Here is a 115,343-nt window from a genome sequence, read left to right on the forward strand (position 1 = left end):
CCATTGTTCAGATTCGGTAAAGTTCGTCACACACACATTAGGATACAGTTCTACCTTCTGTTTGATTACAATTTCGGCAGAAAGTTTCTCTTTAATATCCTGATAAACCGTTGATAAATCAATTCCATTTTGGTCAATCTTATTGATAAAAAAGATTGTGGGAATCCCCATTTTCCTAAGTGCATGAAATAATATACGAGTTTGTGCTTGTACGCCATCTTTTGCAGAAATCAGTAGAATTGCCCCATCTAAAACTGATAATGAACGATATACTTCTGCTAAGAAATCCATATGTCCTGGCGTGTCTATGATGTTCACCTTCGTATTTTCCCACTGAAAAGAGGTTATTCCTGTCTGAATTGTAATTCCTCTCTGACGTTCTAAAAGCGTATTATCCGTCCTCGTTGTACCTTTGTCCACGCTTCCTAATTCTGTAATCGCTCCACTGTTATATAATAAGCTTTCTGTTAAGGTAGTTTTTCCTGCATCAACATGAGCTAAAACTCCAATATTAATAATTTTCATGTGATTTTCCTCCATTCAAAAGCCCAAAAGGGCATAAAAATCCCAGTGATAAATACTCTTATCACTGGGATTTTTATGCATAACCATAGGCATACAAAGCATACAGATATTCTCCGGATACTTTAGAATCACATGATAAAGGTATTCTTAAACTGGGTACAAAAAACTAAGCCCTCCTAAAAAAGGACATCCAATTATTTGTTCCCGCTATCAAATTGACAGTTTATTTAAGAATACCTTGCCGCATATTTATTAACTCCTTTTAAATAGATACTTAAATAATAGCACGTAAGAGCATATTTGTAAAGGAATCTCCAATTTTTTATCAAAGAGAGTACGTGATTACAAAATAGCTGTAATAATGTACCAATATTTGTTATTCTATAATCTTCCAATTACTCCCGTTCTTTTCAAGTACCAAATCAAATTGAGATACCTGCGTTGCTTTGGTCTGCTGGTCGATATACTCCACTGTCAGCGATACCGTGACTTGATTATCCTTACGATTGTGAATAGGATTTACCAGTTCTTGAAAGATGTACTCTTTTCCGATTGGTTTTAATATCCCGTCATTCACATAGTAGGAAAGTTCACTGGCTGTCGCTGTAGGATAGAGCTTGAAGAACGTCGTTAAAAACTCATTGATTTCATTGGTTGTAATGGAATCAACCGTCCCCTCACTTTCAATGGCTTTTGGTTTATAACTTGATTTCTTAGGTATGTTGGTAATGGTCGGATTCTTAACCAGTACCATATTTCCAGAACCATCTACATAGACACTCACTATATAAGCAGAGTGGACGGTCTTTGTATTTTCTCCCTCTGTAATGAGCTGGTCTACACTGTAGGTTACATTAAACTCATTGTCGCCAGTTGGCTCTACCGTCCATATCTGAAATCCTCTTACAGAAGACGATACAGGAATATCTTTGCGTACTGTATCAACATTGAGAGCTTGAAGTTCATCTGTCAGATAGCCTTTTAGACTTTCCATTCGATTATCAATGGACTTATCGGATTGCTCCCATGAATAGTAGACTTTCGCAAAGTTCTCTACAAAATTTTCTACATGATGAGTATCAACGTATTCCTTTTCTATGATAGTTGTTTCGTGAATAGTATGAGTATCTATAGCTGTAAAGTGCTTGAATATCGCAAAGCTGAAACTAAGCCCTAAAAGTACCCACAAGGCAATCACAACCTTTTTATGAGGATTGACCTTATAGACACGAGGTTTCTTTTCCTTTGGTATCTGTTTTTCTTTATTCTGATTTTTTCTAAATTTCATCATTAAATCTTCCTTTCTCATTGTTTGATTCGTCCTGCTCCCACTAAATGCTGTTGCCAGTAGGGGCTTGTTAAGTCGGCATAACCGATTGGGTCGCCTGCATGAAACATACGGTTATTGCCAAGGTATATCCCAACATGAGTAATATAAGAGCCAGCGTTATAGGTAGAATGAAAGAAAACCAAATCGCCAGCTTGTGCTTCCGATAGTGGGATATGCTGGGTCACATCATATTGCTGTTGTGCGGTTCGTGGTAAGTTAATTCCAGCTTTTCCATACGTCCATTGTGTCAGTCCGCTACAATCAAAAGAAGTAGTCGGGGAAGCTCCACCGTAAACGTATCGCCAGCCCTCATATTTCAGTGCTTCGTCCATGATGGCTTGTACCGTATCATCATCAAACTCTGTTGTGACAAGATACTGCGTTACCAGTTGCACATAAAACATATTGCCATAGTTGTATCGCCAGCCCCCATTGATAGGTATGGCTATGGGATTGGGGTAAGACACTTTTTCGCCACCTGAATACTCTTTTGAGAAACTTTGAGCCAGTTCAAAGGTATATTTATTTCCACGATTAGCCACATACCCTAAGAAACCACCACCATAATTGTAGGACTGGATAACCGATTCTAAATCTACACTGAGCCTTTCGCTACTGGCTAATAATTCACTGAAATACTTCACACCTTGCTTAATGGATTCTTCTGTACTCAATGAATTAGGTGGAAGACCGAGGGATTCCGAGGACTGCATAACATCTTCCGCAGTACCGCCCGATTCCACCTGTATAATCGCAAGAAGTATGTTGACATATTCTTCAACGCCATATTCTTTGGCATATTTTTCTACCATAGGCTTATGAGCCAGCACTTCTGCGGAAACATTCACACCTCCATAATGAATATTGGAAATTCCGCTGTCCTGTTCATCTGAAAATAAAATGGCAACAAACAGAAGCAGTGAGAAGACCATCAAGAATAATCCAGAACCACCAATCACTAAAGTTTTCAACTTCATGGTTTCTTACCGACTTTCTTAATGGTGGCGGTTTTGATTGGTGGTCTACTTCTTGTATTTTGTAGTGGTACTCTTTGAACAGTAGACGGACGTTCTTTTGTGATTGGACGTTGTGAAGTTCTATCTGCTGTAGTGGTTGAAGTTGCTGGCTTTTGAACGGTTTTTTCTTGAACGGTATTGCCTTGGCGTTCCACTTTTGGACTTGAAAAATCGGACTTAACTGCTGGACGCTCTTGTTTGGCTTGTTGAGATTCCTTATATGAAGTCTGAATATTAGACTGTTTTGAGGTCTGTTCATCATGATATTGTTCTTGTCTTGTAGTCGGTCTTTCATGAACAGAAGAAGCAGGCTGTTTTTTCTGTTTGACCTGTTCCATTTCAGAGCGACGCTTCGCAATGGTTTTTCGCCTTTGTTCCTGCTGTTCCTTGCGTCCACTGGCTCTGTCCGCTTTGGTTTGAGAAATACTACTGGTTAAATCACGGACATTCTCTTTTACTTTGGATTTTCCTTGATATACTGCATATCTTGCATTGGTCGGCAAATCTTTAACCTGTTCTTTCAAACCACTAGCAGTGTCTACCATTCTGTCTTTGGTATCAGCTACTGTACCGATGGTTTGACCGATACGTTTTCCAAGTGTTGATTTTTCCTTTCCGTCTGGTCGGGAGTGATCTGCTTGTGTCCTTGCAGAACTCCCCGAACCCGACTGTCCTTTTTTACCTGTAACAATGGCAGACCCAGCCCCTAGAGTAGTCATGGAACGTCCAAGTTTCCGCTGTAGACGGTGCATGTGAGCGTGCATAAGCATACGAGGTTTTCTCATCACACGACTTCCCACACTTTGAGAATCGTTACTCTGTAGAGAAAACATACTCATTAAATCGCCCAGCTTGAAGTAGATTCCTGCAAAGGTCACAATCTGTAGAAAAGCAATCAAAAAGAACGGATAACCAGCCGATAAGGTATAGAGCATGGTTGAAATACTAAATGCTGTCGTAATAATCAATGTGATTCCAGCTCGTGTCAAAATGGTATTAAAGAGCTTTGTTATGGCTCGTTTTGACATACCATCAAATGATGGAATCATGCTTAAAATAAAGCTCACAGGCAGAAACATAGCATAGATGATAAAAAGTACCTGCGAGAAAATCATGATTCCTGTTAATAGGAATACAAATATGGAAATCCCAATATTGAAGACAAATAGGAAGAAGACTGTACCTAAACGGTTAATGGTCTTTGTAATGGTTAGATTGGTATTGCTTCTGTCTTCAATTTCTTCCGCAACAATTTTTTCTCTGTCTTCGCCATTGTTGGAATCTGGGCTGGTGGAGAGCAGGCTTTCCACACGGTCAATACCGATACTTTCAATGTCTGAACTGTTGTATTGAAGCAGTAGCCACGGTTGCTGAACCTGTATGGAAAACAGGCTATCTCTGATTAAGTCCACGCTGTCCTTGCCTTGACTATCGGAATGGGGCATGACAATCTTCGTGCCAAGTGATAAACTGGCATTACTGATGTCTGATGAAAAGTCATTGATTTTTTTAATGTAGTCGGGAGCGTAGGCAATAAAGGAAGCCGATAGGATAAACACCAGCACAAAATTCATAATGGCATGAATTGCCTTTGTGGTTTCTCTCTTTATCAGTCCCGTATAGGCAACATAAACCCCAAGAACCAAAATCAAGAGTAAGAGGAATCCAACATAGAAACCCTCTGTTGAAAATCCGTTTGCACTCACACCAGCTAAGGTCTGCATATTCTTACCAATGGAATCTGCTGTAGCGGAAATGAAGTCTAAGGAATAGGCTTCCTGTACTAAGTAACCTGTCGCATTGGAAACATACAAACTGATTGTCCAAATAAAATTGGTAATGGCATATAGTCCATACATGACCTGTTTTCCAATCCCGTCCGACCAGTTCCACGGAAGCCAGCCCCAGCTATTATCCACATAAAAATCCAGTTGATAGTTTTCAAGTGGGTATCGGCTGTATTCATTTGCCACATTGACCGTATCATCTACCAAGCCCGCAGCTTGAACCACCGTTCCCAGCATGGCTAAAAGAAAAATGGCAATCACAAGTGTGAAAGCCACTGTCATTGCCACTTTACCTAGACGTTTCAGCGTCCAGTTTGATTTTATTCTGTTTACTATTGATGGTTTCACATTTACACCTCTTTTCGCACAGGTGGTCTGGTATCAAAGGCATGGAGCAGTTCTTCAAATACAGGGTGGAACTGTATCACACCGACACGACCATATAAATCACTGATAAGGCATTGCCCGTTTTCCAAATCACGCAATCGCTTCTGATTGTTTTCGTCCTCTGGGTCTACACCAAAAAAGGCTAAGGTCTTTTTAATCTCGTTAAGGTCAGTGGAACGAAATGCAAATTTTAAGCCGAGGTTATTTTTCAGTTTTTCATCTAAGAGGTCGTCTGTATTTTGGGTCACGAAATATACCCCAGCGTTCATAGCACGACCAGCCCGAACCAGCTTCATAGATAGTGTTTTTCCTTGTGCTACCTGTAAAAAGCTCCATGCTTCGTCTAAATCTACAATCTTGAAAATGCTTCGGTCTGTATGGATAAAGTCTAAAGCAAAGGTACTAATGACAATCAGCATAGCAACGGATAAAAGCTCCATAGTGGTATATTCCTCAAAGGAAGTTTCCTTGTCGGGAAGTACCAAGTCCGCAACCTGTATAATGTTCAGTTGTTTTTCTAAGCTGATAGACTGCTCCACATAACCATTACTGAATAATAAATGTGCAAAGTCATAGTCTGTAAAACTTTCGATATGGTCGGCTATACTGGTACTTAGTGGCGTATTCTCAACCCGTAATTCCTCAATCACTTTCATCAACCCTCGTACTTCACTATTGGTTACTGCACGAATGGCTTTTCTAAGGATTGGGAAGCGTTCCCCATCACGAGAGGAAATCCCCGTAAGGAATGTCAGAATATCAATAGCCAGTGATTCAGAATCTTTGGGATTTTTCATAATCACATAAGGGTCAAGTAAGCCTTTGTTTTTCTCATCAGAAGTCAGAGTGACGATATTGATTTCATGGGAAATCTCTGGCAAGGTTTCTTTCCATCTGCCACGTTCTGCTTTTGGGTCTACAATCACTGCTTGTGCCCCATAAAGCACCGCATAATAGACGATAAGGTTATTCGCAAAGGATTTACCACCACCCAGCGAACCAACAAAAGCCGACGCTAACGCATTGGTTACTGAACCCTTAACCCCTTGACTGGCAAGAGCAGGTTTCAGATAGACATTGCGTCCAGTATCTAAGCTGTAGCCAACATAAATCCCCTCATTTTCCCCCAGCATTTGAGTAGCACCAAAACCTAAACCAGCGAGGAAATCAGAGGTCACGTATTGAATATAATCATTCATATAACGCTTGCTGGCAGGTAAAAATTCTTCATGTAAGCCGAGCATATCCCCAAATGGTCGTACCAGTTTTACGCTTAAATCGTCATAAAAATCTTTCACTTCATTACAACGACGTTTGAGTTCGTCAAGATCATTTGCTGATACCCTTACCACATAAGACAGCTTGTACATAGATTCCTTGCTTTGGTCTAAATTGGTTTCCAGCTCATTCACACTTTCCAGAGCTTCCGCCACATTGGAGCTGGTTTCATTATCACTTTGCCAAGCGTGGTTATCCAAGTCTTTCAGTTCTTTCTTTTTATTGCGGACAGTAGATAGGGCTTTACGATTCGCTACAATTTCCACATTCATTGACGTATCAATCGGGAATGTAAATTGCTGTTGCTGGTAGTAGAAGATTTCAGAGGACGGGAAGTCCAGTTCTCCGACAATGCTGTTAATGGTAAAGTAAGCTACATAGACGGTTTCATCTTCCTGCTGGATTTTCAAATATCGCTGTTTTTCTTCCACCAAACAGCGAGTAGGCTTAATCAAGTCATAGTATTTAATCAGCGTTTCATTATCCAGCTTTTTCTTTGATAGATGGTACTCATACTCTTCATAGGCAGTGCCTGTCTGTCCGTAAAGGTGTTCAATCAGATAGCCGAAGTCGTCCTTATCTAACCTGCGGATTTTGAAACGACGAGAGATTTTATTTTCTAAGAGCTTTTCCATCTTCTGAAAACGCAGGATTTCATCATTACTCATACTAACAAAATCGCCCATCAGCTTATGGTTCACATCATAGACAAAATCAGACAAAGCATTTTTTGCTTCAACGGTAAGACTTTTCATAGAAAACTCCTGATCGTTGAGAAGCAACTTAAAGCCGATAAAGAAACGGTAGTTCACTTGATTTTCGCCAATCATGGATATTAAAGCGTCTGTCTGTTGGTCGATTTTGTCATAGGCAACCGCTTTGAGCTTGCCAGTGACTTCATTTTTGGAACGCTCTTGTGCAGAACGTATGCTGGATTCTGTACTGATTTGTAAAGCATGAATTTTGCCATCACGATTTTGTGCGATAAGCTGTCTGAAAGAATCATGCACTTGTATTTTCTGTTCTGGACTTAGAAATGAGTAATTGTAAGGAACAAGCTCATAGTAAGCATAACATTCCCCGTCTTTATTCCAGACGAGATTGTTTTCAATGTATTTAATTGGATATGCCATAAAATTCACTCCTAACTGCTGTAATGGCTTCTTGTGGCTGGTTTCTGCCAAGCGTTACTTTTTTTCCTGCATAGGTCAGCTTTGGTCGCAGTGCATAAGCAATGACAGACTTCAAAAATCCATAAGGCTTTTTACCATCAAAAGTTTTTGTAGACATAAACCATGTGAAAGCCACAGGAATCCCAAAGTATTTGAGAAATGCTCCCTCTATCATGGAAAGAGGGGGCAAGTTGCCAAGTATCATCACTGCAAAGAGTGACACGACAAACCATGTCATTTGCGTAAAGGTTATGGGAAACGGAAGTCTAAAATCATTGATAGAATACAGTACCTTTTCCACAGACCAGATACTGGTATAGCTTCGTATTTTCTTCATGTAATCAATCCTTTCATAAAAAATAGGGGTAGCTGATTGAGCCACCCCGTAAAATAGAAAATCTGCCAGTAGTAATGTACCGACAGATTTAATAGACGATTTCAAAAATCCCATGATTGGTTGAGATAAACGTTCCTGAAAGGTCTAAATCCCGACCATAGGCTTGATAATCAATATAGTTTTGAAGACTAGCTGGTACTTCGCCTAAAGCACCCGTTTCTTCAATGTAGTAGCGTGCCACGTCATACATATCATCACAATCGGAATGAATGATAATATCCTCTTGATGTTCGCTTAGTTCTTCAATGCTTGAAAAATGAGTGAGCAGAGCAGATAGCTCCGATTGTAATTCTTCGGGTAATTCCGATACCATTTCCCATAGTCGATTGAGTTCGCCAATGGAAGTGTATTCGTCAACCGTAAAGGGTAACTCGTAGTCATGAATGGCGTATTCCTCATATTCATCATTCAAGCCGATTTTCTCTTTGACTTCCTCAAAGTCAATGGGAAAGGTAAACCACGCACCGACCAATTCGCCCTCATTGTATTTGCCTAAATTCGCAATATAGACTTGCATATCGTCCATATATTCACGTCCTTTCTTTGTAGAGATTCAAAAATCCCTACCGCACTTCGTTTGGTGTACCATTCCTTTGCGGAACATAAGAAAACCACTTATATTCCACAAAAGAACGGTTTTATTTAAGCACCAATAATGCGATTGAATAGCTCTAGTAAAATGTCTTTTACTCCAGCAGCGTTGAAGACTAAGCCAACCGCAATAATCGCAATAATTAAAAAGCCAATCAGTTTGCTAAACTCACGCTTGAAGCCAAGATACAAGCCAATCACAACGATTGCTAAAAGCACCAGTGATTGAGCGTTTGATAGAAACCAGTTATAAAGGTTTTGTCCAAAATTCATAAAAATGTTCTCCTCTCTATATTCAATGAATTTGTATTTGAGTTATTTTTTTGTTGTTATCACGTCCTGTTCTTTTACTGACTGTTGCTTCAAAATCTGCTTGTGTCGGTCTGTCAGTTTCGCATGGTCGAGAATGTCTTTTACAACCTGCGTCTGGTTGATTTCATCAAGTTTAATCGCAACCTTTAAGGTCGGGGCAACTTGATGAGATAGCCAGTTCAGCGTCCTTTGGAAGGAGTAAGGCTCTGGTTTTGTGGTTAGTTTTAATCGTTCACGATTGTTCCCAATAAACCAAGCCCATTCTTCATTCAGTTTCCAATCAGAACGAGGTTTGGAATCGTCTTTATCTACAAAACGGATATACCGATTGATAATTTTAAAGGCGGTATGCTCTGGATTGTCATAGACGAGTAAATCACGGACTGCATAATAGGCACGCTCATTTTTCAATCGAATCTCAAAACGGTTTTTTACTTCTGCGTCTTCAATGGGAATATCATTTTTCTTGTACTGCTCGTAGTCCTTTTCATAGATACAGAAATAAACTTCACTTTGTAATGAACCGATATAGAGGGTGTTTCCCATACATTCCTTTTCCTCTTTGCGTACCAGTTCGCCACTGCGATAGCTTTTAAAACTGCGGAAGACGGAGATACATTCTTCCTGTTGGCACTTTTCAGTGAGTACAGGGATATTCAAAATCCCTGTCTTATCGTTAATGGCAAGGTCAAGGCGTTTCATCACACCGCCAGCCACCAAAACGTCCATAAAGAACTCATACCAGCTTCTTTGTTGTGCCAGAAGATAGCTTTCAAATTGTCTGCACCCACGACCTTTCAATTCCACCAGAACTCCTTTGTCCAGTTCATGGGAGCAAAGGACGAATATGTCGCCTAAAGCATAATGCTCTGAATAAGAATAGAAACCATAGTCCTCATGAAGAAAATAGGACAGTTTCAGTTGTAAGATGTTTTCGACCACCTGCTGTACGTCTGTTGTCGGAAAGCGAATCCTTACATAATCAAACAGCATTTCAAGGGGAGCGTCGGGATTGAAGCGTTCCAGAGCTTCCCAAAGGGACTGCTGTAAATCCTCTGATGGCTTGACTTTTCCTGTTTCAATATCGCTTAGATACTGCCTTGTAATACCAGTCGCAACAGCTAAACGGTTTTGAGATAGTCCATAAGCCAAGCGTTTTTCTTTTAAATGCTGTAACCAAGTTTGTTCATTCAGTAAAAATCCCTCCAATCAAAAAGGCGTATGTCAACTTTTAAAGCCCATTTGACATACGCTGAAATTTTGTAAATCCCTTGTAACCAAAGGATTTTCTAATGTTTTTTTGACTGTTTCCTGTCGATTTGTACCCCCCTGTTAGATACGGGGGGTTAAGTGCTGGCGTGGCTATTGCCACACCAGCCAGCAAGATCAGTCCACACCTGCGACTTCCGCTTCGCACGTCGCCTGCGTGGACTGTCTGCTGTTGGATAACTTTTTAATTTCCTCCAAGAAATCATATCCTTTTGGTACAAGGGGAGTATAAAACTCTGATATGACACTTGTTCCTACATCAACATAGCCACGACCTTTGATTCGCTTTAAGAAGAAATCCTTTTGTACGTCACTGCCAAACATCATGCCATAGCCCATTTCAGACATACGACCTAAAGCCACTCTGAAATTAAACTGATCACGGATTCCGTCGCCTAAATATTTTGCGTCTGGACGTTGACAAGCCAGTATTAGAAAGAAGCCAGCTTGACGACCTAACATGACAATCTGTTTCAGCTTATTCATAACTGCGGTGTTTTCTTTTGTTCCCAGCATTTCCATGAAAGCGACGTATTCATCAAAGATTAAGAAGTGTGCCGGGAGACCTAAGTAAGCATAATTTTTGCCAGTCTTATAGTTCTTCATCTGCTTCATTTCCTCACTACGTTTCATCATTTCTTCATAGAATGTTTCAATGCAAGAAAGCAAGTCTTCTTTTCTATAGTAGACATTTGCCATCACAGAACCTAAGTCCGCAAGGTCAGCATTTTTCGGGTCAAGAATATACAGTTTTGAATCTGTATGAAGCAAGGCTTCAATCAGTGTCAGTATAAAGTAAGTTTTACCGCCACCTGTACCACCAGCAATCAACATATGAGGGAGCTTATCATATTCCCACCATACGTTTTTCATTAAGCGAAGTTTACCATCTTTAGCTTCTACTTCATCAATAGAAATACGACTGGCTATGGTGTCATAGAGCAAAGTATATTCCACATAGGAATCCTTTAACTCTTTATCCGTCAGCTCACAGTACAAGCCACTCTCTAATTTCTTTTCCAAGTGTAAGAGTTGGTCTTGATATTTTCCCAGCGTGATTTCCACCCGTATCTGTATCAAGCCATTTTTAAGTCGATAATACATTTTAGGGAAGTAGGTTATCTTTTCCTTTGTACGACCAGCACTATCTTTAAAGAAACCCTCTGTTTTGACCTGTTCAGATTCATACCACTTGTTTTCAAGTATCATCTTTGCCAGTTTTTGACGGTGGTAAAGTTGTTTAACCGTATCATAGCGAACCCGTTTGAATACAAACGCTACCAGCAAGCAGATAAGAATTGCGACACTGAAACTGATAATTAAATAGGGAATGTCAATCTTATCTGCTTGTGATAGGTTAAAATCCTGCCAGTTGATCTGCTGGATTGTCTTCACATGAAACAGTCCGACAACCAGCAGGAAAACAGGCAGGAGTGACGCTATCGTAAAATGAAAGACTAAATCTTTACCAGATGGGCGAATCCTTTTACCACGCTGTTTCATGCGAAAAAGTCTCCTTTCTACCTAGCGACTATTTGTCTTGTGTCGGTTCTTTCTTTGCTTGTGGTTGAGCTTTGAATGAACTAGAATCCTTTGTCAGCACAATATCGTCTGCCTTGATATACCAGTCAACATCTGCTCCTTGATAGGTGGCAGTAGCAACGGTGTCCGCAATGGGATTGATAAGTTCCACCCGTGCGTTATAATCAAACTCTTTCAAAGGCACGCTGGCAGGAATACTTACTTGAATCATGCGTCCTTGTCCTTTGGATTTTAAGTCATAGGTACGTTCCTTGATTTCATCTGAAACCGACCCGTCTTCATTTTGGATTCTCACTTCACGACGTAGAGCAGAGAATTTCAATTCTCCAAAAGTCGTGTCTTTATCTAATACAATGCCATTTGCTAATCTCATCATTTTTCCTCTCTTTCTTTATTCTTTTATCATGTCGTCAGCATGTAAAAGGTAATTTGTAAAACCACGAGTGCCGATTTTGTAGCCCTCTGCGGTAATACGTGGATTGACTAACTTCACACGTTCCTCAAAGCCGAAATGTTTTTCGCCAGCTTCAGCAGGAAGCACCACCACAATATCATCTGCTCTTTGAACATCAGAATAGAGATTATAGCTTCTTGATAAGACAGTTAGCCGTCCGTTGATTCTTCGCTGAACGACTTTATCCTCGCCAGCAAATTCTAAATTGCCGAATGTTTTTTCCATGTTGGGAATCACAAATTTAAGTTCCATATTTTTACCTATCCTTTCTTTTTTATTGGCTGAATGAATGTTTGATGGTCTTAAAGAGTGGGGAACGACCTTTTGATTCTTGATTTTTTGTTTTCATAAGTTCACTTCCTTTCAAAATCGGGTAAAAAAATAGACACCTCATTTTTTGAAGTGTCTACCTATTAAATATTCAAATTTTATTGGAAGTATCTTTATATCTTCACTTTTCAAGGATAAATCGTCGTATCAAAGCTCATTCATAAGTAGTAAATTAGTAGTAAATTGAGTGGTTTTGACCTTGATAAAGTGTGATAAGTCCAGTTTTTATGCGGATAACTAGATTTTTATGCTATTTTTTACTAAAAATAATCAAAAATCGCTTCATTGACTGGACGCGTAAACAAACGGTGGCACATCGATGGCGAAAGTTTCCTTCACACGTTTTTCAAGCAGAACGCCAACAGTTGTCTACCCCATTGGAAGAAATAATAGGACAAGAGAGAAAAAGAGCATTGTATCGCAGTATTGAGAAATTACCTAAAGATACGCGAGAAGTGATTTTACTATACTATTTTTTGGAGTGGCGAATTGAGGAAATTGCAACGTATAAAGAATGGAGCTACACGCAAGCGAAGAATCGTTTGTATCGAGGAAGACAATTACTTAAGGAGGAATTAACAAATGAATGAACCATTTCACTTTGAACAATTGCAAAGGAAAATCAAACAACAACGTTACAAACGAGGGATTTTCTTTCTTTTTGCAGCTGTTGTACTGACAATTGCAGTTTTACTTGTAATACCAAAATTTGTTGACCTCTTTTTCTATGATCCTCGGCAAAGTAGCCTACAAGTAAATCAAGATAGTTACATCATGAATCGTCAAATCAATAACGAGTTAACGACGCAAAATCATTTTCTATCGAAGTATGAAATACGTTCATTAGGTTTTGGCAGTTATGAGGTGACAGAAGTTTATCAAAATCTCGATCAGAATCATTCTACGATTCAGACAGTAACGATCGATAAAAATCAATTGCTGAAGAATTATCTCTCTAATTCGCAAAAAACAGATTTTCTTTTTGAATCACGAATGCGAGATTCATCGAGTCTTGAATTCTCTGAGAATCAGACAATGAAGCAGAACCTTTTGAACAATTTAAAAAAATTGCCCAAAAGCACTTCGTTGATCACCACATTAATTTTTGAGAAAGACTTATCTTTGGAAGAATTGAGAGACTGGCAGATGTATCAAATACCCAAAGGAGAAATTCTCTGGACAGCTGTTCGAACAGGGGGGGCAACTGGAAATCAAGATTTTCAGCCGCTTGGGTTTTCCAATAGTTTTTCTCGTGTAGTCCCAGAAGAAAAGACACTTGAAGAGAGTTTTTTAAAAGACTTTCCTTTTCTGGATTTATCTGAAGCAACTAGCAAACAACAATCAGACTATTCAGAAACAGAACAATCCGCTGCGCATTTTGAATCGATGTTGAAATACTTACTAACCCAGAAAGACTTTTTAGCCTTGGAATCGAATGACGCGCGTGATATTTTATCTGTTGAACAAATTGAAACAGCGTTGACCTACATTCAAAAAAACGGTGTACAAACCTATGGAATTTCAGCACGCATGTCCGTAGATGCACTGATTACCCTTCTAGAAGACGGTGAAAACATTTTAACAGCGCGTGTGATGGAGACGAATTTGTTTTCTTTGATAGACCAAATTAACGAGGATTAAAGAATGTCAAAAAGCAATCTGTCTTTTTTTGTATAAATTTTTTTCATTCTTTTCGCTTTTCTGGGAAGTTTGCTATAATAATACAGAACAAGAAAGTGGGGAGAAAGAATGTTAAGAGTTGAAAAATTAAGAGAAGCAATGAGAAAAGATGCCGTTGATGGTTTTTTGATCACGAGCCCATACAATTTGCGTTATTTGACTAATTTTACCGGCACGACTGGTTTAGCTGTCATTACATTGGAAAAAGCTTTTTTCGTTACTGATTTTCGTTATACAGAGCAAGCGGCTGCTCAAGCACAAGGATTTGAAATCGTAAAAAATAGCGGACCGATTTTTGAAGAAGTTGCGGCTATTTGCGAAAAAGAAGAGATCAATGTTTTGGCTTTCGAAGAAAGTTACGTCAGCTTTTCTGATTATTCGGTCTTGGAGGAGATTATTGAAGAATCTTCATTGGCTCCTGTTTCAGGTATGATCGAAGCATTGCGGGAAGTCAAAGATGAGTCAGAAATCGCGTTGATCCAACAAGCTTGCCATATTGCGGATCAAGGATTTGAACATATTTTGAAAATGATCCGTCCCGGAATGTCAGAAATAGAAGTAGCCAATCAACTTGACTTTTTCATGCGTTCTTTGGGCGCTACAAGCGTTTCTTTTGATACAATCGTTGCCAGTGGATTACGTTCAGCTATGCCCCATGGGGTAGCTAGTGAAAAAGTAATTGAACAAGGAGATTTGATCACTCTGGATTTTGGTTGCTACTATCAAGGATATGTTTCTGATATGACTCGGACGTTCGCCGTAGGTGATCCGGGAGACAAATTAAAAGAAATTTATCAAATCGTCCTTGAAGCTCAAGAAAAAGTTTTAGCTGCAGCCAAACCGGGCATGACAGGAATTGAATTAGATGCAATCGCACGTGATCATATTGCTTCATTCGGCTATGGAGAAGCTTTCGGACATTCAACGGGTCACGGAATCGGTCTAGAGATCCATGAAGGACCAAACGTCTCTTTCCGAGCAGACAAAGCATTTGTTACGGGCAACGTCATTACAGACGAACCGGGAATTTATCTTCCAGGTATCGGCGGCGTTCGAATCGAAGATGATTTGTTGATCACAGAAACTGGTAATCAAGTTTTGACGCATTCTCCTAAAGAATTGATCATCTTGTAAATCAACATCCTCGTTTATTTCAGAAAATTCATTGAGAATAGTGGGTTATTATAGATTCTCAGTGCAGAAAATGATAAACTTAGAGCGAGAAGAAACCTCTATACAAATGAAACTGTCTATCCAAGTCATGACTTATTGAGACGAAACATATCGTGAAGGGATAGATAACAATGTGTGGAAGTTTAGAATGGAGGCAAAACTTATGAATGAAGATAAAAATCTAGTCTTAGACGCAAGTCCTGAATTAGGCGAAATCGTGATCGCACCAGAAGTCATCGAGATCATTATTGGTATCGCAGCATCTAAAGTGGAAGGTGTCTATGGGATGCGGGGGACATTAGCCAATAGTGTGACTGAATTGCTTGGACGCTCCGCGCATGGCAAAGGGGTCTACTTGACAATCGATGAAACTGGGATCAAGGTTGATCTTTATTGCTATCTAAGCTATGGCGTTTCAGTGCCTAAAGTAGCAATGGAAATTCAAGATCGAGTGAAACAGCAAGTATTGTTCATGACAGATGTTCACTTAGCGGAAGTCAATGTCCATGTGGTAGCTGTAGTACCAGAAAAGATTGAACAACCTGATATTGAAGAATTATTCGGAAACGACGAGGAAGAAAATGAGTAAAGAATTATCACGTCACGAGATTCGGAAAATGGCTCTGCAAGCCTTATTTCCTTTAGATTTTAATAAAGATTTAACGAAACAAGATGCGATCATGCATGCAATTGAGTTGGAACACCATGAGCTGATTGATGAAGAACAGGAACACTTCGTTCCAGCGTATTTGGATCAACTTGTAGCAGGGGTATGTCAGTACAAAGAAGCGTTGGATGAAGTGATCCAGTCCCATTTAAAATCCGGTTGGAAGATCCAACGGTTATCAAAAATGGATGTAACGATTTTACGAATTGCATTATATGAAATGGTGTATGTTGACAATGTTCCTAATCGAGTCGCGTTAAATGAAGCCATTGAATTAGCCAAAACATTCAGTGATGACCAATCAAGAAAATTTGTGAATGGTATTTTATCTAATGTGAACAGTGAAATTGAAAGTAAGAATGACTAGTTAATCAAAACAGCCTCAGCTAAAAGCTGAGGCTGTTTTTTGGTTATTTGCGATACAATGCCATAGTTGCTATTAAGTTGGTTGAGGTGAAAAAACTGAGTCTTTTTACAGAGAGAAGCGTTAATAAAAGTAATTTCTTCAAAAAAACAGCTGAAAAATAAAAATAAAAGCGATATTTTGAATAAAAGTATTGACTTTAGAATATTCTGACGATTTAATTGAAAGTAATAATTGAAAGGAGTCAGAAAAAATGAAAATTATTTCAGTGGATAATGGGAAAGAATTTGAAACGATATTTGATTCATTGAATCAAGCCAACGGAAAGGTTCAGATGGGAGTGGTTCGGTTAGCTCCCGGTGAGAAAAGACCATTAGAGGGATTTGCACGTCACACACAAGATGAATTTTCCTATGTGATCAAAGGAAGCGCTCATACAGTTTTAGAAGACGGAACAGATCTCACTGGAAATCCGGGAGACTGTCAATGGATCGAAGCCGGAGAAGGGCATATCAACTACAATGATGGCACAGAAACGGCTGAGGTTGTGTGGTTTTTGGTGGAACGATAAAAAAGGAGGAAAAGAATGAGAAAAGGATTTAACAGATTGTTGGGGTTGATAGTAGCAATGATATTTTTGACTGGATGTACAGCAGGTACAACAACAAAGCAGAAAGAAGATTCAGCCTCTCAAGTGATTCGACTAATGTCTATGACAGAGCTAACTTCATTGGATCCGGCTGCCATGTTGGACTTCCCAGATGCAATTATTCAAACAGCCACTTTTGAAGGCTTATATCTATTGGATGAAAAGGACGAAGTGCAGCCGGGTGTAGCAGTTGATTTACCGGAAATTTCGTCTGACTGCAAAACTTATCGCTTTAGGTTACGCGAAAATGCACAATGGAGCAATGGGGATCCGGTGACAGCGAATGACTTTGAATATGCTTGGAAACGGATGATTGATCCTGAAAATGCATTTCAGTATAGTTTCTTGATGAATGGGTTGATCGAAAATGCGGAAGAAATTGCCCGTGGCGATCAGTCGGCGGATACACTAGGTGTTGAAGCAAAGGATGACTATACATTAGAAGTCCGTCTTACACAACCAGCTCCGTATTTTACTTCATTGATGGTTTTTCCGATTTTCTTTCCTCAAAATCAATCGGTTGTCGAAAAATTTGGACAGGAATATGGGACAGCTAGCGACAAAATTGTTTATAATGGACCATTTGTTGTAAAAAACTGGCAGCAAACTGAGATGAATTGGGATTTAGCCAAGAATGAATCTTATTGGGATCAAGAAGCTATTCTGGCAGAAGAGATCCATTATGATGTGATAAAAGAATCTGCAACCGCGCTAAATCTTTATGAAGATGGACAGTTGGATGTCGCGATCATCAGTGGAGAGATCGCCAAACAAATGCAGTCAAGTGACCAATTTGCCTCTTATCCTTCGGCAACGATGAATTATATCCGGTTAAATCAAGAAAGAAAGGGACAACCGACACCTTTACAAAATGAAAATTTACGAAAAGCTCTCGCATTGGCCATTGATAAAGAGAATCTTGTCAATAATATTATGGCAGATGGTTCCAAACCCTTGAATGGCGCGATCACAGAAGGCTTTGTCGCTAATCCTGATACTGGCGTGGACTTTCGTGAGGAAGCTGGTGATTTGATGGCCTATGATAAAGAAAAAGCGCTAGCCTATTGGGAACAGGCAAAAGCAGAATTAGGCGATGAAATCGAGCTTGATCTGTTAACGACTGATGATGGTTCCTACAAAAAAATGGGTGAGAGTATCCAATGGAGTTTGGAGGACCTCTTTACTGGTTTGAAGGTCAATATGCGCTCGCTGCCAGCCGAAACAGCGTTGAATCTTGCTAGTGAAAGCGACTATGATTTGTTCCTAATTTATTGGACTCCCGATTACCAAGATCCTTATTCTACACTTAAGATGATGTATAGCGGAAACAATCGCCATTACTCGAATCCCGTTTATGACCGCTTATTGGATGATGCCAGCACTACCTATGCTCTTGATGAGAACAAGCGATGGGAAACGATGATTGCAGCCGAAAAAGAACTGATGGAAACAACTGCCGGTATGATCGTTATCAGCCAAAATCAAAACTCAGTGTTACAAAATCCTTCAATCTCAGGATTAAACTATCACACTTTTGCGGCACCGATGACTCTCAGAAACCTTGTGAAAAATGAGTGAAGAATAGCTGATCAATCAGACTCATTATATCAAAACTGCGGGTTTTGAATTGATTAGGTTTCTACAAATAAATAGTGAAAACTAGGCAGTCCTTTTGCAAAAGAGGCTGCCTTTATTGTTCTGTGTGAGTCTTTGGTTAAGCAGTTGCAATGAGAAAATGCTATGATACTAGAGATGGGAAACGATGATTTTCCTACCAGAAATCATTTTTCTTCAAAGCGAACTATGCTAGAATAGAAAAAAGTCAGAGGAGTTGTCAAGATGGGTATTTTGATTAATGGAAAAGAATTAGCAGAAAAAATGCAAGCAGATCTTACTGCAGAAACCGCCCTTTTAAAAGAACAAGGAATTGTTCCCGGCTTAGTTGTTTTACTGGTAGGGGAAGATAAAGCAAGTCAAACGTATGTGCGAAACAAAGAACTGGCTGCGGCAAGAATCGGCATACGATCTAAAGTTGAACATTATCCCGAGTCGATAACTGAAGAAGAACTACTTAGTGAAATCGACAAGTACAATCAGGACCCAGACTTTCATGGTATCTTAGTCCAGCTGCCACTGCCAAAACAAATCGATGAAGAGAAAGTGTTGCTAGCTATCCGACCTGAAAAAGATGTCGATGGTTTCCATCCTATCAACCTTGGTAAATTGTTTGCTGGTGTTCCCGATCGAATCCCTTGCACCCCTTACGGTATTATGAAAATGTTTGAAGCGTATGATATTCCACTTGAAGGTAAAAATGCATTAGTGATCGGCCGAAGCAATATCGTAGGCAAACCGATGGCACATTTGCTTCTCGGTAAAAATGCTACCGTCACGATCGCACATTCAAAAACACAGAATTTACCAGCATTGGCTAGACAAGCCGATATCTTAGTGGTTGCGATTGGACGCGGTCATTTTGTAACTAAAGAATTTGTGAAAGAAGGAGCAGTCGTTATTGATGTAGGAATGAATCGTGATGAGGCAGGAAAATTGATTGGGGATGTGAAATTTGCTGAAGTTGAACCTATCGCAAGCTATATCACGCCAGTTCCACGAGGCGTCGGACCAATGACGATCACGATGCTGATGGCACAAACCTTAGCAGCGGCAAAGGAGACTGTAAAGAGATAACATGGCACAACAATATTTAACTGTGACCGCATTGACCAAATACTTGAAACGCAAGTTTGATGCGGATCCTTACTTGGAACGGGTCTATTTGACTGGAGAAATCTCCAATTTTCGCAGACGGCCAAACCATCAATATTTTAGCTTAAAAGACGATGGCGCAAAAATTTCGACAGTCATGTTCAAGGGAGCTTTTGACAAGCTGCGATTTCAGCCGGAAGAAGGAATGAAAGTGTTGGCTGTTGGCCGCATTTCACTCTATGAGGCCAGCGGAAATTATCAGATGTACATTGAACACATGGAACCTGACGGAGTGGGGGCGTTGTATCAAGCCTACGAACAACTTAAGAAAAAATTAGCAGAAGAAGGGCTATTTTCAGCTCCCAAAAAAATCCTTCCACGATTTCCAAAACGAATCGCGGTACTTACAAGCCCGAGTGGCGCAGTGATTCGGGATATTATCACCACTGCGCAGCGGCGCTATCCGATTGCCGAAATCGTCTTGTTTCCAACCGTAGTCCAAGGAGACAAGGCAGCAGATGATGTAGTAAAAAATATCCAGCGAGTAGAAGCAGATGGCACCTTCGATACAATGATTATTGGCCGCGGCGGAGGTTCTATCGAAGATCTCTGGCCATTTAATGAAGAACGCGTTGCACGTGCCATATTCGCTGCCGAGACACCAGTCATTTCTTCTGTGGGACATGAGACAGATACCACCATCGCTGATTTAGTGGCTGATGTACGAGCAGCCACACCAACTGCTGCTGCTGAATTAGCAGTGCCAGTTCTTTCAGAAGAAATTTTACGGATCGAAGAGAAGCAAACAAGGCTTGAACAAGCATTTATGTATCAAATCCAGCGGAAACAAGAACGTTTCCAACGGGCAGTAGGTTCTTATATTTTTCGCCAACCAGAGCGCTTATATGAGGCCCAAGCGATTAAGCTGGATCAGTTGCAGCAACGAATGAATCAATCGTTGCAAACACAGCTCTATGATAAAGAGAAGGTGGCCAGTCAGTTGATTCATCGTTTGGAACAACAGGTACCTAAGGCACGGCTATCAGCTGCAGGACAAGAAGTTACTTATTTAACGCAACGACTAGAAAAAGCCATTCAACTTAGCGTTGAAAAAAAAGAACAGCGATTTTTAAGTGCTCTCCAATCGTTAGATCTTTTGAGCCCTCTAAAAATCATGGGACGAGGCTACAGTTTTACGACGAAAGACGAGCAAGTCGTTAAAACCATCGCAGATATTGAAGCTGGTGATGAGTTGAACGTCCATTATCAAGATGGTCAAGCGCTTGTTAAAGTTATTGCAACAGAAGGAGAAGATCATGGCAAATCCAACATTTGAAGAATCATTACAAGAATTAGAACAAATCGTTACTCGGCTGGAACAAGGCGATGTACCATTAGAAGAAGCTCTTGACGCTTTTCAAAAGGGAATGGTGTTAAGCAAACAGTGCAAAGATACATTGGCTAAAGCAGAAAAATCATTAACAAAAATGATGACTGAAAACAATGAAGAAGTTCTTTTTGATGAGGAAGACTAATGGATAACATGCAACAATTTCAAGAAAAATATCTTTCGGAGATCGAAGCTGTGATTGTTCGATTTCTAGAAGAGCATACAAGTGATCCAACGTTGAAAGATAGTATGCTCTACTCCATTCATGCTGGCGGTAAACGAATTCGTCCATTGCTGTTGACAGCGACCGTTGCTTCTTTCCATAAGTCAATGACTTTGGGAGTATACCAGACTGCAGCAGTCCTAGAGATGATTCATACCTATTCACTGATTCATGATGATTTGCCGGCGATGGACGATGACGCCTTGCGACGAGGCAAACCAACAAACCATAAAGTCTATGGAGAAGCACTAGCGATCCTTGCTGGGGACGGTCTATTGACTGCTGCGTTTCAGTTGTTATCGTTAGCTGATCTTGAACCAGATAAGAAAATTTTGCTTTTGCAGCAGCTTAGTCATACGGCAGGCACAGCGGGAATGGTGGCTGGACAGGCAGCAGATATCCAAGGGGAAAATCAGCAACTCACACTTGATGAGCTGATCAGCATTCACGAACGCAAAACAGGTGAACTGATTCGTTTTGCAGTGATTGCAGGTGGTATTTTAGCGGATCAGACAGAAGAAGTTATCCAGCTGCTCGATCAATTTGCTCGTCATATGGGCTTAGCCTTCCAAATCCGCGATGATCTTTTAGATGTCACCAGTACAACAGAAGTATTGGGCAAGATTGTCCATCGAGATGATGCACTAGCGAAAAGTACTTATCCGGCTTTGCTAGGACTTGATGGCGCTAGTGAAGCGTTGAAGGATGAATTGAATCAAGCGTATGCTGTGTTAGATGAACTGAGCAGTTATGGTCATTTCGATCAACGATTGCTCGCATCCGTTGTCAAACAATTCGAGATTAGAGGAAAGTAATGAAAAAAGAACGAGTAGATGTTTTAGCGGTCCAACAAGGACTTTTTGAAACCAGAGAACAAGCGAAACGCGGTGTCATGGCTGGATTAGTTTACACAGAGAAAAATGAACGTTTAGACAAACCAGGTGAAAAAATCAGCGGGGAGACACAGTTGCAAATCAAAGGCAAAAAGCTGCCTTATGTCTCCCGTGGTGGCTTAAAACTTGAAAAAGCTTTGAAAATTTTTGACTTTGAGGTGAAAGACCAAATTCTGCTGGATATTGGTGCGTCTACCGGCGGCTTTACTGATGCAGCTCTGCAGAATGGGGCAAAAATGAGTTATGCCTTAGACGTTGGCTACAATCAGTTGGCGTGGAAACTACGTCAAGATCCGCGAGTAGTCGTGATGGAACGTGTGAATTTTCGTTATGCCAAACCTACTGATTTTTTAGAAGGATTACCAGAAAGAGCAACCATCGATGTGTCATTTATCTCTTTGAAGTTGATCTTGCCGCCGTTACATGAAATTCTCGTAGACCAAGGAGAAGTCATAGCGCTGATCAAGCCCCAATTCGAAGCAGGGAAAGCATCTGTCGGAAAAAACGGCATTGTTCGTGATCCTGCAGTCCATCAAAGGGTTCTCGAAGAAATCTTGGACTTTGCCCAATCGAATGGCTTTAATATTCTTGATCTTAGTTTTTCACCGATCACGGGCGGTGAAGGCAACATTGAATTTTTGGTTCATCTACAGAAAGTGCAGAATGGTGATGGCACAAGGAAAGCCGAAATCTCTGTCCCTCAGATCGTTGCTGAAGCACATGAAACCTTTCATCATCCAAAAACTTACTGATTTTGCAGAGCTGGTATTTTACATGCCGGCTCTCTTTCTTTCTGTCTAAAAATAGGATAAAATTAGTAGGAATTCAATCAGGAGGAACGAGAGATGAGAAAAAAAGAGCGTCATCGTTTGATAACACGATTGCTTAGTGAGCAAGATATTCAAAAACAGGAAGAATTTGTCGAATTGCTTCAGGAAAAAGGGGTGTCGGTCACACAAGCGACAATTTCCCGCGATATCAAAGAAATGAAGCTAGTCAAAGTCCCTTCACAAAAAGGTGGCTACCGCTACAGCATTCCTCAAGAAACGTCAGAAGATGTCATTGCCAAATTAGAAAAGATTTTGAAAGCTGCCTTTGTTTCTGTTGATCGAATGGATAAATTCGTTATTTTACGCACATTGCCGGGAAATGCTTCCGCTTTGGCAAATTTGATCGATAAACAATATGCAAAGGAACTGTTTGGTACCTTAAATGATGATGACAATGTATTGATGATCACTAAAACAGAAGCAGATGCAGAAACTTTGTTTAAAGATTTTCAACGATTTATGTAGAGGAGGCAATCCATGCTTTTAGAGTTGACCATTCAAAATTTCGCAATTATTTCCCACTTACACCTTTCTTTTCATGAAGGAATGACAGCTTTGACAGGTGAAACAGGTGCCGGGAAATCAATCATTATTGATGCGATGGGCTTGTTAGCCGGCGGACGCGGATCTACTGACTACTTGCGTCAAGGAGCAGAGAAATGCCGACTGGAAGGCCTTTTTGAATGGCCGCAGCAGTCTGAGTTTCAAGAACTGACAGAAGAATTAGGCATTGATCAAGAAGATGTGCTGATCGTCCAACGGGATATCACACAAGCAGGAAAAACAATCTGTCGTGTCAATGGACGTACGGTCACCTTGGCAAGTCTGCGAAAGATTGGTCTTTTTTTAGTTGATATTCAAGGACAAAACGAACATCAAGAGTTATTACAGCCGGAAAGGCATCTTAGCTTGGTAGATGGGTTTGGCGATGATGGTTTCAAAGCAGAACTGTTGCACTATCAGGATGCCTATCAGGAATACCGCAATTTAGAAAAACAGGTTCGCAATATTCAGGAAAATGAACAATTATATGTTCAACGGATGGATATGCTGCGATTCCAACAAGAAGAAATCGCACAGGCTGAATTAATCGAGGGCGAAGAAGAAAATCTGATCGAAGAACGTGAGAAGTTAACCAACTATCAGAAAATCGTCGATGCACTGGGGCAAAGTTATGGTGCGCTCTCTTCAGAAGAAATGAGCAGTGTCGACGGTGTAAGTGTGGCACTGTCCGAGATCCAATCTATCGCCCACTTAGATCAAGCCTATGAAAAAATCACTGAAACGATCCAGAGCGCTTATTATTTGTTGCAGGATGCTGCTTCTGATATTTCACGACAATTAGATAACCTTGAACTTGATGAAGGACGTCTAGAAGAAGTTATCAACCGACTGGAAACGATTCGTCAATTGAAGCGCAAATACGGCGAGTCCATCTCCGTCATCCTAGCTTATTATGAAGAAATTAGTAAGGAGATCTCTGAATCTGCCTATACTGAAGGCCAGCTGGAACAGTTAGAAGAGCAATTGACAGCTAAGGCCGATGCTGTTTGGGCTCTTGCTGAACAACTCCATGTCAAGCGGCGAGAAATCGCACATCGATTAGAAAAAGAAATTGTGCAAGAATTGAACGACCTCTATATGGAACATGCACAGTTTGAAGTTCGCTTTGCAAATGGCAAGCAGTTGACAGCTACTGGATTTGATAGTGTGGCTTTTTATCTCACGACCAATCCTGGGGAAGGCATGAAGCCGTTGGTTCGGGTAGCATCTGGTGGTGAGCTGTCTCGTATCTTATTAGCATTGAAATCGATTTTTTCACGGAAACAAGGGATCACGAGTATTGTTTTTGACGAAGTAGATACCGGAGTCAGTGGCCGCGTGGCGCAAGCAATTGCTGAAAAGATCTCAAAAATTGCGTTGAATTCCCAAGTATTGTGTATCACTCATTTGCCGCAAGTAGCCGCAGTAGCTGATTATCAATATTTTATTGAAAAAGCGATCCAAGAAGGACGGACGGAGACTCGAGTTCGTCAGTTATCCTATGAAGAACGAGTGACTGAGATTGCTCGTATGTTATCAGGAGCAGAAATCACAGAACTGACAGTAGAGCATGCGCGTGAATTGTTAGCCTTGGCTCATCAGTAAATGCTTGAAAGAAGTTACCCACAAAATGGAAACGCGAACGCAAGTGCCGCTCCCTTCAAACTAGTTAAGAAGCGACTGCTTGGTTCAGGCGGTTCCATTTTGTTGATTTTGGAGGATGGAAAATGAAAAAATATCAAAAAATACTACTTGGTCTAGTGATCGGCCTACTGTTGATCGGAGCAGGTGGATGGTTGGGCTGGCAAAAATTACACTATACGGCAAGTGAAGCCGCTCAAGCAGCTCTTTCGAAAGGGCAAGAGAAACGAGATGCGCTTTATTTCTCTGGAGACCCTGAAAAACCACTCGTTGTTTTTTATCCGGGAGCATTAGTAGATGCAGAAAGTTACAGTATTTGGGCAAAAGAGGTGTCTGAAAAAGGATACTCGGTTGCAATCGTCAAGATGCCCTTTGATATGGCGGTCCTTGGGGGAAATCGAGCAGAGAATATTTTAAACGAATTTCCACATAATGGCTATGTGATTGGCGGGCATTCATTGGGTGGCGTGATGGCAAGCCGTTATGCCGCTAGTCAAAAGAATGGCTTAAAGGGAGTCTTTTTCTTAGCGAGTTATCCAGATGAAAAAGGCAGTTTAGCAGAGACTAAATTGCCTGTGCTTTCTCTCACTGCTAGCAATGACGAGGTATTGAATCAAGAGAATTATCAAGCAGCAAAAACCTATTTGCCGGATTCAGCTATTTTCGAAACAATCTCAGGAGGCAATCACGCTGGTTTTGGTAGTTACGGCTCACAGCGTGGTGACGGAGCTGCCTCGATTTCAAATGAGGAACAACAACAACAGATCGCTGAGAAACTCACACAATGGTTAGATAACCTGGATAAAACACAATAATCCGTTATTTTGGACAAAAAAAGACGGCAGAAGCTGGTACATAAATGACCACTTCTGCCGCCGTTTTGATTCAACATACATTTGGGGAAATGTTGATGAAATCACGAAAACGTTGAACATAATTTGGGGCTATTCTTGATTGGGGAAGCAAGAAAGGTTATTATGTTCTTTTAATAATTGTTTTCTTATCCAGTATAGCACAGTAAGAATTGACAATATACTTCTTTTTACTAATTGAAAAAAATTTTTACTTTTTTACTTTTAGTTATTTTCTGTAAGTGATTGTAGGAAATGGAGTAAATTTTTGTCAGGAGTGAGAAATATTAGCAAATAATAATTTTCAACAATTTCATAAAATGGTAAAATGGAAATAATTGTATTTAACTTTGGAGAGAACAAGGAGCGTTATCATGAAAAAATTGAAATTTTTGGGACCAGTTTTAGGCTTGGTCATTCTATTATCAGGATGTGCAAAATGGATCGATCAAGGGGAATCGATCACCGCTGTCGGCTCATCCGCATTACAGCCGTTAGTAGAGACTGTGGCAGAAGAATTCCAAAATGAAAACCCAGGCAGATTTATTAATGTTCAAGGTGGCGGTAGTGGTACAGGATTGAGTCAAGTTCAAGCAGGTGCTGTAGATATCGGCAACTCAGATCTGTTTGCAGAAGAAAAGTCTGGTATCGATGCTAAAGCACTTGTGGATCATAAAGTAGCTGTAGTAGGAATCACTCCTATTGTAAATAAAAATGTCGGTGTATCTGATATCTCTACAGAAAATTTACGAAAGATTTTTCTAGGCGAAATTACCAACTGGAAAGAAGTAGGGGGGAATGATCAAAAAATCGTTCTATTGAACCGTGCGGCAGGAAGCGGAACAAGAGGAACCTTCGAAAAATGGATCATGGATGGAGAAACAGCAATCCCATCGCAAGAACAAGATTCAAGTGGAATGGTCCGTTCGATTGTTTCGGATACGCCGGGAGCTATCAGTTACGTTGCATTCTCTTATGTGACGGATGATGTCAATGTTCTTTCTATTGATGGCGTAGCACCGACAGACGAAAATGTGACGACAAATGACTGGAAAGTCTGGGCGTATGAACACATGTATACGAAGGGAGAACCTACAGCACTGACAGCAGAATTCCTAGAGTATATCCTTTCGGATGAAGTTCAAGAGCACATTGTTGGGGATCTTGGTTATATTCCTATTTCAAGAATGCAAGTTGAACGTGATTGGGAAGGAAACGTCATCAAGTAACCTTTACACAAAATTTACAATGTTGCCGAAAAATTTACAAAAGGTTTAACAGAAATTGATGTTCGAGCGATAAACTAATATTTGTGAATTTAGTTTGATTTTTGAGGAGGAATCCCTCGTGGAAAATGTAAAAGAAGTGTTAACGAAAAAATCTAAGCGAGCAAAAATGGAGCAGCGGGGAAAGCTCATTAGTTTTCTTTGTATCGCATTGATCGTTTTGGTTGTGATTTCAATTTTTTATTTTGTAGCAAGTCGTGGGCTTGCCACGTTTTTCGTTGATAAAGTAAATGTGTTTGATTTCTTGTTTGGTACACAATGGAACCCTAGTGCTGTTGGTCCAGATGGACAGCCGCTTGTCGGCGCATTGCCGATGATCGTCGGCTCATTTGTGGTAACTTTCTTATCAGCGATTATCGCAACACCATTTGCGATTGGTGCAGCTGTCTTTATGGTAGAAGTTTCCCCTCGCAACGGTGAAAAGATTTTGCAGCCAGTTATCGAGTTACTAGTGGGGATCCCATCCGTTGTTTACGGATTTATCGGACTATCCGTGATTGTTCCAGCGGTCCGTTCTGTTTTTGGCGGTACTGGTTTTGGGATTCTGGCAGGGACATTTGTTCTGTTTATCATGATCTTGCCAACTGTGACGACAATGACTGTCGATGCGTTGCGAGCAGTCCCAAGACACTATCGCGAAGCCTCACTTGCTCTTGGAGCAACAAGATGGCAAACGATTTACAAAGTTGTTTTGCGGGCAGCAGTTCCAGGGATTTTAACAGCAGTCGTCTTTGGAATGGCTCGGGCATTTGGTGAAGCATTGGCCATCCAAATGGTGATCGGGAATGCGGCATTGATGCCGTCTAGCTTGGTGACACCTGCTTCAACATTGACATCGATTCTAACGATGGGAATCGGAAATACGATTATGGGGACTGTTGAAAATAACGTGCTATGGTCATTAGCGCTGATCTTATTATTGATGTCTTTATTGTTCAATATTGTGATTCGATTGATTGGTAAGAAAGGAGCGTTGAAATAATGAATGCAAAACGCTCAGATAAAATTGCGACTGGTGTGCTTTATGCTGTAGCAGGAATCATTGTTTTGATTTTGGCTTCTTTATTGCTTTATATCTTAGTACGAGGGATTCCTCATATTAGTTGGGAATTTTTGACCTCACCTTCCAAAGCTTATCAAGAAGGTGGTGGGATTGGGATTCAGCTATTCAACTCATTGTATCTTTTATTGGTTACAATGATCATTAGTTTCCCGATTTCATTAGGTGCCGGGATCTATTTATCCGAATATGCGAAAAAGAATTGGTTTACAGATGTAGTGAGAACATCGATTGAGATTCTTAGTTCGTTGCCTTCAGTTGTAGTCGGTCTTTTTGGTTTTTTAGTCTTCGTTATCCAATTCGGTTACGGATTCTCGATTATTTCAGGAGCCCTAGCACTAACGTTTTTCAATTTACCATTACTAACAAGAAATGTAGAAGAATCATTGCAAGCCATCCACTATACACAGCGTGAAGCTGGGTTGTCGCTTGGATTGTCACGCTGGGAAACAGTCATGCGAATCATCGTTCCTGAAGCAACACCAGGGATATTGACTGGTGTGATCCTAAGTTCGGGACGTATTTTCGGGGAAGCCGCAGCATTGATTTACACCGCCGGTCAGAGTGCACCAGCGTTAGACTTTTCAAATTGGAACCCGCTGAGTGTTTCCAGCCCGATCAGCATTTTCCGACAAGCGGAAACATTGGCTGTCCATATTTGGAAAATCAATACAGAAGGAACGATGCCTGATGGAATCCAAGTTTCAGCTGGCGCTTCAGCTGTCCTGATCATCGCTGTTCTATTGTTTAACTTTGGCGCTCGTGCAATCGGTAAACGATTGTATAAGAAAATGACGTCAGCATAAGGAGAATCACTGTATGAATGATTATAATTGGGAAGAACGCAATATCATTACCTTTGATCGACCAGAAGACGTCGCTCTTTATACAAATGATCTGCACGTATGGTATGGAACGAATGAAGCGATCAAAGGAATCGATCTGCAATTTGAAAAAAACAAAATTACCGCATTGATTGGACCTTCTGGTTGTGGGAAATCGACCTATCTTCGTTCATTGAATCGCATGAACGATGGTATTGCGAATACGAAAGTAACGGGTCAAATTATGTACAAGGGTGTCGATGTCAATACGAAAGAAGTCGATGTCTATGAAATGCGCAAACGGATTGGTATGGTTTTTCAACGTCCAAATCCTTTCAGTAAATCAATTTATGACAATATCGCATTTGCTTTGCGTCGTCATGGTGAAAAGAACAAGAAGAAATTAGACGAGATCGTTGAAACAAGTTTGAAACAAGCCGCTCTGTGGGATCAAGTCAAAGACAGCCTGGATAAAAGTGCTTTAGCATTGTCCGGGGGACAACAACAACGTCTGTGTATTGCTCGTGCCATCGCTATGAAGCCGGATATTTTACTTTTGGATGAACCAGCGAGTGCGCTAGATCCAATCTCTACCGGAATGGTTGAAGAAACATTGGTCAACTTAAAGCAAGATTATTCGATTATTATCGTGACGCACAACATGCAGCAAGCTGCACGGATCAGTGACTATACCGCGTTCTTTTACTTGGGAAATGCAATTGAATATGATCACACACGAAAAATATTCACGCGTCCTAAAATCCAAGCAACAGAAGATTATGTATCAGGTCACTTTGGCTAATCTGATCCGATCAGTAAACGGAGGCTAAGAAATGGCAGAAGAAATTATCACATCAAAAGATCTGCATTTATATTATGGAAAAAAAGAAGCACTAAAAGGAATCGATCTTTCCATCAATAAAGGAGAAATTACTGCAATGATCGGTCCTTCCGGCTGCGGCAAGTCGACTTATCTTCGTTCGTTGAATCGGATGAATGATTTGATTCCTGGTGTCACGATCACAGGGAGTGTCGTATATAAAGGAAAAGACATCTACAGTCCGCAACAAGATACAGTAGATTTACGGAAAGAAATCGGTATGGTTTTCCAACAACCGAATCCATTTCCCTTTTCGATTTACGAAAACGTTATTTATGGGTTAAAATTAAAGGGTGTCAAAGACAAAGAGATTCTCGATAAAACCGTGGAAGAAAGCTTGAAAGCTGCCTCAGTATGGGATGATGTCAAAGATAAGCTTCATCAAAGTGCGCTTTCTTTGTCTGGCGGCCAGCAACAGCGGGTTTGTATTGCCCGAGTATTGGCTGTCGATCCGGAAATCATTTTGTTAGATGAACCAACCAGTGCGTTGGATCCTATTTCATCAGGTAAAATCGAAAATACCCTTTTGACACTAAAAGAACGATACACAATGATCATTGTGACTCATAACATGTCTCAAGCTTCAAGAATCTCTGACAAAACAGCCTTCTTCTTAGATGGCAACTTGATCGAATTCAATGATACCAAGAAAGTATTCTTGAGTCCGAGGGAGAAAGAAACAGAAGACTATATTTCAGGAAGATTTGGTTAGGAGGAAAAAGCAATGTTGCGTACACAATTTGAAGAAGAATTACTGAATCTTCACAATCAATTTTATGAAATGGGGATGCTTGTAAGTAGTGCGATCCATAAATCTGTTCGCGCTTATGTGAAGCATGATAAAGAGATCGCTCAAGAAGTAATAGAAAACGATGAAGCAATCAACAATATGGAAGTTCGACTTGAGAAGAAAAGTTTCGAAATGATTGCCTTGCAACAACCTGTAACGACTGATTTGCGAATGATCATCACTGTGATGAAAGCTAGTTCCGATTTGGAACGAATGGGAGATCACGCGGTATCTATCGCAAAGTCAACGATTCGTGTTAAAGGCGAGACCCGAATTGCAGAGATTGAGAAAGAAATTTCCGATATGTCTGACTATGTCAAAAAAATGGTGGACAATGTTTTGGTCGCTTATGTAAAAACGGACCAAGAAGACGCCCGGATGATTGCACAAATGGATGAGCGGGTAAATGATTACTATCGAGATATCTATTATAAAACGATTGATAGCATGAAAGCCAATCCTGAGACAGTTGTCAGTGGTACGGATTATCTTTCTGTGGCCCAATATCTCGAGCGGATTGGTGATTATGTCACAAATATTTGCGAATGGATCGTTTATTTGGCTACTGGTAAGATCAGTGAGTTAAATAGTAATCGTTCTGAGCTGATGTAGTGAGTATATCTTTGTTCAAAATATAGATTTAGCTCATCAGCTTTCACATGAATGTATATTATTATTGTACGGACTGTACTGTAAGAAGAGAGATGAAAAATAGCGTATCATTGATCTGGGATCATGGATAAACTATTGGAAAACGTGTGAGGTTATTCTTGCGCTATTCTGTTCTTCTGTAGTACAGTTTTTTTGTAGTTTTTTTAGATAAAGCTGATAAGCACAAGTTTTCCTTTCACAAAGAATCATCTTCTCTGATTTCAAGCAGAACAATTACTCTTTTATTGAAAGAACTTCGGATTGATAAAAACTTGGTACTTAAGACCTATGACAGTTTGCGGAAAAACAGGCATAATAGGTTCGTAAGCTAAACTTGCAAACAAAAATTTGCTGAAGGAGGCAATTTCCATGAACGAAAGAGAACGTGTATTGGATTTAGTGAAAAAAGGTGTGCTTTCTACAGAAGAAGCATTGGATTTGCTGGAAGGAATGGCAAAAGCCAAAGACGAGAATCAAATCAACAAAGCTGCAGCTGAAGTATCCGCTGATAAGACAAATAATGACTTTTTTGAAGAAGTTGAAGAAGCCCACGAGAAAGAAGAAGCTTCTTTTGATGGTGGAGAAAAACTTCGTCAAAATGAAGCACAAGATAAAGAAAATCTTGAAAAAATCTTGGACGGATTGGCAACTGAGGCAAACCAAGCTTCTGCTGAATTAGATGAGATCAATGTAGAAATTCAAGGTGTAAAAGAGGAACTGAAAGAAGCACAAGAAGTTCTCATGCAATTGAACACAAAAGAGGAATTGGATCAATTATCTGAAGAAGAACTTGCAACACGGCAAGAGACGGAAGCGACAATCGCTTCTCTAGAAGATTCATTAGATAGTTTGAGCGAAGAAAAAGCGACATTGGATGCGAAGTTGAAAAATATTCGCAAAGACCAATGGTCACAAACAAAAGAAAAAATCAGCCAAAAACTTGATATTCCAGATGACTGGAAAGAACAAGCCTCTGATACATTTACTCAAGTCAGTGAAAAAATGGTTGATGCAGGTACTCAATTTGGTCAATTCTTGAAAAAAACAGTTCGTGCTGTTTCAGAATCAGTGAATGATAACATGGAATGGAAAGATATCAATCTGAAAGTTCCAGGAGTAGCAGCAACGAAATTTGAACATACCTTTGAATATGCTGAAACAGAAGCAACATTGATCGATGTGAAATTAGCAAACGGAAATGTTGAATTCCGCTTGTGGGATCAACCGGGTGTGAAAGTGGATGCTAAAATCAAACTCTATGGTAAAATGGATGCTGCAACACCTTTCGATGCTTTTGATGCACGAAGCCAAATTGATGTTGACGATGAACGCATTTCATTCCAAATTCCAAACAAGCGTATCCGCGCTGATCTGGTTTTCTATCTGCCGACACGTACCTATGATCATGTTGCAGTGAAATTGTTGAACGGGAATGTAACATTTGACGAATTGGTGGCAAGAGATGTTTATACGAAATCAACCAACGGTACGATCGATTTCCGCAAAGTAGATGCTACGATGTTGGAGATTGAAGGTGTCAATGGAAATATCTTGGTTCAAGATGGAGATATCCTTGATGCTATCATTGAAACTGTCAATGGGGATGTTACTCTTACCGCGACACCACAAAATACTGGAATTTCTCTAGTGAACGGTAATATCCGAATCACTTACAAAGAAGACCGACTACAAAAATTAAATGCTAGCTCAGTCAACGGAAATGTCAAAGTAGCATTACCACAATCAGTTGGATTTGAAGGCTTGGCAAAAACCAGCTTAGGAAGTATCAATCAACGGCTGAGCAATTTTGAAATCGTGCGTGAGAAAAAAGAACGTATGAACCAATTATTGCAATTCCGCCGCGTAGCTGATAAAGTAGCACAAGTCGATCTTTCAACAACGACTGGGAATGTCTTTATCAAAGACACAGAACAATAATCTGATTCCATCAGATCTATAGATAGATTGTCAGAAGGAAGGTGAAGGTAAATGAACAAACGATTAACGAAATCAACCAATAATGTAGTGATTACAGGTACTCTGGGAGGTTTAGCAGAATACTTAGGAATCGATCCAACGATCATCCGTGTGATCTATGTCTTTCTATCATTAGTGACAGCTGGTTTCCCTGGGATCACCCTTTATGTCATCATGGCGATCTTGATCCCTTCTGGACGCAAAAGCTCTGGTGGATATGGACACGACAATCAGTACTACAAAGCGAACAACAAAGAAACAAATCGTCCGCGCAAAGAAGCAGATAAAGTCGAGGATGAGGACTGGAGTGACTTCTAATGTCCTACTTTCAACGACTGATAATGAATACACTCACCTTTGTTGCTCTGGCAGTATTGCTGCCAAACATGGTCCATGTACGTAGCATCATGATGGCATTAGTAGCCAGCTTTGTTCTCTCTATTTTAAATGCGTTGATCAAACCAATCTTGAGTATCATCTCATTTCCATTAACGCTGTTGACATTTGGGCTTTTCAGTTTTGTCATCAACGCTTTAATGCTAAATTTGACTTCAACTTTTGTAGGAGCTGCTAACTTTGGCTTTTCCTCATTTGGTGCAGCGATTCTGGTTGCTTTGATTATGTCAGTGATCAATATGATTGTGACTGAACACCATATTGAAAAATATACAAAATAAAACATCCACACGTTTCTGATACATAGCTAGCTATGTTGAAAGAACGTGTGGATGTTTTTGTTTTTTAATATTAAAGAACAATGTGAACAAACAAACTGTAATAATAAGAAAAGCAAAACATCTTTTTTTGTAATATTTATAAAAGAAAGACAAATCCGCCAATTATTTCTTCGAAATAACCATTTTTTGTCATGTTCATCTAGCTGTGTCATGTTAAATTGAGTAGAAAAATCTGTGAAAATACTCGTGTCTATTAGTTCCATTTGTTATTGTTTCGCAGTGATAAATATTGATAGAAGTAGTATTTTATGAAGGGGATCGATGGGAATACGAGCAGTATCATCGCACCACTTTTTTTGACTAATAGCTATTCACTAAAACGAATAGTCTAAGCAGTTAAGCCGCCCACGCTAGAGTACCATTCTAAAATCTACGGAAACAATTCTTGCTGAATATCCACTACGACTAACTAAGTGAATAGTTATATTGTTCTTAAATACAGCTGAATTTTTGCACAAAGGTTCTTTTAATGCGCTTGAAAGTGCAAGCGGGCATTTTTGATTAATAATACAATTAAAAATGATGTAAAAAAGGAGAACTTAGATGTCTGCAAATTTAAGCAACTTTGCTGTTTATGTAGTAGATGATAATTTTTTTAATGGAGAGTGGCTAAAAAAAGCGATCCAAGAATGCCAACTTCCGTGTGCTTCAGTAGAAATTTTCCTGCCGGACCAATTTGAGCGTTTTATTAATGAACACCTTACCGATATCAATGATTTATTCTTATTTTCCACTGATATGAAAGGATATGATCGAGGTTTTCAATTAGCAGGAAGATTGAGAAGCCAATGTAAAAAATGTCAAATAGCTTTTTATGGAATAGATGCTTCAAAGATACAGATGAAAAAAATGAATCTCCTGTGCCCATTAGGGATCATTGATACAAAAGAAGCGTTTAAACACCAACTAAGAAACTTGTTAATTGAAGCAATAGAAGTAAAGCAATCATTATTAGGCAAAAAGCACTTATTAAAGCTTGAAAACAAACGAGAATTGATCGTTATGGATGCAGAATCAATCAACTATATCACAACGGTCAAAGAAGAGCGCAACCAAATCGTTCTTCACCAAAAGAAGTCGATCGAATACATTGAGATGTCCTTGAAAGTCATCAAGCAATTGGACCTACCCGCTTATTATAAAGTGTTTAAATCCTACATTATCAATACAGGACAAATCAGGAAAATTGATCGAACAAACAACATTCTTTCTTTTTTTAGCGGTGAAGAATTAGAAGTGGGTAAGAAAATAAGAAAAGCGATTGATTAAAAATACATATATAAATTGGAGGAGAATAATGAAGAAAATCACTAAAAAAATAGAACAAAGTATGGTTGTTATTGCGTTGAGTCTTACTCAGATCACAACGCCAATACTGGTGATTGCTGAAACATCTGAGGCTGATCAGCCAGCTGAAACAACTAGTAAAATAGACAAAGAAAAAGATCCTATCTTGGCTTCATCTGAAAAAGAAGCTTCTTCATTCATTTCAAGTGCTAGTAGTCAAGTAGAAGTTGATACTTCTTCCAGTGAAGAGAACGAAGTGGATCAAAGTGAGGAAACATCAGGTATAAAAGATTCTAGTGTTGCAGAAACTGAAACCAACAAATCTTCTACTGATCCCAAAATAGCTAAGAAAGAAGAAAATGCTTCTCGTTCCAATCGACAAATAAAGGCGCAAGAACTTTTAAAGAAAGGAACACTGCTTACGATGGCTGATGAAGAGTACAGCCAAACACAGGAAACAAGAGTGCTAAATAATACACCAGTTAAACTAAAATTGGATTTTGAAATCATTGACGAAGATTACTTAGCTGGAACAACTGTTGTTTTTAGTTTGCCGGACACCCTTGGATTTACCGATAATCAAGGGACGATTCAAGGCATCGATGCGACTTGGCAAGTAGACAGTGCCAATCGTCAAGTAACGATCACTTTTAATCAAGCTATCCACGATGCAACATTTTCCCTTGAATTAAAGAGTTATCTTTATTCAGAAAGTACCCCGCAAATCAAAGTGACAATTGATGATCTAAATAAAACCAGTTATGCGATCGATCTTTATGAAGATGTCGAATCATTGAAGTACGAGCAACAAAAAAACATTTTTGGTCTAGATGGTACAGTGTATTATAATTTAGACCGCAAGCTCTCGGGAACGGAAACACTCTCTTTGCAACTTATTGACATCCCAGGAGCAGTTTTCAAAAAAATAGAATCGCAACCACTAAAGGTTTATAGCTATGATGTAGATATCAAAGGAAATATCAAGCCAGAAACGCAAACGGAGCTAGTCGCTGGCACAGATTATACAATTACAGCTAATGACTTACAAAATACAGCAGTTGAGATCAAACAAATGGATCAGCAAAAGGCTTATGGTGTTGTCTATCAATTCACGATGAGCATATCTGAAATTAGTGACCATCAGTATTCTTATTACAAAAACTATCCAACCACCGGTTTTGGATCAGTAAATCTTGAACCATCGGCTGGGGAGTACCGTGGAATTTCTTTTGTGGCAAAAACAAGTCAAACTGAAAAAGAGATTTCATCAAGGTATTATTCAGCTGTTGCCGGTGGAAATTTATATTCCAATGAAAAGGGATCCTACTATTTAACATTACATGGCATGCCAACTGAAATGAAAAAAGGACAGCAGATAACGATATCCGCTGAAAATGGACAGGAACTTACAGTGAAGCAACTAATGGTCAATGATGCTTTTTATCAAAATGTACCTTTAGATGAATACTTTAAAGTCGAAAATTCTAACGGCATGTTGACCTTGACGGCAACCAAAGACAGTAACCTAGCATTTTCCATGATTCATCTTACGGTTCCTTTTGATCAAAAAGACATCGTCATGAATGTCACGACTCCTTTGATTCCCAATGAAAAATTCAAAGTGATTGGGGATGATTATGTACAACCGATCTCAGTTTTATATCCTAATTCAGCTGAGACAGCTTGGGGGAACTACAACCAAAATGGTGCCTATGCAAATGATACTTCAGTCAACGTTGAAGGAAGCACAACACAACCTGTCGAAAATCTTAAAATTTTCGTCGAACATCCAGATTATTTGACACTTAGAAAAGTTCCAGAAGTGAACTATTATTACAAGATCGATCAAGATTACCGTATCGAGAAGGTTGAGGGAGGGACCTTAGTTACTTTTATTACGCCAATCAATCGTTCAATTCAATTTGACATTGGATTTAATTATGTGCCAGACAGTCTCGCTTCTACAACGCGGATCCCAGTAGATAAAATTCCGATTAGTATCTCAGCGGATGGCTTGGATACTGTCAATACAACAGTTACCACTGGAAGAAAAAACTATTCAGAACAAACGTTGCAAGGAAGCAAAAATCAATTTTTAGTTAATGCCCGGCAAGATACCATCAAAGATCTGAAGGTAGAAACACATGTACCAATGAATACAGATGTCGTATTTTCCATTATCGATGTCTCCAATGATCAAGTGGACGGGATTTATCCTCAATACTGGGATCGGGGGCAATACAATACGCAAGTCATGAAAGAATCAGATCCGAATTACCCTACCATCACGCATGATGAAGCGACGAATTATTATACGTTCGATTTTGGGACAACTGATCACAGATACATCATTGCCTATCATTATGCAAATGGTTGGCAGGAAACGAAATCAATTCTGATACCGGGATTTTCTAAAGAACCACTGTATGGTAATCAACAAGGGTCATCGTCGGTCACTGTCTCTAATACCGCAACAGACATTATCGATATTAGTCAAAGGACAGTTACTAGCGCAAAAAACGTAACCCAAGTCACTGTGAAAACGAAAAACATTGATGATGGAACAAAGAAAGTTGTAAATCCAACGTTCAGCTTAAAATCTATTGGCAACACCAATGGAGAAATCGATCCAAACTCCATCAGAATCTCAAATGTTCCTGATGATAGTTATAAAGTAGAGAAAGTTAATGGTGAGATTCAGCTGGTTTTTGCAAACTATGTGCTTAAGGAGAACGTGGAGATCAGCTATACCGTCCTTTCTCAAAACGCTGGTCAAATTTCTGCATCAGCCACCATCTCATCCGAGACGATTGATACATTGTCCGAAGCAAAGCGCACCGCGACATCCACTATCGCAAATCTGCAATTTTCAGCAGGTGATTCGGAAGGGATTATCTATAAAACGTCTGCTTTACTTGATGTCTTTGATACAGAAAGGCCGACAAAAAAGATTGCTGGAGTTTCATTAATGTTAATCAATCAGTTGACTGGAACTGTGATCAACACCACCACTGATCAAGTAGGCGAGTCACAGTTGACAGATATTTATACAGGTAAATACAAGGTATACGTTTCAAAAGTCCCTGAAGGATATGTTGTTCCAGAAGATATTCAATCTGGTATGGATGTAAAAGTCAATCGAACGGGTAACCAGATATCTATTGGAATCACACCAGAAAAAGATTTATCCAGTATTTCAGTAAAAGACAGCACCTTATACGTAGGAGACACATGGCAAGCCGAGGACAACTTTGTCTCTGCGACGGACAAACAAGGCAATAACGTAACATTTTCAGAAGTAACTGTTAGCGGCGATGTTGATACTTCAAAAGTAGGTAGTTATCAAGTGACCTATACCAATGGAACAGCTAAGTCAGTGGCAGCGATCACCGTCGTGTCTAATCAAGCAACCGTGGTAGCCAAAGATAGTACGCTCTATGTGGGAGATTCGTGGCAGGCGGAAGACAACTTTGTATCCGCCACAGATAAAGACGGAAAAGCAGTATCACTCGCTAATGTAACCGTCACAGGTACGGTAGACACTACGACACCCGGAAAATATGAAGTCAGCTACCGCAATGGTAAAGTTGAAGCAATAGCTGCGATCACAGTTTTAGCAGATCAAACAAGCGTCAAAGCAAAAGACAGCACATTGTATGTAGGAGACACATGGCAAGCCGAAGACAATTTTGTTTCTGCTACAGATAAAGATGGAAAATCATTGTCAATCGCTGAAGTAACTGTTAGCGGCGATGTTGATACTTCAAAAGCAGGTAGTTATCAAGTGACCTACAAAAATGGAAACACCGAGTCAGTGGCAACGATCACCGTCGTGTCTGATCAAGCAACCGTGATAGCCAAAGATAGTACGCTCTATGTGGGAGATTCGTGGCAGGCGGAAGACAACTTTGTATCCGCCACAGATAAAGATGGAAAAGCAGTATCACTCGCTAATGTAACCGTCACAGGTACGGTAGACACTACGACACCCGGAAAATATGAAGTCAGCTACCGCAATGGAAAAGTCGAAGCAGTAGCTACGATCACAGTTTTAGCAGATCAAACAAGCGTCAAGGCAAAAGACAGCACATTGTATGTAGGAGACACATGGCTAGCCGAAGACAATTTTGTTTCTGCTACAGATAAAGATGGAAAATCATTGTCAATCGCTGATGTAACTGTTAACGGCGATGTTGATACATCAAAAGTAGGTAGTTATCAAGTGACCTATACCAATGGAACAGCTAAGGCAGTGGCAACGATCACCGTCGTGTCTGATCAAGCAACCGTGGTAGCCAAAGATAGTACGCTCTACGTAGGAGACACATGGCAGGCAGAAGATAACTTTGTCTCTGCGACGGATAAAGAGGGAAAAACGTTGTCAGTAGCTGAATTGGATATAACAGGGGATGTCGATACTACGACACCTGGCAAATATGAAATCAGCTACCGCAATGGTAAAGTTGAAGCAATAGCTACGATCACAGTTTTAGCAGATCAAACAAGCGTAGTTGTTAAGGACTCAGTAGTGTATGTAGGCGATCAATGGGAGGCTAAGAACAATTTTGTTTCAGCAACTGATCGTGAGGGCAATATCCTATCAATTAAACGACTTCTTATTGAAGGATCTGTTGATACCAGCAAGGTCGGTACTTATCAGGTGAACTATTCTGTTGTTTCAGATGAGAAAGTAGCAAATCCAGCGCTGTTTGAGCGCATATTTGGGACAACCAAACAATTGGCTGTTACGGCAACGGCTACGATTCAAGTGATCGAAAAACAACCAGCAACGGACGATGGAAAAAAATCTAACAACAACGATCAAACTAAACCAGTTGATCCAAAGTCAAATGATGGAAGTAAACTGATCAAAGCAACTGCTAAAGATCGTCAACAGCGAGTTTTGCCAAAAACTGGTTCGAGTGACAATCAAGTTTATCCATTAGTGGGGATTGCATTCATTGGGCTTGTTGTTACCTTCTTCTTTAGAAGAAAGAAAAAAGCGAACGAATAAGCTTATAAAATTGGCTCAATAGCCAAGCAAGAAAGCAGCGAGTATTCGTTGCTTTTTTGTTGGTCCTTAGTAAGTTAGTCCTAGCAGCTGGCAAAAAAAGAGCTGACTATTCTTTTAACGTACCTGGTTGACTAGTTCGTGACTGCATGTCGTTTATTTAAAGGACTGCAATGAAAAATGGAACGAACAAATCAATGATGATTCGTTCGTTCCGTGGATTGTGTGGTCTATTTTAGTTGTTCTTCGGAAACATTCTCTAGGTAATCATCAACAGCCTTCAGAGTATCATCTAACGCACCTTTTTCAAAGGGCGAACGTAAGTGAGCTGTTTCGAGAATTTCAAGAAATGTTTGTGTACCGCCGACTTGACAAATGGCCAAATAATCTTGCCAAGCAGTAGGATCTTGGGCTACGATCGAACGATACCAAAATTGAAAGGCACAAACTTGAGCTAACGTATAGTCGATATAATAAAAGGGTGACTCAAAAATATGTCCTTGTCTAAACCAGTAAAGCCCGCGATCCAAATCAGGAAATTCACTGTAGTCACGTTCTGGACAATAGCGGCGTTCCAGGTCTCTCCAACAAGTTTTTCGTTGCTCTGGAGTCCAATCAGGATTTTCGTAGACTTCTTGTTGGAAGTGATCAACTAACACGCCGTAAGGTAGAAATTGTAGACTGCTAGCCAGATGGGCGAACTTGTACTTTGCAGTTTCCTCTTCAAAAAAAGCATCCATCCAAGGCCAAGCGATAAATTCCATTGACATGGAATGAATCTCACAAGACTCGAAATTTGGAAAAAGAATTTCTGGCTCTTTGATCCAACGAGACTGAAACGCTTGAAATGCATGACCAGCTTCATGAGTCAAGACATCTACATCAGCAGCAGTCCCGTTGAAATTCGCAAAAATAAAAGGAGATTGATATTCCTGGATAAAGGTACAGTAACCCCCAGATTGCTTGCCTTTTTTGCTTAAAAGATCCAAGAGCTCATGATCAACCATGAAGTCAAAGAATTCACCTGTTTCTTGAGACAGTTCATGATACATGGTACGGGCTTTCTCCACTAATTCGTTTGCGGTGCCTTTCGGTGTTGCATTTCCGTTCGGATAGACCAATGGCAAATCCGCAAAAGTGGCTTTTGATAGCTGATTACGTTTTGCTTGGCGGGCATACAGCTTTTGAGTGATTGGGACAACTTTTTCTAAAATTTCCTTTCGATAGGTTTCGATCATTTTGCGATCATAATCCCAGCGGTTCATTTGGACATCTGCAAAAGCAACATAATTTTCGAAGCCTAATTTATGGGCGATTTCTGTACGCACTTTGATCAATTCATCATAAATTGTGTCGAATGTCGTTTCATTTTCAGCAAAAAATGCTGTTTGAATGTTTATTGCTTCCAAACGAATTTCACGATTTTTGTGCTCAGTAAAAGGGCGTAGTTGTGCAAGGGTATAGCTGTCTCCTTGGAACTCCAGCTGGGCGGAAGCAATCAATTTGCCATAATCAGAAGTCAGTTGATTCTCTTTTTGGAATAATTCGATCAGTGATTCATCAAATAACTTCACGCGACTTTCAGCAAATAAAAAGAACGTTTCTGGATAGATAGTTTTTAATTCTTCCACTAGCGGTGAAGCGAGTAGACAACGGTAGAAACGAAAATCCAGTGATTCAAAATGAGGCTGGTACTCATTCCAAAATGTATCTTCTGCTTCATAATACGGATCCGTCGTATCAATTGAGTGTCGAATTGAAGCCAAGTTGACTGCCGTGTCGATCGTTCCCCGCAAATAATTCAATTCATCGATGGCTGCTTTCGCAGATTCAAGGTTGGCTGCTTCCTCAAGGTTGTGTAACGCTTCCAAATAATTGTGTTTGTAAGAATCAAAATCTGGTCGTACGTAAGTATAGTCTGAAAATTTCAATTAAATCCCTCCTCTTTAAAAATAATAGCATAAAATAAAAAGAAATAGGTAGTTCCAATAACACGTGTAGTAAGTTTTAAGATAGAATGATAAAATAGAGAGGAACAGTTTGCGAAAAAGAAGCAGCTGAAGAATCAATGGAGATGAAGAGAGGGACTATTATGACAGAAACCGTCAAGGTCAATGAGTTGGCTGAGGCTTTGAACTTAGAGATCGTCCAAGGGGATGAAACAAGTTTGGAACGGACAATCATCACCGGGGATATTTCGCGACCGGGGTTGGAATTGACCGGCTATTTCAATTATTATTCCCATGATCGATTACAACTATTTGGAAGTAAAGAAATTACTTTTGCTGAACGAATGATGCCGGAAGAGCGGTTGATGGTCTTGCGTAAAATGTGTTCAGAAGATACACCTGGATTCATTGTTTCCAGAGGATTGGCTATCCCAGAGGAAATGATCCAAGCTTGTGCAGAGCACAATATCGCAATTTTGCGTTCGCCTATTTCAACTTCACGATTGCTAGGTGAACTTTCGAGCTATTTAGATGGACGATTAGCAGCTCGAACAAGCGTACATGGAGTTTTGGTAGATGTTTATGGATTAGGTGTCTTGATTCAAGGAGATAGTGGCATCGGGAAAAGCGAGACGGCATTAGAGTTGATCAAGCGTGGACACCGGCTGATTGCTGATGATCGAGTAGATGTTTATAAGCAAGATGAACTGACACTGGTGGGAGAACCGCCCAAAATCCTCCAACATCTAATTGAAATTCGCGGAATCGGAATTATCGACGTCATGAACTTATTTGGTGCCAGTGCAGTCAGAGGCTATATGCAAGTGCAGTTGGCAGTTTACCTTGAAGCGTGGGCTAAAGATAAAAAATATGATCGCTTAGGTACGGATGATACAACTGTTCAGATTGGTGAAGTAGATATCCCGCAAATCAAGATTCCAGTAAAAACCGGACGAAATGTCGCCATCATTATTGAAGTTGCAGCCATGAATTTCCGGGCAAAAACAATGGGTTATGATGCGACACAAACGTTTGAGAATCGATTGACACAGTTGATCGAAGAAAATTCTGGAAATTAGAGAGGAACAGTTTATATGTTAGCTTTAGTAAGTCGTGTTGCTTTTGAGTTGTTCGGTCTGCCGATCTATTGGTATGCGATCATTATTGTCTCCGGTGTCATCATTGCGATGTGGTTGAGTACGAGAGAAGCAGTCCGTGTGGGATTGAAGGCCGATGATGTAACGGACTTTATGTTGATTGGCTTGCCAGTTTCAATTATCGGGGGCAGACTGTATTACGTCCTATTTGATTTAGAACCTTATTTGAAAGATCCAATTCAAATTTTCAATACTCGTTCTGGGGGATTGGCAATCTATGGGGCTTTGATCGCTGGAGGAATATGGCTGTATTTCTTTTGCCGACGCAATTTTATTTCACCAGTGACCTTTTTGGATATTGCAGCACCTAGCGTGTTGTTGGCACAAGGAATTGGACGTTGGGGGAATTTCATGAATCATGAAGCTCACGGCGCAGAAGTCAGCCGTTCCTTTCTAGAAAGTCTCCATCTACCTAATTTTATTATTGATAATATGAATATCGATGGAGCTTATCGACAACCAACATTCTTATACGAATCTGTCTGGAATGTTTCAGGTTTTATTGTTTTGGTCTTACTCCGTAAGAAAAAAGGACTTTTAAAAGAAGGCGAAGTCTTCCTAGGGTATCTGATCTGGTACGGTTTTGGACGCTTCTTCATTGAAGGAATGAGAACGGATAGTTTGTACTTGTTTGGACCGATCCGAGTATCGCAAGTCTTATCAGCTGTGTTATTCTTTGGTTCAATCATCGTCTTGATCTGGCGCCGTAAAAAAACAAAAGTAAAAGATTACAACCGTTCCTATGGAGAAAATGAATATGTAATCTAGCAGTTATTTTTCGGCAACTATGGTAAAATGATTGAGTGAAGTTTTATTGTAAATGAACAGAGGAGGTTTCCATCGTGAAACAAAAAATAGCCGTATTAGGCCCTGGCTCTTGGGGGACTGCGCTTGCGCAAGTGTTATCCGAGAATGGTCATGAAGTGAAAATTTGGGGCAACAATCCAGCTCAAATCGATGAAATCAATACGTATCATACGAATCGTCATTATCTGCCGGATTTGAAGCTTCCAGAAAATATTTTAGGTGTTAAGGCTCTTGAAGAAGCGATCATTGATGCAGATGCCATTCTTTTCGTTGTACCGACGAAAGCAATTCGGGCGGTCGCTAAAGAGTTTGCCGAAAAGGCAACCAATCGTCCCGTGATCATCCATGCATCGAAAGGATTAGAGCAAGGAAGTCACAAGAGAATATCTGAAATTTTGGCAGAAGAGATTCCTACAGAGAAACGACAAGATATTGTTGTGCTATCCGGGCCTTCTCATGCAGAAGAGGTGGCTGTCCATGATATTACTACCATTACTGCAGCGAGTGAAAATGAAGAATCAGCAAAATATGTGCAGGAATTGTTCATGAATGACTATTTCCGTATTTATACGAACAATGATGTAATCGGGGTTGAGACTGGTGCAGCATTAAAAAATATTATTGCAATCGGTGCGGGAGCAATTGCTGGCTTAGGCTTTGGAGACGACGCAAAAGCGGCGATCATGACCCGCGGGTTAGCTGAAATCAGCCGACTAGGAGTAGCTATGGGAGCCAATCCATTGACCTTTATCGGTTTGAGTGGTGTCGGTGATTTGATTGTGACTTGTACGAGTGTTCATTCACGAAATTGGCGTGCGGGAAACTTACTTGGTAAAGGACACAGTTTGGATGAAGTATTAGAAAACATGGGAATGATCGTTGAAGGTGTATCGACGACAAAAGCAGCGCGAGAACTGGCAGCAGCTTTAGGTGTTGAAATGCCAATCACCGAAACCATATATTCCGTTCTTTATGAAGGAAAAGCAATTGAACAAGCAGCCAAAGAAATCATGCTGAGAGATGGCAAAGAAGAGAACGAGTTTACGCTTGAAAAGTAACGATAAGGAGAGAGACAAATGAATGTAAAAAAAGCAGTTATTCCAGCAGCAGGATTAGGGACCCGTTTTTTACCGGCAACAAAAGCAATGGCTAAGGAAATGTTGCCGATCGTTGATAAACCAACGATCCAATTTATTGTTGAAGAAGCTTTACAATCAGGGATCGAAGATATTTTGATCGTTACCGGAAAAGCAAAACGCCCAATTGAAGACCATTTCGATGCAAACTTAGAACTAGAAATGAATCTGCAAGAAAAAGGCAAAACTGAATTATTGAAATTGGTCGAAGAAACCACAGATGTTAATCTTCACTTCATTCGTCAATCACATCCTAAAGGGTTAGGGCATGCTGTCCTACAAGCAAGAGCCTTTGTAGGAAATGAGCCCTTCGTGGTAATGCTTGGCGACGACTTGATGGAAGATGAAGTCCCATTAACGAAGCAATTGATCGATGATTACGAAACAACGCATGCTTCAACGATTGCTGTGATGGATGTTCCGCATGAAGACACATCAAAATATGGGATTATTGATCCTGGCATGCAAGTTGATAAAGGATTATACAACGTGAAGAACTTTGTGGAGAAACCTGCTCCAGACAAAGCGCCTAGTGATTTGGCAATTATTGGCCGCTATTTGTTGACCCCAGAAATTTTTGATATCTTAGCTAATCAAAAACCAGGTGCCGGCAATGAGATTCAGTTGACTGATGCTATTGATACGTTGAATAAAACACAACGCGTATTTGCTCGCCAATTTACTGGTAAACGGTATGATGTTGGTGATAAATTTGGTTTCTTGAAGACAAGCATTGAATATGGCTTGAAACACCCAGAAGTCAAAGACAGTCTAAAAGAATACTTGATTGAATTGAGTAAAGAATTAACACCAACTGAAAAAACAGCAACCCAGCCAAAACCAACAAAAGAGAACAAGTAAGAAGAACGCTTGCCGAACAACTGACGATCAATCAAAGTTGTTCGGCATTTTTTTGGTTTTGTATGAAAGCGGATAGATTTTAGTAAAAAAAACAAAATTCGCTAGTCTTTTATTTGTAGAACGCCGTTTGAAATGCTATTCTTAATATAAGTAAAAGGGGAAGGAGACATTTTATGACAGGAGGAGAGATTGCAGCATTGATCGCTGCGATTGCATTCGTCGTACTTGTCGTTTTTGTTGTACGATTATTGATGCAAGTAAGCAAAACGATGACCAAAGTGGATAAAACAGTGGAAGAAGCCAATACCACGATTCGAGTCATCACCCAAGACGTAGATATCCTTTCAAAAGAAGTGGAGGGATTGTTGGTTAAGACCAATGAATTGCTGCAGGATGTAAATGGCAAAGTTGCGACCATTGATCCGCTCTTTACTGCAGTAGCAGATTTAAGTACCAGCGTCTCTGAATTGAATAGTTCAGGAAAGAACTTGGTCTCGCGAGTTGGCAGTTTAGGTCGAACAACGGCTAAAGCAACTGTTGCTGGTAAAGTAGGTCAAACAGCAATGAAATTTTTCAAAGACCGTAACAAACAACAATAAGAGGAGGAATTTCAATGAGTAAAAAAGGTGGATTTCTATTAGGTGCAGTAATTGGTGGGACAGCAGCAGCGGTAGCAGCCCTGTTATTAGCACCCGAGTCAGGTAAAAACTTGCGAAACAAACTAGCCAAACAAGCCGATGATTTATTGGATAAAGCTTCTGATTATGGTGATATGGCTAAAGATAAAAGTACCGATTTAGTGGAGATCGCTAAAGATAAAGCAGCTAAACTTGGCGAACAAGCTTCAGGTTTTACTGATTCATTGACTGCAAAAGTAGATGACTTAAAAGATAATGCAGCTAGTTCTTCTAGCGATACAGTTGAAGAATTAAAAAAACAGGCAGGAGATTTATCTGAGCGCTTCAAAAAATCTGCTGACGAAGTCAAAAATTCTGCTAGTGATCTTCATGAAGACGTCCAAGAAACAGCAGAAGACATTTTTATTGATGCAAAATCTTCCGCTGCAGACATGAAGGAAACGGTAAAAGAAGGGGCAGAAGAGGCCAAACCAATCGTAGATGATGCTGCAAAAGAAACAAAATCAGCAGCAAACGAATTGAAACATGAAGCAAATAAAAAAGCGGCTGATGTAAAAGCAACAACAAAATCAGAAGCCAAAGATGCGAAAGAAGATTTTGAAGAAGTCAAAGAAGAATTAAAAGATAAAATGGAAAAAAATAATCCAGAAGCATAATCTTTCTCTTTTGAAAGTTAAAGGAGCTGCTTTTAATCGGTAGCAAAAAAACATCCAAACGAAGATAAAATGCCGAGCCGTGACAACACGGTTCCTGCGATCAAACAGATCACAGACGCATTTATTTCTAGTTTGGATGTGTTTTTTTTAGCGAAGGCGCACATAGTTAAGCATTTTTGATCTCTTGATCACATAGTGAGTAGATCCAATCAGATAGTTGGGAGAATTGAAAGCCATTTGCTTCAGCTAGTGCTACATTTATCGAATATTCTGGCGTGCCATTGTATTTCCCGGCTTCTCCGGTAGGTGATAAAAGTGGGTCAATGCCAGTTTCTTTTGAGACATAAGCTAAAATTTCTGCCAGTGAGAGGGTACCTTTAGCAGCAGCGTTGACGGGTCCTGTAAAGGAACTGGTTCCTAAAAATGCTAAAAATTTTCCTGCTTCTTTAGAATCGATAAAACTCATTTGATGGGAAAGATTGTCAATAAACATGGCTTTTTTTTGACAAACGAATTGAATATAGAAAGACAACCGTTTGGTATAGTCATCAATTCCCACCACATAAGGAAAGCGGACAAATGCCGAATTTTGTGAGTATTTTTGGCTTAAAATCTCCTCGACACTGCGTTTTCCTTCTGCATAGTTCACTTGTTCTGAGGTCACAAGACGATAAGCATGTGCTGTTGGATCAAAATCTTTTTCGACCAGATTGTCATGGAAAGTTGGATAAACAGACATAGAGCTTGTGACAATATAGCGTTCGGTAGTGACATGACGCATCAAAATATCAATATCATTGGAGGTATAGGCGATATTATCGTAAATCACATCATAAGTTTCTTTTGTCAAAACAGATCGGATACTGTCTTCATCTTCTCTGTCAAAAATCAATCGAGTTACCTTTGGACCAAATGAGTCTGGTGTTTTTCCACGAGTAGCAATCGTTACGTTCGCACCCTGTGTAAGCAGTTCATTGACGAGATGTTTGCCAAAAAAGCGTGTCCCACCTAAAACCAATACATTTTGCGTCATAATCCATCTCCTTTTTTAATTCAATACTAGTAGCTCTTTTGCAGTTTTTGTAAACGGCACACAACCAGTTTCAGTAACATAGATACAATCTTCGATACGAACACCGACTTGTTCAGGAATGTAAATCCCAGGTTCGATGGAAAAACACATGCCTTCTTCAATCACCAAATCATTCCCGGTAATCAATGATGGAAATTCATGAACCGTTGTGCCGATCCCGTGACCCAATCGATGATTGAAGTATTCACCGTATCCATGACTTTCGATGACCCCACGAGCAATTTCATCCAGTTGACCCGCAGTAATGCCTGGTCTAACAGCTGCTTGGGCAGTCAGTTCCGCTTCAAGGACGATATCATAGATATTTCGTTGCAATTCAGTCGGCTCGTGATAGGCAATGGTACGCGTTGCGTCGCTGCAATAGCCATTCCAGATCACACCTAGGTCGAAGAGAACTAGTTCATTTGGTTTGATTTGTTGTTTACCTGGAACCCCATGAGGGCTTGCAGCATTGGCACCTGCTAAGACCGTCGTATCAAAGGACATGTGGGAAACGCCGCGTTTTTTGAGTTGATATTCAATCTCTGCAACGATCTCCATTTCAGAAATACCTTCTTTGACAGCAGAAAAACCAATCTCAAAAGCGACGTCTGCCCAATTACCTGCTTCAAGCAATGTGTCGATTTCCGCTGCTGTTTTGGTTAATTGCATTTTCTGGATCACAGGAGTGATATCAAGTGAAAAATCAGTTCCTGGAAGGAAACCATTCAATGCTTCGAAACGTTCAACAGTCAAATCATTCTTTTCTAGTGCTAATCGTTTGAGGTGATAACGAGATTCTAGCTCTGAACAGATTTTTTTCCAAGGATCTTCACTATCTAAATAACCAATCACATCGTAGGGCCAGCCACTATTTTTAGCTTCTTCAACTTCTAAAGCTGGTGTAAATAGGAAAGGGTCTTTATCAGGTGAAAGAAAGAGTGCTAATACGCGTTCATGAGGTTCACTCTTGAAACCTGAAAAATAGGCAATCGTTGAAGGATTTGAGATATAAGCGACCTCAGCTTGATTGTTGGCTAACCACGTTGTCATTTCTTGTATTTTTTCTTTATTCATGAAAAAACCTTCTTTCAAGTATTCTTTCTCCATTTTAGCACTCTTTACTGGAGAATGCTTGTCCGTAAATATGTAAAATTGACTAAGTTTTCATGAAAGCGGAATTAAAACGGTTGCATATTCGCAAAAAGTTTGCTATTCTATCAAAGAAATGTAAATAAGATTTTCTGAAAACAGAATAAAGGGAGATATATCATGGAAAAACAAACAATTACGATTTATGATGTTGCTCGTGAGGCAAATGTTTCGATGGCGACGGTTTCTCGTGTCGTGAACGGCAATCCAAATGTTAAGCCAGCGACCCGTAAGAAGGTTCTGGAAGTCATTGACCGCTTAGATTATCGTCCAAATGCTGTTGCACGAGGATTGGCTAGCAAAAAAACAACTACAGTCGGTGTAATCATTCCCGATGTCAGCAATATGTTCTTTTCTTCATTGGCTCGTGGGATCGATGACGTAGCAACGATGTACAAATACAACATTATCTTGGCGAATTCCGATGGCGATAGTATGAAGGAAGTAAACGTACTGAACAATCTTTTGGCAAAACAAGTAGACGGTGTGATTTTCATGGGTCATCGGATCACTGATGAAATCCGTGGCGAATTTTCGCGTTCAAAAACACCAGTGGTACTTGCTGGCTCAATCGATCCCGATGAACAAGTGGGGAGCGTGAACATTGATTATACAGCAGCTACGAAAGATGCAGTAAGTTTACTAGCCAAAAACAATCAAAAGATCGCTTTTGTCAGCGGTGCATTGATTGATCCAATCAACGGTCAAAACCGGTTGAAAGGGTATAAAGAAGCGTTAAAAGAAAACAACTTAGACTATTCAGAAGGCTTGATTTTTGAAGCGCCTTATAGCTTTAAAGAAGGCTTGGCATTAGTTGAACGAATCATGAACAGTGGAGCGACAGCGGCATATGTAACAGACGATGAACTTGCTATCGGTGTTCTAGACGGTTTGATTGACCGAGGTGTCAAAGTACCTGAAGAATTTGAAATCATTACAAGCAACAATTCTTTATTGGCAGAAGCTGCCCGTCCACGTTTATCTAGCGTGACACAGCCTTTATATGACATGGGTGCTGTAGCGATGCGTTTACTAACGAAAATGATGAACAAAGAAGAAGTAGAACAAAAAACAATTGTTTTACCCTATGGTATCTCTGAAAAGAGTTCAACGAAATAAGTGAGAAAAAAGAAGAAACCGTTCTTAGGAGCGGTTTTTTTATTTACATATAGATATAAAAAAAGAACAGGAGCAACGATGTGCTTCCCGTTCTTCAGGTAAAACAGATTTTGGCAAATGACTGTGATGACGTAATCAGTCATCCTCTTTCTGCTCGTTTTTCTTTTCTTCCGTTTTTTCTGCTTCTTTTTGATTATTGTTATTGTTCGTGGCGTTTTCTTCTTTATTGGTACTTCTAGAGCCATTGTTCGTGGCTGTATTGGTAGAAGTAGATGTTGTTGTTCGGCTAGGGGCGATTTTCTTCCAATAATCTGCATAATTGGCATTCGATCCGCCAATCCCAAATTCAAAGGATGCTTCTTTGGGACCGCCTTTTGTCCAATACGAAGTGACTGTGTCGCTTGGATTGGTTCTTCTTGTGTTATCTACTGTGACCGTGCCGCCTGGAAGTGTTCCTGTAGCCTTAGACACTTTGACCTTTTTGACATCATCGGATAACTCGAATTTTTTATCTACTCCAAAGACCTTCTGGTCGGATTGATAAATGCGATTGATCAAATAAGCCATGTATTGAGCGGTACGTGTTCCGGCACTACTATCGGTGGCTTTGTTGTCATCACGACCAGACCAGCTACTGATGGTAATGGAAGGAGTTGAGACCACGAGCCAAGAATCGGACCAATTGTTTGTCGAACCTGTTTTACCGACCCAATCGGCATTTCCAAGGTTCCAATCCAGACCGCTAACAACGGATTTAAAGTTAGACGTCTTTTGTTCGTCAATTACACTGCGCATCATGTCATTCATGATTGATGCTGTTGCTTCAGAGAAGACTTGAACTGGTTTTTGTTCATGCTGATACAAGACTTCGCCTTCATTGTTCTTGATCGATTCGATCACATAACCTTCCTGGTAAACGCCTTTGTTTGCTAACGTTTGGAATCCATTGGTCTGAGTTAAAACAGTTACATTGGTGACCCCTAAAGGAGCAGACTCATAAGCCCAACTATTGTCTTCAGGATAGTTCATCTTGCTCAAATAATTCTTATAAGAGAAGAATGGGTCACCTTCTTGCTCCCAAATGTCTTGAAAAATGTTTGTCGCAGCGATATTACTAGAGACTTCTAATGATTCTCGAATCGACATAAAGGTATTGGTTCCCTTATTTGTCGCGTTAACGATTGGTTCATCCGCATTTTCACCAGTGCGCCATTTAGCTGCGTAATCAGAGACCATTGATTCAGAACCCATCAAGCCTTCATCGATGGCAGGACCGTAAACGAGCATTGGCTTAATACTTGATCCAGCTTGTCTTTGGGCATCGAACGCATGATTGAATTGATTTTGCTGATAATCGCGACCACCAATGAACCCAAGCACACGGCCTGTTGCATTATCCATCATGACATTCCCAACTTCAATGGGCGCATCGCCCCAGTTATCCAGCATATAGCCATATTTGGACACAGCGTCTTGCATGGCATTATAGATGTTTTTATCAATGGTAGAGGTAACTGTGTAACCACCATTGACTAATTTTTGTTGTGCTAATTCTAAATATTTCTGATAGGTTTCTTCTTTACTGTATTCTTCTGCGCTAACTTTATCTTCGTCCGCCAATTGTTTAGCGATGATATCTTTGGCTTCATTGAGAACCGTATAATAGAGGAAACTCTGATCGGTCTGCTCAATGGCTTCTTGTTTTTTGAAGTCTTGTTTCAAATCATAAGCCATTGCTTCGTCGTATTCTTTTTTTGAGATGTCATGATTACGATACATACTAAAGAGGACGAAGTCTTTTCGATCTAAACCGGCACTGAGATTTTCTTTGATTTCACCAGTATTCGTGTACGGACTATAGACGATCGGGCTTTGTGGCAATCCAGCAATAAAAGCAGCTTGGGGCAGTGTAAGATCGGCAGCATTGACGCCAAATATTCCTTGGGCCGCTTCTTGCACGCCGGCAATATTTTGCCCTTTATTATTTCTACCAAATGGTGAAATATTTAAGTACATTGTGACTATCTCATCTTTAGAGAAAAACTTTTCGACTTCCATCGCCAAGAGAATCTCATTGGCTTTGCGTTTAAAAGTAGTTTCGCTTGAGAGAATTTGCTGTTTGACTAATTGCTGAGTTAATGTCGATCCACCGCCACCACCAAAGCCAGTTGCTTCAGAGAGGAGGGCACGGACGACCGCTTTAGGAACGACGCCATTATGCTGATTGAAATATTCGTCTTCTGTTGCAATGATCGCTTTTTTGAGATAATCAGAAATTTTATCTGAAGAAACCGATGTACGCATCAGATCTGATCGAATCGTGGCGATTTTACTACCATCCGCATAAGCTAGCTGTGAAGTCTCTGTGATGTCGGTTAATTCTTGCTGCAGTTCTTCTTTTGACGGGGCAGCGGTATCTTCTACTAAAAATGCAAAATAGCCAACACCGATACCTAGTGCGAGTGAACCGCCCAGAATCAAAAAGGAAATTGCGACTAAAAAGAGCGAATGGAGCACGCGCAAGCTGATATTGAAATAAAACCAGCTCTTTTTCGTACTTGGAGATTTTGGTTGTTTTTTCTTATTTTGGGGCAAAAATGGTCACCTCAATGATATTAGAATAGATTCCGTTGTATTATAGCAAAAATCAACGCACTTGGATAGTTTTGCTCGTTATCACAATCAAATTATAACAAATACGGGATTGATCCAAAATGGGATTAAGGCTTTTCTTTAGGCGGATTTTCAGTTAATATGAACAGTGAGTAATGATTTAGGAGGAAAAAAAATGAGTTCAGACTTTTTTGAAGAATTAAAAGGTCGTGGTCTGGTTCATCAGACTACTGACGAAAGTGCATTGATCAAACAATTAAACGAAGAGTCTGTGAAACTATATATTGGGTTTGATCCAACCGCTGATAGTTTGCACATTGGCCATCTTTTACCGATCTTGATGCTGCGCCGTTTCCAACAACGAGGGCATGTTCCTATTGCATTAGTAGGCGGAGGAACAGGGATGATTGGGGATCCATCTTTCAAGGACCAAGAACGGCAATTAAATACATTAGATACCGTCAAGGAATGGTCTCAAAGTATCAAAAATCAATTGTCTCGTTTTATTGACTTTGAGGATCAAACGAATCCAGCAATTTTAGCCAATAATTATGACTGGTTAGGCGAATTAAAATTGATCGATTTCCTACGTGATGTAGGGAAGAACTTTACCATCAACTACATGATGAGCAAAGAAAGCGTAAAACGCCGCATTGAAACGGGAATTTCTTATACCGAATTTGCTTACCAATTGCTGCAAGCCTATGACTTCCTAAATCTTTATGATGAACATGGCTGTCTATTGCAACTTGGAGGCAGTGACCAGTGGGGAAATATCACGTCAGGAATTGAACTGCTACGTCGCGAACGAGAAGTCCAAGGGTTTGGTTTGACGATGCCTTTGATTACTAAGGCAGATGGTACCAAGTTTGGTAAAACTGAGGGGAATGCAGTTTGGCTAGATGCCGACAAAACAACACCTTACGAATTTTATCAGTTTTGGATCAATACGGATGACCGTGACGCTGTGAAATTCTTGAAATACTTCACTTTCTTATCACTTGAAGAAATTGCAGCAATTGAAAAAGAATTCTTAGCTGCACCAGAAACACGAGTTGCCCAAAAAGCGTTGGCCAAAGAAGTGACCACATTAGTTCATGGTGCAAAAGCATATGAGCAAGCTGTTCATATTTCTGAAAGCTTGTTCAATGGGGATGTCAAAGGACTGTCTGCTGACGAAATTGCACAAGGATTCAAAGGGGTCCCAACCTATCAAGTCTCGAATGATGATGAGTTAAACATTGTAGAATTGTTGACTACTTCGAAAATCGAAGCATCGAAACGACAAGCCCGGGAAGATATCCAAAACGGGGCAATCTATGTGAATGGCGAACGCCAACAAGACTTAAATTACGTGATCAACGAAGAAGACCGTATCGGCGGCAAATATGTTGTTATTCGCCGTGGGAAGAAAAAATATTTCTTGTTGACATTTTAGCCAGTTGCTAGAGAGTGAAATGAGTAAAAAGCGAACCGCTGAGTGGGTTCGCTTTTTTTCAAATCAATAGAGGAGGAAACAGATCGTTTATGGGACAATTATTTTTGAATGCCGCTGGTCTCTTTGCAATGATCTTTTTGGGGTATTTTCTTAAACAGCTAAAGGTCCTATCAAAAGCGGATGGATCTATTCTGTCTCGGATGATCCTCAATGTCACTCTGCCAGCAGCAATCATTCTTAATCTTGCCGATATGCAGATCCAAATGGGCGCACTGGCATTAATTTTAATTGCGGTAATCATCACGTTCGTGCAGATTATGACTGCCTTTTTCCTAACCAAAAAAGAGAATGATGTGTTACGTCAGTTTTCGATGTATTGTGGCTCCGGGTTCAATATCGGAAATTTCGCGATTCCTTTTGCACAAAGTTTTTATCCATTAGGAATCCCCTTGATTTCATTGTTTGATATGGGTAACAGTATTATGTTGGCAGGAGGCACCACCATTTTGATTGAGTATCTAATCGGGAAACGGACAGTTTTTGAGCCAGGAAAAATCATTCTTAATTTATTACGATCGCCAACCTTTACTTGCTATTTATTTATGTTGCTGATCCGCAGCTTTGGACTCTCATTACCGCAAGGGGTGATCCAGCTAGTCCAACCTATCGGTAATGCTAATACCTTTCTATCGATGTTCATGATTGGTTTGTTTTTAGATTTTCGTTTACCGAAACATGCTGCTGCAACGGTAGGAAAGATTTTGAGTTTGCGTTATGGAATCGGTTTGCTATTATTTCTCTGCTTTTTCTTTTTACCTCTTCCCGCTTTTTTGAAGCCCGTGTTGTGTTTACTGGTATTTGCTCCAATTCCTTTATTCGGTGTGATCAATTCTGTATTGGCAGGTATGGAGGAAGAGGCAGTCGGCTTTGTGTCTTCTATCAGTTTCTTGATTAGTTTGCCTCTCATGACACTCGTACTGATTTTATTTGGATTGGCTTAATATAGTGGATAAAGTCAAAGAAAACGGCAAGCAAAAAACTAGCGTGAATGAATGTTTTTTCGCATAATAGACAAGACTTATTTTTAGGAGGAAGACAATCAATGTTAATTGGATCACATGTTTCCATGAGTGGGGAAAAAATGTTGCTGGGAGCGGCAGAGGAAGCAGCAAGCTACCAAGCAACTACCTTTATGATTTATACGGGGGCTCCGCAAAATACCCGTCGTAAGAAAATTGAAGAGATGAATATTGCTGCTGGACAAGATTTCATGACGAAAGCAGGCATTTCGAATATTGTTGTCCACGCACCTTATATCATTAATTTGGGAAATACCATCAAACCAGAAAATTTTGGCTTTGCGGTGTCGTTTTTACAAGCGGAGATTCAACGAGCACAGGCATTGGGCGCAACGCAAATCACATTGCATCCAGGAGCTCACGTTGGTGCAGGGCCAGAAGCAGGTATCAAGCAAATCATCAAAGGATTGAACGAAGTCTTGGAAAAAGGGCAAACGGCTCAGATTGCTTTAGAAACGATGGCTGGTAAAGGAACGGAAATCGGACGCAGTTTTGAAGAAATTGCTGCAATTATTGATGGTGTTACGCTGAATGAGAAGCTTTCGGTGACGTTTGATACTTGCCACACCAATGATGCTGGATATAACGTCAAAGAAGATTTTGATGGTGTCTTAAATGAGTTTGATAAGGTCATTGGACTGGATCGTTTAAAAGTAATCCATGTCAATGATTCCAAAAATCCCCAAGGCAGCCATAAAGATCGGCATGCGAATATTGGTTTTGGAACGATTGGTTTTGAAGCATTGAATAAAATCGTCCATCATGAACAATTGAAACAACTCCCAAAAATTTTAGAAACTCCTTATGTTGGAGAAGACAAAAAGAATAAAAAAGCTCCTTATGGTTTTGAAATTGCCATGCTGCAGCAACAAACGTTTGATCCAGACTTGTTGACTAAGATCATGGAGCAATGAACCACATTATCCTATGGCGTAAAAAAAGTCTAACCTAGTTTGGAACTGTTTCGATTATTAAAGAAAGAATGGTTTTAGCAGGAGGAATAGATGGAGTTTGATGAATTGATTACTTTCGCCCAAGCGAAGATTGCACCAAGAAAACTGTCTCCCTGGGCAGAATCCGGCGGTGTTGCAGCAGCCATCCTTACCAGAGAAGGGAACGTTTTTACTGGAGTGTGCATTGACACTAGTTGTTCTATGGGTTTTTGGGCAGAACATGCCGCTGCAGCAGCTATGATCACTGCGGGAGAACATCATATTGCAAAAGTTGTGGCTGTGGACTGGCAGGGGCATCCGATCTCACCTTGTGGTCGTTGCCGCGAGTTTCTCAGTCAGCTGTCTGAAGACAATCTTTCTGCGCAAGTCTTGACGAAGGCGGGCAGTCTGCCGCTTGCTCAGCTTTTACCACTTGATTGGAAAGACGGTCTTGTTTAACAGTAATAAAAAAATCTCAGGAATAAAGCTGTCCCATAACTGCTAGTTCGCATTGTTGGTTCGCTTATCATTTCTGAGATTTTTAATTTTTTATTAGAATTTTTTTGCTGCTTCTGCCACTTTTTCTAGGCCGGCTGCAATGATTTCTTCTGTTTTTGAAGGGTCTGCATTGTGACCTTCAATGATTACTTCATCGCTGATCGTCATGCCAAACATACCACCAAATACTTTTTCCATAAATGTAACAGCACTTTCCATGCCGCTCATTTCACCTGAGTAAACACCGCCACGGGCATTTAACAAGACAACTTCTTTGTCTTTCAATAATTGGTTCATAGATCCATTTTCATTGTAGGAGAAAGTGAAACCGGCTTGGAAAATATAATCGATAAATGTGTGCAATGCCGCAGGAATCGTCAAGTTCCACATAGGAAATGCAAAGACAATCGTATCTGCTGCTGCAAATTTATTCATGACGTCTTGACGGACGGTCATCAATTCTTGTTCTTCTTGGTTTAAATCTTGTTCTTGTGCTAATTTTCCGAATGCTTCGAACAATGTTTGTCCGATATAAGGCATTGGTTGTGCGTAAACATCAAAAGTAACTACATCTACTGCTGTTCGATCTAGATTTTCTACAAAAGTATCGAACATTTTTGCAGATACTCCGTCAGGACGGTTATTTGCTTTTACAACTAAAACATTTTTCATCAATTTTCCACCTTTTAGATATATTTAACATGTCACGAGAAATAGTATACTATAAAATCATTTTGCTTACAATAAATAAGTAGACAATCTTTTTCTGATTTTTTTAAGGAAGTGATCCGTTGCTTTTGGTAAACTAGAAGTACTTCAGGAGGTGCACTGTGAAAATATTTCTAATTGAAGATGACAAGTCATTAGTCAAAATGATTGAAAGTCAGCTGTCTCGCTATGCCTTCGAGACCTTTATTCCGCAGGATTTCGAAAAGATCTTGGAAGAATTTCATAGAATAGAGCCAGATTTGATTTTGTTAGATGTTAATTTACCTTTTTTTGATGGTTTTTATTGGTGTCAAAAAATCCGCGAGCAATCCTTGGTACCCATTTTGTTTATTTCGGCTCGTGACGGTAATATGGATCAAGTGATGGCACTTGAGTATGGAGCAGATGATTTTCTGATCAAACCGTTTTCTTATGAATTACTCTTAGCAAAAATAAAAAGTCATATTCGGCGAGTATATGGAGACTATGCACAGAGCAATCGTGCTCGCCAACTAAAAGCTGGGGAATTGATTTATTATCCTGAGGCTTTAAAGATGAATTATCTAGAAAAGGAAGAAGTGTTAACTGTTCGTGAAGGAGAATTGCTTACTTTATTAATGATGGCTTATCCAGAAATGGTCTCCAGAGAACAGATCTTGAATAAATTATGGGACGATGAACGTTTTGTAGATGATAACACATTGTCAGTAAATGTTGGTCGTCTGCGAAAAAAATGGTAAGTCTCGGTCTTGATGAACCAATCCAAACGATTCGTGGAAAGGGTTATGCTCTTTTTATTGCAGGGAGACCAGAATGAAAGAATACTTGAAAGTTCAATTACCAGCAATTGCTTTATTTGGGATGTCGATTGCTTTGATCCTTTTGCTCGTTTGGTTAGATGGGTATCGCAATGGTTTTGTGATCGGCTATGGCTTACTATTAGTGGGCTTGTTAGCGATAGGAGTTTTCACGATTGATTATCTAGCCAATCGCAGTTTCTACCACTATCTAAAAACAGGATTATCTGGAAGAAGCGCTGGTTACTTAGCTAGAAGAGTCAAAAAGCTTTTAGATGACGACCATCATCATGTACAAGAGCAACTAGCAGCGATTGATGCTCATCATCAAACCCATATCAAATTTATGAATATCTGGGTCCATCAAATGAAAACACCAGTCTCAGTCCTAGAACTGATGGCAGAGAGTAGTCAAATTGACCCTTACGATCTTTTAGCAGAGACGGATCGTTTGAAAAGCGGATTAGCCACAGCATTGAATTTTGTTCGTCTGGAAGATTTTGAAGAAGACTTTTTGATTGAATCAACCTCCTTATTAGCATTGATCAAGCAAAGCATCGGTGAACAGAAGCGCAATTTCATCCGGCATGAAATTTATCCGAAAATTAAGGATGAGACTGATTTTTGGATAACAACAGACAAAAAATGGTTGCAGATTCTACTTTTTCAATTGATCAGTAATGCCATCAAATACTCGAATCCGAAAGCAACAGTCACTTTTGCATTAGATGATGCGAACAGAAGTCTGACGATTACAGATACAGGTTGTGGCATTTCAGCGGCAGATTTGCCACGGGTGTTCCGACCTTTTTATACCGGTGACAATGGACGGCAGCGGGGAGAAGCTACCGGTATGGGACTCTATTTAGTCTCTCTCATTAGTCAAAAACTCTCGATTACGGTTACGATTGCTTCTGAAGTCGGTCAAGGGACTGTCCTGCAATTAAAATTTCCCGAGAGCTAACGAAACTTACAAAATTGTAAGTTATCTTTCAAACAATCGATAAGTTTGTTTCAGAAAACCTGTTACACTGACAGGAAAGGAGTGAGTGCTATGGCTTTACTAGAGTTGAAAAATATCACTAAAACGTATACTGGTGAAGTATCTGTGGAAGTGTTGAAACAAATTGATCTCAAAGTGCCTGCCGGAGAATTTATTAGCATTATGGGTCCTTCTGGCAGTGGTAAAACCACCATGCTGAATTTAGTTGCGACTCTGGATCAACCAACATCCGGCTCGGTCATCATCAATGGCGCCCAACCGCTGACATTGCCAAAACAACAGCTTGCTGAGTTTAGACGCCGACAGTTAGGTTTCGTGTTTCAAAATTATAACTTATTGTCTCCACTAAATGTGGCAGAGAATGTTATGCTGCCCTTAACATTGGATCGAGTACCGGTTGATGAGATGAAACGGCGCTGTGAAGCGCTTTTGACAGAGTTAGGAATCAATGACAAAAGAAAAAAACGGATCTATCAGTTGTCCGGTGGAGAACAGCAGCGTGTTGCGATTGCTCGAGCGCTGATACATCAGCCAGAACTGTTGCTTGCGGATGAGCCGACAGGTAATCTAGATTCTAAAGCAGCCCGTGATGTCATGGAAATTTTGAGCCGAATGAACAAACAGCGACAAGTGACAACGATGATGGTTACCCATGATCCCTATTCCGCAAGTTTCTCTGATCGTGTTGTTTTCATCAAAGACGGCAAACTTTACAATGAGGCCTATCGCGGAAGTGATCAGCAACAATTTTACCAAAAAATTCTTGATGTTCTTGCACATCTAGGAGGTCGCCGTCATGAATTTCAGACAGTTGATCATTCGTAATTTAAGAGGTAACTTCCGCACCTATGCTGCTTATTTCGTAAGCAGTACATTTGCTGCCATGGTTTTTTATATATTTAGTCTGCTTTTGCTCCATCCGCAACTAAAAGAAAACTTGTCAGCGAGCGATACCATTTCCAGTCTAGCTAAGATGGGATTAGCGGTTGCTTTAGTAGTAATTGCATTTTTATCTTTGATGTTTCTTTGGTACACCTTTGTTGTTTTCTTAAAACGTCGCAAACGCGATCTCGCGATCTATCTCATTTTAGGGATTGAAGAGAAGGATTTGCGAAGGATTCTATTTATTGAAAATGCGCTATTAGGATCGCTGGCCACCTTTCTAGGGGTTGGCTTAGGAATTTTGGGAACAAAGCTATTATTGCTTGTTGCTCAGAATGTGATGCATCTCAATCGCGGATTGTCTTTTATGGTTCCATTGACTAGTTTGGGATTAACAATCGGCGTGTATCTTTTGATGTTCCTGTTGATCTCATTTTTTAGTACGCGTGCTTTACAAGGGGAAAAGATCATATCATTGATCAAAGAAAACGAGAAGCCCAGGCCGGAGCCTGTGAGTCGTCGGATCTATGCATTCCTTGGGGTGCTTTTGCTCTTTGTCGGCTACGGATGTGTGTTTTATTTTTCTTTCAAAGCTGACGGTTTTTTGATTCTTTTATTAGGCGTTTTGTTGACGGTAGCAGGCACGATCTTGTCCTTCTATCAGTTTAGTGTTTACTTATTGAAACAACTTAAAAGAAGTCCTTCTTTTTTACAAGGAACACGCTTGTTAACGATTAGTGAATGGATTTTTCGTATGCGGGACAATGCGGCAATGTACAGTCTGATCGCCATTAGTACATCAGTGGCTTTTGTAGGAATAGCAGTAATGATGGCGATTGGCAACACTTCGTTTTCTTCGATTCAAGGAATTAGTGTAGCGTATGTTTTTTCGGAATGCGAAAAAGATGAAATAGGTAAAACGAAGGCTTTTGAAGTGAAAGAAAAATTGGAAGCGCAAGGCTATCATCCGGTTATGGAACAAGTGGATCTCATTGAGACCTACACAAATCTTGAAAATCCAGCGATTGCTACTGATCCATATTACATGAACAATGCATTTTCATTGATGCGAGAAAGTGATTATCGCAAATTGATGAGCCAAATCGGAGAAAAAGCTGAACCTGTTATGGATGATCAAGTGCTTGAACTTAGTAGCAATTATTCAAGACGTAAAGAACTGTTGTCGGTTGACCAAAGCCAACGACAACATGTGTATCCGCTGGAAATTGGCGGAGATAGCGATTTTCAGCAAGATATGACGATCGTTCATAGTCCCTCAATGCTTTCGTTGAACTATTTTGGCCTTGGTGTTGTAACTGATCAAACTTTTGAGAAGTGGCAAAAAGAAATTGGTGATTCTGAAGATTCGGGAGGATTTGTTTGGTTAGATTACCCCGAGTGGGCAGACGATTCTACGTTAATTGATGGTATCAATCAGCAAATCGATCAAGAAAATAAAGAAACAGATGAAAAAGTATCCGCTATCTACGATGAATTAGGAGCAGACAAAGTCAACGAGATGTCCGATGAAGAGTGGTCAAAAGCACTTGAAGGCATTCCGTCTCATATTGGTTATCAATCAAAATACAAAGTTTTCCAGGAAACACGTCAAGGCAATGGTCTCATTTTAATGATCACTGTTTTACTGGGCTCCGTTTTCTTTATTTTCTCTGCATCAATCATCTATTTCCGCCTGTTTGCGGATCTTGACAAGGACGGCGCTTACCATCGCTCCTTGCATGTGCTTGGTGTTTCACCAAAAGAACGGCATAAAATTCTGCGTCATCAGCTACAAGTTATGTATTTTTTGCCAACTATCGTGGCAATGATTCATTTTGCTGTTGCGATGACCGCACTGCGTTTATTAGTTGAATTGCCCGTTTGGCAGTTCTATGGTGAAATCGTAGGTATTTACTTATTGTTCCAAGTTATTTTTTATATTTGTTGTCAACTACGTTATAATCAACAAATTGATCGCTATGCAGATCCAACAGAATAATCAGTCAGTCTTTTTCCAAAACCTATCGCTTTGTTTGAGTGATAGGTTTTTTTCTGTGCAAAGCAGATGATTAATTTGAAAGTGAAGCCCTGCCTTGTGATATAACTCGCACAGTTCGTATGATTTGCTTCTGAATTTTCCATAAATTATACTGACGGTGACCTATTAACTATCAGGGAGGGATCACATGCTTTCAAAGATTGCAAAAGTACTTGTTGCTCTGTTGCTAACTATCCCCATTTTTACCGGTATGGAAATCGTATATGGAGAGACGGATGTGGGGGCAAACTTAATCACTGATGTATCCGTTGTCAATAGTCAGAATCAAGAAGTGACGACTTTAGATGAAGACGAATCTTTCAAAATTGATCTCAAATGGAGTCTCGAAGGATTAGGTGACTTAAAGGCCGGGGACAAAGCGACGATTATCCTCCCAGTAGAGATTGAAGGTGTCAATAATAGCTATGAACTGTATGATGAGAACGGTCATTTAGTAGTAAATGTCACCCAAGTTGGGAATCAGCTTACTTTTGTATTTACTGAGTTTGTTGAGCAGAACAACAATGTGCATGGAGACTTTTACTTTTGGACAAAATTTAGTGAAGACATTACTGTCGATCAGATCAATCAACTCGATTTTGAAACAGTTAATGGAATTAAGACAATTCCTTTATTTATTCGAGGGGTTGAGGATACTGGAACAGGTGCATTACTTACGAAACAAGGGCTGTATCTAGGCACACAAGAACCCAAACGAACGATTGATTGGCGTATTTATATCAATTCTTATGATACGAATAAGGTTTCAATTAAAAATGGGAGATTCATTGATACTCTTGGACCCCATCAAGCATTGATCAGCACCATGGCACGAGTGGTGTATGGTCCAAGCGTAACTAATCCCACTTATGTTGACCAAGTCCCAATTATGCTTAATTCAGACGGCACTTTTGAAATTTCTTTGCGGGATACTAGTGAGAGAATCTATATCACCTATAAAACAGAAACTGATGGGTCTTTGGAGCAATATACAAACAAGGGAACCATTCAAGCATTGATCAATGATTCAGCAGCAGTCCACACAACTACTGGCTACACGCCGAAATATGGAGGCGGGGGCAGTGGTACCGGAGAAACGAGCACTTCAAGCGAAAGCACGACCGCAAGCAGTGAGAGTACAACAAGTAGCACAAGTAGCGAAAGTACGACCACAAGCAGTGAGAGTACAACAAGTAGCACAAGTAGTGAAAGCACGACCGCAAGCAGTGAAAGCAGTGAAAGTACAACAAGTAGCACAAGTAGTGAAAGTACGACCGCGAGCAGTGAAAGCAGTGAGAGTACAACAAGTAGCACAAGTAGTGAAAGCAGTGAGAGTACAACCAATAGTACAAGTAGCGAGAGTGCGACTTCCAACAGTAACGGTAATAGCGTGGACAACTCTTCATTATCCGCTCCTAAAGTAAGTCAGAGTGGGGCACCGCCAAAGAATGGAGGGAATCCTCAATTACCGCAAACCGGAATGACCAATGATAAATGGATGATTCTCGGGGGCATGCTTTTGATTTCTTACGTTATCTATAAACGAAAATAAAAAGAAAAAATGAATTGGAGATTGGATGAACGTGTGAATGTATCGTTTCAAATCTAATATCCTTACAGATTTAAAAGGCTGAACATAAGAAGAGACAAAATATTGATCTAGTTAGTGGTAGTTTGCTGCTGGATTTTTCGAAGAATTCACTGCGACTTTTTGTCTTTCTTGTGTCAGTCTTTTTTGGTTGTTTTCTGAAAAATGCCAATTTCCACCTGATTCTGTCTTTTTTTTGGCGCGTGGTTACCTAAAAAAACTACTATAATCTCATTATCAAGTTAACCTGAAATAGATTTAGGAAGTGAGGCAAATGAATAAAATCCCCTTGTTGATTGCTTTTTTTATTATTTTATTTATTGTTTTCTTTAAAATAGATAGTTTGGCAAATGAACGAGCTCCCAGTAAACTATCTTTGACTTTACGAACGAACCGTATCATTTATGATGAGCAGTCAAAGTGGATCACGATACCTATTCGTCCGAATAAAACACGATCAGCCAAATCGGTTCGAGCAGTGTTAACTTATGGTTGGGATGGTAAGGGTACTGAGAATAAGGTCATTGGTGAAACGACTTTAACGAATGTAGAATGGGTTTCCGGTATTGAGAATTTTTTAAGAATTCGTGGAGATTTACCAATGTCTGAGATCAAGTGTAAAAACAAAGTGGATTTAGTGATTGTTTACGATGGTGACGTTACAATTATAGAGAATTTAAAGCCAAGTAAATGGATTATTGTTGATCTACCGTCTTCTTCTGAGAGTTCCAGCATTGACACTAGTATACTTAAAGAGACGAGCAATCCCAATAGTCTTTCCTCATACGATAATAATGATGAAAATTAATTGTGGCAGGACAAACACTCAGAACAGAAAAAGACATTTAAGAAGTTCATTTAATATAAAAAAGCGGTCGCTGCTGATAATGAAGTAAATAAAGAATAGTCAGATTGGCATGTAAACTCTCCTGAGAGATTGTCGCAAAAAGGCAGCACAAGCAAAATGATTGGAAATTTCTTCCCCAGAAATGAACAGTTACAATTTATTCGGCTCAACAAATCGCAAGATTTGTTGAGCTGATATTTTTTAATAAAAGACTTTGACGGGGAGTTTGACAATCGTTCCTTTGAAGTGGTATGATCGCAAAACATTCACTAACTTACAATATTGTAAGATCTTTTTAGTTGTCCAGATGAAATCAAACTTAAATGAAGGCAAAGTTTGAATAACTATTTAAGCGAGGGTCAATCAGTGTTTCATGTATTATTTGACACAACAGAAAAACAAATCAACCAGTTTCTCACCTATTGTTATGAAAGGAATCAAACAACTTATTCAACCAAAGAGCTGATGGCTGCGTTTAACTATAAAACTAGCAAGCTATTGTCTGTTATTCAACAGGTAGAATTATTTCAGGAGCAATATTCTGAATATACGGTAAATTATCAATCAGAATCAAAAACTATCAAGATAGAATTTTCACCTAGATTTCTGCTAAGCAAAGTTTATGCAATCTTGGTGGAAAGAACTGTCGGATTTACCTTTCTTGATTTGTTGTTTAAGGGAAAGTACCACTCATTGGAGCAATTAAGCCAAGAGACATATAGCAGTTTACGGACGATTCAAAGAAAATTGACTGAATTGAATCAAGTGTTAGCAAATTATCATTTATCATACAGTTTAAGAAAAGGAAATCCACTTGAAGGAAAAGAGTACTACATACGTTATTTTTATCATGTCATGTATTGGCAGTTGTTTGATGAAACGGACTCAGATCTTTTAGCAACGATAAGGGACAAGCAAACTATTGCTACTCAAATTGAGCGTCACGCTCCTTACATGCGAAAAATTGATTGCAATAAATTTTTATCTCTGCTGGCTATTTCATTGCAGCGAATCAAACAGCAACATTTTATTGTAGAAATTCCTGATGAAATAACGACTTTCGAGCATCCATTGATGACTAAAAGAAAGTTTACCGAATGCATACTGGCACCTTTTTTTCAGGCAAATGTTTACGCTGTGAGTGATCTCACGGACGAAGAAATCAGTTTTCTTTATTTTATGTTTGCAGTAATGAATACATATTTGGAAGAGGATCTGACTGAAATCCATCAGGATTGGTTTGATAATGAGCAGTATTCGACTGAGGAGATCATTGTTGACAAACTGTCTGCATACTTTGATTTGGCACTCACTCCGAAAGAAAAAAATTATTTATTGGTCAACTTACTCATGATTCATTCCTACTCATCAGTTTTTGGAACAGAACATAAAATAGATGGGTTTGGAAAACAAACGCGGGAAAGTGAGCTTGAAGCTTATTTCCCAGTCATGTACCCAACGATGAGACGATTTTTGATCGCAATAAAAAGAGAAATCCCTCCACTTGTTGGGTTTGCAAAGAAGAATGATCGTCTTATCTTTCAATACTGCATGCTCGTTCGAACAGTCTTTATTAAATATGAGCGTCCAGTAACTTTTTCTATTCAATCGAAATTTGGCAAGACACAAGAATTATGGATCAAAAATCGATTGTTGAACACCTCCCATCGAGCAATCCAGCATGTTCCTTCAGTTGATGAACCAGATATTCTAATCAGTGATTACCCGATCTATCGCCAGCTAGGGGCAAACAAATGGAGATTTTTTATTGGAATGGTCAGCCCACCAGCAGTGACTGGGAACGTTTGAAAGAAAAGATTCATAAAATTCGGAGCGAAAAGCATAAACAGGTTTTTGACAGCCTAAGTTTCCATCAGTTTTCCTAGCAGCAGGTGAATTATTCACATTTCGGAGAAAACACCTCTTTATAAATTTATATGTTCAGTCCAATTCCCTCATTTGTTAAATGATAATTTGATTTCTACTACGTTTATTTTTTATTAAATCATGTCATTAATTTAAAATCCCAATTTGATGAAGCTGGCTCGTATTCTTTGAAGTTCATTCGGAAGTAAGAAGACCAAATTGAAAAGATCATTCTTTTTCCTGTTGACTTTTTAATACTCTAGTGGGATGGTAGTAATAACTATTATCATGAAAGTAAAAAAATAGCGAATAGGAAGTAGGGATGAAATGACAGAAATACTAACACTGAAAAATGTATCGAAACTGATTGGAACCAAGCAAATCATTGATAATGCTTCTTTCTCAGTGGAAAAAGGGCAAGTGGTCGGGTTATTAGGACCGAATGGTGCGGGTAAGACGACGATTATTCGAATGATCGTTGGCTTAATGAAGCACAATAAAGGCTCAATTACGATCATGGGGAATTCCCTAGAAACGTCTTTTAAAGCAGCCATTGCCTCGGTAGGAGCGATTGTAGAAAATCCTGAGTTCTACAATTATCTGACTGGTTACGAGAATTTGATGCAGTACCAGCGCATGGCGAAGACAAAAATGACGGCAGTTGAGATGGATGACTTGATTCGCCAAGTTCATTTAGAAGAATATATCAATCAAAAAGTCAAAACGTATTCACTAGGGATGCGCCAACGATTGGGTGTGGCACAGGCATTAATCCATCGTCCTACTCTCTTAGTATTAGATGAGCCAATGAACGGACTTGACCCAAAGGGTATGAGAGAGTTTCGGGAAATGATTCTCATGTTAAGAGAACAGGGTGTTTCTGTTTTAGTATCGAGTCACCAATTAAGTGATATCGAACAGATTGCAGATCATCTGATCGTTGTCCAAAAAGGGAAAGTGACCCATCAAGTCGCGATGGATACCTTGAAGGCAGAAAAAAGCCTACTGATCATCAAAACAGATGACGATCAGGAAGCATTAAATGTCTTGAAGACTAAATTCCAAATCGATGGACTTGCTTTGACTGATGGATTACAGATTTCACTTGAAACGGATAATCGTTCTGAGATCGCTGCTGCCCTCGTTAATGCAGGGATTGGTTTAAAGGAAATGAAATTGCAGCAATCTTCGCTGGAAGAAACATTTTTGGCTTGGACGGAAGAGGGAGGGCTCTAGAATGAGGACACTAATAAAAAATGAATGGATCAAAGTCACGAAAAAAAAGTCCACATGGATCATGTTGGGACTTTTGGTGGTTTTAACATTCGGACTCACCTATGTGATCCGCTTAGGCTCGCCTGATACTAAAGCCAACGATCTATTTATATTTCTAAGCGACATGACGTCATTTTTGAATTTATTTGTTGTTATTGTGGCAGCTTCAGCGGTAGCAGAAGAATTTAGTCGAGGGACCATCAAGTTTTTGTTGATTCGGCCATTTTCAAGAAGTCAGATATTAGCCGCAAAAGCCATCAACACACTCTTATTTGCTTTGCTTGGCACACTGGTTTTATTTCTAAGCAGTTTTCTTGCCAGTAATTTGTTTTTGATAGCTGAATCTCCCTTCACATCAACGGATTATAATCAATTGCCTGCTATAGTTGTGGCTCTTGTCTATGCAGCAACGAATTTACTGTTGATTGTATTTTATATGACCATGACCCTGTTCATCTCTGCCGTCATTCGCTCTCAAAGTATGGCAGTGGGATTAGGAGTAGCTGTGTTGTTCGGGAGCAGCATCATCAACTCCATCATGCTTTTTGCGATAGAAAAATATCCTTGGTTGAAGTGGAATCCATTTAATTTTATGAATATCAAAGATACGGTTCCCACATTATTGCATCAAACGGATATGCAAAATGCAATAATTGATCCGGGTTTGAATTATTGGGAAATGACGATTGGACTTTTGTTATACAGCTTATTGATCTACTTTTTGACAAACTGGTTGTTCAACAAACGAGATGTGGCATTAAGCTGATATATAGAGGGAAAGTTTTTGGAGAAATCCTGCTTTCTCTCTTTCTTTTTGTATTTTTTTCTAGTAAAATGATTCATTGAGAGTACAAGAGAAAGGAGAGATTTCAAATGGTTAGTTTAGGAATTGTAATCGTGATCGCTGTTATCGCGGTATTATTAGGCGCTGTCGGCGGCTTCTTTTTGGCGCGTAAATATATGCAAGATTATCTGAAGAAAAATCCTCCCGTTAATGAGGATATGTTGCGTTCGATGATGATGTCAATGGGCCAAAAGCCTTCTGAGAAGAAGATTCGGCAAATGATGCAACAGATGAAAAACCAAAAATAGGTTTTTTAGTGCAAAAAGCGGGCTGATCCCATCAGCTCGCTTTTTGTTGCGAGTCACTGCGATTGGCCGCGTCAGCGAGGCAGAGCAGATGAGGAGGAATACCTACTCGGTGTTGCGAGTCACTGCGATTGACCGCGTCAGCGAGGCATGCAAGTTCATCTTAGTGATTTTCCCTTAGATGAACTGTAAGCGAAGCAGAGCGTAGATAAGCAGATGAGGAGGAATACCTCGTGTTGCGAGTCACTGCGATTGACCGTGTCAGTGAGACATGCAAGTTCATCTTAGTGCTTTTCGCTTAGAAGAACTGTAAGCGAAGCAGAGCGTAGATAAGCAAATGAGGAGGAATACCTCGTGTTGCGAGTCACTGCGATTGACCGCGTCAGCGAGGCATGCAAGTTCATCTTAGTGATTTTCCCTTAGATGAACTGTAAGCGAAGCGTAGATGAGCAAATGAATTGTGCCTATCGTTGGGTAGGTAACAAAACGTGTTTCACGAGGAATCCAAGTGTAACTACATCGGAAGGTCAGTCATTGCCAAAATAGTCCGAAAATTTCGATGATTCAAATCATAGTCAACAGGAGTGAATAATAGGAGGGTGTTATGTCGATTTTTAGAAAGTTAGGTTGGTTTTTTAGACAAGAAAGGAAACATTATTATATAGGAGTAGCCGCATTGGTTTTGGTGGCTCTCGTTCAATTAGCGCCACCCAAAGTGATCGGAATCATTATTGATGAGATCGCAGAAAAAGAGATTTCGATAGAAACGATTTTATTTTGGATAGGTATTTTGCTTGCCGCTGCATTAGCACAATATATTTTTCGTTTTGTCTGGCGGATAAATATTTGGGGGAGTGCTGCACGCTTGGAAAAAAGCTTACGTCGTCAATTATTCGATCACTTCACCAAAATGGATCATCTTTTCTATCAAAAACATCGAACTGGAGATTTGATGGCCCATGCCACCAATGATTTGAACGCCATTCAAAACGTTGCTGGGGCGGGTATTTTAACTTTTGCGGATTCGTTTATCTCTGGAGGAGCAACGATCATCGCCATGATCCTTTTTATCGATTGGCGTCTGACCTTGATTGCGTTGATTCCTTTGCCATTTCTTGCGGTCATGGCTAGAGTGTTAGGCAGCAAACTACATGATGCTTTTCGTGATTCGCAAGAAGCTTTTTCAGCGATTAATGACAAAGCGCAAGAAAGTATTACTGGGATAAAAGTCATCAAAACGTTTGGACAAGAGACAGAAGATATTCAAGATTTTCAAGCTAAAATTGATGATGCCATCATCAAGAACCGTAAAGTCAATTTTTTAGATGCACTTTTTGATCCTTTCATTACATTGATTATCGGTGTCTCATATGTCTTAACGATTATTGTGGGTGGTCGTTTTGTCATGTCAGGAGAGATATCGATTGGCCAATTGGTTTCATTTATTAGTTATATTGGTATGTTGGTTTGGCCTATGTTCGCCATTGGCCGTCTGTTCAATGTTTTAGAACGAGGGAATGCCAGCTATGATCGGGTATCTGAATTGCTGGGGGAAAGAACCCATATTGTTGAAAAAAAACACGCGATCCAAGAGCCGGCTCAAGGTAAAATTGAAGTGGCGTTAGACGCTTTTCGCTATCATGATGCCGAAGAAATCACGCTGCAACAGATAGCATTTACCTTACATGAAGGACAGACATTAGGAATCGTTGGCAAAACCGGTGCAGGTAAAACCTCCATTTTGAAGTTGCTGATGCGGGAATATGATCATTATGAGGGTGACATTCTTTTTGGCGGGCACAGCATCAAAGAATATACTTTGAATGCATTATTGGGCTCTATCGGGTATGTTCCCCAAGGTCACTTTCTTTTTTCCATGTCGATTCGAGACAATATCCGTTTTGCGGTACCCCAAGCACCACAAGAAGCGGTTGAAGCGGCTGCTGATTTGGCGTCAATCAATGATGACATCAAAGCATTGCCAGAAGGATACGAAACAATGGTCGGTGAACGAGGGGTCTCATTATCTGGCGGGCAGAAACAGCGGTTGTCCATCGCACGGGCATTGATTGTTGATCCAGAATTACTGATCTTAGATGATGCCTTGTCAGCTGTCGATGCCAAAACAGAAGAAGATATTTTGCACAAATTGCGAGACTATCGAAAAGACAAAACAACGATTATTTCTGCGCATCGGCTAAGTAGTGTGAAGCATGCCGAAGAGATCTTAGTTATCGATGAAGGAAGAATCATCGAGCGAGGGACCCACGAAGCCCTGTTAGCCAAAAATGGCTGGTACAAAAAAATGTGGGACAAGCAACAACTGGAAGCCAAAATTGAAGGGAGTGAAGTATAATGGAACGTCAAGAATCTGAATGGTCAAAATCAATTCCATTTAAAGAGCAAAAATTGATCATCAAGCGGATGTTACAATTTGCAAAACCCTTCAAGAAGACATTTTTTGCAGCCATTTTCTTTGCTTTTCTCTTATCAATTGTCAACATTCTCCTGCCTAGAATTCTGCAGACATTCATGGATAACTATCTAACACAACAGTCAGCAACCAATCAAATCATCTATTTCTTTGCGGGTCTCTATTTCTTTGGGGTAGTCATCAAAGCAGTCATCTGGTTTTTTCAATGGTTTCTATACTCGATGGCTTCCTTGCAGACGTATCAATATGTGCGGACCAAGTTATTCGAGAAGCTGCATAGTTTAGGTATGCGGTATTTTGATCAGACTCCGGCAGGTTCGATTGTGTCGCGGGTCAGCAATGATACCGAAACATTGTATGAATTCTGGTATGTGTTTTTGATGGTTTTGACTGGTATTTTTGCAGTCCTATCTTCTTTTGCTGCCATGTTTCAGATCAACGTAAAAATTGCTTTATTGAATCTGATTTTCTTACCTATTTTGATGATCGTCATCTGGTATTATCAAAAATTCAGCTCCCGAATCTATCGTCAAATGCGAGAAAAATTAAGTCAATTGAATACGAAATTGAACGAGTCGATCTCGGGAATGCAGATTATCCAGCAGTTCCGACAAGAAGCACGACTGAACCGAGAATTTGAGGAAACGAATGATGAATACCTCAAGACAAGGTATGCAATGATTCGTACTAATTCGTTGCTATTATCGCCGATCATCAATTTTCTCTATGCGATTGCAGTTGCGATGTCATTAACATTGTTTGGGTTTGATGCTTTGCATTCTCCGATTGAAGTGGGGTTGATTTATGCTTTTACCACCTATGTCCAAGGCTTCTTCAATCCTATGACACAGATGATGGATTTTCTCAGCGTCTTTACTGATGGCATGGTGGCTGGTAGCCGTATTCTTAAAATCATGGATAATGAAGAATTTACCCCACAACAACATCCAGATGCGAATCAAGTCATTGAACAAGGAAAGATTGAATTTCGTAATGTCAGTTTTTCTTATGATGGAGAAAATCATGTATTGAAGAATATTTCCTTTACTGCTTATCCAGGAGAAACCGTCGCTTTGGTGGGACACACTGGTAGCGGCAAAAGCTCGATCATTAATGTTTTAATGCGCTTTTACGAATTTGGTGAGGGACAAATTTTGATTGACGATCATGATATTCGCGATTTTACGATCGAAGAATTGCGAAAAAAAATCGGATTGGTTTTACAAGATGCTTTCATGTTCTATGGAGATATTTCTGACAATATTCGTTTATTGAACCCAGAAATCAGCGAAGAACAAATCCGAGCAGCAGCGAAATTTGTGCAAGCAGATAAATTTATCGAAAAACTGGAGGGCACTTATCATGCCAAAGTGCTTGAACGTGGCGCTAGCTACTCCAGCGGGCAACGACAGTTGATCTCATTTGCTAGAACGATGGTGACTGATCCTAAAATCCTCGTTTTAGATGAAGCTACTGCCAATATCGACACCGAAACAGAAGGATTGATCCAGGAAGGGTTGGCGAATATGCGACAAGGGAGAACTACGATTGCCATCGCCCACCGATTATCCACGATTCGGGATGCTGAATTGATTTTAGTTTTAGATAAAGGACGTATCGTCGAACGAGGAAACCATGATTCATTGTTAAAACAGCAAGGCCTTTATGCAGATATGTATAAATTACAGTCCAGTGACGTGTGATCAGTCGGAAATATTATTTGCTGTTTCCTTCCAGTGGACACTAACTAATTACTAGAATTCCATGTATCCATTACTCCATCACTTTGTTGGTGTTGGCTTGGGAGCGGGTATGTGGGGTTCTTGTTTTTCATCGATTCATTTTATAAAAGGAATCGGGAGGAAGTAAAATAGCGAATCCTTTTTACGGTCAATGTATTGACAGCGTTTTCTCCGTTTGCTATCATAAGGATAAGTTAATCATTCGTATGGATAGTGATTGTTGAAAAAACAAGCTAAACCTGATGAAAGTAAGGCTATTTGGTCTGCTCTCATTAGGTTTTTTTTCTGGAAAAAAGGAGTATGGATCAAAATTGATTTGAATGGCTATCTCGTATAAAAATAGGTTAGTACGTCAATAATCAAGTGGGGGTAAAACATGAAAATCAGTAAAGTGTTAAACAATAATGTCGTGATAACTACTGATGAAAAACAAAACGAAATTATTGTGATGGGAAGAGGGATCGCATTCAAGAAAAAAGTTGGTGACGATATCAGTGATCAAACGATCGATAAAGTATATCGTTTAGAAAATCGTACGATTGCTTCCCAATTTCAGGAATTATTGGCCGACTTGCCATTAGAATATTTGGAACTTTCGAACCAAGTAATCGAATATGCAAGAGAAGAGTTGTCCTCACCGATCAACGATTCGATCTATATTTCTTTACCTGATCATTTACATAGTGCAATCGAGCGTGCCAAAAAAGGGATCGTTGTCAAAAATGTTCTTCTCTGGGACATCAAGCGATTTTTTCCAGATGAATTCAAAATCGGAAAACGAACGATTGAAAAAATTAGTGAGCGCTATGGGATTGAGTTGCCGGAAGATGAAGCGGGTTTCATTGCACTGCATTTGGTAAACGCTCAAACAGAAAACAATGATCAAAGCAATCTTTATGAATTGACGAAAACAATGCAAGATATCATCAATATCGTCAAATACTATTTTAAAACAACTTTCGATGAAGAATCGGTTTATTTTTATCGTTTTACTACGCATTTGCGTTTTTTTGTTTCCCGCATGCAGAACCACTCTACCCATGCGGAAGAGACTGACGATGAGCTCCTTGAGATGGTAAAGATAAAATATCGCAACGCCTATCAATGTGTGCAAAAAATCAAATCATTTCTGGTAACGAATTATCGTTACGATATGTCCAATGATGAAAGTTTGTATTTAACGATTCATATTGCGCGATTGGTGCAAAAGAATCGCTAACCATAAAAGAAAGGAGGTCACCCCAGAATAAACTGGGGAATAGTAAAGCATTTTTTGGATAGTGACATTCAGTTGGCTAAACCTTCAATCAAACAAAAATTGGAGGAAACAAAAATGGGAAAATATCATGAATTAGCAGAAAAAATCGTGGCAAATGTGGGCGGAAAAGAAAATATCAATAGTTTGACCCACTGTATCACTCGGCTGCGGTTTAAATTGAAAGACGAAGGAATCGCGAACGATGACATCTTGAAAAATATGGATGGGGTCGTAACAGTGATGAAAAGTGGCGGTCAATACCAAGTAGTTATCGGTAATCATGTGCCAGATGTCTATGCAGAAGTAGTGGATGTTGCGGGGATCAGTGAAAACAGTGAAGAAGAAAGTTCCGGAGGGAATATTTTCAATCGTCTGATCGATATCCTCAGCGGTTGTTTCCAGCCTTTCTTAGGTGCGTTAGCAGCTGCCGGTATGATCAAAGGATTTAATGCATTATTAGTCTTTTTGGGTACACAGGGTTGGTTCAACTATACAGCAGAATCAGGCACATATGTAATGTTGAATGCGATCGGTGATGCAATATTTATGTTTATGCCGGTTATTTTAGGTTATACTTCTGCAAAAAAATTCCGTTTGAATCCGATGGTCGGTATCGTTATTGGAGCCGCTCTATGCTACCCAACGATTCAAGGCACTGCACTGCAAACAGCGTTTACCGCAGTTGCCGGAGAAGGAGCAGCAGCACCTTATAGCTTACTTGGACAATCTGCCTATCAAACTTTCTTAGGTATTCCATGGGTAGGGGCAACCTATACAAGTAGTGTCGTACCAGTCATTTTCATTATTGCATTTGCTGCACAGATTCAAAAACTTGCTAAAAAAGTGATTCCAAGTGTCGTGCAAACTTTCTTGGTACCATTTTTCGTCTTACTGATTGCTTTACCTGTTGGGTTCTTGATCATTGGTCCAATCATCAGCATGTTGACAGATCTCTTGAGTGCCGGATTCCAAGCGCTAATGGACTTCTCGCCAGCGGTTTATGGATTGATTCTAGGATTCTTCTGGCAAGTATTGGTTATCTTCGGCTTACACTGGTCGGTTGTGCCACTAGCGATCATGCAAGTTACGCAACAAGGATTCAGCCAAGTGTTGACAGGTTCCTTTGGAGCTAGCTTTGCTCAAACAGCAGTTGTCGTTGCCATGTATTTCAAATTAAGAGACAAAAAGATGAAAGCATTATGTCCGCCAGCGATCATTTCTGGTATCTTTGGTGTAACTGAACCAGCTATTTATGGGATCACTCTTCCTAAAAAGACCCCTTTCATATATTCTATGATCGGTGGTGCTGTCGGCGGACTGTTCTTAATGGTCAATGGTGTAACGGGCTACACGATGGGCGGACTTGGTATTTTCGGGATCTTTAACTTCATCACACCGGATGGAGATGCGAGTGGCATGTGGACTTCACTGATTGCTATCGCCATCTCTGCAGCGATTGGTTTTGGTTTGACGATGGCATTCTGGAAAGACAATACAGTAGTCGAAGAAATTGCTGAAGGCGAACCTACAATGTCTGTACGTAAAGAAATCATTAGTTCTCCTATCGAAGGAACGGTTGCACCTTTAAGCAGTGCCAAAGATGAAGCTTTTGCCCAAGGAATCTTAGGTAAAGGAATCTTGATCCATCCTACAAAAGGGGAAGTCGTTGCTCCATTTGATGGTACCGTTATGACATTGTTCCCAACGAAACACGCCATCGGGTTGATCTCAGATAACGGATTGGAATTGTTGATCCATATCGGTTTAGATACCGTTCAACTCAATGGGCAATACTTCGAAGCGCATGTCAAGCAAGGAGATAGAGTAACTCGAGGTCAAAAATTGATTACCTTTGACAAAGATGCGCTGATCAAAGCTGGTTTCAACATTGAGACCCCTGTTTTGGTAACAAATTCTGCTGATTACTTAGATATTATTGAATCAGATAAAAATGAAGTTGCTTGTTCAGATGATTTGATCACAGCTCTCGTTTAGCGAAAACTTTCTAAAAAGAGCTATTTATGCATAAAAGCGATCGGCCATGTGGGGCGATCGCTTTTTGTCAGCCGTTTAATTCGGAAACAGAGAGTCTTTGTATTGAAGATTTTTATCGTAGGTTGGTTCAGCGATAATCGTTGAGGAAGTAGGACGTTTGTCATAAGCCATGCCAATATCGATCAAATGCTGAAGATTTTTTTCATAATGTTCCGAAAAGACGATTCCATACAGCACATCCAGTAGGTAGCAAACGGACGTATTAATCGTGAAATTTGCGATCTTTGAGTAAAGCCTTTCTCGGGTTGTGATATTTAAGACACAATCACTTAATTTTGCCAATGCGTTCTCGCCAATACTAGTCATTCCAATAATTGAAACTTGACGTTCGGCAAGAATTTTACCGATTTCTTTGATCATCTTGTTTTCACCAGTATAAGAAATCAAGATGGCTGTCGTATCAGAAGTACAGTTGGATGCTTCATAAGCACTTTCGCCAAAAGTGTCACAAACATGGATGTTTTTTCCTAAACGCCGCATCTTCAAAACAAAGTCTTGAGAAATCAAGGTATTGGCATTACTTGCGAAAATCTTGATATGGCTGGCATTGAGTAGCGATTGTTTCGCTTTTTGCAGTTCATCGTGATGGATCAAGGAAAGCGTATCTTCAATCGTTGTTTGTTCGAGTTTCGCTAACTTTTTGGCGATCGTCATAATGCTGTCATGGGAGGAAAAGGGAAAGTTGGCATCAAGATCTGTAAAATGACTGCTCATATAGGTTTGCTCTTCCAAAAAGGCTGTCTTTAAGTCGAGCCAACCGTTGAAGCCTAATTTTTTGGCGATCCGAATAAAAGTAGAAGGATGAACGTAGGTTTTTTCAGACAATTCCTTGATGGTTTGATCAGCCATCGCAGTTGGATTGGCTAATAAAAAATCGATCAAAGATCGTTCAGCAGGGGCCAACTTGATTTGGCGCATTTTTTCTTGTAATAACATGGTGTCCACATTCCTTTTTACATTTTTATATAGTTGTTTGTAAATAAAATTATCGGAAATTTTTCTTTTTTGAGTATTTGAATAATTGTCGATATGAATATTATTCCTTATATCATTCGATTTGTAAATACTTTTTACAAATCACTCGCAAGATATCCCTAGATTTGCAAACGCTTTTTCTAAATAATAAATTTACATTGAATCTAATTATTTTATAAATGATAATAAGGGTGTAAATAAAATAGCAAAGGAGCAATACAATGACAAAAGGAATCAAAATCGCTACCATTGGTGGCGGCAGTAGTTATACTCCGGAGTTAATGGAAGGCTTTATCAAACGCTATGAAGAACTGCCAATTCGGGAAATTTGGTTAGTAGATATCGAAGCAGGAAAAGAAAAACTGGCAATCGTTGGAGCGATGGCACAGCGAATGTGGGATGCTTCTCCTTATGATGTGAAAATCCACATGACGCTGGATCGAGAAGAAGCCTTGAAAGATGCAGATTTTGTTACGACTCAATTTCGAGTAGGCTTGCTGAATGCCCGGATCAAAGATGAGCGTATTCCTGCCTATTATGGCATGATCGGTCAAGAAACCAACGGTCCTGGCGGGATGTTTAAAGCATTTCGGACAGTACCAATTATTCTGGAAATCGTAGAAGATATGAAACGCTTATGTCCAAATGCTTGGTTGATTAATTTTGCCAATCCAAGCGGCATGGTCACAGAAGCGGTTGTCCGTTATGGGAAATGGGATAGAGTGATTGGACTTTGCAATGTTCCTGTGATGGCGACCATGATCGAACCTGCATTGATCGGTAAAGAGCCGGATGAGTTAATCTACAAATTTGCTGGCTTAAACCATTTCCATTGGCATAAAGTCACTGACTCACACGGAAATGATGTGACGATGGATATTATTGATAAAATGTATCAGGAAGATAATGGTTTGCCGAAAAATATTTTTGATGTGCCGTTTTATCGTGAACAATTAGAACAAATGAGAATGATTCCTTGCGGTTATCATCGCTATTACTATCGTCAAGAAGAAATGTTGAAGCATGCACTGGAAGAATATCAGACTGTAGGAACGAGAGCGCAGCAAGTGAAGCAAACAGAGGCAGAACTTTTTGAACTTTATAAAGATCCAGAATTGGATCATAAACCAGAACAGCTGCAGCAACGTGGGGGAGCCTACTATTCAGATGCGGCTTGCGAAACGATTGCCTCGATTTATGCAAACAAAAATACCCAGATCGTGGTCTCAACCAAAAATGAGGGAGCTGTTCCTGACCTACCGGCTGATTGTGTTGTCGAAGTTACCGCGTATGTTGGGGGACAAGGTGCCCGCAATGTGGCTTTTGGCGAGCTGCCGACTGCAGAAAAAGGCTGGCTACAAGTAATGAAGGCTATGGAGCTTTTAACGATCGAAGCAGCGGTTACTGGCGATTACAATACCGCATTACAAGCTTTCACCATTAACCCATTGGTGCCATCAGGAGAAACAGCTAAACGCGTAATGGATGAATTATTTATTGCTCACAAAGCTTATCTACCAAACTTTAAATCAACGATTGAGCGTTTGGAAAAAGAAGGAATCGAAGTTCAAGACGAACTGGCAAAATCACTTAATTAATCAACAAAATATCAAGAAAGTAGGAATGAAATAATGGGATTTAGAAAAGACTTTTTATGGGGCGGCGCAACTGCTGCCAATCAGTGTGAAGGAGGTTACAACGAAGGTGGGCGAGGCCTAGCCAATGTCGATGTTGTACCGATCGGTAAAGATCGTTTTCCAGTCATCACAGGACAGATGAAAATGTTTGATTTTGATGAGGATCATTTTTATCCTGCCAAAGAAGCAATCGATATGTATCATCGTTACAAAGAAGATATTGCTTTATTTGGAGAAATGGGCTTTAAAACCTATCGTTTGTCCATTGCTTGGAGTCGTATTTTTCCAAAAGGGGACGAACAAGAACCAAATGAAGACGGCTTGAAATTCTATGAGGATCTCTTCAAAGAGTGTCATAAATATGGTATTGAACCACTGGTAACGATCACGCACTTTGATTGTCCAATGCATTTAGTAGAAAAATATGGTGCTTGGCGTTCACGAGAATTAGTAGGCTTTTATGAGAATTTATGCCGAGTTATTTTTAATCGTTACAAAGGATTGGTCAAATATTGGTTAACTTTCAACGAAATCAACATGATTCTTCACGCGCCATTTATGGGAGCTGGCCTCTATTTTGAAGAAGGCGACAACGTGGAGCAGGTCAAATACCAAGCGGCCCATCATGAATTACTGGCATCTGCGATTGCGACGAAAATCGCTCACGAAGTAGATCCGGAAAATAAAGTGGGCTGTATGCTGGCTGCAGGTGCCTACTACCCTTACACAAGTAAGCCTGAAGATGTTTGGGCATCAAGAAAATCAGATCGCGAAAACTATTTCTTCATTGATGTCCAATCTCGGGGAGAATACCCACAATATGCATTGAAGGAAATGGCCCGTAACGGGATTGAGATCAAAATGGAAGAAGGCGACTTAGAGTTATTGAAGGCCCACACAGTTGATTTTATTTCATTCTCTTACTACTCTTCTCGGGTATCGACAACAGATGCTGAGCTATTGGAACAAACTTCTGGAAATATTTTTGCTTCAGTAAAAAATCCTTATTTGGAAGCAAGCGAATGGGGCTGGCAGATCGACCCGTTAGGTTTGCGGATTACTATGAATGACCTTTATGATCGTTACCAAAAACCATTATTCATTGTAGAGAACGGTTTGGGTGCTGTTGATACACCAGATGCTGATGGCTATGTGGAGGATGATTACCGAATTGATTATCTTGCAGCACATATACAAGCCATGAAAGACGCTGTTGAACAAGATGGTGTTGATCTATTAGGGTATACAACATGGGGATGTATCGATTTGGTCTCTGCGGGAACAGGTGAGATGAAAAAACGCTACGGTTTTATCTATGTTGATCGCGACAATGAAGGCAATGGTACGCTGAAACGGACGAAGAAAAAATCTTTCGACTGGTACAAACAAGTCATTGCTTCAAATGGCGAAGACTTAACAAACAAATAATCATGCTTGCGGCTTCTTCTTGGATGAATTCTAAGAAGAAAGCCGCTGATAGTCTTTACGATGGAGGGATAATATGGGGTTTCCAAAAAATTTTCAATGGGGTGGCGCAACAGCCGCGAACCAATATGAAGGCGGCTATCTTTCTGGCGGAAAAGGGTTAAACACCCTCGATGCCATTACAGGAGGCAGTATGGATCAGCCGCGAATGATTACCTATAAAACAAAAGACGGCCAGATCGGGAAAGTTACTCGGGATACCGAATTACCTGAAGGTGCCGTTGGGTACATCGATCCAGAACAGTATTATCCTAGTCATGTGGCAACAGACTTTTACCATCATTATCAGGAAGATATTGCGTTGTTTGCAGAGATGGGCTTTAAGTGTTTTCGGATGTCTATTTCCTGGGCGCGGATTTGTCCAAAAGGAACCAGAGAGATCAACGAAGACGGCCTGGCTTTTTATGATGCAGTTTTCGATGAGTTGTTGAAGCATGGCATTGAGCCAGTGGTGACGATCAATCACTTTGATATTCCTATGTATTTAGCGGATGAATATGATGGTTGGTCGAATCGCAAAGTGATCGACTATTTCTTGTTTTTCTGCGAAACGATCTTCACTCGTTACCAAGATAAAGTGAAATATTGGATGACGTTTAACGAGATCAACTTTTTGAGAAGTTGGACACAAATTGGTATTCATAAAAATGATAAGCAGCATAAGTATCAAGCTGCGCATCACTTGTTTGTAGCAAGTGCTAAAGCAGTACAAATGGGACACCGAATCAACCCGGATTTCATGATTGGGATGATGGTGGCGTATATTCCAAGTTATCCGATGACAGCTAACCCAGAGGATGTTTTAGCTGCATTGCAATTCAATCGGGAACAAGAATTCTATATTGACGTTCAAGCAAAAGGCTATTATCCTACCCACAAGGTAAAAGAGTTCGAACGTGAAGGGATCGAAATCAAAAAAGAAGCTGGAGATGACGCGGTCATTGCGAACGGAACGGTTGACTATATCGGTTTTAGCTATTATATGTCAACCGCTTCTTCAGCAAATCCTGAAACAGTCAAGTATGTTGGCGGCAACCAAATGCCTGCGGTGAAAAATCCTTATTTAGCCGAATCGGATTGGGGCTGGGCGGTCGATCCATTAGGGTTGCGGATCTCATTGTGTCAATTGTCTGATCGTTATCATCTTCCTTTATTTGTAGTAGAGAATGGATTCGGTGCCATAGACAAAGTGGAATCTGACGGCTCGATCAATGACGATTATCGAATTGATTATTTCAAAAAACACATTGCAGCCATGAAAGATGCGATAACTCTTGATGGCGTAGACTTGATTGGCTATACACCTTGGGGATGTATCGATCTTGTATCGGCAGGAACTGGTGAGATGAAAAAACGCTATGGCTTTATTTATGTGGACATGGATGATCACGGGAACGGAACATTGGCCCGGAAAAAGAAAAAATCATTTGATTGGTACAAAGAAGTGATTGCTTCAAATGGAGAACAACTTTAAAGAATAAGAAAACATCCCCGCATTCATGGCGCAAACAGCAGTGAGAGAGTATTCATTGCTGTTGCAAACCGATGAGTGAGTGGATGTTTTTTCTGGTTAGGTCATTAGCCAAGAACCTTTTCAATACTAGGGATCATTTTGGTTGGATTAGTCTGAGGGGCAAAACGTTCAACGACATGTCCCTTGCGATCAATTAAAAATTTAGTAAAATTCCATTTGATCGCTTTCCCCATCGTTCCTGGGGCTTCTTCCTCCAAGTATTGAAAAAGCGGATCAGCTTCTTTTCCGTTGATGACTGTCAATTGATGCATCGGAAAGTCAACACCATAGGTTGTGCGACAAGCTTCGGCAGCTTCACTAGCAGAATGAACTTCTTGTTTGAATTGGTTGGAAGGGAAGCCTAAGACCATCAATCCTTGGTCGCGATATCGTTGGAACAATTCTTCAAGTTCGTTGAATTGGGGGCTCAATCCGCATTTTGTCGCCGTGTTGACGACAATGATGGCTTGCCCCCGATAGCGTTCTAATGAATAGGTTTCACCGTTTTCCAAAGTGGCTTGAAACGCGTAAATTGACATTTTTTTGCTCCTTTCGATAGTTGACAGTATTTTCTAATTGTTGATTGTTCAGTAGTTCTAAACTTGTAATTAGTATAGTTCAATCTGGATGAAAAACCAAAAATAATTGATTTTCTTTCAGCAGTAAATAGACACAAGGCAGCAAAAAGAGGTTGGGATCAGAAGTGTTAAACTTCGATAAATAAGGAGGAATATATGGAAATTGCTTTTCAATTTTTTGGTATTTCGACTTATTTCCGAAGACATTGTTTCGGCTACCGCTGTTTAGACGTGTTTAGAGCGTGAAACAAAAGTATTTTTTACTTTTGTTTCACGCTCTTTTATTCGCTTTGACATTCGATTGTCTAATTGGCAGAAAAGATGACCTTTTTAGCAAGTCATTAGATTTCTGAAGCGACTTCGCCTTCAATTTCTTTTCCATGGACTACCGATTTGGTTTTCCACACACCGGAATGCCAACGATAAATCATTAAAATACTCCGCAATGCTTCATCAATTGCGTAAGCGATCCAGACACCAATCAAGCCAAATTTAAAGACGATGGCCAAAGAGTACGAGAATGGTAAGCTGATGACCCAAAGAACGATCAAACTGCAGAATAATGGGAATTTAACATCCCCGCTGGCATTTAAAGAGCCCACTAGAATCATATTGACCGCACGTGCTGTCTCTAGGACGATTTCAACGAGAAATACGCCTTTAGCGATTGAGATGACTTCAGCATTGGTAGTAAAGATTCCCATAATCGGTTCGATAAAGAGATAAGTCAATAAACAAATTGTAACAGAAGCGATGATGCCAATAATCATTGTGCGCATGCCCCGTTTTTGTGCTCGCTCAAATTCTCCTGCGCCTACATGACGACCAATCATGATTTGATTTCCCTGACTTAACGCCGAGGCGATCAAATACACAAATTGAGTGATCGCTGTAACATAAGACTTAGCAATCAGCACGCTTGAACCTAATTGCGCAACGATCATCGTTACTACCACTTGTGCTCCTTGATAAGACAAAGATTCTCCTGAGGAAGGTAGGCCATAGGTTAAGACATTTTTCATTACATCCCATGATAAATACTTCAATCGGGCAGAAAGAACAGAAAAACCAACGTGTTTTTTCAGTAAAAATGCCGCAACAATCAAGCCAATCGTATTGCCGAAGACACTGGAGAAAGCTAGTCCTGTTACACCGAAATTAGGTAAGCCAAAAGGACTGTAAAGTACAAAGTAGTTACCAATAACAGCTAGGATACTGGCAAACATCGGTACAAGCAAAGCAGGTTTCGTAAAGCTGTGGCTACGCATGACCGCGATAATGACAGCTGTCAGCGAAGAAATAAACAAGCTTCCGCCATATACTTGCAGGTAGCCGCGACCCAAATCAACCAATGCTTCTTCTAATCCCATAAAATGCAGCAATTGATCAGAGCCAAAGATAAACATCAAGCTGATCAAAATACCTAAAAATAGAGAACCAAAAAGTGCTGTATTGATCACAGTAGGGATTTTATCTCGCTGCTTCGCACCAATTAGTTGAGCAATAATGATTTGCGTACCGACAGTGATGAAACCATAAATAAAGACGGTCAGATTCAGCAATTGATTTGCTGCGCTGACGGCAGCGACTGCTGGTTCAGAATAATGGGAAATCATCCATACATTGACATTCCCAATAATCACACGTAAAAATAGTTCAACAAAAATCGGCCAGCTAAGAAACAATAGTTCCCGATCAGATCTTTTCAAAAGTTTTTTCTTATTCAATTGTAAGGACTCCCCGTTTTCTATATAATAGATGTATCGTGAAAATTTTACAAAAAATGAAAAGAAAGTCAATGTAATTTTCAGAGAAAAAAACGGGAATATCTTATTATTTTTTGTAAGCAGAACATTCGACAGAAATTCTTTTTGAAAGTAAAGTATGGGTAGTCGAAAATGGAGGGAACAATTATGTATGATGTAATTATTATCGGCGCTGGACCTGCCGGCATGACAGCAGCGCTGTATGCGTCACGGTCAAATTTATCTGTTCTGATGATTGAGCGGGGAGCTCCTGGCGGTCAAATGAATAATACTGCTGAGGTTGAAAATTATCCTGGCTTCGATTCGATCTTAGGCCCAGAACTTGCTTTTAAAATGTATGAAAGTGCCATCCGCTTTGGCGTGGAGAATGCCTATGGCATCGTTCAAGGGATCACGGATCATGGAGAGTACAAAGAAGTCTGCACAGAAGACAAGAATTATCAAGGGAAAACTGTGATCATTGCAACAGGCTGTGTACATAGAAAATTAGGAGTCAAAGGCGAGGAAGAATTCGCTGGACGCGGTGTTTCATATTGTGCAGTTTGTGATGGCGCCTTTTTCCGCAACAAACGGTTGATCGTAGTTGGTGGTGGAGATTCTGCAGTCGAAGAAGCGATCTACTTAACACAATTTGCTTCAGAAGTAACGATTGTCCACCGTCGGGATGAGCTACGTGCGCAAAAGATCATCCAAGAACGAGCATTTGCCAATGAAAAGATCTCATTTATTTGGGATTCTGTCGTGGAAGAAATCAAAGGCAACGAGATGGTCGTAACTGGTGTTCAAGTGCGAAATGTCAAAACAAATGAAGTAACGGAAGAAGCGGCTGGTGGTGTCTTTATCTACGTTGGGCTAGATCCATTGACTGAACCATTCAGAGCTAGCGGACTCACGAATGAAACAGGTTGGATCCCAACCAATGAAATGATGGAAACAACTATGCCAGGCGTCTATGCGGTAGGGGATGTTCGAGAAAAAGGCTTACGACAAATCACTACAGCAGTCGGGGACGGCAGTATCGCTGGCCAACAAGTATTTGATTTTATAGAAACACAAAAAGACCAGCAACCAATTAAATAATTATCGAACGCACTGTTATTTATAAAACGTTATTCGTTTTTGATAGCAGTGCGTTTGCATTTTCGTTTGGTTATTCTTTGAGAAAAACAGAAGTAGTGTTATACTAAAATTATAGTCATTTTAAAGTTAGAAGGAGTGGTTTTTGTATGGGATGGGAACAAATTTATGAGCAATGGAAAAATCATCAACAATTAGAAGCAGGGTTGAAGGATCAGTTAACAGAACTGGAGAAAGATCCAGAAATGTTGCAAGATGCTTTTTATATGCCGCTTGAATTTGGTACTGCTGGGATGCGAGGGATCTTAGGACCTGGGATCAACCGCATGAATATCTATACGGTCCGTCAAGCAACAGAGGGATTGGCGCGCTTCATGGTTACACAAGATCCAGAAACCCGTCGCCGCGGTGTCGCAATCGCATATGATTCTCGTCATTTTTCACCAGAATTTGCAATGGAAGCAGCCAAGACATTAGCAAAACACGATATTCCTGCCTTTGTGTTTGAAAGCTTACGTCCAACCCCTGAATTATCTTTTGCGGTACGTTATTTGCATACGTTCACTGGAATCATGATTACAGCATCTCACAATCCGGCAGCTTATAATGGATACAAAGTATACGGCGAAGATGGTGGACAAATGCCTCCAGCAGATGCGGACGCCTTGACAGCTTTTGTTCGAGAAATTGAAAATCCATTAGAAATTCCAGTTTTATCAGAAGAAGAAGCAAAGCATAGTGGATTGATCACGATTATCGGCGAAGAGGTCGATACTGCGTATCTAAAAGAAGTCAAAACAGTGACAATCGATCAAAAATTAATCGAGACAACAGGGAAAAATCTTAAATTAGTTTACACACCATTACACGGAACAGGTCGGATGCTTGGTGAAAAAGCTTTGAAACAAGCAGGGTTTGAGCAATTTATTATTGAACCTTCACAAGCTGTTGCGGATCCAAACTTCAGTACAGTCAAGTCACCGAATCCAGAAGAACATTCTGCCTTTGAATATGCGATTGCTCTGGGAGAAAAAGAAGACGCAGACTTGTTGATTGCAACTGATCCGGATGCGGATCGCTTGGGTGCTGCAGTCCGGATGCCTGATGGAAACTATCAAGTATTGACAGGAAATCAATTAGGCGCATTGATGATCCGTTACATTCTAGAAGCCCACAAGAATGCCGGCACACTACCGGAAAATGCAGCAGTCCTAAAATCAATCGTTTCTAGTGAATTGCCAACAGCGATTGCCCAGTCTTACAACGTTGAAATGGTCAATGTATTGACTGGCTTCAAATTCATTGCCGAAAAAATCCAACAGTATGAAACAGATCATTCCCATACGTTCATGTTTGGTTTTGAAGAAAGTTACGGTTACTTGGTAAAACCTTTTGTGAGAGATAAAGATGCGATCCAAGCACTTGTCTTGTTGGCTGAAGTCGCTGCTTTTTATAAACAATCGGACAAAACACTTTATGATGGATTGCAAGATATCTTTGAGGAATATGGTTATTATGCCGAAAAAACGATTTCTGTTACGATGAGCGGTATGGAAGGTGCAGCCAAAATCACTGCATTGATGAAAACATTCCGAGAAAAGGCACCATCAGTTTTCGCGGGTATACCAGTCGTTCAAACAGAAGATTTCAAAGAATTGACAAGAGTTGGTTTAGATGGTCACATGCAAAAAATGACTACACCACCGTCAGATGTATTGAAATATACTCTTGAAGATGAGAGCTGGATTGCGGTTCGTCCTTCTGGAACTGAACCAAAAATCAAATTTTACATTGGTGTCAAAGGAAACTCTTCTGAAGATGCAGCAAATAAAATTGCTGAACTTGAAGCTGCCATTAATGAAATTACAGAAGTTTAAGCGATAAACAAGAGCTAGATCCTTTTCAAATACTTGGATGAGAAGCAGATAGATTATTTTGCTGATATTCAGTTCTTCTTGGAGAACTTATTATAGGAAAATGTGCTGCTTCTTTTCCAGGTATTTGGTTGGATCATGCATTTATTTTGACGCCTTGTTTTCAATGGGGCTTGACAAAGAATGCTTGAACCAGCTAGAATTTTATTCACCATCAAGAAAGGAAGACCAGCATGACTCAACCAGATCAAGAAGATATCCAAAAAGTCACTCAAATTTTTAAAATGCTTGGTGATCCTACACGTTTGAAGATATTGCTTTCTTTAGAAGAAGGAGAACGTAATGTAACTTCGATCGCAGAGCAAGTGATGATGGAACAATCTGCGGTCTCTCATCAATTGAAACTATTGAAAGATAATCGGATCGTAAAATCGGAACGACAAGGAAAGACAATTTTATATAGTTTAGATGACAAGCACGTAGTCGACATCTTACAAAAAACATTCGCTCATATCCATCACCGCTGAAACTAGGACGAGAATTTCTCGAAAGTCCTAGTTTTTTCTTATGCTTTTTGGTATGCTAGTAGAAAATTAAAAATGGATGAACGATTTTTTAATAACGTTTTCGGTAAGGAGGCTATATGAAAGAGCAATTAAATATAGGACTACTAGGAATGGGTGTCGTAGGCACTGGAGTCTGCCAACTATTAGCGGAACAAAGAGAGGCAATCGCAGCCCGAACTGGTGTCGAGATTTTTATTACGAAAGCATTGGCCTCTCCTTATGATGATAAAAGCGCAATTGCCCAAAAATACGGGTTTGAACTGACTAGTGATATTCAGGAAATCTATCAGGATGAGTCCATCGATGTCATTGTGGAATTGATTGGCAAGATCGATCCTGCGAAGGATTTTATTCTTGGTGCGTTAGCTCACAAGAAACATGTTGTAACCGCCAATAAAGATCTCTTGGCGACTCATGGCCCAGAACTGACTGCCGCTGCTAAAAAAGCCGGTGTTGCATTGTATTATGAAGCCAGCGTGGGAGGCGGGATTCCTATCTTGCGAACATTAAGCACGCATTATTTACCCGATACGATTACCTCGATTTCTGGCATCGTCAATGGTACGACGAATTATATGCTGACAAAAATGTTAACAGATAACTTAAGTTATGAGGAAGTTCTAGCTGAAGCACAGGCAAAAGGATTTGCAGAATCGGACCCGACCAATGATGTGGACGGTATTGATGCAGCTTATAAGATGGTCCTCTTGACAAAATTTGCATTTGGTATGACGATCGAGATGAAAGATGTTTCTATCGGCGGCATTCGTGGATTAGCAATTGAAGACATCATTTATGCCAAACAACTAGGGTATGAAGTGAAACTTATTGGTACGGCACAAAAGACACCAAAAAATCATGTCGCTGTTTCTGTTGGTCCAGTTCTTGTCCCTAAGCACCATCCGCTAGCCTCAATCAAATATGAGTTTAATGGCGTGTATATCGAAAGTACGGGCATCGATCGTTCCATGCTTTACGGGCCTGGAGCGGGAGCTCGTCCTACTGCGACGAGTGTGCTGGCAGATGTGACGGAGATCGCTAAAAATAAATCTGCTGGGATCACTGAATCATTTCTAACCTTTGAACAGCCGACTCAGATTGCAGTACCAGATGAGCTTCGTCAACGTTATTACATTGCGTTTACTGGACCATTAGCAGCGCAGCAACAGACATTGGACTGGATCGACCAAGAATCTATCTTGGAAAAGAAAGCATTTTTGACGAAGCCATTGAGTTCCTCGGAATTAACAACAGCATTATCGATTTTTGAAGATGGTCGAATTAGCCAAATCATGAAAGTAATGGAGGAGTAGCAGATGTATGAAGGACTATTAAAGCACTATAAAGAGTATTTACCGGTGACAGAAAAAACACCGCTAATCTCATTAGCAGAAGGAAACACACCGCTGATTCCATTGAATAACTTATCAAAAGAATTGGGTATCACATTATATGGGAAATACGAAGGACTAAATCCTACTGGATCTTTCAAAGATCGGGGAATGGTGATGGCAGTAGCCAAAGCGGTGGAAGAAGGCGCAAAAGCAATCGTTTGTGCTTCTACTGGTAATACCAGTGCTGCAGCAGCAGCGTATGCGACACGAGCAGGAATCAAAGCCTATGTGGTGATTCCAGATGGTAAGATCGCAATGGGCAAGTTGGCACAGGCAATCGTTTATGGCGCGGATATTATTTCTATTCCCGGGAATTTCGATGAAGCACTAAAAGCAGTTAGAGAAATTGCCAAAACAGAAGCTGTGGCCCTCGTGAATTCAGTCAATCCTTACCGTTTGGAAGGACAAAAAACCGCTGCCTTCGAAATTTGCCAGCAGTTGGAGAAAGCGCCAGATGTACTAGCAATTCCAGTAGGAAACGCTGGAAACATCTCTGCTTATTGGAAAGGATTCAAAGAATGGCATGACAAACAAGGGACTTCACTACCAAGAATGCATGGATTTGAGGCAGAAGGTGCCGCAGCAATCGTAAAAGGCGCGGTAATCGAAGAGCCAGAAACAATCGCAACAGCGATTCGGATCGGCAATCCAGCAAGTTGGAAGCTAGCAGAAGCCGCTCGTGATGAATCAAAAGGGTTTATCGATGCTGTAACCGACGAAGAGATCTTGAATGCTTACCGAAAGGTAGCTGCACAAGACGGTGTCTTTATTGAACCAGGATCGGCTGCTTCACTAGCAGGCGTGATTCAGCACGTGAAAAACGGGAAAATTCGTCCTGGTGAAACCGTAGTGGCAGTCTTTACTGGAAACGGCTTGAAAGATCCTGATACAGCTATTCAGGCTACTGAAGTAGCGATCCATAAGATGAGTGATCTAGAAGAAATGCGGCAACACCTGCGTAAAGGAGTGTCTCAACTATGAAGATTCGCGTTCCTGCAACCAGTGCAAATTTAGGACCTGGTTTTGATTCTTGCGGGATTGCTCTCTCAAAATATCTATTCATTGAAATTATGGAAGAAAGTGACCGATGGGAGATCTTACATGAACTTGGCAGTGAAATCCCTAATGATGAAAGTAATCTGCTGTTACGTGTCGCGCTGAAGCTTGCACCTACACTTACACCGCGTAAAATCCGCATGTACTCAGATATACCTTTAGCACGGGGATTAGGCAGCAGTTCATCGGTTATCGTGGCTGGAATCGAATTAGCCAATCGTTTAGGACACCTGAACTTAAGTGATGCACAGAAAGTTGATATTGCAACGGCCATTGAAGGCCACCCCGACAATGTGGCACCGGCAATTTATGGCGATTTTCTGATTACGGCCTTTGATCATGAACATAAACAAACTTATGTTGTTAAACATCATTTTCCGGAATGCGATATTGTTGCTTATATTCCGCAAGAACAATTGTTGACAGAAGCTAGTCGGAATGTCCTCCCTAAAACACTGGACTTTTCAACTGCTGTTGAAGCCAGTGCAATCGCCAATGTGATGATCGCAGCAGTGATCAAAGGGAATCTACCTTTAGCAGGTAAAATGATGCAGGCGGATCGTTTTCATGAGAACTATCGTGAAAAATTAATTCCGCATTTATCCACGATCCGCCAAATTTGTGAAGAAGAAGGCGGCTATGGCTGCTTCCTGAGTGGGGCTGGACCAACTGTCTTAGCGATTGTCCCACCCGAAAAGGCAGATAAGATCTGCCGCCTTCTCCATGCGCTTGAAACCAATGCAGCAATCGAACAGCTGCAGATCGATCGCGAAGGCGTCCAAGTCTTTTAGACTTTTCTGATTTGACACAAGCAAAGATCCCCAGAATAATGGTACAGTCTAGCTGACCATTACTCTGGGGATCTTTTTGTCTAAAATGTATGTGGCTGGTTATTCTTCTGTTTCTGACGTGTAGTAACTATGGTCTTCCAAATTCAATGCATTCAAAATCATGGAAGCTGTCTCTTCAATTGAAAGAGAGGCAACATTAATGACGATGCAGCCTAATTTTTGATAAAGATCATTGGCAAACTCTAATTCAGCCCGGATTTTTTCAATATCTGAATACGCCGTGTCTGGATTCAATCCGTAAGAACGCATCCGTTCTTTGCGTATGCTGTTTAAAACGTCGGGATCATTCGTTAACCCAACGATTTTGCTCGGTTCGATTTCCCACAACTGCTTAGGAATATGTGCTTGGGGCACAAGAGGCAAATTCGCCACCTTCAAGTTTTTGTTGGCTAAGAAAAGACTTAGCGGTGTTTTTGATGTTCGGGAAACACCTAACAAAACGACATCGGCTTCGAGAAAACCTCGTGGGTCTTTTCCATCATCGTATTTAACAGCGAATTCCATTGCTTTGATACGTTTGAAATAATTTTTGTTTAAATGATGCAATGCGCCGGGTTCTCGCGATGGAGCGACACCTGTGCGTTTTTCTACCTCGGTGACAGGAGGAGTCAATACATCAAAATGATATAGGTCGGCTTCTTCACAAAAGTGATTGGTTAGCGAGACTAGCTCATCGTTAATCAGTGTGTGCAAAATAATGGCATCGTGTTTTTTGGCATCAGTCAACGCCTGGATCAAGTGTTCTTTGGTGTGAATAAAGGTACGCCGAAATAAGTTGAATTCAACACTTGGGTATTGTGCCATCGTTGCTTGAGCTAATTTGGAGGCCGTTTCTCCTGCTGAATCGGACAAGACAAAAATCGTGACAATCGTTTCTTGTGGGTTCATAGTAAAATCCTCTCTTGCATTTTTGATAATTTCATTATACCATACTTACGATCGCTAAAAATCGGAATGATTTTGATTTACTGGAGGGATTCGATGAAAAATCAACCATTGATTGAGCAAGCTATGTCGATATTAAAAGAACATGGCTATAAATATACTAAAAAAAGAGAAGCTATCATTACTTATTTAGTGAAACGAAACCGTTATTTGCCGGCAAAAGAAATCCATGATTTCATGTCTGAAGAATACCCGGGTCTAAGTTATGACACGATCTATCGGAACCTTCATGATTTTTCTGAGATTGGCATCTTGGAAGAGACTGAATTGAATGGAGAAATGAAATTTCGTTATAATTGCTGCGTGGAATTGGAAGATCATCACCATCATCATTTTATTTGCACGGTTTGTGGCAAAACAAAAGAGCTGCATATTTGTCCAATGGATTTCTTTCAAGAACAATTGCCCGGGTGCAGTATCGAAGGCCATCGTTTTGAAATTCTAGGCAGATGTGAAGATTGTCGCTGATTGTTCGGATTCTAAGATTGAATCAGGAAGTTCATCGACTTTTTTACTAGAATACCTTGACACTTTTTCAGGGGTTAGCTATAATTTTCAAAGGACAGTCTTGTTTTTTGAGATTTTATTTCAATGACAAATACGGTTACTTTTTAAGCTCGGAGGGAGGGAATTTACATGTCAAAAACAGTCGTTCGCAAAAACGAATCACTTGACGATGCTCTTCGTCGCTTCAAACGTTCCGTGTCAAAAGCGGGTACTTTACAGGAATCTCGTAAACGTGAATTTTACGAAAAACCAAGTGTAAAGCGTAAGAAAAAATCTGAAGCAGCTAGAAAACGTAAAAAATTCTAATTTTCTACTGTTTTGAGAATTGGAGCTGGTAGTGTGACGCTACTAAGTACACTGAATGATGACATGAAAACAGCGATGAAAGCCAAAGACAAGGAAACGTTGCAGGTGATTCGCATGTTGAAAGCATCGATTCAAAACGAACAGATCAAAAAAGGTGCCGACTTGAACGAAGAGGAAGAATTGACTGTGTTGTCTCGTGAAATGAAACAACGTCGTGATTCTCTGACTGAATTTGAGAAAGCCGACCGTACCGATCTGGCTGAAAAAGTCAAAGGTGAAATTGCAATTGTTGAAAAATACTTGCCGGCACAACTTGATGAAGCGGAAATTCGCCAAATCGTTGCTGGTGCGATCGAAAAAACAGGGGCTTCTTCTCCGAAGGAATTCGGAAAAGTGATGGGCGCTGTGATGCCTCAAGTAAAAGGCAAAGCAGACGGCAACCAAGTCAATGCGATCGTCAAAGAATTATTAGGGCAAATGTAAGGACACGCCGTAAGCATCTTATTGGATGCTTACGGCTTTTTTGTTCTTTCTTAGTGAGTATTTTTAAGTAGAATCAATGATCGAAAAACAAACTATTAATAAATTGCAAAGAACGCTGCCAAAACGCTTCTTGAAGCTTACAAGTAATTTTGCTTTTAGCGATTGTGTGGTATTATAAACTAGAATGCCTAAAAAAGGAGCTGTAACTTATTTGACAGAAGAGCGTATTTCTTTGGAAATCCAACTGACTCAAAATGATGATATTAGTTTGTTGTTGGGTTCCCATGACAAACATATCAAAGTCATCGAAGATGCTACACAAACAACGATCCATACCCGCGGAGAAATGATCCAAATCATTGGTGAAAAGACAGCCGCTGAAAAAGCCCAATCCGTGATCCATGCGTTGCAAGAGTTGATCAAACGAGGGATCAATATCAGTACGCCAGATGTTATTACGGCATTGAACATGGCAAATAAAGGAAACTTAGATTATTTCACAGATATGTATGAAGAAGAAATCATCAAAGATCGTAACGGTAAGCCGATCCGCGCAAAAAATGCCGGACAAAAGAAATATATTGAAGCCATCAGAACCCATGATGTCGTTTTTGGTGTTGGACCAGCAGGAACCGGAAAGACGTTTCTTGCCGTTGTCATGGCCATTGCGGCATTGAAGAAAGGACAAGTTCAAAAAATCATCTTGACGCGACCCGCTGTTGAAGCAGGTGAAAATCTTGGCTTTTTACCAGGTGATCTGAAAGAAAAAGTCGATCCCTATTTGCGACCCGTTTATGATGCCCTTTATCAAATCTTTGGTATGGATCATACCAATCGTTTGATGGAACGCGGCGTGATCGAGATTGCTCCGCTAGCCTATATGAGGGGGCGGACTTTGGAAGATGCTTTTGTGATTCTTGATGAGGCACAGAATACCACTATTGCCCAAATGAAAATGTTTTTGACCCGCCTAGGATTTAATTCAAAAATGATCGTTAATGGCGATACAAGTCAAATTGATTTACCAAAAGGAACAACGAGCGGACTGATTCATGCGCAACGAGCGTTAGAAGCAATTCCTAAAATTGCGTTCGCGCACTTTGAAGCAGGAGATGTCGTTCGTCATCCAGTCGTTGCAGACATTATACGTGCCTATGAGGAATCCGATAGTAAAGAACAACGTTGATTGTCGGACAGGAGGGGTAAAATGATCATACAACCGTTACGGAATTTTCGAGAAAAATTAGGCCGCTTTTACCTGCCGCTGCTTATGGTGCTCTTTTTTGTTTTATCTATTGGGATCATGTTTTCCAGTGTAAAACAAAACAATGTCGACTATAGCGAGGGGCAGGTTGCGGAAGAGAATATCCGAGCCAACAAAACGATTGAAAACACAACTGCTACTGAACAAAAACGTACGCTAGCCGCTGAAGCCGTCTCGCCTGAATACACGTATCAAGACGATTTGGCACAAGTTCAACATGAACGGATCAATCATTTGTTTGAATTGATTGATACAGTCAACAAGACTGTCAATACGAAATATGAAGCTGCGGTCAAAGCTGCTGGTGAAAATGAAAATGTTCCTAAACCGGATACAGAAGAGTATATCGCCACTTTAAAAAAAGAATTTGAAAAAATGAGTGATGATGAACTTGATTTTTATCAAGCGCTGACCAATAATTTTTTGTCGACATTGTTTTCATTGAATAGTGATCAGCTGAACACGGTAAGAGATTATGCGCTGCAGCTTGTTGATGAACAAATGGCTAAACAGATCCGCCAATCTGAATTGAGTACTTTCCGATCAGAAGCCGAAGAAAAGATCCAGTTTTTGGATGTAACTTCTGAAATGGCAACAGCATTACGCTTTTTAGTCAATCAAGGGATCGTTGTCAACGATTTTCCTAATGAGAAACGAACGGAAGAAGCTCGGCAGGCTGCCAAAGACGCTGTTCAGCCGGTTATGATCTATCAAGGTGAGATCATTGTCCGGGAAGGCTCGCAGATTGATTCAAATGCATTAGAAAAATTGCAGCTTCTCGGTCTGACGAGTCAAACCTTCTCTGTATTTCCGTTGATTGCTTTAGTTTTTACTGCTGCTTTACAGATGCTCATGCTCTTTTATTACACACGGCAGACAAAAAACGAAGAAAAAAGGATGAATGCTGTGACCTTTTATGTCATTGCGATGATTTTTAGTATTTTATTGATGAAGTTTTTCCAACTATTTCAGTCTGAACTCATCGCGTTCATTCCGTTATTCTTTCCAGCTGCCTTTACCCCGCTGATCTTGAATATATTCTCAAGTCGGCGTTTGGGAATTTTAGCTGCGATGTTTCAAGTAATCAATGCGATTTTCATTTATTTTGATTCCAGCGGTACGAATATGCTGACTACTGTCTTGGTAACCTATTTGTTCTCTGGATTGATGGGAACGATGATCAGAAGGGAACGAATCGCCAGTCAAGGACGAACAGCCATTATGTGGGTCATCGTCTTTCCGTTCTTATTAAGTGTCATGTTAGTGATTTTTCAAGGGATGGATTTCGCGAGAGGCAATACCTGGACGACGATCATTTGTGCCTTAGCGGGTTCATTACTTAGCTATCTACTAACGATTGGTTTGCATCAATACATTGAGTTATTGGTCTCAGACAATAGCATGATCGTTCTGAACGAACTAAGTAATCCAAATCACCCGTTACTTAAACAATTACTGGAAGAAGCACCAGGAACCTATCATCATAGTATGATGGTCGCCAATTTGAGTGCTAATGCTGTAGCAGAGATCGGCGGACAAAGTTTACTGACACGGGTCGCTTGTTACTATCATGATATCGGTAAATTAAAGCATGCGAATTTCTTTGTTGAGAATTTACCCGCAGGGGCTGAAAATCCCCATAACTTTTTGCTTCCGGAAGACAGCAAGCAAATCATTTTCGGACATGTGATCGATGGAGCGGTTCTTTTAGAAAATGAGAAAATGCCTCAGATGGTGGTGGATATTTGTCGCCAGCACCATGGAACAACCTTGATGCGTTATTTCTATGTCAAAGCGAAAGAACGTAATCCAGAAGTGACAGAAGCCGATTTTCGCTATCCTGGACCAAAACCACAAACAAGAGAAGCAGGGGTCGTTAGTATCGCGGATAGTTGTGAAGCTGCTGTGCGGGCAATGGATAATCCCACAGATCAGAAAATCAAGGAATTTGTTTCGAATTTGATCAATGATCGGATTCTTGATGGACAATTAGATGAGTCCGGACTGACATTGCATGAAATTCGTATCATTGAAAAGTCCTTAGTCAATGGATTGTGTAGTACATTCCATTCACGGATCAAATATCCGAAAATGAAGTCCGAAGCGGAAAAAATGAAAGAAGAACAAGAAAGAAGAGATCGGTAATGGAGATTGCTTTTTTAGATGAAACAAATACAGTGAGTCAAGAGAAAATCAATGAAATTGATGAACTGCTGCAGTATGCGGCAGACTATTTGAAGCTGCCTGAGGATACGGAAATGTCTGTCACCTTCATGGACAATGCCGCTATCCAAGTCATCAATCGGGACTATCGTGATAAAGATCAACCGACGGATGTCATCAGTTTTGCTTTGGAAGAAGAAACGGAAGAAGAGTTGCCGATCATCTTTGATGATGAAATGCCAGCTATGCCGAGAAATCTTGGGGATATCATGATTTCAGTCGAGCGGGCAAAAGAGCAAGCTAGTGAGTATGGACACAGCTATGATCGGGAATTGGGCTTTTTAGCGCTGCATGGATTTTTGCATATCAATGGTTATGATCATACGACACCAGAAGATGAGAAAGAAATGTTCGGTCTGCAAAAGGAAATATTGGATGCCTATGGACTCAAAAGATAAGAATACAGAAAAAAACAAACAATTTATCACATCCATTGAATTTGCCTTTACAGGAATCAAGACCGTCTTTGACGAAGAGCGCAATATGCGCAAACATGTCTTGTTAGGCATCGTTGCAATCATTGCGGGATTTGTCTTTAGATTAAGTCAAATGGAATGGCTCTGGTTGTTATTGTCGGTATTTTTGGTTTGGATCGTGGAAATCGTCAACACAGTCTTTGAAAATGTCGTTGATATGTTTACCGATTTTCACTTCCATCCCATTGGCAAAAAAATCAAAGACATGGCGGCAGGAGCAGTCCTGATGACAGCATTCTTTGCATTGATCGTTGCGGCAATCATTTTTATACCAAAAATTTTAGCGTTCTTTTAGAAAGATAACACACAGAGGAGATCACCTATGACAACACATAAATCAGGCTTTGCTGCCATTGTTGGCCGGCCCAACGTTGGTAAATCCACATTACTTAATCGCGTAGTAGGTCAAAAAATCGCTATCATGAGCGACAAAGCACAAACGACCCGAAATAAAATCCAAGGGGTTTACACAACACCAGATGCACAAATCGTTTTTATCGATACACCTGGAATTCATAAGCCAAAACATCGCTTAGGAGATTTCATGGTGGAAACTGCTTATAGTGCACTTCGTGAAGTCGATGTGACCTTATTTATGATCAGTGCCGATCAAAAACGGGGGAAGGGCGATGACTTCATTATCGAGCGGCTGCGGAAAAACGAGACGCCGGTCTTTCTAGTCATCAATAAAATCGATAAAGTACATCCAGACGAACTTTTAGCTATTATCGAAGATTATGCGGCTCAAATGACGTTTGCGGAGATCGTGCCGATTTCGGCAACGGAAGGAAATAATTTTGAGACATTGATGAGATTAGTCATTGATCAAATGCCGGAAGGTCCCCAATATTTTCCTGAGGATCAAATCACAGACCATCCAGAATATTTCATCGTTTCGGAATTAGTGCGGGAAAAAGTGCTGTTACTGACTAGAGACGAAGTGCCTCACTCAGTCGCTGTGGTGGTTGACTCGATGAAACGGGATGAAAATGATAAAGTTCATATTCAAGCAACGATCGTCGTTGAACGGGATAGCCAAAAAGGAATCATTATTGGGAAAGGCGGCAAAATGCTGAAACAAATCGGAACAAAAGCACGATTAGATATCGAGCATTTGTTAGACGATAAAGTTTACTTGGAATTATGGGTCAAAGTTCAAAAAGACTGGCGAGACAAACAAACCTTCCTGACAGACTACGGTTATCGGAACGATGATTACTGATCTTCTCTAAACAAGATCAGCTAAGAAGTTTGATGAGAGAAAAGACAAAGAAAGCTGGAGCAAGCGAAGGGGATTGAGCTGCTTCAGCTTTCTGGTTTAGAAAGGAGCGTTGTTCATGAATTTAGTTGAAACAAAAGGGATCTTGTTATTTACTAGGGACCATAAAGAAAAAGATAAACTGGTCAAAATATTCACTGAATCGGCTGGAAAGCAAATGTTCTATGTAAAAGGTGCCCACCGCAAGAATAATCCTTTAACGCCAGCTTTGCTTTCGTACACTGAAGCGACCTATATTGGAAATATTCGTTCTGAGGGCTTGTCATTCTTGAATAATGCCAAAGATATCCATTCTTTTCGCAAAATCCAAGGTGATATTTTTCTTGCAGGCTATGCTACGTATCTATTGAATCTGGCTGACTCTGCGATCGATGACCGCGTGTACGATCCAAATCTCTATCATTTCTTACATGAAGCTTTGCAGTTGATGGATACTGATAATGATGCAGAGATCATCACTAATATTTTTGAGATTCAGTTGCTGCAGCGTTTTGGGGTCTCACCGATATGGACCCACTGTGCGGTCTGCGGACAAACAGAAGGCCGCTTTGATTATTCCTCGAAATACAATGGCGTCATATGCGAAAAGCATTGGGCCTTAGATGACCATCGTTATCACGGTGATCCAAGGGCAATCCATTTTATTCGTTTGTTTGCACAAATCTCTTATGAACAAATCGCATCGATCAAGTTAAAACCAGAAACGAAGCAAGCCATTCGTCAGGTAATTGATTTATTGTATGATGAATATGTTGGCTTACATTTGAAAAGCAAAAAATTTATTGATCAAATGGGACAGTGGCAAGATATCCTGAAACCCAAAGATCAACGATAAAGTTGGCGAAACTTCTTTGGAGTAGCGCCAACTTTTTTTTTGAAAAGAGCAGTGAAATGACTTGCATCTGGGATTCCTACCAAGAAAGCGACATCTTGGATGTCCAGATGAGGCTCGCCTACCAATAATTCTTTGGCACGATTCAGGCGATAATTCAGCAAAAATTGGGAGGTTGACTGTCCCAAAAATCGCTGAAAGAGCCGCGACAAATACTGCGGAGTTACAAAAATTTTTTCCGCAAGTTCAGCGACGGTCAATGGATGAGCATAATTGGTTTCGATTTCTTGTAGTACAGGCGCAATGTAGCGTTGGTACAAATGATGCTTTTCATTTGCGTCAGCATTTTGCTGTTGGATCAATGCCAAAAGAAAGTGATAGCAACTGCTGGAAGAGCGCAATGGGTCTAATATTTTTTCTTGATCGTCGCTGATTCGTTGATTGATCCACTCACTGTAAGAAAATAAAGGGCTATCTTGCCCCATCAAGTAGCGCTTTCCGCCAAAAGGTTTCAACAGTTCCTGTACTAAATCTCCTTGCAGCGTAACAAAGTTTGTCTGCCAGTCTCTATGAGGATGGTAACGATGAGGGATGAATGGCAAAATCAAAATGCCAGCCCCAGGAGTTAACACAAAGGATTGATCGTTAAAAAGGACGGTCCCTTGGCCAGCGGTAGTTTGCAACCAGTGATAATATGGATAACCAGTGGGGCGAACCACTTCATCTTGTGCCCAATGATTCCCAATGCTCTCGATACTGACAGGGAGCCGAGGGTTGTTCTGATAGAAATAGATAGACATTGAATTCTCCTTGTTTCGAAATATTATAGAATCATGACAATCCTATTATACTACAACTTTTTGAAAAGCCTTACAATAATAATTATCAATGAGAAAAAGGAGCGTCAAACATGAAAAAAGTTTTTGAACGGTTTTTATTCGGTGGCGATTATAACCCTAATCAGTGGCCCCAAGAAATCTGGCAAGAAGATATGCGAATTTTTAGAAATGCACACATCAATAGTGCGACTATCAATGTCTTTTCTTGGGCAAAAATCCAACCTTCAGAGCACGATTATTACTTTAATGAGTTGGATGAGATGATTGATATGTTGAGTGAAGAAGGCTACGACATTGTATTAGCGACTTCAACAGCGGCGTTGCCAGCATGGATGTTCAAGCGCTATCCAGAAGTGGCTCGAACTGACTATGAAGGGCGGCACCATAAATTTGGACAGCGGCACAATGCGTGTCCTAACAGCTTGGTCTACCAAAAATATGCACAACGATTAGCTGGGAAATTGGCACAACGCTATGGTGGTAACCCGCAAGTCACTTGTTGGCATATCAATAATGAATATGGAGGTGAGTGTTATTGCGAAAACTGTGAGAAAGCTTTTCGGGTCTGGCTAAAAGATAAGTATCAAACCCTTGAGGCATTGAATAAAGCGTGGAATCTGGAATTTTGGGGGCATACTGTTTATGAATGGGACGAAATCGTTCTGCCGAATGCTCTTTCTGAAGGAATCGGTCATGACAAAACCGCATTTGCAGGAATTTCTATCGATTATCGTCGTTTCAATTCTGACAGTCTTTTAGAAAACTTTAAGTTAGAACGGGATGCTATTCGTCAATTCGATAGTCAAACACCGATTACCACGAATTTGATGGGAACTTTTAAAGGACTCGATTACTTCAAATGGGCAAAAGAAATGGATATTGTTTCTTGGGACAACTATCCTTCGTATAATACACCATGGAGTTTCGTTGCAATGACTCATGATTTGATGCGGGGATTGAAGCAAGCGCCATTTATGTTGATGGAACAAACACCATCCCAACAAAACTGGCAACCATATAATTCATTGAAAAAACCTGGCCAAATGCGCGCGCAAAGCTATCAGACGATCGCTCATGGAGCAGATACAATCCAGTTTTTCCAACTTCGCCGCTCCATTGGTGCTTGTGAGAAGTTTCATGGTGCGGTGATAGAACATGTTGGGCATGAGAACACCCGTGTATTTAAAGAAACTGCAGCATTAGGAGAAGAATTGAGCCGACTGAACGAAGTTTTGGGTAGTGAAACAAAGGCTGAAGTTGGTGTTCTATTTGATTGGGAGAATTATTGGGCATTGGAATATACGAGCGGACCAACAGTTGATTTGACTTATGTGCAACAAATCCATCAATATTATCGTTACTTTTATGAAAAGAATATCGCAACAGATTTGGTGTCAGTTGATGCAGATTTCAGCAAGTACCAAGTGCTGGTAGCACCGGTTTTGTACATGGTAAAAGCAGGTATGAAAGAAGCTCTTGAATCCTTTGTGGAACAAGGAGGCACCTTGATCACAACGTATATGAGTGGCATTGTTGACCAGTCAGACAATGTCCATCTAGGCGGCTACCCTGGGCCTTTAAGAGAGCTAGCAGGAATCTGGGTAGAAGAGATTGATGCATTAGCACCAGAGCAGACGAACGTTATCCAATTAAAGGGGGGAAGACAGGGAGAAAGTAACTTAGTCAGTGAGATCATCCATTTGGAGACCGCTGAATCTGTAGCGGACTATACGAGTAACTTCTATGCCGGTTCACCAGCAGTGACCAAAAATCGATTTGGTAAAGGGGTCGTTTATTATATTGGGACTCAACTTGAAAAAGATCTTTTAGATACGATCTTGGATGAAGCAACCAATAGCGCAAATCTAACTGCTGTGATTGAAGGAGAAACAAATCTAGAAATCAGCTGTCGTCATACGGAAGAAGCGGTTTACTATTTTATCATCAATTTTCAGAAGCAAGCGCAAAAGGTGCCGGCACAATTTGTAGGAAAGAAGGACCTACTGTCCGGTAAGCATTTGACTGAAGACTCCGTTGCAGATCAATACAGTGTATATGTAATCAAGGAAGGAAGAAGCGAATGACTGCTTTTGTAATCAAAGACGAATTTTATTTAAATGATCAGCCCATGAAAATTATTTCTGGCTCGATACACTATTTTCGAGTTGTGCCTGCATATTGGCGGGATCGCTTAGAAAAATTACGTTTGATGGGTTGTAATACAGTCGAAACGTATGTGCCTTGGAATATGCATGAACCGCAGGAAGGAAAGTTTGACTTTAGCGATAATCTTGATTTGCGGCGCTTTATTCAGCTTGCACAGGAGGTAGGGCTGTATGTGATCCTTCGTCCAGCACCTTATATTTGTGCGGAATGGGAATTCGGGGGCCTTCCTTATTGGCTGTTAAAAGATCCCTTCATGAAGATTCGCTTTGACTATCCACCGTTTATGGAAAAGATCGCTCGATACTTTACACAGCTTTTTTCTCAAGTGAGTGATTTACAGATCACTCAAGAAGGACCAATTTTGATGATGCAAGTTGAAAATGAATATGGCAGTTATGGAAATGACAAAAGTTATTTGCGAAAGTCTGCTGAACTAATGCGTCACAATGGCATTGACGTGCCCTTATTTACGTCAGATGGTCCTTGGCTGGATATGTTAGAGAACGGTTCGATCAAGGACATCGCACTGCCAACCATCAACTGTGGATCAGACATTCAGGAAAATTTTAGAAAACTTCAAGAATTCCATGGGAAGAAGCAGCCATTGATGGTCATGGAATTTTGGATAGGCTGGTTTGATGCATGGGGAGATGACAAGCACCATACCACATCGGTAACCGACGCTGCTAATGAATTGCGGGACTGCTTAGAAGCTGGCTCCGTCAATATTTATATGTTCCATGGTGGCACGAACTTCGGCTTTATGAATGGTGCCAACTATTATGAGAAATTATCACCAGACGTTACTAGCTATGACTATGATGCGTTGTTATCGGAATGGGGCGATGTGACACCTAAGTATGAAGCATTTCAACAAGTCATAGGTGAAATTACCGAAATCCCATCCTTTCCTTTGACTACAAAAATCACCAAACGGGCTTATGGTAGCTGGAAAGTTAGTCAGCGAGTTTCTCTCTTTGAGACACTAGCTAGCATCAGTCAACCAGTCAAGCACAATTATCCTTTAACGATGGAACTGTTAGATCAAGCTACTGGCTATGTCTATTATCGTTCGCAAATTGGCAAATCGCGTGTGATCGAAGACTATCGACTGATCCATTGTCAGGATCGAGCCCATACGTTTATTAATAATCAGCTGCAATTTATTCAATATGATCAGGAAATCGGACAAAAGAAGACTCTCACACTGACGGAGGAGTCAAATGAGTTAGGGATCTTGGTTGAGAACATGGGACGGGTCAATTACTCCGTCCAAATGAATCATCAATACAAAGGTATCAAAGACGGAGTGATCGTCAACGGTGCGTTTCAAAGTGAATGGGAAATATACAGTCTACCGATGGATAATCTTGATCAAGTAGATTTTTCCGGTCACTGGCAAACGGGACAACCGAGTTTCTCCAAAGTGAGCTTTCAAGTGGATGAATGCGCAGATACATTTGTAGAACTGCCGGGCTGGGGCAAAGGATTTATTGTGATCAATGGGCATAATATTGGTCGTTTCTGGGAGAGAGGACCGCAAAGACGGTTATATATTCCAGCTCCTTATTTACGAGAAGGAAACAACGAGGCTGTGATTTTTGAAAGTGACGGTCGGGTATCAGATATGATCATCTTTCACGATCAGCCGGACTTAGGCCCTAATTAATTGCTTTTATATGTAAGTGTATAATATTTACCAGACAGATGAGAAATTAATGAGAGAAAAATCTCCTTTTTCAACAGACATAGGAAAGAAAGAAATTAAAATAACAAGCAAAAAACTTCTGACAGAACAATTCGTTCACAGAAGTTTTTTTGTGTTTGGTGAATGACAAAGGAGGAAATGTCGATGGCAGAATCAAATGTGTTTGTCCCATATACGTTAGCGGATCTAAAAACAGGGACATTTGTGAAGTATTACAAGATATTCAATGAGATCGAACGCTATTATTATTTGCCTATTGAAGCAGGGATTTTATATGGTTTAATGGTGGATCGTCTGATGTTCAATGAACAGAGTGAACGTACCTTGTTAGACAAAGAGGGGAAACCTTATATTTTGATGACGGTCAAAGAGATGCAGTTTTATACGAAAGTACGTTCCGAACAAACCATTCGAAAGATCATGGAACAAATGGAGAAAGAAGGATTGGTTCGAATTGAACATCAAGGGAATCAATTCTTAAATGGCAAGGTGGTTAAGAAATTACCAAATCGAATTTATGTTGGGAAAATTCAGATCCTGCCAACAGATGTTTTTTTGGAAAAGACCTGGAAAAAAGATGGGACGCTTATGAACGATCCGTTTTATGCCAATGGAGACATTCAATCCGAATATCTTGGACAAATGATGCAAGGAAATGTCCCAGCGGTGCCGAAGGCCAATGAGGTGAAACTTCCTGAGAAAACAAGTGAAACTCCTGTATCCTCAAATTTTGAGGATACAGGAAAATCCCGGTCTGACGCTGTACCCTCAAAAAATGAGGGTACAGGAGAACCGGCAAAAAGCTCGAGAAATCAGGAATCGAAAAATCTCGAAAAAAATCAGAGGGCCGATAAATCCCGGTCTAATGCTGTAACCTCAAAATTTGAGGTATGTAAAGATCTAAAAGAACTACCTGATACTAAAAATACTGATACTAAAAACATCGATACAAAGACAAGGAATTCTCTCAACGATCGTTTTAAGCTAGTGGAGGAATCGTTCGAGGAGAAAAAACAATACGAACAAGAAGCGATCCTACGCACACATTTTGTTCAAACTCATCAAAGCACATTTTTTGAAGATCAGGCATTGCAACATATGGCTTTATTTAGTCCCAGTGTCGTTGCTGCAGAAGACATGATTGAGATTGCCTATCAAACAAAAAAACAAGTGGAATATCGAAAACAAAAGCTCGCGTCTCAAGGCACAAACTATCGGATCTGTGCAGAAAATTTCCAACAAGAATTATCTACCTGCGTCTTACGATTCTTGTCTCAGGAAAAAATCAATCGTGCCAAGGATAAGCCTTATGTCAACCGGGAAAAAGTATGGCATGCTACGATAGAAACCTTTTGGGAAGCTTGTATGTATACGGCGGATCGGCAGAAAGAACCTGTACCAGACACTGAACAACTCCCGCTGATTCCAGGGTTGGAAAATGAGATTCGAAAACGGAAAAAACGAGATCGAAAAGAAGCCCAAACGTGGCTTTATACAGAGATCGAAGAAACACCGATCCTTCACATAACGGATTGGCTTAGAAATGAAGCGATAGAAAATGGTTGAAGGAATGGTAAAAGAAAAGGTGTATGAACAGGAGTATTTTACGAAAAAACACTTTGATGCTTTTTGTGTCACTTGCGGCAGTTTTGACGAAACCAGACGATTCCATTTTTCTGACGGCTCCATTGAGAAGATTCCTGTTGTTCGATTCTTTGAATGGCACAAACACCAAGGCAAATTTCGTGAATACCTGGTGATTCCTGAACCACCCACTCGAAAAAAACGATACAAGACGCAACGGTTTTACTTAGAGACCTACGATTTTGCGGAGATTTACCCACAACTTGCGACGATCTATGATTTGAACGGGCTTTTGATTGCTCAGCGTAGACATTCATACCAGCCTTTTTATTGGGTATGTCGTAGGACATTTTATCAAACAGACACACAAGAATACATGACAGAGTATCAACTGAGGAGGCAACGAAAAAGCAATGGACAGAAATCAAGCATTTCCTGAAAAATTCGTTCCACGTGTAAAAGAACAAGGGATTTTTCGGATGACCGATATACAACGTCTCGGTGTAGAATGCCAGTGTTTTCCAGTATTTGAAACAATTTCTCTTCCAGAAGGAAAGACACGTATTGTTCGCCGATTACGAAAATTTCGTGTCGAAGACAGAGACGTTGTGGAATTTGAGGAATACCATGAAGGAACGAAGCGTAAAATTTATGACAAACAAACCTTACCCTTAAAAGCGATCTATCCAGAGATCAAACGCGTAACGGATGCGTCAGGAAAAACGATCGCACGCCGCTTGAAACCTGAACAGCCGTTACGTTGGCTGCTTCCAACAGGGCGATAGGGTGAACACTAAAAATTGAATACACAAACACTTGATGTTCTCTTTTTCGATGTACCTTAACATCTGATCGAAAGTAATTGGACGCTTAGAAAATCTATGGAGGACTTAGCGAATACAGTAGCACTTAGGGAGTCTGCGGCTAAAGTTAGGGCATATGTGCTAGACCTTTTTTGACATCAACGTCGGTTCTCTTTTACGCATCTACAACAACAAATTGGTAGTGTGAGTCCATGCGGTAGGAACTGGGAACAGGAATGAACGGAAACGATGACGGTTTTCGGTAAACCATAGATGGCACAAGTAAGAAGATTATCGGAACGATCAGCCATAGCGCCTTATCTAATCAGAACCGCTACTAAGGGGATAAGGTTACGTACATTTTTGAAATAGAAAATAAGATTTCCAGTAATGTGGAAACTTCAGAAGGAGTTTTTTAAAGACTTTTTCTGAGCGTATGCGGGAGTACATGTAGGCACTTGCGAAGACCCTATCAAGAAGATGGGCGAGCATTTACCGTTGTCTACTAGGGTTTCTGGATCCGGACGCCATAATCCAGTCGAATGCCCGTTAGGGTAGATCGAAGAAGAGAACAGAGAAAGGCAAAGAAGGAATTGATTGAAAAGGAGCGAGTTTTTTGAAGCAAGAAAAAATACCAGCGAGAAGAAGAAACGACGAGCAAAAGGGGATTCCATCAAAGAAACACCTCATAAAAGAGCCCCTAGCAATGGGACCTCTCGGACAAAAGAAAGGTCAAAAAATCAAAGTTGCTTTTTTAGACGGGAAAGTGATGGTAGGAACATTGATTCAACTGACGAAATATGAATTGGTGCTGGAAGCGGAAGGAAAAGAACGCCCAATCGTCGTTTTTAAACATGCCGTGAAGTATCTTACTAGCGAAATAGGGAGGAGAGAAATATGACACGATCTGAAAGAGAACGAGAGCCAAAATATTGCTTTACAGGCGAGACCAAATCGTATCAACAGCGAACACTGTATCGGATTCAAGCGTGTCGAGCGTTTGGAACCGTGAAAGCCGGCGAGGTGGGTGGTTGGATAGAGAAACAGGAAAATCTTTCACATGAGGACACTTGTTGGGTTTCTGATGAAGCGATGGTGTGTGATGATGCCTGGGTTCATGGCCATGCCCAGATTCAAAAACGGGCAAAGGTTCGAGACCAAGCGGAAGTGTATGGCTATGTGGTAGTGAGTGATTTTGCGATCGTTTCAGAACACGCCCGATTGACGCAACGTGCGGAAGTGTTCGATCATGCGAAAGTAAAAGGCTGTGCCGTCATCAGTGATTTTGCGCGGATTCAAGATTATGCGGAAATCTCTGGTCAAGCTTGGGTGTATCAATATGCGATCGTTGGTGGATGGGAACAAATCGGTGGTCGGGAACGAATTATTAGCGATAGTCTGCATAAGAAGTATTTTCAACGGAAGTTGCAGTTTTGGACAGAAAGAGAGCAATTCTTTTACTGATAAACAGGTCTTCCGATCATCTAATTCCGATCTGTTGACCCGTGCGAATGTCGGGTTCCTCCTCCAGTGTTTTTTTACTTTCTTTTTTCACTGGGTCATCGGTTTAGACACCTCCCGACATTCGTAGGAGTCAGCAGATCATTAGAGGATGATATGAATAACCATGAGCTAACCTGATTGGGGGGGGAAGGGTCGTTGTTTTAGTGAACGATCCGACGAAATAGCAGAAAGCAAGAAACAAGAATGGACATGGAAGAAAACGCGATAGAAGCTGTTCGTAGTTGAAAACTTTGGTAGGTTGATGGATACGGGTGTTGGTTTCTTCTTTCTTTAACAAACGGTGAAAATAATAACTAAAACAGGCACGAGTAAACTCCAACAATAAAAAAACTTTTAGAGAAATATACACTACTCACTAAACACCCTTATCCACCAGCCTATCAAGGGAGAAGAAAAAAAGAATTTAGATGAGCGATAGAAACAGGTGAAAGGATGCTTAAATTAATCACATTAGAAAAGATCGGGTTTAACAATTCGATCAAGTGCAATGATTTCTTTGATCATGAGAGCGAATGTTGGATCGTTCGAGCGATTGCCCAAAATCGAGTGAAAGCAAGATATGTCAACATGGGAGGCAATTCAGGTTGGCAACATGACCTGATTGAAGCAACAGTAGTCGCGCAAAAAATCGGTACGTTCGATCCAAACAATCGAGTTTCCAGCGAAACAGAACTCATAAGCACCTGCAAAACAGCTTCGATGAATGCATTGCCTTCCTGGGAAAAACGACGAACGGTAAAAGTTGGAGATGTATGTGAATTGGGAGAAAATGCTTTTTATATCGCAAGGGAAATCACAGAAATCAAGTATAGCTTTGTGGATGTGGTAACAGTATTAAAAGGATACAGTGTGACGGAATTACCGCCGCTAGAAATTCAAAAGCTGAACAATCAACGACGATTAAACGAATTGGGTTGGTCAGTCTACTATTCACCAACATAATCAACAAAGAGGAAGGAAAAAATGAATGAGGAAAATCGTATCTATGGTTTTGGTATCAATGGGGCTCTTCCTATTCACTGGTTGTACAACAGACGCGGATATTGCATCTAATAATTTGAGTGAAGATGCCGATAATTTTAAAGTATTGCGGAAAATTACATTTATCAACACTGTAACGGATGAAGTACTGTATACCGTTGAAGGAAACTTTTCTATCGCAGCAGATACAGGCGATAATCAGTTGGAGATCACTGCAAAAACTGGCGAGGATCAATTTCAAAAGCATTTTCTAGGCTTATCACCAACGACGGTTTATATCGTGGAACAATTGGAATGGCAAGAAACAAATCAATATCAGTTCAAAATCACCATTAAGCCAAGTGCAGTATTACCAGATGTGGATATTCGTTAGTGGGAGGAAAAATGAGCCAAGTCGTGTATGGCATCATGCTATTTTGTACCTGTTTGTTTTTCTGGGGAATGTATCGTTTGTTGGGTTGTTGCATGCATTGGATGGTTGCTCGGATTTGTGCGTTGCTGGAACAGCGACCGAAGCGCTTCAAATAAAAAAGGCTGTCGTGAAAGGACAAACGACAGCCGCTGAGCTAGATTGTTTAGGGTTGATGGGTATCCATGAAACTGATGATATGAAAACTAGCTCAAATCAAGTATACAACAGAAAAGAAAGAGAAAAAAGGGGAAACGAGTGGTTGGCTGACTGGTGCGAGTATTTATAACTCCTTGTATTTAGCCGATTGAAGCCGAAAAAAATTCCAACAAAAAATGATTTTCAACACAGAATACTCGTATCGGTCAACCAATCAAAAAAAGAAAGGGGCACGAAAAGAAGATGGATAAAGAAGTGAATGGTTGTGTGTTGTTTGAAAAACAGGGGAATGATTTGTCGGTCAGTGCAGGGAATTTAAGCGCAGCTGATGCCTTAACGCTATCAATTGTTTGTATTGTTTCTCTGGCCAAGACTTCTGGAATTTCACTGGCATGTATTCACCAAACATTAGATCAGATTGATCAGCACTTGGTGTTAGAGGAGTGTGAGCAGAAGAATGAGTGAGGGGAATGCGACAGTAAAAAAGCTGGCGAGAAAAGAATTATTTGAATTAACCGATGAAGAACGCCACCCGAATTGGGCGGATGATCCGCAAGCAATCAAACGACGGGATCGGTTACTCGTGATTTTAGGCATACCCATCGATCTGGTTCGTCAAGACGGAGAAACGAAAGAAACGTTTCAAAAACGATCCCATCAGTATTACTTTGATTTGCGTCCAGGATTAGAAGAACGGATAGTTTCAGGTTTACTTGCAGGAAAGAAAGTCAAGCACCTCTGTGAAACCTATCAACTTTCACGATCGAAACTGATGTATCTCCGGGAAAAGTACCATTTATTGAAAGAGTAGAAAAAGGAAGGAGAGAGAAAAAATGTCTGCGGAAAGTATTCATTGGACGATGCGTCTGTTTGTTTTACTAGTAATCGCTACTTGTTTACATGAAGGACTTCGATCGTTCTATTATAGAAGAGCGCCAATCTTTTTCTTTGGAATGATTGGCGCAGCGTTGATTTGTTGTTTTTTAGATTTTCCATATCTTATGGCAGAAATAAGGGAAATGGTTTGTTCTTAAATTATAGGAGGAGAAGTGATGACAATGATCGAAAAAGTAGAAACAGGAGGAATATTGGTAATACTTATGTTTTGTCATTTTCTTTGTTATGGGTACTTTTTGATTAGTATAGATAGACACGAATTCGTTTGTTCAAGTATTTTCTTGTTATCTATCCTATTCATCTATTTCGTAATGTATCGGCTTATAAAACGTATGTCCAATAAAGAATAATTAGAAACAATGAGATTGGAAGAAATATTTTTGTTAAAATTGTAACCAAATTATTTTTTAAATATACAGATTTATTTTCTAGTAACAATAAATTTTGTGTTAAGTGATTAATGATCCAGAAAAAAATAATTATTTGGACCATCGAAACATAACCAGTATATATTCTGAAAAAGTCTAGTAATGAGTGTATCTCGCTATTGAAATTGGTCACTGATGATAGAAATGTTGTTGTATTTAGATCGTTAAAAAACAATGATAATGTAATGGCTAAGATGAAAAGTAATCCGTAGCAGAATATACTTAAAAATTTATAGGCAACAGTTTTACTGAAAATATACTTAATAGTTACAAAAGCTACAAGGATAGGGATTGTAAATGACATTCCTTTGGTAAGAGTCAACACAGTGAAAAATAAATAACTATTTAATTCATTGAAAAAAGGAAGAAGAGTTTGTTCAGAACTAATAATAGGAACAGCTCCGAAGTTTGTGTAAACAATGTAAACGGATGAAAGGATAAAAATAATCAATAGAGACCACTGAATAATCCTTCTTTTAGTTTCAAGATTCTGTTGTTCAATGTTATTTGGAATATAACAACTTTCTACAATTTCAATTTTACTAGAAGATTTACCTTCTTTGAAAAGACCAATAATTCCTACTAGTAAAGCTAGAGTATCAATAATATAAGAATACAAATTATCATCTCCTATGTGTATTACGAGTATATGCAGATTATAACAAGAGAAAAAAGAGATACGGATAATAAAATACATGAGAAAATAGATTGCTCATAAAAGGTTGTGTTGTTTTTCTAAATTTTTCGTATCTTATGGCAGAAATAAGAGGAACGATTCGATTTTATTGATTTATTTGATACATGAAATACTGATTGTCTTTTTTAGATAACCCAACTTGTTGGGCAATGACAAGATTCTTTGGTGCATAGTTGACTGTAGGGAGTGTGATTTCATTTTGATCCTGATTGGTAATCTCGATAGGAAAGCTTACTTCTTTTCCGTTGGCTGTGGTGAGAATAGCTTTGGGTTTTCCTTTGAAAATGATGGTGTCAATTTGCCAAATGCCGAGATCCTTCAGATCGTCGCCTTCTTTTTCTTGGAGTTGGGCAAAGTCAAACGTTTTTGCTTCTTTCGTTGGTTCGGTTAAAACTGTTGATTCTATCGCTGGTTGGTTTTCTTTTGATTTTTCGTTTAAGTGCTCAAAAGCTAGAACAGCGAACAGGCCTACAAGTATCAAGAGAGTACCGAATAAGTATTTGAATGGTTTTATCATCAATCATCGATCCTTTCTTATGTGTAAAAATGGTTCAGTAATGAACGGGTAAAAAGGAGGAACAGAGAAAAATGGCAATGGATAGAAAGAGAATGGAAGATTATCTTCCTAAAAGAATCATAAAAGGACGGTTTCTATTTGTCTATCATTAAAATGAATCAAGCAACAAAAAAAGGGAAGGAAAATCATAGAAAAGTCATATTGTCAAGGGAAAGTAGAATTATATTTATATCATATCAATCTATTTTGACGATAAAATCCATGATAAGATAACTTGTAGGAGGTGATAGATGTTTAAAACTTCTTTTTGTCTATTTTAGTAACTTTAAATATATAAAAGTATTTACAGGTAATTAGAAGCGTGCTATAATCTGCTTGTAAGATCTTATAAAGAAGCTTCGAGGAGGAGTACTCAATGGCAGAAAAAAAGGCAAAGAGAAGTGGAAGTGTCGCAATTGATACAGATACTGCGGCACATTTGCAAGAAATACGAGAAATTTTGGAAGCACGTTTGTATGGGGCAAAGTTTCCACAAACGTCGATTGTGAAAATTGCAGTTAAAGAGTTGTATGACAAATTATTAGCGGAAGAAAAAAATAAAAAAAGTGAGGAGAATTCAGATGAGTAAAAAAGCGTTAGTCAGTTTGATTGTTGGAGCAGCGGCAGGTGTGGTATTTTTCACGAGTGGAAATGATGCGCAGGCGTCAGAAGTCAATCGGGTTTGGACACCACGTACAGTGGATCAAATCAAAGCAGACATTGCGAAAGCCAAAAACAATCAATATACGATTGTCTGGGGGGATACATTGAGTGGAATCAGTCAGGCAACCAATTTGACGGTACAAAAACTCGCAGATCTGAATAAGATTGCGAATGTCGATTTGATTTACGCAGGCAATACGCTAGTGTTTGACGGGAATGTTGTAACAGCTAAGAACGATAAGGGAGAAACCGTTGCGCAGTCAGTGGTAACCCCACAAGATAAGAATGATGCCAATAAACCGGTAGGAAAACAAGAACCTGCTAAGCAAACAGGAGAAAAAGCACTAGGAACAACCGCGTCTTCTCAATCACAAAACAAGCAAGGAACACCTGCGATTAGCGATAAAACGGCTACAAGCAGTCAGGGCACAAGTGCTGCAGTTAGTGAGACAAACGGTAGTCAAACCGGGACGAGTGGTTCTGTTGAGGGGACAAACAGCTCTACTGGCGAGACAGTAGCTCCTGGAAATGTAGAAACATCTGCTCAACCAAGTAAGCCAACTACGCCAAGTCAACCAACGCAACCAAGCAAACCAGCGGAAAAACCAAGTACACCGGTTCAACCGACGACACCGACACAACCAAGTACAGGTGGAGAACAAGGTGGAACAACGAAACCTTCTGAAACAGAACAACCTCAATATATAAATATGGGAAATAGCGGGAAAGTTTTCAATTCTGAAAAAGAAGCAGAAGATTATGGATGGTCTGTTGTACATGATTCTTCTAGCGAATGGTATACAGAAAGTTTTGGTGCAAATGAATTATTAGATTCAAATTATAACAATACTGGTAAATGGACAGTTGATTTCTTGAAAACTGGCTATACTAGAGAATAAGTAAAAGATAGTTGAGACTAGTTATTATATTACTAGTCTCATTTTGTTTGGAGGAAAATATGATGAGAAAATTTCCACGAGCAAGATCCCCGGATTTAATCCACTAAAATAAAACCAACCATTCACGTCGTTATCAATTTTCGGTAACGGCGTTTTATTATAGATAAAATCAAACAGAAAGGAAGCGATTCTTGTGAGGACAAGAACGAAAAAGAAATGGTTAAAAGTAGCTGCGCTTCTGGCTTTTTCTCAGTTCTGCTTTTTGACCGGGACGTTTCAAGCGCAAGCAGAAGAAACGACACCCAGTCAACCAATGGTAGAAACAACGGTACCAGATCCCGTTGAAGCAGTTGAAGTTCAACCGGTAGAAGAAGCAGTTCCAGCTGTAGAAACACCAGCTGAGTCTATGCTAGAGACCGATGCACCGACAACCAACTCAAAAGCAGCCCTTGATCAAACGATCGGGGAAACGCAAAACCCAGGAGACAGTCCAGCGGTCATACAACCGGTAGAACCAGAAGCACCAAAAACAGACAGTTTACCGGAATCATCAGAAGAAAGTACGTCGAATACGACATCTTCTTCTGAACCAGCCGAGTCGGCAGAAAAACCAGAGGCACCGATGTCAGAAGGGCAACCAGCACCTGAGGTACCTGCCTCACCAGAATCTTCTGTAGAAAAAGCAACGGATGTCCCTACTGTTGATACAGAAAAACCAGCGGAACAACCGGTAGACATTAAAGATACG

Annotated in this window: 107 protein-coding genes and 2 pseudogenes (2 of these 109 running past the window's edge); 84 read left to right on the forward strand and 25 right to left on the reverse strand. The window is 40.2% G+C overall.

Annotated elements, in window-relative coordinates:
- The 13 genes and pseudogenes from tet(M) to IGJ28_RS16265 all read right to left on the reverse strand — a co-directional run.
- Positions 1-525, reverse strand: partial view of a tetracycline resistance ribosomal protection protein Tet(M) gene (tet(M), locus tag IGJ28_RS16205; RefSeq protein WP_000691749.1) — the 5' portion only. It extends 1,395 nt beyond the left edge of the window; the window shows 525 of its 1,920 coding nt (coding positions 1-525); the start codon lies at positions 523-525; its stop codon lies beyond the left edge, outside the window.
- Positions 526-540: 15 nt separating this feature from the next.
- Positions 541-588 (reverse strand): annotated as a pseudogene (locus IGJ28_RS16210) (hypothetical protein); the annotation flags it as partial.
- 313 nt (positions 589-901) lie between these two features.
- Positions 902-1,834 carry a conjugal transfer protein gene (locus tag IGJ28_RS16215; RefSeq protein ID WP_001224318.1) on the reverse strand — a complete coding sequence of 311 codons (933 nt, stop codon included), beginning with the start codon at positions 1,832-1,834 and terminating at the stop codon, positions 902-904.
- A complete protein-coding gene (locus IGJ28_RS16220) occupies positions 1,831-2,832 on the reverse strand; it encodes a bifunctional lytic transglycosylase/C40 family peptidase (RefSeq protein ID WP_000769868.1) in 1,002 nt (333 codons plus the stop codon). The genes IGJ28_RS16215 and IGJ28_RS16220 overlap by 4 nt, the downstream gene beginning before the upstream one ends.
- Positions 2,829-5,006, reverse strand: a complete 2,178-nt coding sequence (locus IGJ28_RS16225) for a CD3337/EF1877 family mobilome membrane protein (RefSeq protein WP_000804748.1) — start codon at positions 5,004-5,006, stop codon at positions 2,829-2,831. The genes IGJ28_RS16220 and IGJ28_RS16225 overlap by 4 nt, the downstream gene beginning before the upstream one ends.
- Positions 5,007-5,008: 2 nt before the next feature.
- Positions 5,009-7,456 carry an ATP-binding protein gene (locus tag IGJ28_RS16230; protein ID WP_000331160.1) on the reverse strand — a complete coding sequence of 816 codons (2,448 nt, stop codon included), beginning with the start codon at positions 7,454-7,456 and terminating at the stop codon, positions 5,009-5,011.
- The gene (locus tag IGJ28_RS16235) at positions 7,440-7,832 is read right to left on the reverse strand and encodes a conjugal transfer protein (RefSeq protein ID WP_000723888.1); all 393 of its coding nucleotides are present in this window, start codon (positions 7,830-7,832) and stop codon (positions 7,440-7,442) included. Before IGJ28_RS16235 ends, IGJ28_RS16230 begins: the two co-directional genes overlap by 17 nt.
- An 88-nt stretch (positions 7,833-7,920) precedes the next feature.
- The gene (locus tag IGJ28_RS16240) at positions 7,921-8,418 is read right to left on the reverse strand and encodes an antirestriction protein ArdA (protein WP_000342539.1); all 498 of its coding nucleotides are present in this window, start codon (positions 8,416-8,418) and stop codon (positions 7,921-7,923) included.
- 116 nt (positions 8,419-8,534) lie between these two features.
- Complete coding sequence (locus IGJ28_RS16245; RefSeq protein ID WP_001009056.1) at positions 8,535-8,756, reverse strand: hypothetical protein; 222 nt, start codon at positions 8,754-8,756, stop codon at positions 8,535-8,537.
- 42 nt (positions 8,757-8,798) lie between these two features.
- A complete protein-coding gene (mobT, locus tag IGJ28_RS16250; RefSeq protein ID WP_000398284.1) occupies positions 8,799-10,004 on the reverse strand; it encodes a MobT family relaxase in 1,206 nt (401 codons plus the stop codon).
- A gap of 177 nt (positions 10,005-10,181) precedes the next feature.
- Positions 10,182-11,567 (reverse strand): FtsK/SpoIIIE domain-containing protein, encoded by a 1,386-nt coding sequence (locus IGJ28_RS16255; protein WP_000813488.1) that lies wholly within the window; start codon positions 11,565-11,567, stop codon positions 10,182-10,184.
- 28 nt (positions 11,568-11,595) lie between these two features.
- Positions 11,596-11,982: a YdcP family protein gene (locus IGJ28_RS16260; protein ID WP_000985015.1), complete on the reverse strand. Its 387-nt coding sequence runs from the start codon at positions 11,980-11,982 to the stop codon at positions 11,596-11,598.
- A gap of 15 nt (positions 11,983-11,997) precedes the next feature.
- A complete protein-coding gene (locus IGJ28_RS16265) occupies positions 11,998-12,312 on the reverse strand; it encodes a YdcP family protein (protein ID WP_000420682.1) in 315 nt (104 codons plus the stop codon).
- 305 nt (positions 12,313-12,617) lie between these two features.
- Between IGJ28_RS16265 and IGJ28_RS16270 the strand changes: the two genes are divergently transcribed.
- The 26 genes from IGJ28_RS16270 (at position 12,618) to IGJ28_RS16395 (ending at position 40,509) form a co-directional block, all read left to right on the forward strand.
- Positions 12,618-12,980 carry an RNA polymerase sigma factor gene (locus tag IGJ28_RS16270; RefSeq protein WP_438845488.1) on the forward strand — a complete coding sequence of 121 codons (363 nt, stop codon included), beginning with the start codon at positions 12,618-12,620 and terminating at the stop codon, positions 12,978-12,980.
- Positions 12,973-14,031 (forward strand): anti sigma factor C-terminal domain-containing protein, encoded by a 1,059-nt coding sequence (locus IGJ28_RS16275; RefSeq protein ID WP_252711428.1) that lies wholly within the window; start codon positions 12,973-12,975, stop codon positions 14,029-14,031. The genes IGJ28_RS16270 and IGJ28_RS16275 overlap by 8 nt, the downstream gene beginning before the upstream one ends.
- A 108-nt stretch (positions 14,032-14,139) precedes the next feature.
- Positions 14,140-15,204 (forward strand): M24 family metallopeptidase, encoded by a 1,065-nt coding sequence (locus tag IGJ28_RS16280; RefSeq protein WP_081131629.1) that lies wholly within the window; start codon positions 14,140-14,142, stop codon positions 15,202-15,204.
- A gap of 202 nt (positions 15,205-15,406) precedes the next feature.
- Complete coding sequence (locus tag IGJ28_RS16285; RefSeq protein ID WP_003126202.1) at positions 15,407-15,832, forward strand: Asp23/Gls24 family envelope stress response protein; 426 nt, start codon at positions 15,407-15,409, stop codon at positions 15,830-15,832.
- On the forward strand, positions 15,825-16,277 hold the full coding sequence (gene nusB / locus IGJ28_RS16290) for a transcription antitermination factor NusB (protein ID WP_003126203.1): 453 nt from the start codon (positions 15,825-15,827) through the stop codon (positions 16,275-16,277). The genes IGJ28_RS16285 and nusB overlap by 8 nt, the downstream gene beginning before the upstream one ends.
- 250 nt (positions 16,278-16,527) lie before the next feature.
- The gene (locus IGJ28_RS16295) at positions 16,528-16,845 is read left to right on the forward strand and encodes a cupin domain-containing protein (protein ID WP_081131628.1); all 318 of its coding nucleotides are present in this window, start codon (positions 16,528-16,530) and stop codon (positions 16,843-16,845) included.
- Positions 16,846-16,860: 15 nt separating this feature from the next.
- Positions 16,861-18,501 (forward strand): peptide ABC transporter substrate-binding protein, encoded by a 1,641-nt coding sequence (locus IGJ28_RS16300; protein WP_252711427.1) that lies wholly within the window; start codon positions 16,861-16,863, stop codon positions 18,499-18,501.
- Positions 18,502-18,762: 261 nt separating this feature from the next.
- Positions 18,763-19,614 (forward strand): bifunctional methylenetetrahydrofolate dehydrogenase/methenyltetrahydrofolate cyclohydrolase, encoded by an 852-nt coding sequence (locus IGJ28_RS16305; RefSeq protein WP_005471160.1) that lies wholly within the window; start codon positions 18,763-18,765, stop codon positions 19,612-19,614.
- A gap of 1 nt (position 19,615) precedes the next feature.
- On the forward strand, positions 19,616-20,968 hold the full coding sequence (gene xseA / locus IGJ28_RS16310) for an exodeoxyribonuclease VII large subunit (RefSeq protein ID WP_242387018.1): 1,353 nt from the start codon (positions 19,616-19,618) through the stop codon (positions 20,966-20,968).
- A complete protein-coding gene (locus tag IGJ28_RS16315) occupies positions 20,949-21,167 on the forward strand; it encodes an exodeoxyribonuclease VII small subunit (protein WP_003126209.1) in 219 nt (72 codons plus the stop codon). Before xseA ends, IGJ28_RS16315 begins: the two co-directional genes overlap by 20 nt.
- 8 nt (positions 21,168-21,175) lie before the next feature.
- Positions 21,176-22,060: a polyprenyl synthetase family protein gene (locus tag IGJ28_RS16320; RefSeq protein WP_252711779.1), complete on the forward strand. Its 885-nt coding sequence runs from the start codon at positions 21,176-21,178 to the stop codon at positions 22,058-22,060.
- The gene (locus IGJ28_RS16325; RefSeq protein WP_003126211.1) at positions 22,060-22,890 is read left to right on the forward strand and encodes a TlyA family RNA methyltransferase; all 831 of its coding nucleotides are present in this window, start codon (positions 22,060-22,062) and stop codon (positions 22,888-22,890) included. The genes IGJ28_RS16320 and IGJ28_RS16325 overlap by 1 nt, the downstream gene beginning before the upstream one ends.
- Positions 22,891-22,983: 93 nt before the next feature.
- Positions 22,984-23,433, forward strand: a complete 450-nt coding sequence (gene argR, locus IGJ28_RS16330; RefSeq protein ID WP_003126212.1) for an arginine repressor — start codon at positions 22,984-22,986, stop codon at positions 23,431-23,433.
- Positions 23,434-23,445: 12 nt separating this feature from the next.
- Positions 23,446-25,116, forward strand: coding sequence for a DNA repair protein RecN (gene recN / locus IGJ28_RS16335; RefSeq protein ID WP_103299678.1), 1,671 nt, complete (start codon positions 23,446-23,448; stop codon positions 25,114-25,116).
- A gap of 122 nt (positions 25,117-25,238) precedes the next feature.
- Complete coding sequence (locus IGJ28_RS16340; RefSeq protein ID WP_252711426.1) at positions 25,239-25,967, forward strand: alpha/beta hydrolase; 729 nt, start codon at positions 25,239-25,241, stop codon at positions 25,965-25,967.
- 410 nt (positions 25,968-26,377) lie between these two features.
- Entirely contained in the window at positions 26,378-27,232 is an 855-nt protein-coding gene (locus IGJ28_RS16345) for a phosphate ABC transporter substrate-binding protein PstS (protein ID WP_003126216.1), read from the forward strand.
- Positions 27,233-27,350: 118 nt separating this feature from the next.
- Entirely contained in the window at positions 27,351-28,271 is a 921-nt protein-coding gene (gene pstC / locus IGJ28_RS16350) for a phosphate ABC transporter permease subunit PstC (RefSeq protein ID WP_003126217.1), read from the forward strand.
- Positions 28,271-29,155 carry a phosphate ABC transporter permease PstA gene (gene pstA, locus IGJ28_RS16355; protein ID WP_003126218.1) on the forward strand — a complete coding sequence of 295 codons (885 nt, stop codon included), beginning with the start codon at positions 28,271-28,273 and terminating at the stop codon, positions 29,153-29,155. The genes pstC and pstA overlap by 1 nt, the downstream gene beginning before the upstream one ends.
- A gap of 13 nt (positions 29,156-29,168) precedes the next feature.
- Complete coding sequence (pstB, locus tag IGJ28_RS16360; protein WP_438845489.1) at positions 29,169-29,975, forward strand: phosphate ABC transporter ATP-binding protein PstB; 807 nt, start codon at positions 29,169-29,171, stop codon at positions 29,973-29,975.
- Positions 29,976-30,006: 31 nt separating this feature from the next.
- A complete protein-coding gene (gene pstB, locus IGJ28_RS16365) occupies positions 30,007-30,765 on the forward strand; it encodes a phosphate ABC transporter ATP-binding protein PstB (protein ID WP_003126221.1) in 759 nt (252 codons plus the stop codon).
- A 12-nt stretch (positions 30,766-30,777) separates the two neighbouring features.
- The gene (gene phoU / locus IGJ28_RS16370; RefSeq protein WP_003126222.1) at positions 30,778-31,455 is read left to right on the forward strand and encodes a phosphate signaling complex protein PhoU; all 678 of its coding nucleotides are present in this window, start codon (positions 30,778-30,780) and stop codon (positions 31,453-31,455) included.
- A 408-nt stretch (positions 31,456-31,863) separates the two neighbouring features.
- A complete protein-coding gene (liaX, locus tag IGJ28_RS16375; protein ID WP_252711425.1) occupies positions 31,864-33,432 on the forward strand; it encodes a daptomycin-sensing surface protein LiaX in 1,569 nt (522 codons plus the stop codon).
- A 51-nt stretch (positions 33,433-33,483) separates the two neighbouring features.
- The gene (locus tag IGJ28_RS16380; RefSeq protein ID WP_003126224.1) at positions 33,484-33,789 is read left to right on the forward strand and encodes a PspC domain-containing protein; all 306 of its coding nucleotides are present in this window, start codon (positions 33,484-33,486) and stop codon (positions 33,787-33,789) included.
- The gene (locus IGJ28_RS16385) at positions 33,789-34,148 is read left to right on the forward strand and encodes a phage holin family protein (protein WP_003126225.1); all 360 of its coding nucleotides are present in this window, start codon (positions 33,789-33,791) and stop codon (positions 34,146-34,148) included. The genes IGJ28_RS16380 and IGJ28_RS16385 overlap by 1 nt, the downstream gene beginning before the upstream one ends.
- Positions 34,149-34,751: 603 nt before the next feature.
- On the forward strand, positions 34,752-35,477 hold the full coding sequence (locus tag IGJ28_RS16390) for a LytTR family transcriptional regulator DNA-binding domain-containing protein (RefSeq protein ID WP_081131622.1): 726 nt from the start codon (positions 34,752-34,754) through the stop codon (positions 35,475-35,477).
- A 28-nt stretch (positions 35,478-35,505) separates the two neighbouring features.
- Positions 35,506-40,509: a bacterial Ig-like domain-containing protein gene (locus IGJ28_RS16395; RefSeq protein ID WP_438845490.1), complete on the forward strand. Its 5,004-nt coding sequence runs from the start codon at positions 35,506-35,508 to the stop codon at positions 40,507-40,509.
- A 227-nt stretch (positions 40,510-40,736) separates the two neighbouring features.
- On the opposite strand, the gene IGJ28_RS16400 is transcribed toward IGJ28_RS16395, so the two are convergent.
- Complete coding sequence (locus IGJ28_RS16400) at positions 40,737-42,437, reverse strand: M3 family oligoendopeptidase (protein WP_103299684.1); 1,701 nt, start codon at positions 42,435-42,437, stop codon at positions 40,737-40,739.
- A gap of 161 nt (positions 42,438-42,598) precedes the next feature.
- Between IGJ28_RS16400 and hprK the strand changes: the two genes are divergently transcribed.
- From hprK to IGJ28_RS16430, 6 genes are all read left to right on the forward strand, one after another.
- Entirely contained in the window at positions 42,599-43,534 is a 936-nt protein-coding gene (hprK, locus tag IGJ28_RS16405; RefSeq protein ID WP_003126230.1) for an HPr(Ser) kinase/phosphatase, read from the forward strand.
- A gap of 15 nt (positions 43,535-43,549) precedes the next feature.
- Entirely contained in the window at positions 43,550-44,380 is an 831-nt protein-coding gene (lgt, locus tag IGJ28_RS16410; RefSeq protein WP_252711423.1) for a prolipoprotein diacylglyceryl transferase, read from the forward strand.
- A gap of 74 nt (positions 44,381-44,454) precedes the next feature.
- Positions 44,455-45,477, forward strand: coding sequence for an NAD(P)H-dependent glycerol-3-phosphate dehydrogenase (locus IGJ28_RS16415; RefSeq protein WP_003126232.1), 1,023 nt, complete (start codon positions 44,455-44,457; stop codon positions 45,475-45,477).
- A gap of 18 nt (positions 45,478-45,495) precedes the next feature.
- Positions 45,496-46,416 carry a UTP--glucose-1-phosphate uridylyltransferase GalU gene (gene galU, locus IGJ28_RS16420; protein ID WP_003126234.1) on the forward strand — a complete coding sequence of 307 codons (921 nt, stop codon included), beginning with the start codon at positions 45,496-45,498 and terminating at the stop codon, positions 46,414-46,416.
- A gap of 173 nt (positions 46,417-46,589) precedes the next feature.
- Entirely contained in the window at positions 46,590-47,015 is a 426-nt protein-coding gene (locus IGJ28_RS16425) for a DUF948 domain-containing protein (protein ID WP_003126235.1), read from the forward strand.
- Between the two features lie 14 nt (positions 47,016-47,029).
- Complete coding sequence (locus IGJ28_RS16430) at positions 47,030-47,710, forward strand: YtxH domain-containing protein (protein ID WP_003126236.1); 681 nt, start codon at positions 47,030-47,032, stop codon at positions 47,708-47,710.
- A 166-nt stretch (positions 47,711-47,876) separates the two neighbouring features.
- On the opposite strand, the gene IGJ28_RS16435 is transcribed toward IGJ28_RS16430, so the two are convergent.
- Positions 47,877-48,743, reverse strand: coding sequence for an NAD-dependent epimerase/dehydratase family protein (locus IGJ28_RS16435; RefSeq protein WP_252711422.1), 867 nt, complete (start codon positions 48,741-48,743; stop codon positions 47,877-47,879).
- A 15-nt stretch (positions 48,744-48,758) separates the two neighbouring features.
- A complete protein-coding gene (locus IGJ28_RS16440) occupies positions 48,759-49,859 on the reverse strand; it encodes an aminopeptidase P family protein (protein WP_252711421.1) in 1,101 nt (366 codons plus the stop codon).
- Positions 49,860-50,054: 195 nt separating this feature from the next.
- Between IGJ28_RS16440 and ccpA the strand changes: the two genes are divergently transcribed.
- A complete protein-coding gene (gene ccpA / locus IGJ28_RS16445; protein WP_060815299.1) occupies positions 50,055-51,053 on the forward strand; it encodes a catabolite control protein A in 999 nt (332 codons plus the stop codon).
- 135 nt (positions 51,054-51,188) lie between these two features.
- Here the strand turns inward: ccpA and IGJ28_RS16450 are convergent, their stop codons facing one another.
- The gene (locus IGJ28_RS16450; RefSeq protein WP_113849580.1) at positions 51,189-53,648 is read right to left on the reverse strand and encodes a transglycosylase domain-containing protein; all 2,460 of its coding nucleotides are present in this window, start codon (positions 53,646-53,648) and stop codon (positions 51,189-51,191) included.
- Positions 53,649-53,841: 193 nt separating this feature from the next.
- Here IGJ28_RS16450 and tyrS point away from each other — a divergent pair, with 193 nt between their 5' ends.
- From tyrS to IGJ28_RS16470, 4 genes are all read left to right on the forward strand, one after another.
- Complete coding sequence (tyrS, locus tag IGJ28_RS16455) at positions 53,842-55,104, forward strand: tyrosine--tRNA ligase (RefSeq protein WP_195957150.1); 1,263 nt, start codon at positions 53,842-53,844, stop codon at positions 55,102-55,104.
- A gap of 89 nt (positions 55,105-55,193) precedes the next feature.
- Positions 55,194-56,105, forward strand: a complete 912-nt coding sequence (locus IGJ28_RS16460; protein WP_252711420.1) for an AEC family transporter — start codon at positions 55,194-55,196, stop codon at positions 56,103-56,105.
- A 101-nt stretch (positions 56,106-56,206) separates the two neighbouring features.
- Complete coding sequence (locus tag IGJ28_RS16465) at positions 56,207-57,097, forward strand: deoxyribonuclease IV (RefSeq protein WP_252711419.1); 891 nt, start codon at positions 56,207-56,209, stop codon at positions 57,095-57,097.
- Between the two features lie 90 nt (positions 57,098-57,187).
- Positions 57,188-57,574 carry a cytidine deaminase family protein gene (locus IGJ28_RS16470; RefSeq protein WP_252711418.1) on the forward strand — a complete coding sequence of 129 codons (387 nt, stop codon included), beginning with the start codon at positions 57,188-57,190 and terminating at the stop codon, positions 57,572-57,574.
- A 93-nt stretch (positions 57,575-57,667) separates the two neighbouring features.
- Here IGJ28_RS16470 and IGJ28_RS16475 read toward each other — a convergent pair whose 3' ends face one another.
- Positions 57,668-58,285 carry an FMN-dependent NADH-azoreductase gene (locus tag IGJ28_RS16475; RefSeq protein ID WP_252711417.1) on the reverse strand — a complete coding sequence of 206 codons (618 nt, stop codon included), beginning with the start codon at positions 58,283-58,285 and terminating at the stop codon, positions 57,668-57,670.
- A gap of 158 nt (positions 58,286-58,443) precedes the next feature.
- Here IGJ28_RS16475 and IGJ28_RS16480 point away from each other — a divergent pair.
- From IGJ28_RS16480 to IGJ28_RS16545, 14 genes and pseudogenes are all read left to right on the forward strand, one after another.
- Positions 58,444-59,138, forward strand: a pseudogene (locus IGJ28_RS16480) (response regulator transcription factor).
- Positions 59,135-60,082, forward strand: coding sequence for a sensor histidine kinase (locus IGJ28_RS16485; RefSeq protein ID WP_003126249.1), 948 nt, complete (start codon positions 59,135-59,137; stop codon positions 60,080-60,082). The pseudogene IGJ28_RS16480 and the gene IGJ28_RS16485 overlap by 4 nt, the downstream one beginning before the upstream one ends.
- Before the next feature lie 90 nt (positions 60,083-60,172).
- Positions 60,173-60,946: an ABC transporter ATP-binding protein gene (locus IGJ28_RS16490; RefSeq protein WP_003126250.1), complete on the forward strand. Its 774-nt coding sequence runs from the start codon at positions 60,173-60,175 to the stop codon at positions 60,944-60,946.
- On the forward strand, positions 60,918-63,002 hold the full coding sequence (locus tag IGJ28_RS16495) for an FtsX-like permease family protein (protein ID WP_252711416.1): 2,085 nt from the start codon (positions 60,918-60,920) through the stop codon (positions 63,000-63,002). Before IGJ28_RS16490 ends, IGJ28_RS16495 begins: the two co-directional genes overlap by 29 nt.
- Positions 63,003-63,189: 187 nt before the next feature.
- Positions 63,190-64,593 (forward strand): LPXTG cell wall anchor domain-containing protein, encoded by a 1,404-nt coding sequence (locus IGJ28_RS16500; RefSeq protein ID WP_252711415.1) that lies wholly within the window; start codon positions 63,190-63,192, stop codon positions 64,591-64,593.
- A gap of 310 nt (positions 64,594-64,903) precedes the next feature.
- On the forward strand, positions 64,904-65,437 hold the full coding sequence (locus tag IGJ28_RS16505) for an adhesin (RefSeq protein ID WP_252711414.1): 534 nt from the start codon (positions 64,904-64,906) through the stop codon (positions 65,435-65,437).
- A gap of 405 nt (positions 65,438-65,842) precedes the next feature.
- Complete coding sequence (locus tag IGJ28_RS16510; RefSeq protein ID WP_438845491.1) at positions 65,843-67,285, forward strand: helix-turn-helix domain-containing protein; 1,443 nt, start codon at positions 65,843-65,845, stop codon at positions 67,283-67,285.
- A gap of 384 nt (positions 67,286-67,669) precedes the next feature.
- Positions 67,670-68,578 carry an ABC transporter ATP-binding protein gene (locus IGJ28_RS16515; RefSeq protein ID WP_113849585.1) on the forward strand — a complete coding sequence of 303 codons (909 nt, stop codon included), beginning with the start codon at positions 67,670-67,672 and terminating at the stop codon, positions 68,576-68,578.
- Between the two features lies 1 nt (position 68,579).
- Positions 68,580-69,383, forward strand: coding sequence for an ABC transporter permease (locus IGJ28_RS16520; RefSeq protein WP_171917557.1), 804 nt, complete (start codon positions 68,580-68,582; stop codon positions 69,381-69,383).
- A gap of 107 nt (positions 69,384-69,490) precedes the next feature.
- Complete coding sequence (locus tag IGJ28_RS16525) at positions 69,491-69,709, forward strand: YneF family protein (protein ID WP_029486708.1); 219 nt, start codon at positions 69,491-69,493, stop codon at positions 69,707-69,709.
- 601 nt (positions 69,710-70,310) lie between these two features.
- Positions 70,311-72,062 carry an ABC transporter ATP-binding protein gene (locus IGJ28_RS16530; RefSeq protein ID WP_252711412.1) on the forward strand — a complete coding sequence of 584 codons (1,752 nt, stop codon included), beginning with the start codon at positions 70,311-70,313 and terminating at the stop codon, positions 72,060-72,062.
- The gene (locus tag IGJ28_RS16535; protein WP_438845492.1) at positions 72,062-73,843 is read left to right on the forward strand and encodes an ABC transporter ATP-binding protein; all 1,782 of its coding nucleotides are present in this window, start codon (positions 72,062-72,064) and stop codon (positions 73,841-73,843) included. Before IGJ28_RS16530 ends, IGJ28_RS16535 begins: the two co-directional genes overlap by 1 nt.
- Before the next feature lie 415 nt (positions 73,844-74,258).
- Positions 74,259-75,101: a BglG family transcription antiterminator LicT gene (gene licT / locus IGJ28_RS16540; RefSeq protein WP_003126263.1), complete on the forward strand. Its 843-nt coding sequence runs from the start codon at positions 74,259-74,261 to the stop codon at positions 75,099-75,101.
- A gap of 114 nt (positions 75,102-75,215) precedes the next feature.
- The gene (locus IGJ28_RS16545; RefSeq protein ID WP_003126264.1) at positions 75,216-77,135 is read left to right on the forward strand and encodes a beta-glucoside-specific PTS transporter subunit IIABC; all 1,920 of its coding nucleotides are present in this window, start codon (positions 75,216-75,218) and stop codon (positions 77,133-77,135) included.
- Between the two features lie 75 nt (positions 77,136-77,210).
- On the opposite strand, the gene IGJ28_RS16550 is transcribed toward IGJ28_RS16545, so the two are convergent.
- Entirely contained in the window at positions 77,211-78,131 is a 921-nt protein-coding gene (locus IGJ28_RS16550) for a MurR/RpiR family transcriptional regulator (RefSeq protein WP_438845493.1), read from the reverse strand.
- A 260-nt stretch (positions 78,132-78,391) separates the two neighbouring features.
- On the opposite strand from IGJ28_RS16550, the gene IGJ28_RS16555 reads away from it, so the two are divergent.
- The 3 genes from IGJ28_RS16555 (at position 78,392) to IGJ28_RS16565 (ending at position 82,766) form a co-directional block, all read left to right on the forward strand.
- On the forward strand, positions 78,392-79,768 hold the full coding sequence (locus tag IGJ28_RS16555) for a 6-phospho-beta-glucosidase (protein WP_003126266.1): 1,377 nt from the start codon (positions 78,392-78,394) through the stop codon (positions 79,766-79,768).
- 33 nt (positions 79,769-79,801) lie between these two features.
- Positions 79,802-81,235, forward strand: a complete 1,434-nt coding sequence (locus IGJ28_RS16560) for a 6-phospho-beta-glucosidase (RefSeq protein ID WP_060815317.1) — start codon at positions 79,802-79,804, stop codon at positions 81,233-81,235.
- 73 nt (positions 81,236-81,308) lie between these two features.
- Positions 81,309-82,766 carry a family 1 glycosylhydrolase gene (locus IGJ28_RS16565; protein WP_252711411.1) on the forward strand — a complete coding sequence of 486 codons (1,458 nt, stop codon included), beginning with the start codon at positions 81,309-81,311 and terminating at the stop codon, positions 82,764-82,766.
- 104 nt (positions 82,767-82,870) lie between these two features.
- Here the strand turns inward: IGJ28_RS16565 and IGJ28_RS16570 are convergent, their stop codons facing one another.
- On the reverse strand, positions 82,871-83,344 hold the full coding sequence (locus IGJ28_RS16570; RefSeq protein ID WP_005471196.1) for a glutathione peroxidase: 474 nt from the start codon (positions 83,342-83,344) through the stop codon (positions 82,871-82,873).
- Between the two features lie 380 nt (positions 83,345-83,724).
- Positions 83,725-85,110: an MATE family efflux transporter gene (locus tag IGJ28_RS16575; RefSeq protein WP_103299717.1), complete on the reverse strand. Its 1,386-nt coding sequence runs from the start codon at positions 85,108-85,110 to the stop codon at positions 83,725-83,727.
- 186 nt (positions 85,111-85,296) lie between these two features.
- On the opposite strand from IGJ28_RS16575, the gene trxB reads away from it, so the two are divergent.
- The 6 genes from trxB to thrB all read left to right on the forward strand — a co-directional run bounded on the left by trxB (position 85,297) and on the right by thrB (position 91,907).
- On the forward strand, positions 85,297-86,229 hold the full coding sequence (gene trxB, locus IGJ28_RS16580; protein ID WP_081131603.1) for a thioredoxin-disulfide reductase: 933 nt from the start codon (positions 85,297-85,299) through the stop codon (positions 86,227-86,229).
- 146 nt (positions 86,230-86,375) lie between these two features.
- A complete protein-coding gene (locus IGJ28_RS16585) occupies positions 86,376-88,103 on the forward strand; it encodes a phospho-sugar mutase (RefSeq protein ID WP_252711373.1) in 1,728 nt (575 codons plus the stop codon).
- Between the two features lie 230 nt (positions 88,104-88,333).
- Positions 88,334-88,627, forward strand: a complete 294-nt coding sequence (locus IGJ28_RS16590) for an ArsR/SmtB family transcription factor (protein WP_003126275.1) — start codon at positions 88,334-88,336, stop codon at positions 88,625-88,627.
- A 116-nt stretch (positions 88,628-88,743) separates the two neighbouring features.
- Positions 88,744-89,979, forward strand: coding sequence for a homoserine dehydrogenase (locus IGJ28_RS16595; RefSeq protein ID WP_252711372.1), 1,236 nt, complete (start codon positions 88,744-88,746; stop codon positions 89,977-89,979).
- A 3-nt stretch (positions 89,980-89,982) separates the two neighbouring features.
- Positions 89,983-91,041 (forward strand): threonine synthase, encoded by a 1,059-nt coding sequence (gene thrC / locus IGJ28_RS16600; protein ID WP_005471205.1) that lies wholly within the window; start codon positions 89,983-89,985, stop codon positions 91,039-91,041.
- Positions 91,038-91,907, forward strand: coding sequence for a homoserine kinase (gene thrB / locus IGJ28_RS16605; RefSeq protein WP_103299721.1), 870 nt, complete (start codon positions 91,038-91,040; stop codon positions 91,905-91,907). Before thrC ends, thrB begins: the two co-directional genes overlap by 4 nt.
- 99 nt (positions 91,908-92,006) lie before the next feature.
- Here the strand turns inward: thrB and IGJ28_RS16610 are convergent, their stop codons facing one another.
- Positions 92,007-92,855 carry a pyruvate, water dikinase regulatory protein gene (locus IGJ28_RS16610; protein ID WP_003126279.1) on the reverse strand — a complete coding sequence of 283 codons (849 nt, stop codon included), beginning with the start codon at positions 92,853-92,855 and terminating at the stop codon, positions 92,007-92,009.
- 93 nt (positions 92,856-92,948) lie between these two features.
- Between IGJ28_RS16610 and IGJ28_RS16615 the strand changes: the two genes are divergently transcribed.
- The 9 genes from IGJ28_RS16615 to recO all read left to right on the forward strand — a co-directional run bounded on the left by IGJ28_RS16615 (position 92,949) and on the right by recO (position 100,285).
- Positions 92,949-93,380, forward strand: a complete 432-nt coding sequence (locus tag IGJ28_RS16615) for a Fur family transcriptional regulator (protein ID WP_003126280.1) — start codon at positions 92,949-92,951, stop codon at positions 93,378-93,380.
- Positions 93,381-93,548: 168 nt separating this feature from the next.
- Positions 93,549-93,725, forward strand: a complete 177-nt coding sequence (gene rpsU / locus IGJ28_RS16620; RefSeq protein ID WP_002356740.1) for a 30S ribosomal protein S21 — start codon at positions 93,549-93,551, stop codon at positions 93,723-93,725.
- 33 nt (positions 93,726-93,758) lie between these two features.
- Positions 93,759-94,208, forward strand: coding sequence for a GatB/YqeY domain-containing protein (locus IGJ28_RS16625; protein ID WP_003126298.1), 450 nt, complete (start codon positions 93,759-93,761; stop codon positions 94,206-94,208).
- A gap of 211 nt (positions 94,209-94,419) precedes the next feature.
- Positions 94,420-95,394, forward strand: coding sequence for a PhoH family protein (locus tag IGJ28_RS16630; RefSeq protein WP_003126299.1), 975 nt, complete (start codon positions 94,420-94,422; stop codon positions 95,392-95,394).
- Positions 95,395-95,415: 21 nt separating this feature from the next.
- Positions 95,416-97,617, forward strand: a complete 2,202-nt coding sequence (locus tag IGJ28_RS16635) for an HD family phosphohydrolase (protein WP_103299724.1) — start codon at positions 95,416-95,418, stop codon at positions 97,615-97,617.
- Positions 97,617-98,093 (forward strand): rRNA maturation RNase YbeY, encoded by a 477-nt coding sequence (gene ybeY / locus IGJ28_RS16640; RefSeq protein ID WP_252711371.1) that lies wholly within the window; start codon positions 97,617-97,619, stop codon positions 98,091-98,093. Before IGJ28_RS16635 ends, ybeY begins: the two co-directional genes overlap by 1 nt.
- On the forward strand, positions 98,077-98,466 hold the full coding sequence (locus IGJ28_RS16645) for a diacylglycerol kinase family protein (protein ID WP_280115463.1): 390 nt from the start codon (positions 98,077-98,079) through the stop codon (positions 98,464-98,466). Before ybeY ends, IGJ28_RS16645 begins: the two co-directional genes overlap by 17 nt.
- Positions 98,467-98,493: 27 nt before the next feature.
- Positions 98,494-99,393: a GTPase Era gene (era, locus tag IGJ28_RS16650; protein WP_060813415.1), complete on the forward strand. Its 900-nt coding sequence runs from the start codon at positions 98,494-98,496 to the stop codon at positions 99,391-99,393.
- 115 nt (positions 99,394-99,508) lie between these two features.
- On the forward strand, positions 99,509-100,285 hold the full coding sequence (recO, locus tag IGJ28_RS16655) for a DNA repair protein RecO (RefSeq protein ID WP_021149887.1): 777 nt from the start codon (positions 99,509-99,511) through the stop codon (positions 100,283-100,285).
- On the opposite strand, the gene IGJ28_RS16660 is transcribed toward recO, so the two are convergent.
- Positions 100,276-101,082: an AraC family transcriptional regulator gene (locus IGJ28_RS16660; RefSeq protein ID WP_171917548.1), complete on the reverse strand. Its 807-nt coding sequence runs from the start codon at positions 101,080-101,082 to the stop codon at positions 100,276-100,278. The two genes, recO and IGJ28_RS16660, sit on opposite strands and share 10 nt — an antisense overlap.
- Before the next feature lie 110 nt (positions 101,083-101,192).
- Here IGJ28_RS16660 and IGJ28_RS16665 point away from each other — a divergent pair, with 110 nt between their 5' ends.
- From IGJ28_RS16665 to IGJ28_RS16720, 12 genes are all read left to right on the forward strand, one after another.
- Positions 101,193-103,205, forward strand: a complete 2,013-nt coding sequence (locus IGJ28_RS16665) for a beta-galactosidase (protein WP_252711370.1) — start codon at positions 101,193-101,195, stop codon at positions 103,203-103,205.
- Positions 103,202-104,956: a glycoside hydrolase family 35 protein gene (locus tag IGJ28_RS16670; protein ID WP_081131596.1), complete on the forward strand. Its 1,755-nt coding sequence runs from the start codon at positions 103,202-103,204 to the stop codon at positions 104,954-104,956. Before IGJ28_RS16665 ends, IGJ28_RS16670 begins: the two co-directional genes overlap by 4 nt.
- A 183-nt stretch (positions 104,957-105,139) precedes the next feature.
- The gene (locus IGJ28_RS16675; protein WP_438845495.1) at positions 105,140-106,561 is read left to right on the forward strand and encodes a hypothetical protein; all 1,422 of its coding nucleotides are present in this window, start codon (positions 105,140-105,142) and stop codon (positions 106,559-106,561) included.
- Between the two features lie 4 nt (positions 106,562-106,565).
- Positions 106,566-107,018: a hypothetical protein gene (locus IGJ28_RS16680; protein ID WP_438845496.1), complete on the forward strand. Its 453-nt coding sequence runs from the start codon at positions 106,566-106,568 to the stop codon at positions 107,016-107,018.
- On the forward strand, positions 106,993-107,364 hold the full coding sequence (locus IGJ28_RS16685; protein WP_438845497.1) for a hypothetical protein: 372 nt from the start codon (positions 106,993-106,995) through the stop codon (positions 107,362-107,364). The genes IGJ28_RS16680 and IGJ28_RS16685 overlap by 26 nt, the downstream gene beginning before the upstream one ends.
- A 634-nt stretch (positions 107,365-107,998) precedes the next feature.
- Positions 107,999-108,283 carry a hypothetical protein gene (locus tag IGJ28_RS16690; RefSeq protein ID WP_438845498.1) on the forward strand — a complete coding sequence of 95 codons (285 nt, stop codon included), beginning with the start codon at positions 107,999-108,001 and terminating at the stop codon, positions 108,281-108,283.
- Positions 108,280-108,846 (forward strand): hypothetical protein, encoded by a 567-nt coding sequence (locus IGJ28_RS16695; RefSeq protein ID WP_438845499.1) that lies wholly within the window; start codon positions 108,280-108,282, stop codon positions 108,844-108,846. Before IGJ28_RS16690 ends, IGJ28_RS16695 begins: the two co-directional genes overlap by 4 nt.
- Before the next feature lie 492 nt (positions 108,847-109,338).
- On the forward strand, positions 109,339-109,848 hold the full coding sequence (locus IGJ28_RS16700; RefSeq protein WP_438845500.1) for a hypothetical protein: 510 nt from the start codon (positions 109,339-109,341) through the stop codon (positions 109,846-109,848).
- A 25-nt stretch (positions 109,849-109,873) separates the two neighbouring features.
- The gene (locus IGJ28_RS16705; protein ID WP_438845501.1) at positions 109,874-110,260 is read left to right on the forward strand and encodes a hypothetical protein; all 387 of its coding nucleotides are present in this window, start codon (positions 109,874-109,876) and stop codon (positions 110,258-110,260) included.
- A gap of 85 nt (positions 110,261-110,345) precedes the next feature.
- On the forward strand, positions 110,346-110,585 hold the full coding sequence (locus tag IGJ28_RS16710) for a hypothetical protein (RefSeq protein ID WP_438845502.1): 240 nt from the start codon (positions 110,346-110,348) through the stop codon (positions 110,583-110,585).
- A 113-nt stretch (positions 110,586-110,698) separates the two neighbouring features.
- Positions 110,699-110,920, forward strand: a complete 222-nt coding sequence (locus IGJ28_RS16715) for a hypothetical protein (RefSeq protein WP_077454753.1) — start codon at positions 110,699-110,701, stop codon at positions 110,918-110,920.
- Positions 110,913-111,266: a hypothetical protein gene (locus IGJ28_RS16720; RefSeq protein WP_438845503.1), complete on the forward strand. Its 354-nt coding sequence runs from the start codon at positions 110,913-110,915 to the stop codon at positions 111,264-111,266. The genes IGJ28_RS16715 and IGJ28_RS16720 overlap by 8 nt, the downstream gene beginning before the upstream one ends.
- A gap of 407 nt (positions 111,267-111,673) precedes the next feature.
- On the opposite strand, the gene IGJ28_RS16725 is transcribed toward IGJ28_RS16720, so the two are convergent.
- Both IGJ28_RS16725 and IGJ28_RS16730 read right to left on the reverse strand, forming a co-directional pair.
- Positions 111,674-112,399, reverse strand: coding sequence for a hypothetical protein (locus IGJ28_RS16725; RefSeq protein WP_077454749.1), 726 nt, complete (start codon positions 112,397-112,399; stop codon positions 111,674-111,676).
- 163 nt (positions 112,400-112,562) lie between these two features.
- Positions 112,563-112,994 (reverse strand): hypothetical protein, encoded by a 432-nt coding sequence (locus IGJ28_RS16730; protein ID WP_438845504.1) that lies wholly within the window; start codon positions 112,992-112,994, stop codon positions 112,563-112,565.
- Positions 112,995-113,409: 415 nt separating this feature from the next.
- On the opposite strand from IGJ28_RS16730, the gene IGJ28_RS16735 reads away from it, so the two are divergent.
- The 3 genes from IGJ28_RS16735 to IGJ28_RS16745 all read left to right on the forward strand — a co-directional run.
- A complete protein-coding gene (locus IGJ28_RS16735) occupies positions 113,410-113,622 on the forward strand; it encodes a hypothetical protein (protein WP_252712719.1) in 213 nt (70 codons plus the stop codon).
- Positions 113,615-114,595 (forward strand): LysM peptidoglycan-binding domain-containing protein, encoded by a 981-nt coding sequence (locus tag IGJ28_RS16740; RefSeq protein WP_438845505.1) that lies wholly within the window; start codon positions 113,615-113,617, stop codon positions 114,593-114,595. The genes IGJ28_RS16735 and IGJ28_RS16740 overlap by 8 nt, the downstream gene beginning before the upstream one ends.
- A 193-nt stretch (positions 114,596-114,788) precedes the next feature.
- On the forward strand, positions 114,789-115,343 hold the 5' portion of the coding sequence (locus IGJ28_RS16745; protein WP_438845506.1) for a VaFE repeat-containing surface-anchored protein. It continues 4,005 nt past the right edge of the window; the window shows 555 of its 4,560 coding nt (coding positions 1-555); its start codon is at positions 114,789-114,791; its stop codon lies off the right edge, out of view.

Origin of the sequence: Enterococcus sp. AZ091, assembly GCF_051714805.1 — a bacterium.
GTDB classification, from domain to species: domain Bacteria; phylum Bacillota; class Bacilli; order Lactobacillales; family Enterococcaceae; genus Enterococcus_D; species Enterococcus_D gallinarum.

What these genes read in the sequence shown, in the direction of transcription:
- IGJ28_RS16215 (WP_001224318.1), bottom strand. Translation starts at nt 1,834, where the DNA reads ATGAGAAAGGAAGATTTAATGATGAAATTTAGAAAAAATCAGAATAAA.
- IGJ28_RS16220 (WP_000769868.1), bottom strand. Translation starts at nt 2,832, where the DNA reads ATGAAGTTGAAAACTTTAGTGATTGGTGGTTCTGGATTATTCTTGATG.
- IGJ28_RS16230 (WP_000331160.1), bottom strand. Translation starts at nt 7,456, where the DNA reads ATGGCATATCCAATTAAATACATTGAAAACAATCTCGTCTGGAATAAA.
- IGJ28_RS16235 (WP_000723888.1), bottom strand. Translation starts at nt 7,832, where the DNA reads ATGAAGAAAATACGAAGCTATACCAGTATCTGGTCTGTGGAAAAGGTA.
- IGJ28_RS16240 (WP_000342539.1), bottom strand. Translation starts at nt 8,418, where the DNA reads ATGGACGATATGCAAGTCTATATTGCGAATTTAGGCAAATACAATGAG.
- IGJ28_RS16245 (WP_001009056.1), bottom strand. Translation starts at nt 8,756, where the DNA reads ATGAATTTTGGACAAAACCTTTATAACTGGTTTCTATCAAACGCTCAA.
- IGJ28_RS16255 (WP_000813488.1), bottom strand. Translation starts at nt 11,567, where the DNA reads ATGAAACAGCGTGGTAAAAGGATTCGCCCATCTGGTAAAGATTTAGTC.
- IGJ28_RS16260 (WP_000985015.1), bottom strand. Translation starts at nt 11,982, where the DNA reads ATGATGAGATTAGCAAATGGCATTGTATTAGATAAAGACACGACTTTT.
- IGJ28_RS16265 (WP_000420682.1), bottom strand. Translation starts at nt 12,312, where the DNA reads ATGGAACTTAAATTTGTGATTCCCAACATGGAAAAAACATTCGGCAAT.
- IGJ28_RS16270 (WP_438845488.1), top strand. Translation starts at nt 12,618, where the DNA reads ATGCGGATAACTAGATTTTTATGCTATTTTTTACTAAAAATAATCAAA.
- IGJ28_RS16275 (WP_252711428.1), top strand. Translation starts at nt 12,973, where the DNA reads ATGAATGAACCATTTCACTTTGAACAATTGCAAAGGAAAATCAAACAA.
- IGJ28_RS16280 (WP_081131629.1), top strand. Translation starts at nt 14,140, where the DNA reads ATGTTAAGAGTTGAAAAATTAAGAGAAGCAATGAGAAAAGATGCCGTT.
- IGJ28_RS16285 (WP_003126202.1), top strand. Translation starts at nt 15,407, where the DNA reads ATGAATGAAGATAAAAATCTAGTCTTAGACGCAAGTCCTGAATTAGGC.
- nusB (WP_003126203.1), top strand. Translation starts at nt 15,825, where the DNA reads ATGAGTAAAGAATTATCACGTCACGAGATTCGGAAAATGGCTCTGCAA.
- IGJ28_RS16295 (WP_081131628.1), top strand. Translation starts at nt 16,528, where the DNA reads ATGAAAATTATTTCAGTGGATAATGGGAAAGAATTTGAAACGATATTT.
- IGJ28_RS16300 (WP_252711427.1), top strand. Translation starts at nt 16,861, where the DNA reads ATGAGAAAAGGATTTAACAGATTGTTGGGGTTGATAGTAGCAATGATA.
- IGJ28_RS16305 (WP_005471160.1), top strand. Translation starts at nt 18,763, where the DNA reads ATGGGTATTTTGATTAATGGAAAAGAATTAGCAGAAAAAATGCAAGCA.
- xseA (WP_242387018.1), top strand. Translation starts at nt 19,616, where the DNA reads ATGGCACAACAATATTTAACTGTGACCGCATTGACCAAATACTTGAAA.
- IGJ28_RS16315 (WP_003126209.1), top strand. Translation starts at nt 20,949, where the DNA reads ATGGCAAATCCAACATTTGAAGAATCATTACAAGAATTAGAACAAATC.
- IGJ28_RS16320 (WP_252711779.1), top strand. Translation starts at nt 21,176, where the DNA reads ATGCAACAATTTCAAGAAAAATATCTTTCGGAGATCGAAGCTGTGATT.
- IGJ28_RS16325 (WP_003126211.1), top strand. Translation starts at nt 22,060, where the DNA reads ATGAAAAAAGAACGAGTAGATGTTTTAGCGGTCCAACAAGGACTTTTT.
- argR (WP_003126212.1), top strand. Translation starts at nt 22,984, where the DNA reads ATGAGAAAAAAAGAGCGTCATCGTTTGATAACACGATTGCTTAGTGAG.
- recN (WP_103299678.1), top strand. Translation starts at nt 23,446, where the DNA reads ATGCTTTTAGAGTTGACCATTCAAAATTTCGCAATTATTTCCCACTTA.
- IGJ28_RS16340 (WP_252711426.1), top strand. Translation starts at nt 25,239, where the DNA reads ATGAAAAAATATCAAAAAATACTACTTGGTCTAGTGATCGGCCTACTG.
- IGJ28_RS16345 (WP_003126216.1), top strand. Translation starts at nt 26,378, where the DNA reads ATGAAAAAATTGAAATTTTTGGGACCAGTTTTAGGCTTGGTCATTCTA.
- pstA (WP_003126218.1), top strand. Translation starts at nt 28,271, where the DNA reads ATGAATGCAAAACGCTCAGATAAAATTGCGACTGGTGTGCTTTATGCT.
- pstB (WP_438845489.1), top strand. Translation starts at nt 29,169, where the DNA reads ATGAATGATTATAATTGGGAAGAACGCAATATCATTACCTTTGATCGA.
- pstB (WP_003126221.1), top strand. Translation starts at nt 30,007, where the DNA reads ATGGCAGAAGAAATTATCACATCAAAAGATCTGCATTTATATTATGGA.
- phoU (WP_003126222.1), top strand. Translation starts at nt 30,778, where the DNA reads ATGTTGCGTACACAATTTGAAGAAGAATTACTGAATCTTCACAATCAA.
- liaX (WP_252711425.1), top strand. Translation starts at nt 31,864, where the DNA reads ATGAACGAAAGAGAACGTGTATTGGATTTAGTGAAAAAAGGTGTGCTT.
- IGJ28_RS16380 (WP_003126224.1), top strand. Translation starts at nt 33,484, where the DNA reads ATGAACAAACGATTAACGAAATCAACCAATAATGTAGTGATTACAGGT.
- IGJ28_RS16385 (WP_003126225.1), top strand. Translation starts at nt 33,789, where the DNA reads ATGTCCTACTTTCAACGACTGATAATGAATACACTCACCTTTGTTGCT.
- IGJ28_RS16390 (WP_081131622.1), top strand. Translation starts at nt 34,752, where the DNA reads ATGTCTGCAAATTTAAGCAACTTTGCTGTTTATGTAGTAGATGATAAT.
- IGJ28_RS16395 (WP_438845490.1), top strand. Translation starts at nt 35,506, where the DNA reads ATGAAGAAAATCACTAAAAAAATAGAACAAAGTATGGTTGTTATTGCG.
- hprK (WP_003126230.1), top strand. Translation starts at nt 42,599, where the DNA reads ATGACAGAAACCGTCAAGGTCAATGAGTTGGCTGAGGCTTTGAACTTA.
- lgt (WP_252711423.1), top strand. Translation starts at nt 43,550, where the DNA reads ATGTTAGCTTTAGTAAGTCGTGTTGCTTTTGAGTTGTTCGGTCTGCCG.
- galU (WP_003126234.1), top strand. Translation starts at nt 45,496, where the DNA reads ATGAATGTAAAAAAAGCAGTTATTCCAGCAGCAGGATTAGGGACCCGT.
- IGJ28_RS16425 (WP_003126235.1), top strand. Translation starts at nt 46,590, where the DNA reads ATGACAGGAGGAGAGATTGCAGCATTGATCGCTGCGATTGCATTCGTC.
- IGJ28_RS16430 (WP_003126236.1), top strand. Translation starts at nt 47,030, where the DNA reads ATGAGTAAAAAAGGTGGATTTCTATTAGGTGCAGTAATTGGTGGGACA.
- IGJ28_RS16435 (WP_252711422.1), bottom strand. Translation starts at nt 48,743, where the DNA reads ATGACGCAAAATGTATTGGTTTTAGGTGGGACACGCTTTTTTGGCAAA.
- IGJ28_RS16440 (WP_252711421.1), bottom strand. Translation starts at nt 49,859, where the DNA reads ATGAATAAAGAAAAAATACAAGAAATGACAACGTGGTTAGCCAACAAT.
- ccpA (WP_060815299.1), top strand. Translation starts at nt 50,055, where the DNA reads ATGGAAAAACAAACAATTACGATTTATGATGTTGCTCGTGAGGCAAAT.
- tyrS (WP_195957150.1), top strand. Translation starts at nt 53,842, where the DNA reads ATGAGTTCAGACTTTTTTGAAGAATTAAAAGGTCGTGGTCTGGTTCAT.
- IGJ28_RS16460 (WP_252711420.1), top strand. Translation starts at nt 55,194, where the DNA reads ATGGGACAATTATTTTTGAATGCCGCTGGTCTCTTTGCAATGATCTTT.
- IGJ28_RS16465 (WP_252711419.1), top strand. Translation starts at nt 56,207, where the DNA reads ATGTTAATTGGATCACATGTTTCCATGAGTGGGGAAAAAATGTTGCTG.
- IGJ28_RS16470 (WP_252711418.1), top strand. Translation starts at nt 57,188, where the DNA reads ATGGAGTTTGATGAATTGATTACTTTCGCCCAAGCGAAGATTGCACCA.
- IGJ28_RS16475 (WP_252711417.1), bottom strand. Translation starts at nt 58,285, where the DNA reads ATGAAAAATGTTTTAGTTGTAAAAGCAAATAACCGTCCTGACGGAGTA.
- IGJ28_RS16485 (WP_003126249.1), top strand. Translation starts at nt 59,135, where the DNA reads ATGAAAGAATACTTGAAAGTTCAATTACCAGCAATTGCTTTATTTGGG.
- IGJ28_RS16490 (WP_003126250.1), top strand. Translation starts at nt 60,173, where the DNA reads ATGGCTTTACTAGAGTTGAAAAATATCACTAAAACGTATACTGGTGAA.
- IGJ28_RS16495 (WP_252711416.1), top strand. Translation starts at nt 60,918, where the DNA reads ATGAATTTCAGACAGTTGATCATTCGTAATTTAAGAGGTAACTTCCGC.
- IGJ28_RS16500 (WP_252711415.1), top strand. Translation starts at nt 63,190, where the DNA reads ATGCTTTCAAAGATTGCAAAAGTACTTGTTGCTCTGTTGCTAACTATC.
- IGJ28_RS16505 (WP_252711414.1), top strand. Translation starts at nt 64,904, where the DNA reads ATGAATAAAATCCCCTTGTTGATTGCTTTTTTTATTATTTTATTTATT.
- IGJ28_RS16515 (WP_113849585.1), top strand. Translation starts at nt 67,670, where the DNA reads ATGACAGAAATACTAACACTGAAAAATGTATCGAAACTGATTGGAACC.
- IGJ28_RS16520 (WP_171917557.1), top strand. Translation starts at nt 68,580, where the DNA reads ATGAGGACACTAATAAAAAATGAATGGATCAAAGTCACGAAAAAAAAG.
- IGJ28_RS16525 (WP_029486708.1), top strand. Translation starts at nt 69,491, where the DNA reads ATGGTTAGTTTAGGAATTGTAATCGTGATCGCTGTTATCGCGGTATTA.
- IGJ28_RS16530 (WP_252711412.1), top strand. Translation starts at nt 70,311, where the DNA reads ATGTCGATTTTTAGAAAGTTAGGTTGGTTTTTTAGACAAGAAAGGAAA.
- IGJ28_RS16535 (WP_438845492.1), top strand. Translation starts at nt 72,062, where the DNA reads ATGGAACGTCAAGAATCTGAATGGTCAAAATCAATTCCATTTAAAGAG.
- licT (WP_003126263.1), top strand. Translation starts at nt 74,259, where the DNA reads ATGAAAATCAGTAAAGTGTTAAACAATAATGTCGTGATAACTACTGAT.
- IGJ28_RS16545 (WP_003126264.1), top strand. Translation starts at nt 75,216, where the DNA reads ATGGGAAAATATCATGAATTAGCAGAAAAAATCGTGGCAAATGTGGGC.
- IGJ28_RS16550 (WP_438845493.1), bottom strand. Translation starts at nt 78,131, where the DNA reads ATGTTATTACAAGAAAAAATGCGCCAAATCAAGTTGGCCCCTGCTGAA.
- IGJ28_RS16555 (WP_003126266.1), top strand. Translation starts at nt 78,392, where the DNA reads ATGACAAAAGGAATCAAAATCGCTACCATTGGTGGCGGCAGTAGTTAT.
- IGJ28_RS16560 (WP_060815317.1), top strand. Translation starts at nt 79,802, where the DNA reads ATGGGATTTAGAAAAGACTTTTTATGGGGCGGCGCAACTGCTGCCAAT.
- IGJ28_RS16565 (WP_252711411.1), top strand. Translation starts at nt 81,309, where the DNA reads ATGGGGTTTCCAAAAAATTTTCAATGGGGTGGCGCAACAGCCGCGAAC.
- IGJ28_RS16570 (WP_005471196.1), bottom strand. Translation starts at nt 83,344, where the DNA reads ATGTCAATTTACGCGTTTCAAGCCACTTTGGAAAACGGTGAAACCTAT.
- trxB (WP_081131603.1), top strand. Translation starts at nt 85,297, where the DNA reads ATGTATGATGTAATTATTATCGGCGCTGGACCTGCCGGCATGACAGCA.
- IGJ28_RS16585 (WP_252711373.1), top strand. Translation starts at nt 86,376, where the DNA reads ATGGGATGGGAACAAATTTATGAGCAATGGAAAAATCATCAACAATTA.
- IGJ28_RS16590 (WP_003126275.1), top strand. Translation starts at nt 88,334, where the DNA reads ATGACTCAACCAGATCAAGAAGATATCCAAAAAGTCACTCAAATTTTT.
- IGJ28_RS16595 (WP_252711372.1), top strand. Translation starts at nt 88,744, where the DNA reads ATGAAAGAGCAATTAAATATAGGACTACTAGGAATGGGTGTCGTAGGC.
- thrC (WP_005471205.1), top strand. Translation starts at nt 89,983, where the DNA reads ATGTATGAAGGACTATTAAAGCACTATAAAGAGTATTTACCGGTGACA.
- thrB (WP_103299721.1), top strand. Translation starts at nt 91,038, where the DNA reads ATGAAGATTCGCGTTCCTGCAACCAGTGCAAATTTAGGACCTGGTTTT.
- IGJ28_RS16610 (WP_003126279.1), bottom strand. Translation starts at nt 92,855, where the DNA reads ATGAACCCACAAGAAACGATTGTCACGATTTTTGTCTTGTCCGATTCA.
- IGJ28_RS16615 (WP_003126280.1), top strand. Translation starts at nt 92,949, where the DNA reads ATGAAAAATCAACCATTGATTGAGCAAGCTATGTCGATATTAAAAGAA.
- rpsU (WP_002356740.1), top strand. Translation starts at nt 93,549, where the DNA reads ATGTCAAAAACAGTCGTTCGCAAAAACGAATCACTTGACGATGCTCTT.
- IGJ28_RS16635 (WP_103299724.1), top strand. Translation starts at nt 95,416, where the DNA reads ATGATCATACAACCGTTACGGAATTTTCGAGAAAAATTAGGCCGCTTT.
- ybeY (WP_252711371.1), top strand. Translation starts at nt 97,617, where the DNA reads ATGGAGATTGCTTTTTTAGATGAAACAAATACAGTGAGTCAAGAGAAA.
- IGJ28_RS16645 (WP_280115463.1), top strand. Translation starts at nt 98,077, where the DNA reads ATGGACTCAAAAGATAAGAATACAGAAAAAAACAAACAATTTATCACA.
- era (WP_060813415.1), top strand. Translation starts at nt 98,494, where the DNA reads ATGACAACACATAAATCAGGCTTTGCTGCCATTGTTGGCCGGCCCAAC.
- recO (WP_021149887.1), top strand. Translation starts at nt 99,509, where the DNA reads ATGAATTTAGTTGAAACAAAAGGGATCTTGTTATTTACTAGGGACCAT.
- IGJ28_RS16660 (WP_171917548.1), bottom strand. Translation starts at nt 101,082, where the DNA reads ATGTCTATCTATTTCTATCAGAACAACCCTCGGCTCCCTGTCAGTATC.
- IGJ28_RS16665 (WP_252711370.1), top strand. Translation starts at nt 101,193, where the DNA reads ATGAAAAAAGTTTTTGAACGGTTTTTATTCGGTGGCGATTATAACCCT.
- IGJ28_RS16670 (WP_081131596.1), top strand. Translation starts at nt 103,202, where the DNA reads ATGACTGCTTTTGTAATCAAAGACGAATTTTATTTAAATGATCAGCCC.
- IGJ28_RS16675 (WP_438845495.1), top strand. Translation starts at nt 105,140, where the DNA reads ATGGCAGAATCAAATGTGTTTGTCCCATATACGTTAGCGGATCTAAAA.
- IGJ28_RS16680 (WP_438845496.1), top strand. Translation starts at nt 106,566, where the DNA reads ATGGTAAAAGAAAAGGTGTATGAACAGGAGTATTTTACGAAAAAACAC.
- IGJ28_RS16685 (WP_438845497.1), top strand. Translation starts at nt 106,993, where the DNA reads ATGGACAGAAATCAAGCATTTCCTGAAAAATTCGTTCCACGTGTAAAA.
- IGJ28_RS16695 (WP_438845499.1), top strand. Translation starts at nt 108,280, where the DNA reads ATGACACGATCTGAAAGAGAACGAGAGCCAAAATATTGCTTTACAGGC.
- IGJ28_RS16700 (WP_438845500.1), top strand. Translation starts at nt 109,339, where the DNA reads ATGCTTAAATTAATCACATTAGAAAAGATCGGGTTTAACAATTCGATC.
- IGJ28_RS16705 (WP_438845501.1), top strand. Translation starts at nt 109,874, where the DNA reads ATGAGGAAAATCGTATCTATGGTTTTGGTATCAATGGGGCTCTTCCTA.
- IGJ28_RS16715 (WP_077454753.1), top strand. Translation starts at nt 110,699, where the DNA reads ATGGATAAAGAAGTGAATGGTTGTGTGTTGTTTGAAAAACAGGGGAAT.
- IGJ28_RS16720 (WP_438845503.1), top strand. Translation starts at nt 110,913, where the DNA reads ATGAGTGAGGGGAATGCGACAGTAAAAAAGCTGGCGAGAAAAGAATTA.
- IGJ28_RS16730 (WP_438845504.1), bottom strand. Translation starts at nt 112,994, where the DNA reads ATGATAAAACCATTCAAATACTTATTCGGTACTCTCTTGATACTTGTA.
- IGJ28_RS16735 (WP_252712719.1), top strand. Translation starts at nt 113,410, where the DNA reads ATGGCAGAAAAAAAGGCAAAGAGAAGTGGAAGTGTCGCAATTGATACA.
- IGJ28_RS16740 (WP_438845505.1), top strand. Translation starts at nt 113,615, where the DNA reads ATGAGTAAAAAAGCGTTAGTCAGTTTGATTGTTGGAGCAGCGGCAGGT.